Source organism: Bacillus cereus group sp. N8, from assembly GCF_016483685.1.
Classification (GTDB): domain Bacteria; phylum Bacillota; class Bacilli; order Bacillales; family Bacillaceae_G; genus Bacillus_A; species Bacillus_A proteolyticus.
Genome location: NZ_JAEHBK010000001.1, coordinates 631751 through 747093 on the forward strand (window position 1 = coordinate 631751; position 115343 = coordinate 747093).

Consider the following 115343-nt stretch of genomic DNA (forward strand, 5'->3'; position numbering starts at 1 on the left):
ATTACAATTCAAGACACGAATATTCCTGTTATTGCAAATGTTACAGCGGACGTTATTACACGTGGTACAGATATTAAAGAAAAGCTGATTGAACAGCTCTATTCGCCTGTATTATGGTATCCATCCATTGAGTATATGGTGAATCAAGGGGTAGATACATTTATTGAAATCGGCCCTGGAAAAGTACTTGCTGGTCTTATGAAGTCGATTGACTCTTCTGTGAAAGCATATGCGATATATGACGAAGAGACATTAAAAGATACCATTTCGAATTTGAGAGGAGAAAACTGATGTTAAAAGGGAAAGTAGCATTAGTAACTGGCGCTTCACGTGGAATTGGTCGTGCGATTGCGATTGATTTAGCAAAACAAGGGGCGAATGTTGTAGTAAATTATGCTGGTAATGAGCAAAAGGCGAATGAAGTAGTCGATGAAATAAAGAAATTAGGTTCAGATGCTATTGCGGTAAGAGCAGATGTTGCAAATGCTGAAGATGTTACGAATATGGTGAAACAAACTGTAGATACGTTTGGACAAGTAGATATTCTTGTAAATAACGCTGGTGTAACAAAAGATAATTTATTAATGCGTATGAAAGAAGAAGAATGGGATACAGTTATTAATACAAACTTAAAAGGTGTTTTCTTATGTACGAAGGCAGTATCTCGTTATATGATGCGTCAACGTCATGGACGTATTATTAATATTGCTTCTGTTGTCGGAGTAACAGGAAACCCAGGACAAGCAAACTATGTTGCTGCTAAAGCTGGTGTAATTGGATTAACAAAAACATCAGCAAAAGAATTAGCGAGCCGAAATATTACTGTAAATGCAATTGCTCCAGGGTTTATTGCGACTGATATGACGGATGTATTAGATGAAAATATAAAAGCCGAAATGTTAAAGTTAATTCCTACAGCTCAGTTTGGTGAAGCGCAAGATATCGCAAATACTGTAACGTTTTTTGCTGCTGATCAAAGCAAATATATTACAGGACAAACGTTAAATGTTGATGGCGGAATGGTAATGTAATAAAAGAATCGATTTCACCTAGTTTTTTTGGACAATATTTTATATAATATTTGAGGGGAGGTGAATGGAATGGCAGACGTTTTAGAGCGTGTAACAAAAATCATCGTTGATCGTTTAGGTGTAGAAGAAACTGAAGTAGTACCAGCTGCGAGCTTTAAAGAAGATTTAGGCGCAGACTCCCTAGATGTAGTAGAACTTGTAATGCAATTGGAAGATGAATTCGAAATGGAAATTTCTGATGAAGATGCTGAAAAGATTGCTACTGTTGGCGATGCTGTGACTTACATAGAGAGTCATCTATAATGCTTAAGTGAAGTCCCGTTTTTTAGCGGGGCTTCTCGGCTTATATCTGGAGGGACCTATGCCGTACCGAAAACATAGAGAAAAAAAATACGAAACAAAATATCGTGAAGCGTTTAAAGTATTTCAAGAAGAGATAGGAATTACGTTTTCAGATGAAAAATTATTGATTCAAGCATTTACGCATTCATCGTATGTGAATGAGCATCGAAAAAAACCGCATGAGGACAATGAGCGTCTTGAATTTCTTGGTGATGCTGTATTGGAACTCACTGTATCACAGTATCTGTTTCAAAAATATCCGACAATGAGCGAAGGAGAGTTAACAAAACTACGTGCAGCTATTGTATGTGAGCCATCTCTTGTTCGTTTTGCAAATGAATTGTCATTTGGTAGCCTTGTTTTATTAGGGAAAGGTGAGGAAATGACGGGTGGACGTGAACGACCAGCTTTATTAGCGGATGTCTTTGAAGCGTTTATTGGTGCCCTTTATCTTGATCAAGGGCTTGAAACAGTTTGGGGATTCTTAAAAGAAGTTGTATATCCGAAAATTAATGAAGGTGCTTTTTCTCATGTGATGGATTATAAGAGTCAATTGCAAGAATTGATTCAGCGTGATGGTAGTGGCAATATTGAGTATCAAATTTTGCAAGAAAAAGGACCGGCCCATAACCGAGAATTTGTGTCACGTGTAACTTTAAATAATGAGGCATTAGGTCTTGGAAGTGGTAAGTCAAAAAAAGAGGCAGAGCAACAAGCTGCTGCAGAAGCATTGAAAAAATTAAAAGAACAATCATGAGGAATCCCCCTTTGAATGAGGGGGATTCCTTATGCATAGAATGAAACTTTCCTTTTGTTTATAAATAAAAGGAGTGGGAAATCCGTATAGTAGCTTGTTTTCGTACAGACAATGTTTACGACAACGGAGAATAGGAGGAAGGCCTTTCGTGTTTTTAAAAAGATTAGAAATAGCAGGATTTAAATCTTTTGCTGAGCGTGTATCTGTCGATTTTGTTCCAGGTGTAACTTCTGTAGTAGGACCTAACGGGAGCGGGAAAAGTAATATTACTGATGCGATTCGCTGGGTACTTGGTGAACAATCTGCAAAGTCATTACGCGGTGCAAAAATGGAGGATATTATTTTTGCGGGTAGTGATACGAGAAGAGCGGTTAATATTGCTGAAGTAACATTAACTTTAAATAATGAAGACCAACGATTACCGATTGAATATAACGAGGTGTGTGTAACACGTCGTGTATCTCGTTCGGGTGATAGTGATTTTTATATTAATAAACAATCTTGTAGACTGAAAGATATTATTGATTTATTCATGGACTCTGGTATGGGAAGAGAAGCTTTTTCAATTATTAGCCAGGGGAAAGTCGAAGAGATTTTAAGTAGTAAATCAGAAGAACGTCGTGGTGTATTTGAAGAGGCTGCTGGTGTGCTGAAATATAAACTTCGTAAAAAGAAAGCCGAAGGGAAATTAGCAGAAACACAAGAAAACTTAAATCGTGTGCAAGATATTATACATGAATTGAGTAGTCAAGTAGAACCACTAGAAAGACAAGCTTCTATAGCGAAAGATTTTCTTGAGAAAAAAGAAGAATTAGAAAAAGTAGAAGCGGCGCTTATTGTACATGAAATTGAAGAATTACATGAAAAGTGGGAAGCGCTTCGAAATCAATTTGGGCATAATAAAGATGAAGAAGTTAAGATGTCGACGAATTTACAAAAAAGTGAAGAAGAGCTTGAGGAATTACGTGGACAATTACAAGCGGTTGATGAATCTGTAAACTCCTTACAAGAAGTTCTTCTTCTTTCTAGTAAAGAGCTAGAAAAACTAGAAGGGCAGCGTGAGTTGTTAAAGGAAAGAAAGCAAAATGCGACGACGCATTGTGCGCAGCTTGAAAAGTTGATTGTTGAATTGGTAGAGAAAGCTCAAAGTTATGATGGTGAAATTGAAACAAGTACCAAAGCGTTAATGCAATTTGTGAATCAAGTAAAAGAGTTGGAGAAGAAATTGCATGATAATGAGCAACTACTTGCAACTTTTGCCGTGAATCTAGAGGAACAGATTGAGAATTTAAAAGGTGATTATATTGAACTTTTAAATCAACAAGCAAGTCTGCGTAATGAATTATCTATGATTGAAGAACAATCTAAACAGCAAAATTCTAAAAATGAACGCCTTGATGAAGAAAATGAAAAATATGTACAGATGCGTATGGAAATTACAGCGAAAAAAGCGAAACTTGTAGAAAGTCATGAGCAAGTGAAGGAGAAAGTAGCTGGCATTATTTCTAACATACAGAAGACAGAAACGGCACTTGGGAAATGTAAGTCTCAGTATAGTGAAAATGAAACGAAACTGTATCAAGCGTATCAATTTGTGCAACAGGCGCGTTCTCGAAAAGAAATGCTAGAAGAAATGCAAGAGGACTATTCTGGTTTCTATCAAGGGGTACGTGAAGTATTAAAGGCTAGAGAAAATAGATTGCAAGGTATCGAGGGAGCTGTTGCAGAACTTCTGACTGTGCCGAAAGAATATGAAATTGCGATGGAAATCGCCCTTGGGGCAGCGATGCAACATATCGTAGTACAAACAGAAGAACATGCTCGTAATGCAATTGCATTTTTAAAGCAAAATAAACATGGTCGTGCAACGTTTTTACCTCAAGCTGTTATTAAAAGTAGATCGTTATCATTTGAACAATTACGCATTGTGAATCAACACCCAGCATTTGTCGGTGTAGCGGCAGAACTTGTGCAGTACAACAATAAATATGAGAATGTAGTTTCAAGCCTATTAGGTACTGTTGTTGTTGCGAAAGATTTACGCGGTGCAAATGAATTGGCGAAACAATTACAATATCGCTATCGTATTGTAACACTTGAAGGTGACGTAGTGAATCCTGGTGGTTCTATGACTGGTGGGGCTGTAAAACAGGCGAAATCTTCATTATTAGGGCGCCAGCGTGAACTTGAAGAATGGACTAAAAAGCTAGCTGATATGGAAGAAAAAACAACGAAGCTAGAAAACTTTGTTAAAGCAGTAAAGCAAGAGATTCAAGAAAAAGAAGTGAAAATACGCGAACTGCGCCAAGGTGTAGAAACTGAGCGTGTAGATGAACAGAAATTAAGAGAAGAAATTAATCGATTAGAATTAGAAGAGCATCGAATTAATGATCGTTTATCTATATACGATTTAGAGATAGAAGGATTTTTACAAGATCAAGTGAAAATGCAAGGGCGTAAAGGAGAGTTAGAAAAGATTTTAGCAACTCTTCAAGCAGAAATCTCGGAATTAGATGGCAAAATCGTCGCATTAACGAAACAAAAAAGTGAGCAACATTCTTCAAAAGAGAAAGTTCAGAAGGAAATGACTGAGCTAAAAGTACAAGCAGCTGAACAACAACAACGTTTATCTAATCAAAAAGAAAAAGTTGAACGATTAACGAAGGAAAAAGAAGAGACTGATACGACGCTTGTAAAAACGAAAGAAGATTTAGCGTTCTTAAAACAAGAGATGACGTCTAATTCAAGTGGCGAAGACCAAATTACGAATATGATAGAGAAGAAAGCGTATGATCGTAATCAAACTTCGGATTTAATTCGTTCGCGTCGTGAACAACGCGTATCATTGCAAGAGAGAGTGGAGCATTTAGAACGCGGTGTGAAAGAAACAATAGGTAAACATAAATATATTCTTGAGATGTTGAAAGATCAAGAAGTGAAAATTAACCGACTTGATGTAGAGTTGGAAAATAGATTGCAACATTTACGTGAAACATATACTATTTCATTTGAAGCAGCAAAACTGAAGTATACAATGACGATGCCAGCAGAAGATGCGCGTAAAAAGGTGAAATTAATTAAACTATCCATTGAAGAGTTAGGCGCAGTAAACTTAGGGGCAATTGATGAATACGAACGTGTAGCAGAACGTCATACATTCTTACTAGAGCAAAGAGATGACCTGGAAGAAGCGAAATCGACGTTACATCAACTTATTACGGAAATGGATGAAGAGATGAAAAAACGCTTTTCTACTACATTCGAAGGAATTCGAACGGAGTTTCAATCTGTATTCTCTGAATTATTCGGAGGCGGAAGAGCGGATTTAGTAATGACAAATCCAGAAGATTTATTAAATACTGGTATTGATATTGTAGCGCAACCACCAGGGAAGAAACTACAAAACTTAGGTTTACTTTCAGGTGGAGAGCGTGCTTTGACGGCAATTGCGCTCTTATTTGGTATTTTAAAAGTACGCCCAGTCCCATTCTGTGTGCTAGATGAAGTAGAAGCGGCTCTTGATGAGGCTAATGTTGCTCGTTTTGCGCAGTATTTAAAGAAATTTAGTGATGAAACGCAGTTTATTGTAATTACACACCGAAAAGGTACAATGGAAGAGTCTGATGTATTGTACGGTGTAACAATGCAAGAATCAGGGGTATCTAAGCTTGTTTCTGTTCGTTTAGGTGATGGCGAAGAACTTGTAGCAAGTAAATAGGAAGGATGGGAAGTATGAGCTTTTTTAAAAAATTAAAAGAAAAAATTTCAAAACAAACAGATACAGTAACAGAGAAGTTTAAACAAGGATTGGAAAAAACAAGAAATTCATTTGCTGATAAAGTAAATGATTTAGTGTATCGTTACCGTAAAATAGACGAAGATTTCTTTGAGGAATTAGAAGAAATTTTAATTAGTGCAGATGTTGGAGTCTCGACAGTAATGGAATTAATTGATCAGTTGAAAGAAGAAGTGCAACGTCGTAACATTCAAGATCCAAAAGAAGTACAGGCTGTGATTTCTGAGAAGTTAGTGGGAATTTACAAAGGTGATAGCGACTTTAGTAATGAAGTTAATATACAAGAGGATCAATTAACAGTTGTTTTATTTGTTGGTGTTAATGGTGTAGGAAAAACGACGACAATTGGTAAGCTCGCACATAAATTTAAATCGGAAGGTAAGTCTGTCCTATTGGCGGCAGGAGATACATTCCGTGCTGGAGCGATTGAACAATTAGAAGTATGGGGCGATCGTGTTGGTGTAGAAGTAATTAAACAAGGATCAGGGTCTGACCCGGCGGCTGTTATGTACGATGCTGTACAGGCAGCGAAGGCCCGTAAAGTGGATGTATTGCTATGTGATACAGCAGGGCGCCTGCAAAATAAAGTCAACTTAATGAAAGAGTTAGAGAAAGTGAAGCGTGTAATTGAGCGTGAAGTACCAGGAGCTCCTCATGAAGTATTACTTGTTATTGATGCAACAACAGGACAAAATGGTTTAAGTCAAGCGAAAACATTCCGTGAAGCAACGAATGTTACTGGTATTGTTTTAACGAAGTTAGATGGAACGGCTAAAGGTGGTATCGTATTAGCAATTCGTAACGAAATGGATGTACCGGTGAAGTTTGTTGGATTAGGAGAGCAAATGGATGATCTGCAGCAATTTGATCCAGAACAATATGTGTATGGCTTATTCGCGAACTTGGTAGAAACTGAAGAAGTGTAAGAAAAAAACTTGACACTCTTTTATACTCCATGTAAACTAATTCATGTAAAGGGAAATCACTTAACAAAGGATGATCCAACATGCTCGAAAAAACAACGAGAATGAACTATTTATTTGATTTTTATCAATCGTTGTTAACGCAAAAACAAAGAAGTTATATGTCGCTTTATTATCTAGATGATTTATCTCTTGGTGAAATTGCGGAAGAATTTGATGTAAGCCGCCAAGCCGTGTATGATAACATTAAACGGACTGAAGCGATGCTTGAAGAATATGAAGATAAATTAGTATTACTTCAAAAGTTTCAAGAGCGACAGCGACTTGTTGCAAAGCTAAAACAGCTAATCAGCGAAGAAGAGCATGTGAATGAAGAAATGAAACAAGTTGTTGAAGCTATCGAAAAATTAGATTAGGAGGGCGGCAATATGGCATTTGAAGGATTAGCCGACCGACTTCAACAGACAATGCAAAAAATCCGCGGCAAAGGAAAAGTTTCTGAAGCCGATGTGAAAGAAATGATGAGAGAAGTTCGTCTAGCTCTTTTAGAAGCAGATGTTAACTTTAAAGTAGTAAAAGATTTTATAAAGCGTGTGTCTGAGCGTGCTGTCGGACAAGATGTAATGAAAAGTTTGACACCTGGACAACAAGTAATTAAAATCGTACAGGAAGAACTTACAGAACTTATGGGCGGAGAGCAAAGCAAAATTGCTGTTGCTAATAAGCCACCGACTGTTATTATGATGGTTGGTCTGCAAGGTGCGGGTAAAACAACGACAACAGGTAAGCTTGCGAATTTACTTCGTAAAAAGTATAATCGTAAACCGATGCTTGTTGCAGCAGATATTTACCGTCCAGCAGCGATTAAACAGCTTGAAACATTAGGGAAGCAATTGGACATGCCTGTTTTCTCTTTAGGAGATCAAGTAAGTCCAGTTGAAATTGCGAAACAAGCGATTGCAAAAGCAAAAGAAGATCATCATGATTATGTTTTAATTGATACAGCGGGTCGCCTGCATATTGATGAAGAACTAATGGATGAACTAGCGAAAGTGAAAGAAGTTGCGAAACCGGATGAAATTTTCCTTGTTGTCGATGCGATGACAGGACAAGACGCGGTAAATGTAGCACAAAGTTTCCATGAACAGTTAGGTTTAACAGGTGTTGTATTAACGAAATTAGATGGTGACACGCGCGGTGGTGCGGCATTATCTATTAAGGCTGTAACAAACACACCAATTAAATTTGCTGGTATGGGTGAAAAGCTAGATGCGATTGAAGCGTTCCATCCAGAGCGTATGGCATCCCGTATTTTAGGGATGGGCGACGTCTTAACATTAATTGAAAAAGCGCAAGCTACAGTTGATGAAGAGAAAGCAAAAGAACTTGAGCAAAAAATGCGTACGCTTTCGTTTACACTTGACGATTTCCTAGAACAACTTGGACAAGTGCGTCAACTTGGACCGCTTGACGAATTGTTAGGAATGCTTCCTGGTGCAAATAAAATTAAAGGGCTGAAAAATGCACAAGTTGATGAAAAACAAATTGGGCATATTGAGGCAATTATTCGTTCTATGACTAAATTAGAACGAGAACAACCGGAAATAATTAACGCTAGTCGAAAAAAACGCATTGCCAAAGGTAGCGGTACAACCGTACAAGAAATCAATCGTCTAATCAAGCAATTCGATGATATGAAGAAAATGATGAAAACGATGACTGGTATGCAAAAAGGTAAGAAAAAAGGACTAGGTGGAATGAAGTTTCCATTCATGTAAGGAAAAAAGATGGCTCTGTTAAGAAAAAATACTTTACAAAGCAATAGTCTTTTTGCTAATATAATTATCTGTGTGAAATAAATTCGGAGGTGCTTTATAAATGGCAGTTAAAATTCGTTTAAAACGTATGGGAGCTAAAAAAACTCCTTTCTATCGTGTAGTTGTTGCAGATTCTCGTTCTCCTCGTGACGGACGTTTCATTGAGGAAATCGGTACTTACAATCCGGTTGCTCAACCAGCTGAAGTTAAGATCAACGAAGAAGCAGCATTAAAATGGTTAGGAAACGGTGCTAAACCGTCTGATACAGTTCGTAACTTATTCTCTAACCAAGGTATCATGGAGAAATTCCACTTATCTAAACAAGGTAAGTAATTGAGGCAATGACTATGAAGAAGTTAGTCGAGACGATTGTCAAGCCTCTTGTCGATCATCCTGAAGATGTAAAAGTTACACAGGAACTTTGCAACGGAGAGATAAAGTATCGATTAACTGTACATCCTGAGGATGCTGGAAAAGTCATTGGAAAGCAAGGGAAGGTTGCGAAAGCAATTCGAATGCTCTTGTATTCAGTGGGACATCATAATGATGAAAAAGTAACACTGGAAATTCAATAAACGTAAAAAGGGCGAGGAGTTAATTCCTCTCCCTTTTTTAACATTTAAAGAGAAGTTGCATGTTCCATATGTGAAATGGAGATGCTTAATTTATATAGAAACCAGGGGTGACATACTATTTATGACAAAATGGTTTAACGTAGGGAAAATTGTAAATACTCATGGCGTAAGAGGAGAAATTCGTGTAATTTCTCGTACTGATTTTCCAGAAGAGCGATATAAAGTAGGAAACACGTTATACATATGTAATGAGAAAGACACAGACTATCTTCCAGTGAAGGTAACTTCTCATCGTCAACATAAGACATTTGATTTATTAACACTTGAAGGATACAACAATGTAGATGAAGTAGAGAAGTTGAAAGGTTCTTTAATAAAAGTACCAGAAGAGCAGTTAGGCGAACTAGCTGAAGGTGAATACTACTATCATGAAATTATTGGTTGTAGTGTTGTAACGGAAGAAGGAGAAGCGTTAGGAACGATCAAAGAGATCTTATCTCCTGGTGCGAATGATGTATGGGTGATTAAACGTCCAAAAGGTCAAGATCTTTTAATTCCTTATATTGATGACGTTGTGCTTCAAGTTAATATTGAGAATAAATTAGTAACCATTCATGTAATGGAAGGATTGCTATAATGAAGATTGACATTTTAACATTGTTTCCAGATATGTTTACAGGTGTGTTTGGGTCTTCAATTTTAAAGAAAGCACAAGAAAAAGAAGCGGTAGAGCTTCGTGTTGTCAATTTCCGTGATTATACAACTAGTAAGCATAATAGTGTAGATGATTATCCGTATGGTGGGGGCGCTGGGATGGTATTAACCCCTCAGCCTATCTTTGATGCGGTGGAAGAGTTAACGAAGGAAACAGACCGTAAACCGAGAATCGTCTTAATGTGTCCACAAGGAGAGCGTTTTACGCAGAGGAAGGCAGAAGAGCTTGCTGAAGAAGAGCATGTTATTTTTGTATGTGGCCATTATGAAGGGTACGATGAACGAGTTCGTGAACATCTTGTAACAGATGAGATTTCTATTGGTGATTACGTATTGACGGGTGGAGAACTAGCCTCAATGGTGATTACTGATAGTGTTGTACGTCTCCTGCCAGGAGTACTAGGGAATCAAACGTCACAAGTGGAAGATTCTTTTAGCACAGGTTTGTTAGAACACCCACATTATACACGTCCTGCTGATTTTCGTGGTATGAAGGTACCGGATGTATTAATGTCAGGAAATCATAAAAACATTGATGAATGGCGCCATAAAGAATCCTTGCGTCGTACGTATACGCGTAGACCAGATTTACTAGAAGAGCGAGAATTATCTAAGCAGGAAGAGAAATGGCTGGAGCAAATTAAAAAAGACCAATAAGGGCTTGATATATTTTCTGTTGCAACAGTCCTAGCAATATGCTATTATAACATTTGTGCTACTGAAATCAGTAGCCGTATTAACGATGTTCCGCTGTAATTTATTAAGACTTTATAAGAGCATCTGTTTAAAGGAGAGAATTTAATATGCAACAATTAATCGCAGAAATTACAAAAGGCCAATTAAAAACTGACCTTCCTTCATTCCGTCCTGGAGACACTTTACGTGTACACGTAAAAGTAGTTGAGGGAACTCGTGAAAGAATTCAGCTTTTCGAAGGTGTTGTAATCAAACGTCGTGGTGGCGGAATCAGTGAAACATTCACAGTTCGTAAGATTTCTTACGGCGTAGGTGTTGAGCGTACATTCCCAGTTCACACGCCAAGAATCGCGAACATCGAAGTACTTCGCCGTGGTAAAGTACGTCGTGCTAAGTTATACTACTTACGTAACCTTCGCGGTAAAAAAGCACGTATTAAAGAAATTCGATAAGACATGTATGGGAGCTTGTAAATGCGCAAGCTCCCTTTTTCCAATCTATATAAAATTTTGATATAATACGAGCAGCTTACATAACTGTGGAGGGGAAATGCATGAAGAAAGAAAAGAGTTCACTTTGGGAATGGATCAAAGCAATTTTGATTGCAATTGTATTAGCGGGCGTTATTAGACAGTTTTTCTTTGCGCCAATTCTCGTAGATGGTGTATCGATGTCACCAACTTTACATGATCGTGATCGAATGATTGTTAATAAAATAGGTTATCACATAGGTGATCCGAAGCGCTTTGATATTATTGTATTTCGAGCGACGGAAGAAAAAGATTATATTAAGCGTATTATCGGCCTACCAGGCGATGAAATCGAATATCGTAATGATAAACTATACGTTAATGGAAAAGCTTATGAGGAGCCGTACTTAGACAAACAAAAAAAACAAATTTCTGACGGACCGCTTACATATGATTTTACTCTGGAAGAAATGACTGGAAAGAAAACTGTCCCAGAAGGTCAATTATTTGTTTTAGGTGATAATCGCCGTTTTAGTAAAGATAGCCGGACAATTGGTACAATTTCAGTGGACCAAGTAATTGGTAATGCAAATATGTTATATTGGCCGTTAAAAGATGCACGTATTGTGAAATAACAGAAAAAGAAGGTGGCAACATGGCAATTCAATGGTTCCCAGGGCATATGGCAAAGGCTAGACGCCAAGTAACAGAAAAATTAAAGTTAATCGATGTTGTAATTGAGCTTGTAGATGCTCGATTACCTTTATCTTCTCGAAATCCGATGATTGATGAAATTATTACACATAAACCGAGGCTGGTTGTTTTAAATAAGGCGGATATGGCAGATGATCGTTTAACGAAACAATGGATTGCATATTTTAAAGAAAAGGGCCATAAGGCAATTTCAATTAATGCGCAAGCTGGACAAGGTATGAAAGAAATTGCAGCAGCTTGTAAAATCCTTGTTAAAGAAAAATTCGATAAAATGGTTGCTAAAGGTATTAGACCGAGAGCGATTCGTGCTTTAATTGTAGGTATTCCAAATGTTGGTAAATCCACTTTGATTAATAAATTAGCGAAGAAAAATATCGCGAAAACAGGAGATCGTCCTGGAGTAACTACAGCTCAGCAGTGGATTAAAGTTGGAAAAGAAATGGAGCTACTTGATACACCAGGTATTTTGTGGCCTAAATTTGAAGATCAATTAGTTGGTTTACGTCTAGCTACGACTGGTGCAATTAAAGACTCTATTTTAAATCTACAAGATGTAGCTGTTTATGCATTACGCTTTATGGAGAAACATTATCCAGAACGATTAAAAGAGCGATATAATTTAAATGACATTCCAGAAGATATTGTGGAGTTATTTGATGCAATCGGAAAAAACAGAGGTTGCCTAATGGGTGGCGGCATGATTGATTATGATAAAACATCTGAACTTGTACTTCGTGAGCTTCGTGGTGGTAAACTTGGAAAAATGACGTTTGAAACACCAGAAGAGTTTGCAGAGCAGGTAGAAGATGTGGAAAAAGCAGAAGAAATATAAGACATGCGTTTGTGCGTCTTTTCTTTTTGGATACGTTTAAAAAGGAGTATAGATAGATGCAAAAAATAACTATACAAGAAGCCGAATGTTTGCTACAAGAAATTATAAATGAAGAAGATGAGCGTTTTCAAATGTTAGTGAAAGACGAGAGAAAAGGTGTTCAAAAATTAATTTTGAAGTGGTATAAACAAAAAGAGTTGGCACACAAGGAAAAAGAGAAATTTCTAGAAATGTCTAAGTATGAACATGCTTTGCGTGAAAAAGGAATCACGTATATTGCGGGCATTGATGAAGTGGGACGAGGACCGTTAGCTGGACCTGTTGTGACAGCTGCTGTGGTCCTTCCGGAAGAATTTTATATTCCAGGATTAAATGACTCGAAAAAGTTGAGTGAAGCGAAACGAGAGCGTTTTTATGATGAAATTAAAGAGCATGCGATTGCAATTGGAGTTGGAATTGTATCACCACAAATTATTGATGAAATCAATATTTATCAAGCAACAAAGCAAGCGATGTTAGATGCAGTTGCTAATTTATCATGTACACCAGAATATTTATTAATCGATGCGATGAAGTTGCCTACATCAATTCCGCAAACATCAATCATTAAAGGTGATGCGAAAAGTATATCTATTTCAGCTGCATCTATTATTGCGAAAGTGACAAGGGATCGTATGATGAAAGAGTTAGGAAAAAAGTATCCTGCATATGGATTTGAACAACATATGGGGTATGGGACGAAACAGCATTTAGAAGCGATTGAATTACATGGAGTGTTAGAGGAACATCGGAAATCATTTGCGCCAATTAAAGATATGATTTAAAAATAAGCTGTGAATATACAGCTTATTTTTTTATTTTGGTATATGAACATTATTATTTTCAAAAAAGAATAAAGCGATTTCAGTTTTCTGACACTTTATTGTAGACAGCGTGCCAATCATCTTATACAATGGCAATGTAATGTTTTTTAAACATTAAAAAACTTTTCGAGTAAAACAGGAAAACAGGGGAGGATGGGACCATGAATATCCATGAGTACCAAGGTAAGGCAGTCCTTAGAAGCTATGGGGTTAGCGTTCCGAACGGGAAGGTTGCATTTACAGTAGAAGAAGCTGTAGAAGCAGCTAAAGAATTAGGAACGGAAGTATGTGTAGTTAAAGCACAAATTCACGCTGGTGGACGCGGCAAAGCTGGCGGAGTAAAAGTTGCGAAAAATTTAGAAGAAGTTCGTACATATGCAGAAAGCATTTTAGGAACTACACTTGTGACGCATCAAACAGGTCCTGAAGGTAAGGAAGTAAAACGCTTACTTATCGAAGAAGGTTGCGATATTAAAAAAGAATATTATGTAGGTCTTGTATTAGATCGTGCAACTTCTCAAGTTGTTTTAATGGCATCTGAAGAAGGTGGAACAGAAATTGAAGAAGTAGCAGAAAAAACACCTGAAAAAATCTTTAAAGAATATATTGATCCAGCAGTAGGTTTACAAGGTTTCCAAGCACGTCGAATCGCGTTTAACATCAATATTCCAAAAGAGCTTGTAGGACAAGCTGTGAAGTTTATGATGGGCTTATATAGTGCGTTTATCGAAAAAGATTGCTCTATCGCTGAGATTAATCCACTTGTTACAACAGGTGACGGTAAAGTTATGGCTTTAGATGCGAAATTAAACTTCGATTCTAATGCGTTATATCGCCATAAAGACATTTTAGAACTTCGTGATCTTGATGAAGAAGATTCAAAAGAAATTGAAGCTTCTAAATATGACTTAAACTACATTCCTTTAGATGGAAATATCGGTTGTATGGTTAATGGTGCAGGTTTAGCAATGGCTACAATGGATATCATTAAACATTACCATGGTGACCCAGCTAACTTCTTAGATGTTGGTGGCGGCGCAACAGCTGAAAAAGTTACAGAAGCATTCAAAATTATCCTTTCTGACAAAAATGTAAAAGGTATCTTCGTTAACATTTTTGGTGGCATTATGAAGTGTGATGTTATTGCAGAAGGTGTTATTGAAGCAACGAAGCAAGTAGGTCTTGAGTTACCTTTAGTTGTACGTCTTGAAGGTACAAACGTAGAGTTAGGTAAGAAGATTTTAAATGAGTCTGGCTTAAATATTGTTGCAGCAGAATCTATGGCAGACGGTGCACAAAAAATTGTTTCACTAGTGGGCTAATAGAAAGCGGGGGAGAAAAATGAGCGTATTAGTTAATAAAGATACAAAAGTTATTGTTCAAGGTATTACAGGTTCTCAAGGATTATTCCATACAAAACAAATGATTGAATACGGTACGAAAATTGTCGGTGGTGTAACGCCAGGTAAAGGTGGCACTGATATTGAAGGTGTACCAGTATTTGATACTGTAGAAGATGCAGTGAAAGCAACAGGCGCAAATGCTTCAGTTGTATACGTTCCACCCGCTTTTGCGGCTGATGCAATTATGGAAGCAGTTGATGCAAAGATTGATTTAGTAGTATGTATTACTGAAGGAATCCCTGTATTAGATATGGTAAATGTAAAGAGATATATGGCAGGTAAACATACACGTTTACTTGGACCAAACTGTCCTGGTGTCATTACACCTGATGAATGTAAAATTGGTATTATGCCAGGATACATTCATAAAAAAGGTCATGTGGGTATCGTATCTCGCTCTGGTACATTAACGTATGAAGCTGTACATCAGTTAACACAAGAAGGTATTGGCCAATCTACTGCTGTAGGTATCGGTGGGGACCCTGTTAACGGTACAGACTTTATTGATGCGTTAAAAGCATTTAATGAAGATGAAGAAACACATGCTGTAATTATGATTGGTGAAATCGGCGGTACGGCAGAAGAAGAAGCAGCTGAGTGGGTAAAAGCTAATATGACAAAACCAGTTGTCGGCTTCATTGGTGGCCAAACTGCGCCTGAAGGCAAACGTATGGGCCATGCCGGTGCAATCATTTCTGGCGGTAAAGGAACTGCTGCGGAAAAGATTAAAACAATGGAAGCTTGTGGTATTAAAGTTGCTGAAACGCCAGCTGTTATGGGTGAAACATTAATCTCTGTTTTAAAAGAAAAGGGATTATTTGAAACTTGTAAAAACTATTAATCTTTTTGAAAGACACCTTCTTGTTTGAGGGTGTCTTTTTACACTTTTCCTGTTTACATAATAAAAATTATGGGTAAGGAGAATTAAGATGAAAAGAGAACGATTATTGCACCTACATTACGTGTTGGCGGATCATTGGAAAGCGATGGAGAGGATACTATATGTTGATCCGGAATTGAATAGGATGTACACTTTTAGTGCAGAGCAATTTGAATATTACGCTGGAATATCCTCGAAAAAATCTTCAGAACTAGTAAATTTTCTTCAGAATGCAAGTCTCCCACAATATATCTCCTATTTAGAAAAAAATCGAATGTTTTATATGACTATATGGGATGAGGATTATCCAAAATTATTGCGAGAAATACAAGATCCTCCTTTTGTTTTATATGGAAAAGGGGAGAGGGATTTTCTTAGTAAAGTAAATAAATTAGCGATTGTTGGGACGAGAGACCCGTCTTTATACGGAAAGAAGAGTATGAAATTTATTTTACACCCTTTACTTGAAAAGGAGTGGCTTATTGTTAGTGGGTTTGCAAAAGGGATAGATAAGATTGCTCACGAAGTCACAGTAAGTCAGCATTTCCCGACTATTGCAATCTTAGGACATGGATTATCTTATATGTATCCGAAAGAGAATAGACGGTTATATGACACGTGGAAAGACTATATATTGTTATTGACAGAGTATCCGCCGCATTATGCACCGAAAAAATGGTATTTTCCAAAAAGAAATCGAATTATTAGTGGAATAAGTAAAGGGGTTTTAGTTGTAGAAGCAAAATCAAGAAGTGGATCACTTATTACTGCAGACCTTGCATTAGAGCAAAATAGAGAGGTATTTGCCCTTCCTGGACCAATATTTATAGATAGTGCATCAGGAACGAATTATCTTATTCAACAAGGTGCAAAATTAGTACGAAATGCAGAGGATATCCTGGAGGAAATTATAAATTAGCCATATATTTTTATGTTTTTATTAAACAATTATTGACAAATGGTAGATTGTCACTGTATGGTATATTCATTCTTGATTGACAAAAACAAGAGAAATCAATAAGATTGATGAAGACTTGAATCCACCTCTTAAGGAGGCACTAGCATGTCAGATTACCTCGTAATCGTGGAGTCGCCTTCTAAGGCGAAGACCATTGAGAAATATTTAGGGAAAAAATACAAAGTCGTTGCGTCCATGGGACATGTTCGCGATTTACCTAAAAGCCAAATGGGGATAGAAGTAAAGAATAACTTCACCCCGAAGTATATTACCATTCGTGGTAAAGGTCCCGTTTTAAAAGATTTAAAATCAGCGGCAAAAAAAGCAAAGAAAGTCTATCTCGCGGCCGATCCAGACCGCGAAGGGGAAGCAATTGCTTGGCATTTAGCAAATACGTTAAATGTGGACGTTGAATCAGATTGCCGAGTGGTATTTAATGAGATTACAAAAGATGCAATAAAAGAATCATTTAAACATCCTCGGGCAATTAATATGGATTTAGTAGATGCGCAACAAGCAAGGCGTATACTCGATCGTCTTGTTGGTTACAATATTAGTCCTTTATTATGGAAGAAAGTAAAAAAAGGATTAAGTGCAGGACGCGTACAATCTGTAGCAGTTCGTTTAATTATCGAACGTGAAAGAGAAATTCAAAACTTTGAACCTGAAGAATTCTGGACAATTAAAACAGAATTTGTGAAAGGTAAAGACACATTTGAAGCAAGCTTTTACGGTGTAGATGGTGAAAAAGTTCAATTAACGAACGAAGAACAAGTGAACGAAATAATCGAAAAGATGAAAGATAATGCGTTTTCGGTTGAAAATGTAACGCGAAAAGAGCGGAAGCGTAATCCAGCATTACCGTTTACAACATCTTCCTTGCAACAAGAAGCCGCACGTAAATTAAATATGCGAGCAAAGAAAACAATGATGCTTGCGCAGCAATTGTATGAAGGGATAGATCTTGGAAAACAAGGGACTGTAGGTCTTATTACGTATATGAGAACCGATTCAACAAGGATCTCAGAAACAGCTCAAACAGAGGCTCGTACTTATATTACAGAGTCGTTTGGTGCGGAATACATAGGGACAGAGAAGAAGAAAGAAACGAAAAAGTCGAATGCACAAGATGCGCATGAGGCGATTCGTCCTACTTCGGTAATGAGAAAGCCAGAGGAACTAAAAAGTTTCTTAGGTCGTGATCAATTACGTTTGTATAAACTGATTTGGGAGCGATTTGTTGCAAGTCAAATGGCATCTGCTATAATGGATACTGTTACAGCGAGACTCATTAATAATAATGTTCAGTTCCGTGCAAGTGGATCGCTTGTAAAGTTCCCAGGATTTATGAAAGTGTATGTAGAGTCGAAAGATGATGGTGCGGAAGAAAAAGATAAAATGTTGCCACCTTTAGAAGTAGGGGAAACTGTATTTTCAAAAGATTTAGAACCGAAGCAACATTACACACAGCCTCCGCCGCGTTATACAGAGGCTCGTCTAGTAAGGACACTTGAAGAGCTTGGAATTGGGAGACCGTCTACTTATGTACCGACACTTGAAACAATCCAAAAACGAGGATACGTTGGTTTAGATAATAAACGCTTCGTTCCGACTGAGCTTGGTGGAATAGTAATCGAACTTATTTTAGAGTTTTTCCCAGAAATTATTAACATTGAATTTACTGCCAACATGGAGCAAAGCCTTGATGAAGTAGAAGAAGGAAATGCAAATTGGGTGAAAATTGTTGATGATTTCTACGTAGGATTTGAACCGCGCTTAGAAAAAGCGGAAAAAGAAATGCGTGAAGTGGAAATTAAAGATGAACCAGCTGGGGAAGACTGTGAATTATGTGAGCACCCAATGGTCTTTAAAATGGGTAAATACGGGAAGTTTATGGCATGTTCGAATTTCCCAGATTGTCGTAATACAAAGCCGATTGTGAAAGAAATTGGTGTTACTTGTCCGAAGTGTGATAAAGGACAAATTATTGAACGTCGAAGTAATAAAAAGAAACGTCTTTTCTATGGGTGCGGTACGTATCCAGAGTGTGACTTTGTATCTTGGGATAAGCCAATTGGCCGTAAATGTCCGAAGTGCGAAGGTATGCTTGTAGAGAAGAAGTTGAAAAAAGGCGTGCAAGTACAATGTATTTCGTGTGATTATGAAGAAGAACAACAAATGTGAGCGTAACTGCTCACATTTTTTTCGGGAAGAAAAGGAAAGGTGATATATATGACAACACAAGTAGTAAACGTCGTTGGCGCAGGTCTTGCAGGAAGCGAAGCAGCTTACCAAATTGCAAAACGTGGTGTCCAAGTGAAATTATATGAAATGAGGCCGGTACGACAAACGCCAGCTCACCACACAGATAAATTTGCGGAACTAGTATGCAGTAACTCGCTTCGTGCGAATACATTAACGAATGCTGTTGGGGTTATTAAAGAAGAAATGCGCCTAATGGACTCTGTTATTATTCGTGCAGCTGATGAGTGTTCTGTACCAGCAGGAGGGGCTTTAGCTGTAGATCGTCATGAATTTGCAGCAAAAGTAACTGAGTATGTGAAAAATCATCCAAACGTAACTGTTATGAATGAAGAAATCACTGAAATTCCAGAAGGACCAACTATTATTGCGACAGGTCCACTTACGTCTCCTGATCTTTCTGCACAATTAAAAGAACTAACAGGTGAAGATTATTTCTATTTCTACGATGCAGCAGCACCAATCGTTGAAAAAGACAGCATTGATATGAACAAAGTATATTTAAAGTCTCGTTATGATAAAGGGGAAGCGGCATATTTAAACTGTCCGATGACAGAAGAAGAATTTGATCGTTTTTATGAAGCTTTAATTGCTGCTGAGACAGTACCTTTAAAAGAATTTGAAAAGGAAATTTTCTTTGAAGGTTGTATGCCAGTGGAAGTTATGGCAAGCAGAGGAAGACAGACGCTAGTATTTGGACCAATGAAACCTGTTGGATTAGAAGATCCGAAAACAGGGAAAACGCCATATGCTGTTGTTCAGTTACGTCAAGATGATGCAGCGGGAACGTTATACAATATTGTAGGTTTCCAAACGCATTTAAAGTGGGGACCACAAAAAGAAGTGTTACAGTTAATTCCAGGACTGGAGAACGCAGAAATTGTACGCTACGGTGTAATGCATCGTAATACGTTTATTAATTCACCTAACTTGCTTCGTCCAACATATCAATATAAACAACGTGATGATTTATTCTTCGCTGGTCAAATGACTGGAGTAGAGGGATATGTTGAATCGGCGGCGTCAGGATTACTAGCGGGTATTAACGCTGCTCGACTTGTGAAAGGTGAAGAACCGGTTGTGTTACCACCTGTAACTGCAATGGGAAGTATGGCGAATTATATTACTGCGACAAATGCGAAAAACTTCCAACCAATGAATGCAAACTTCGGTTTGTTTGCGCCGTTGGAGAAGAAAATTAAGAAGAAAGCAGAACGAAATGAAGCATATGCAACACGCGCTTTAGAAACAATTCAAAATTTTGTAAATATTTAGTTGAATTTCTTGCAAAGGCTACTAAGTTGTGATACGATTTAGTAGCCTTTATTGAGGTGAATTATGTGAATGTGAAGAAATTGTTACAATTATTCGTTGGATATTTACAAATTGAAAGAAATTATTCAAAATATACAATTGCAAGTTATCAAAATGATTTAGAACATTTTGTGCAATTTATGGAGCGAGAAGGCATATCCTCTTTTTTAGATGTTACATACGCGGATGTTCGTTTGTACTTAACAACGTTACACGATGAAAAGTTAGCCCGTAAATCTGTCGCAAGAAAAGTATCAAGCTTACGAAGTTTATATCGTTTTTTGATGCGTGAAGGTTATCGGAAAGATAATCCGTTTGCACTTGCGTCACTCCCCAAAAAAGAATTGTCAATCCCAAAGTTTTTATATGCTGAAGAATTAGAGGAATTATTTGAAGTTTCTGATACGGAAACACCGCTAGGTCAAAGGAATCAAGCGTTATTAGAGTTGATGTATGCAACTGGGATCCGTGTGAGTGAATGTACCAATTTACAACTTACCGATATTGACTTCGCAGTGGGAACAATTTTAGTGATGGGAAAAGGAAAAAAACAAAGGTATATTCCGTTCGGAAGTTATGCACAAGATGCTTTAATTACTTATATAGAGAACGGGAGAAAACAGTTAGCTAACAAGACTGAAGAACACTCTCATATGGTATTTTTAAATGCGAAAGGTACGCCGCTAACAAGTCGGGGTGTACGTTATGTATTAAACGAACTCATTAAGAAGGCTTCATTGACAATGCGGATAAGTCCCCATATGTTAAGGCATACATTTGCTACACACATGTTAGATGAGGGGGCGGATTTACGTACTGTACAGGAGCTGTTAGGTCATGAAAATTTGTCGACGACACAAATTTATACGCATGTCTCTAAAGAAAGATTGCGTTCTGTTTACATGAAGCATCACCCGCGGGCATAAATTGCTATTAAAGCTATAAAAACATATAAAGGAGTTTTTTCTATGGGGAATTTCCACGCTACAACGATATTTGCAGTTCATCATAATGGAGAATGTGCAATGGCTGGAGATGGCCAGGTGACAATGGGAAATGCTGTTGTAATGAAACATACAGCTCGTAAAGTTCGCAAACTTTTCCAAGGTAAAGTTTTAGCTGGTTTTGCAGGTTCAGTTGCTGACGCATTTACTCTTTTTGAAATGTTTGAAGGAAAATTAGAAGAGTATAATGGCAACTTGCAGCGTGCTGCTGTTGAAATGGCAAAACAATGGCGTGGCGATAAAATGTTACGTCAGCTAGAAGCGATGCTCATTGTCATGGATAAAACAACTATGCTCCTTGTTTCAGGTACAGGAGAAGTGATTGAACCGGATGATGGTATTTTAGCAATTGGATCAGGTGGGAATTATGCACTTTCTGCAGGTCGTGCTTTAAAGCAATATGCAAGTGAACACTTAACAGCGAAACAAATTGCGAAAGCGAGTTTAGAGATTGCTGGAGATATTTGTGTTTATACGAATCACAACATAATTGTTGAAGAATTGTAGAATCGTAAGGGAGGCATTTTATATGCATTTACATTTTACTCCGCGCCAAATTGTGGAAAAATTAGATCAATACATCATCGGTCAAAAAGATGCAAAGAAAGCGGTTGCTGTAGCGTTGAGAAATCGATACCGTCGTAGTAAATTAGCTGAAAATTTACGTGATGAAATAGCACCTAAAAATATTTTGATGATTGGACCGACAGGTGTTGGGAAAACAGAGGTAGCACGACGAATGGCGAAACTCGTTGGAGCACCTTTTATTAAGGTTGAAGCTACGAAATTCACAGAAGTTGGATATGTGGGTAGAGATGTAGAGTCGATGGTACGTGACCTTGTGGAAACGTCAGTTCGCATCGTAAAAGAAGAAATGGTAGTGAAAGTTCAAGATAAAGCAGAAGAGCAAGCGAATCAACGTCTTGTTGAAATTTTAGTGCCGAGTCCGGAGAAGCAATCTGGATTTAAAAACCCGTTAGAAATGCTTTTTGGCGGTGCTCAAAATTCGAATCAAACATCTGATGCACAGGAAGATGCTGAAATCGAAAAGAAACGTCTAGACGTGGAAAGAAAACTTGCTGCAGGACTTCTTGAAGAAGAAATTGTATCGATTGAAGTGACTGAGCAACAGTCTTCAATGTTTGATATGTTACAAGGAACGGGTATGGAACAAATGGGTATGAATTTCCAAGATGCATTAGGAAGTTTTATGCCGAAAAAAACGAAAAAACGTAAACTTTCTGTAAAAGAAGCGAGAAAACTCTTGACAAATGAAGAGGCACAGCGCTTAATTGATATGGATGAAGTTACACAAGAGGCTGTTTATCGTGCTGAACAGCTCGGGATTATTTTTATCGATGAAATTGACAAAATTGCTGGTAAGCAGTCGAATAGCGTAGATGTATCACGTGAAGGTGTGCAACGTGACATTTTACCAATTGTAGAAGGGTCGAATGTTGCGACAAAATACGGATCAGTAAAAACGGATTATATTTTATTCGTTGCAGCTGGAGCGTTCCATATGTCTAAACCGTCGGATTTAATTCCGGAATTGCAAGGGAGATTTCCGATTCGAGTAGAATTAACAAAATTATCGACAGACGATTTTGTTAAAATATTAATCGAGCCTGACAATGCGTTAATTAAACAATATATGGCATTATTAGCGACTGAAGGTATAGAAATTGAATTTTCAGACGAAGCTATTCGTAAGATTGCTGAGATTGCTTATCAAGTTAATCAGGATACAGATAATATTGGAGCAAGAAGACTTCATACGATTATGGAGAAACTCCTTGAAGATTTATCGTTTGAAGCATCTGAAATTACGTTAGAGAAAATAACGATAACACCTCAATACGTTGAGGAGAAATTAGCAACAATTGCTAAAAATAAAGATGTGAGCCAGTTTATTTTGTAATAGTGTCATCAGGTGACTCGCCCTAGTTTCCAAGTGATGAAAAAATATGTAAGTAACATGTAGGAGGAACTTTTGAAATGGAATTATTAGCAAAAACGAGAAAATTAAATGCGTTATTACAGAGCGCAGCAGGGAAGCCTGTAAACTTTAGAGAAATGTCTGACACAATGTGTGAAGTAATTGAAGCAAACGTGTTCGTTGTAAGTCGTCGTGGTAAATTACTAGGTTATGCAATTCACCAACAAATCGAAAACGAGCGTATGAAACAAATGCTTGCAGAGCGTCAGTTCCCAGAAGAATATACACAAAGCTTATTCAACATTACAGAAACATCTTCAAACTTAGATGTGAACAGTGCTTATACAGCATTCCCGGTAGAAAACAGAGAATTATTCGGTCAAGGTTTAACTACAATCGTACCAATCGTTGGTGGCGGTGAGCGTCTAGGTACATTAGTATTAGCTCGTCTTGGTCAAGAGTTCTTAGATGATGATTTAATCCTTGCTGAGTACAGCTCAACTGTTGTAGGTATGGAAATCTTACGTGAAAAAGCAGAAGAAATCGAAGAGGAAGCACGTAGTAAAGCTGTTGTTCAAATGGCGATCAGCTCATTATCTTACAGTGAGTTAGAAGCAATTGAGCACATCTTCGAAGAATTAAATGGAACAGAAGGTTTACTTGTTGCAAGTAAAATTGCTGATCGCGTAGGAATTACTCGTTCTGTAATCGTAAATGCACTACGTAAATTAGAAAGTGCTGGTGTTATTGAGTCTCGTTCTTTAGGTATGAAAGGAACATACATTAAAGTGCTAAACGACAAGTTTCTACAGGAACTTGCTAAATTAAAAACAAACTAATTTATATAAAAACTCTCCTCGGTTGAGGAGAGTTTTTTGTTTTTTTAAGAGAATGATTTTGCTTACGTAAGGCGTCATGACAACGTTCATTAGAAAACTATTAATTAACCTTCACCGCCTTGCTTAAAGGAAGTGAAGGTTGGGAATACTAGAATTCGAGCGTGAAAAAAAGAAAGTTTTACATTGTTCGCATTTTCGACTTGATTGTAATATTTCAGTATGATATAGTAAGCAGTGGTGTCAGTACAAAGTACACACGTTTACTGATTTAAGTGTTGGTGCTACGTTTGTAGTTTCGCTTAGAGTTGAAGTAAACGGAGGATATCAAAAACCATTTAGGAGGAACTAAATTATGTCAGTAATTTCTATGAAGCAATTGCTTGAAGCTGGTGTTCATTTCGGACATCAAACTCGTCGTTGGAACCCAAAAATGAAGCGTTACATTTTCACAGAGCGTAACGGTATCTACATCATCGACTTACAAAAAACTGTGAAAAAAGTTGAGGAAGCTTACAGAACGATGCGTGACATCGCTGCTGAAGGTGGAGACATCTTATTCGTAGGTACTAAAAAACAAGCACAAGAAGCTATTAAAGAAGAAGCAACTCGTGCTGGTATGTACTTCGTTAACCAACGTTGGTTAGGTGGAACTTTAACAAACTTCCAAACAATCCAAAAGCGTATCAAGCGTCTTAAAGACATCGAAAGAATGCAAGAAGATGGTACTTTCGAAGTACTTCCTAAGAAAGAAGTTGTTCAACTTAAAAAAGAGTTAGAGCGTCTTGAGAAATTCTTAGGCGGTATTAAAGATATGAAAGGTCTTCCAAGTGCATTATTCGTAGTAGACCCTCGTAAAGAGCGTATTGCAGTTGCTGAAGCACGCAAATTACACATTCCAATCATCGGTATCGTTGATACAAACTGTGATCCAGACGAAATCGATCACGTTATCCCAGCAAACGATGATGCAATTCGTGCTGTAAAACTTCTTACATCTAAAATGGCAGACGCGATCCTTGAAGCAAAACAAGGTGAAGAAACTGTTACTGCGTAACAAATTTGGAAAGGTGATAAGGGGTTCGGCCTTTTATCACCTTTTTTAAGGTATAAACACCTTTTTAAAAGGTATAAATACATATTTTAGGAGGATGAAAAACATGGCAATCACTGCACAAATGGTAAAAGAACTTCGTGAAAAAACAGGCGCAGGTATGATGGACTGCAAAAAAGCTTTAACTGAAACTAATGGCGACATGGAGAAAGCAATTGACTTCTTACGTGAAAAAGGTATTGCGAAAGCTGCTAAAAAAGCAGACCGTATCGCTGCTGAAGGTTTAACTTTCATCGAAACAAACGGTAACGAAGGTTTAATCTTAGAATTAAACTCTGAAACTGATTTCGTTGCGAAAAACGAAGGTTTCCAAGCATTAATTAAAGAATTAGCTGCTCACTTATTAGCTAACAAACCAGCTAACATTGAAGAAGCTATGGCTCAAACAATCGAAGGCGGCAAAACAGTAGAAGAGCACATCAACGAAGCAATCGCTAAAATTGGTGAAAAACTTACACTTCGTCGTTTCGAAATCGTATCAAAAACTGATGCTGATGCATTTGGCGCTTACCTACACATGGGTGGACGTATTGGTGTATTAACAGTTCTTGAAGGTTCTACTGACGAAGCAGCTGCTAAAGATGTAGCAATGCACATCGCAGCAGTTAACCCTAAATACATCGACCGCGATGCTGTAACAGCTGAAGAAGTTGAGCATGAGCGTCAAGTATTAACACAACAAGCTTTAAACGAAGGCAAGCCTGAAAAAATCGTTGCAAAAATGGTTGAAGGCCGTCTTGGCAAATTCTTCGAAGAAATTTGCTTACTTGACCAAGCGTTCGTTAAAAACCCTGATATGAAAGTTCGTCAGTTCGTTGAGTCTAAAGGCGGAACATTAAAAGGATTCGTTCGCTACGCTGTTGGTGAAGGTATCGAAAAACGCGAAGACAACTTTGCTGAAGAAGTAATGAACCAAGTAAAAGGTAGCAACTAATACAGATTAGGGAACACTTTGTGTTCCCTTTTTTAAAATAAAGATGTAAGCAATTGGAGGTTCATTATGAGTAAACCGAAATATAATCGTGTCGTATTAAAGCTAAGCGGAGAAGCGTTAGCTGGCGAACAAGGATTTGGAATTAACCCAGCTGTTATTAAATCAGTTGCAGAACAAGTGAAGGAAATTGCAGAACTTGATGTAGAAGTTGCTGTTGTTGTTGGTGGCGGAAACATTTGGCGTGGAAAAATCGGAAGTGAAATGGGAATGGATCGTGCTGGAGCAGATTACATGGGTATGTTAGCAACAGTTATGAACTCATTAGCTCTTCAAGATAGCTTAGAGAACATTGGTATTCAAACTCGTGTCCAAACTTCAATCGAAATGCGTCAGGTTGCAGAGCCTTACATTCGTCGTAAAGCGATTCGTCACTTAGAGAAAAAACGTGTTGTGATCTTTGCCGCAGGTACAGGTAATCCGTACTTCTCTACAGACACAACGGCAGCATTACGTGCAGCGGAAATCGAAGCGGACGTTATTTTAATGGCGAAAAATAATGTGGATGGCGTATATAGTGCGGATCCATCTATTGACCCAACAGCTACAAAATACGAAACACTTACTTACTTAGATGTATTAAAAGAAGGTTTAGGTGTAATGGATTCTACAGCTTCTTCTTTATGTATGGATAACGATATTCCATTAATTGTATTCTCGGTTATGGAAAAAGGTAACATTAAACGTGCCGTTTTAGGCGAAAATATTGGAACAGTTGTAAGGGGGAAATAAATATGGGACAACAAGTATTGAAGTCTTCAAATGAAAAAATGGAAAAAGCAGTTGCAGCGTATTCTCGTGAATTAGCAACAGTTCGCGCTGGTCGTGCAAGCTCATCTGTATTAGATAAGGTACAAGTTGATTACTACGGTGCACCAACACCAGTTGTGCAATTAGCGAACATCACAGTTCCAGAAGCACGTTTACTTGTAATTCAGCCTTATGATAAAACTTCTATCGGTGATATCGAAAAAGCAATTTTAAAAGCAGATTTAGGCTTAAATCCTTCTAATGATGGAACTGTAATTCGTATTGCATTCCCTGCATTAACAGAAGAGCGTCGTCGTGATCTTGTTAAAGTTGTGAAAAAATATGCTGAAGAAGCAAAAGTAGCTGTTCGTAACGTACGTCGTGATGGTAATGACGATCTTAAGAAGCTTGAAAAAGCTGGAGATATTACAGAAGATGATTTAAGAGGATATACTGAAGATATCCAAAAAGAAACAGACAAATATATTGCAAAAGTTGACGAAATCGCAAAAAACAAAGAAAAAGAAATCATGGAAGTGTAATAGCGATAACTTCGCAAATATGACCCTCTTCTTAAGGGGGTCTTTTTACACTTTTAGGCATACGTCTGCTTGTTGGAGGGTATGAATGATGTTTAAAAAGTTTCCTTTTTTTAAAGGTAAAAAGGTCACATCGTTTGATCATCTCATTGAAGAAGTGAAAAAAGGATATATCCCAGAACATATTGCCATCATTATGGATGGTAATGGAAGATGGGCAAAGAGGAGAGCGATGCCTCGCATTGCTGGACATCATGAAGGCATGCAAGTTGTGAAAAAAATAACAAAATTTGCAAGTAAGCTTGGTGTGAAAGTATTAACTCTTTATGCTTTTTCGACTGAGAACTGGAAAAGACCGAAAAAGGAAGTTGATTATTTGATGAAGCTTCCAGAGGAATTTCTAGGTACATTTTTGCCAGAATTAATTGAAGAAAACGTACAAGTCCGAGTAATAGGGCAACAAGATCGTCTTCCTACGCATACGCGCAGAGCGATGGAAAAAGCCATGGAAGATACGAAAGAGAATACGGGATTAATTCTTAATTTCGCGTTAAACTATGGAAGTCGAGATGAAATCGTTTCTGCTGTGCAACATATGATGAAAGATAGTGAGGAAGGGAAAATTCGTGCTGAAGAAATAAGTGAAGAAATGATTTCTTCTTACTTAATGACGAATTCTTTACCTGATCCAGAGTTGTTAATCCGTACAAGCGGAGAGCTACGTATTAGTAATTTCATGTTATGGCAAATTGCTTATTCGGAATTTTGGTTTACAGATGTGTATTGGCCAGATTTTACCGAAGAACATTTGCTAAATGCGATTACAGATTTTCAGCATAGAGGGCGCAGGTTCGGAGGCGTGTAGAAAGAGAGGGTTTGGTAGTGAAACAGAGAATTATTACTGGAGTGATTGCTGCCGCGCTATTCATTCCCATCGTAATTTACGGTGGCGTGCCTTTTACGGTTTTAGTGTATGCACTTGCTTCTATAGGTTTATATGAATTAATTCGTATGAATAAGCTTACGATTATTTCAGTACCAACAGTTTTAGCTGCAATATTATTGTGGATTATTTTAATCCCAAGTAGTGCATCAGAACTGTTTACGTGGATTGGATTAGGTAAATTAGAAATCACATTTGTGATTGTTTTATTACTTTTATCATATACAGTCCTTTCTAAGAATACATTTACTTTTGATAATGCTTCCTTTTTACTAATGGCAACGACATATGTGGCAATGGGATTCTTATATTTAAATGAAACGAGAATATTAGGAATTAAATATGTGTTTTGCGCATTATTTGTTATATGGGCTACTGATTCAGGCGCATATTTCGTAGGGAAAGCAGTAGGAAAGAGAAAATTGTGGCCGGAAATTAGTCCAAATAAAACGATTGAAGGTTCATTAGGCGGAATCGTTTGTGGAATTGTTGTTGCACTTGTGTACAATATGTTCTTCCCGGTTGAAGCGAATGTAGGGATTTTAATCGTTCTGACGATTATCATTTCTATTTTTGGACAAATTGGTGATTTAGTGCAATCTGCATTTAAGCGCCATTATGGTGTAAAGGATTCAGGTACAATTTTACCTGGACATGGTGGAATATTAGATCGAACAGATAGTTGGTTATTTGTTTTACCAATTCTCTATTTTTTATTACAATATAATTAATAAATGAACGAGGGGTTGGAGTCATGAAAAACATAAGTTTATTAGGTGCAAGCGGATCAATCGGTACACAAACTTTAGATGTATTACGCTCGCACCCAGACCAATTCCGTCTCGTTGCTTTTTCTGTAGGGAAAAACATTGACTACGCAGTAAAGGTAATTCAAGAATTTTCTCCGCAAATCGTCTCTGTGCAAAGAGAAGAAGATGTTTTAAAATTACAAGCTGTTTCTGGTAATACAAAAATTGTATATGGTAGTGAAGGGCTTTTAGAAGTAGCATTACATCCAGATGCGGAGATTGTAGTAAATGCTGTTGTAGGTAGTGTAGGGTTGTTACCAACACTGCGTGCAATTGAGGCGAAAAAAACAATTGGAATTGCAAACAAAGAAACGTTAGTAACTGCAGGGCATCTTGTAATGGAAGCGGCACGAAAACATAACGTTTCGTTACTTCCAGTAGATAGTGAACATTCAGCTATTTTTCAATGCTTGAATGGTGAAAATGAAAAAAGAATTTCTCGACTCATTATAACGGCTTCTGGTGGAAGTTTCCGTGATAAAACGAGGGATGAATTGCATCATGTGACCGTAGAAGATGCGCTTCGACATCCAAACTGGTCAATGGGTTCGAAAATTACAATTGATTCTGCTACAATGATGAATAAGGGACTAGAAGTAATTGAAGCACATTGGCTTTTTGGTATCCCTTACGAGCAAATTGATGTTGTTTTACATAAAGAAAGTATTATCCATTCTATGGTTGAATTTGAAGACCGTAGTGTAATGGCGCAGCTTGGCTCACCGGATATGCGAGTACCAATTCAATACGCACTTACATATCCTGACAGATTACCTCTTTCAGACACAAAACAGTTAAATTTATGGGAAATGGGAACATTGCATTTTGAGAAAATGAATCAAGAACGTTTCCGTTGCCTACGTTTTGCGTATGAAGCTGGGAAAGCAGGTGGAAGTATGCCAGCTGTAATGAATGCAGCCAATGAGATAGCTGTTGAAGCTTTTTTACAAAAGAGAATTGGTTTCTTAACAGTGGAAGACCTCATTGAAAAAGCAATGCACCATCACAATGTTATTGCACGACCGAGCTTAGAGGAAATTCTGGAAATTGATGCAGCCACAAGACGGTTTGTGATGGAACAAATTTAGCAAAGGTGGTTATGGAATTGAATACAGCGATTGCCTTTATATTAATTTTCGGTGCACTCGTATTTTTCCATGAGCTAGGACATCTATATTTCGCAAAAAGAGCAGGTATTTTATGCCGCGAGTTTGCAATTGGTTTTGGTCCGAAAATATTCTCATTTGAAAAGAATGAAACGGTGTATACGATTCGATTACTGCCCCTTGGTGGCTATGTAAGAATGGCTGGCGAGGATGCAGACACAGTTGAGTTAAAGCCCGGCAAAAAGGTTGGCCTTGTACTAAATGAAAAAGACGAAGTTGTGAAATTAGTTTTTGATGGGTATGAAAAGTATCCAAATGTTCGTGTCATTGAAGTCGAACAAGCTGATTTAGAGCATAATCTAACAATTTCGGGCTATGAAGAGTACGAGGAAGATCTTCAAACGTTCCGTGTGAATGAAAAGGCTCGTATTATTACTGCGGGAGAAGAAATTCAAATCGCTCCGTATAATAGACAATTTGGCTCAAAAAAACTGGGGCAACGCGCTTTAACAATCTTTGCGGGTCCTGCAATGAACTTCATTTTAGCATTTGTTATTTTTGTGATTCTTGGATTTGTACAAGGGGTTCCTATTGACAAGCCAATGGTCGGAAAAGTAATGGAGAATAGTGCTGCAGAGCAAGCTGGATTAAAAGAAAATGATACAATTCAAGCAATTGATGGGAAAAACACAAGTACATGGAAAGATGTTGTTACCATTGTACGTGCAAACCCGAATAAAGAAATTACGTTACACGTAAAGCGTGATAATGAACAGCTTAATGTGAAAGTAACGCCAACACTCGATAAAGATGGTAAAGAAGAAGTGGGTAGAATTGGTGTTTACACTCCAGTAGAGAAAACAGTAATGGGTTCTATTAAATCAGGTTTTGAACAAACATACCAATGGACAAAAATAATTTTTGAGTCGCTTGTGAAATTAGTAACTGGTCAATTCTCTATTAATGAGTTGTCAGGTCCAGTAGGAATTTATAATCTTACAGATCAAGTTGTAGATTATGGATTTACGCGTGTATTAAATTTAGCAGCAGTATTAAGTATTAACCTTGGTTTATTTAATTTATTACCAGTTCCAGCTTTAGACGGTGGACGTTTATTCTTCTTCTTAATTGAAGCGTTACGAGGGAAACCAATTGACCGTCAAAAAGAAGGAATGGTTCACTTTATTGGTTTTGCATTATTAATGTTATTAATGTTAGTTGTAACATGGAATGACATTCGTAAGTTTTTCTTGTAAAATAGAATGAAACTTATAATGAAATAGAGCTCGTAGAATGAAATCCCTCACCTAATTCGAGGTGAGGGGTTTTACTGCGTATAAGAGTAAAATGAAGAGGTGCAAATATATGAAACAAAGTATGGTATTCAGTCCTACATTACGTGAAGTTCCAGCTGATGCTGAAATTAAGAGTCATCAACTATTACTTCGCGCAGGTTTTATGCGTCAAAATGCTTCTGGTATTTATAGTTTTCTACCATTTGGTTTAAAAGTATTACACAAAGTAGAACGTATCGTTCGAGAAGAAATGGAGCGCGCAGGAGCTGTAGAATTATTAATGCCGGCTATGCAAGCTGCAGAATTATGGCAAGAGTCAGGTCGTTGGTATTCTTATGGATCTGAATTAATGCGTATGAAAGATCGTAACTCTCGTGAGTTTGCATTAGGAGCGACACATGAGGAAGTAATTACGGATCTTGTGCGTGATGAAGTGAAATCATATAAAAAATTGCCGTTAACATTATACCAAATTCAAACAAAATTCCGTGATGAGCAAAGACCTCGTTTCGGTTTATTACGTGGAAGAGAGTTTCTAATGAAAGATGCATACTCTTTCCATGCTACACAAGAGAGCTTAGATGAAGTGTACGATCGCTTATACAAAGCATACTCTAACATTTTTGCTCGTTGTGGTTTGAATTTCCGTGCGGTTATTGCTGATTCTGGAGCAATGGGCGGAAAAGATACACATGAATTTATGGTATTATCTGATGTTGGGGAAGATACAATCGCATACTCTGATACATCTGATTATGCAGCAAACATCGAAATGGCTCCTGTTGTAGCAACGTATACAAAGAGTGACGAAGAAGAAAAGGCACTTGAAAAAGTAGCAACACCAGATCAAAAGGCTATTGAAGAAGTATCTGCATTCTTAAATATTGCAGCGGAAAAATGCATTAAGTCTATGGTATTTAAAGTAGATGAGAAATTAGTAGTTGTACTTGTTCGTGGTGATCATGAAGTAAACGATGTAAAAGTGAAAAATGTATACGGCGCTTCAGTTGTTGAACTTGCTTCCCATGAAGAAGTAAAAGAGTTATTAAATTGTGAAATTGGTTCATTAGGACCGATTGGTGTGACAGGCGATGTAGAAATTATTGCTGACCATGCTGTAGCATCAATTGTAAACGGATGTTCAGGAGCGAATGAAGAAGGATTCCATTATGTAAATGTAAATCCAGAACGTGACTTTAAAGTAAGTCAATATACAGATTTACGCTTCATCCAAGAAGGAGACCAATCTCCAGATGGAAATGGAACAATTCTTTTCGCACGCGGAATTGAAGTTGGTCATGTGTTCAAATTAGGAACTCGTTATAGTGAGGCAATGCAAGCAACGTTCCTAGATGAAAATGGGAAAACAAAACCACTTATTATGGGTTGTTACGGCATTGGTGTATCTCGTACAGTGGCAGCCATTGCAGAACAGTTCAATGACGAGAACGGTTTAGTTTGGCCAAAAGCTGTCGCACCATTCCATGTGCATGTAATTCCAGTAAATATGAAATCTGATGTACAACGTGAAATGGGTGAAAATATCTACAGCTCATTACAAGAACAAGGATACGAAGTATTACTAGATGATCGAGCAGAACGTGCAGGTGTGAAATTTGCAGATGCAGATTTATTCGGTCTTCCAGTTCGTGTCACAGTGGGTAAAAAAGCAGATGAAGGTATTGTAGAAGTGAAAGTACGTGCTACAGGCGAATCTGAAGAAGTGAAAGTAGAAGAACTTCAAACATATATTGCTAATATTTTAAAATAAGAAGGGGTACCTCGTTACGAGGTACCTTCTCTTTCTTTGTAAACGTATTTTGTAAAAGAAGAAGGGAGAAATCTTTCTTTGTAGTACGTTTCAATTTATAATAGCAAATGGAAGGAGAGTGCTTATGTCATTAACAAATGAACAACAAGAGCGATTTCAAATTTTGCTCCAACAGTTGCAAATACCAGAAGACCTTATAAATCAATATTTACATGGCGGTGGTATTGAAAGGCTAGTTATTGATAAAGCGAATAAAAGTTGGCATTTTGATTTACAAGTGCCACGTATTTTGCCGACAGAATTATATGAATTGCTAGAAACGAAGCTTAAGCAATCATTTTCTCATATTGCAAGAACAACATTTGCATTAGAAACAGAGAATAAACAATTTACAGAAGAAGAAGTAAAGGCGTATTGGCCGCTTTGTACGGAACGAATTACATTTTCACCTATGTTTGCGTACTTAAAGAAGCAACTTCCGCAGGTTAATGGCGTGAAGCTGCTAATAAATGTGAATAATGATCTTGAATCTACTGCTTTAAAGAAAAATGTTGCGAAACCAGTAGGTGATCAATATGAAGCTTTTGGATTCCCACGTTTTCAGCTAGACACACATATAAAGCAAAATACAGAAGAAATGCAAAAGTTTCGTGAGCAAACTCAGCAAGAAGACCGAGAGCGTGTAATACAAGCTATGGAAGAAATGGCGAAGAAGCAAGCTGAAGAAAGTAGCGTTGTGCATGAAGGGCCGATCACACTCGGGTATCTTATTAAGCCAGATGAAGAGATTACACCGATGCGAGAAATTCAAGATGAAGAAAGAAGAAAAACAGTTCAAGGGTATGTCTTCCATGTAGAAACAAAAGAGCTTCGTAGTGGACGTACGTTATTAACTTTAAAAATAACGGATTATACAGATTCTATTATGATAAAAATGTTCTCACGTGACAAAGAAGATATTCCGATGCTGCAATCCTTGAAAAAAGGAATGTGGGTGAAAGCGCGTGGTTCTGTCCAAAATGATACGTTTGTTCGAGATTTAGTAATGATTGCAAATGATATTAATGAAATAACAGGTCCTTCACGTAAAGATAAAGCGCCAGAAGGCGAAAAACGTGTAGAGCTGCACCTTCACACACCGATGAGCCAAATGGATGCTGTTACTCCTGTTTCTAAGCTTGTTGCTCAAGCAGGGAAATGGGGGCATGAGGCAATTGCAGTTACAGATCACGCCGTTGCTCAGTCTTTCCCAGAGGCATATTCTGCGGGTAAAAAGGCTGGGGTTAAAGTTATATATGGTGTAGAGGCTAATTTAGTTAATGATGGTGTACCGATAGCATATAACGAAGCACATCGTCTACTTGCAGAGGAAACGTATGTTGTTTTCGACGTTGAGACGACAGGTTTATCGGCTGTATATGATACAGTTATTGAGTTAGCTGCTGTAAAGGTAAAAGGTGGCGAAATTATTGACCGCTTTGAATCTTTCGCAAATCCGCATCAACCATTATCTGCGACAATTATTGAATTAACAGGTATTACAGATGATATGTTAACTGATGCGCCAGAAGTGGACGAAGTATTTAAAAAGTTTGAGGAATGGATGGGTGACCATACTCTTGTTGCTCATAATGCAAGCTTTGATATGGGATTCATTAACGTAGGCTTTAAAAAAGCAGGGCTAGAAAAAACGAAAAACCCAGTTGTTGATACGTTAGAACTTGCACGGTTCTTATTCCCAGAAATGAAAAACCATCGATTAAATACGATGTGTAAAAAGCTCGATATTGAATTAACACAACATCACCGTGCGATTTATGATACAGAAGCAACGGGATATTTACTTGTAAAAATGTTAAAAGATGTGATTGAAAAGGGATTTGAATATCACGATCAATTAAACGATAGTATGGGACAAGGGGATGCATATAAACGAGGGCGCCCAAGTCATATGACATTACTTGCTACATCAGACGTTGGATTGAAGAACTTATATAAACTTGTTTCATATTCTCATCTTAATTACTTTTACCGTGTACCACGTGTGCCACGATCACTATTAAAAAAATATCGTGAAGGTATTATAGTTGGAACGGCTTGTGATAAAGGTGAAGTGTTTGAAGCGATGATGCAAAAAGCACCTGAAGAAGTAGAAGAAATTGCACAGTTTTATGATTATATTGAGGTTATGCCTCCAGAGGTGTTACGTCATTTAGTAGAACGTGAACTTGTTAGAGATGAAGGACAATTAAAAACAATTATTTCTAACTTAGTAAAGCTAGGTGAGACGTTAGACAAACCAGTTGTTGCTACAGGGAACGTGCATTATTTAGAACCAGAGGATGCAATGTATCGTAAAATTTTAGTCAGTTCGCAGGGTGGAGCAAATCCATTAAATCGTCATTCATTACCGCCTGTACATTTCCGTACAACAGATGAAATGTTAGAGTGTTTTTCATTCTTAGGTGAAGACACAGCGAAAGAAATTGTAGTAACGAATACACAAAAGATTGCATCGTTAATTGGTGATGTTCATCCAGTAAAAGATGATTTATACACACCGAAGATTGAAGGTGCCGATGATGAAACGCGTGATATGAGTTATAAAATGGCGCGTAGCATTTATGGTGAAGAGCTACCGGAAATTGTAGAAGCTCGTTTGGAAAAAGAATTGAAAAGTATTATTGGACATGGATTCGCCGTTATTTATTTAATTTCGCATAAGCTTGTGAAAAAATCGTTAGTCGACGGCTATCTAGTAGGTTCGCGTGGGTCGGTAGGGTCATCATTTGTTGCAACGATGATGGAAATTACAGAAGTAAACCCATTACCACCACATTATGTATGTCCAAAGTGTAAGCAATCAGAATTCTTTAATGACGGTTCGGTTGGTTCTGGTTTTGACTTGCCAGATAAAGACTGTCCAACCTGTAATGTGTCATATGTAAAAGATGGCCACGATATTCCGTTCGAAACGTTCCTTGGATTTAAAGGAGATAAGGTGCCCGATATCGATCTGAACTTTTCTGGGGAATACCAACCACGTGCCCATAACTATACGAAAGTATTGTTTGGTGAAGATTATGTATATCGTGCTGGAACGATTGGTACGGTTGCGGAAAAAACTGCTTATGGATATGTAAAAGGTTATGCAAATGATCATAATTTAACGATTCGAAATGCAGAGATTGATCGTTTAGTTTCAGGATGTACGGGTGTAAAACGTACAACTGGACAGCATCCAGGTGGTATTATCGTTGTGCCAGATTACATGGACATCTTTGATTTCTCACCAATACAGTTTCCGGCGGATTCAATAGGGGCTGAGTGGAGAACAACACACTTTGATTTCCACTCAATTCATGATAATTTATTAAAACTTGATATACTAGGACACGATGACCCGACCGTTATTCGTATGTTACAAGATTTAAGTGGTATTGATCCAAAAACAATACCAACGGATGATCCAGAAGTGATGAAAATTTTCTCTGGTCCAGAATCGTTAGGGGTAACGGAAGAACAAATCAACTGTAAAACAGGTACACTTGGTATACCAGAGTTTGGTACGAAATTCGTAAGACAAATGTTAGAAGAGACAAAACCAACGACATTCTCAGAGTTAGTCCAAATCTCTGGACTATCACATGGTACTGACGTATGGCTCGGTAATGCAAACGAGTTAATTTATAATGGTACTTGTACACTGAGTGAAGTTATCGGTTGTCGTGATGACATCATGGTATATTTAATTTATCAAGGTTTAGATCCGTCATTAGCCTTCAAAATCATGGAGTCAGTTCGTAAAGGTAAAGGTGTACCGGAAGAATGGGAAGAGGACATGAAAAATAATAATGTACCGGGTTGGTATATTGATTCATGTAAGAAGATTAAATACATGTTCCCTAAAGCCCATGCGGCTGCTTACGTACTTATGGCTGTACGTATCGCATACTTTAAAGTGCATTTTGCACTTTTATTCTATGCGGCATATTTTACAGTTCGTGCAGATGATTTTGATGTAGAAGCGATGGCGAAAGGTTCAGCATCCATACGCGTAAAAATTGACGAAATCGCTCAAAAAGGATTGGATGCAGCGCCGAAAGAGAAGAGTTTATTAACTGTACTAGAAATGACACTTGAAATGTGTGAACGTGGATACTCATTCCAAAAGGTTGATTTATACCGCTCGCATGCAACAGAATTTATTATTGATGGAGACTCATTAATTCCTCCATTTAATGCAGTGCCTGGTCTTGGTACAAACGCAGCTTTAAGTATTGTAGAAGCACGTAAAAATGGAGACTTCCTATCAAAAGAAGACTTACAGCAGCGCAGTAAGGTTTCAAAAACAATTATTGAGTATTTAGATAGTCAAGGTTGTCTAGGAGATTTACCGGATCAAAACCAATTATCACTGTTCTAACAGGTAGGAAAAGTCTTTGCAAATCAATATTTGCTATGGTATACTATAAACCGAGATAACCATGTCATGTATATTTTGTGAAAAAGAGAGTGGGGAAACCCACTCTTTCGTGTTACTATCTACATTTTATTTATGGGATAGTAAAGATATTTCTGTCGTATATACATATTTTGTTACAAGTTTTACTTCTTAAATTTGGTAATACTAAGACAGATATTCCCTGCTTAACGGCAGGGGCTTTTGTTAGCTAACGAGAAAGAATAAGATAGACCGTCTTAATGAACGGGATCTTTTCTTGTAAATGGTACATGGCGGCAGGAAGGAGGCTGTTTATGGATAAGAAAGTCACAGAAGTTGTAGAAGCATTTGCGCAGCCGATCGTTGAAGAGTTAAATCTTGAACTTGTAGATGTAGAGTATGTGCAAGAAGGACAAGACTGGTTCTTACGCGTATTCATCGATTCTGAAAAGGGAGTCGACATTGAAGAATGCGGTGCGGTAAGTGAACGTTTAAGCGAAGCTTTAGATAAAGAGGATCCAATTCCTCATCTTTACTTTTTGGATGTATCATCTCCTGGAGCGGAACGCCCATTAAAGAAAGAGAAAGACTTCCAGCAAGCGGTAGGGAAACAAGTGGCAATTAAAACATATGAGCCGATTGATGGTGAGAAGATGTTTGAAGGAAAGCTACTTTCCTACGACGGTACTACAATTACACTACTATTAACAATTAAAACACGTAAAAAAGAAATCCAAATTCCAATGGATAAAGTTGCCAATGCGCGACTTGCTGTTACGTTTTAGTAAGAAGGGGGATCTACATGAGCACTGAGTTGTTAGATGCTTTGCTCGTTTTAGAGTCAGAAAAAGGTATTAGCAAAGATATTATTATTGATGCGATTGAAGCAGCATTAATCTCTGCTTATAAACGCAATTTTAACCAAGCACAAAACGTTCGTGTGAGCTTTAACCCAGAAGTGGGAACAATTCAAGTTTTAGCACGTAAAGACGTTGTTGATAATGTGTTTGATCCACGTCTTGAAATCTCTGTAGAAGAGGCAAGACAAATTAATCCAAACTACCAAGATGGCGACGTACTAGAAATTGAAGTAACGCCAAAAGATTTTGGTCGTATTGCAGCACAAACTGCAAAACAAGTTGTAACACAACGAGTTCGTGAGGCGGAACGTGGTGTTATTTATTCAGAATTTAGTGATCGTGAAGAAGACATTATGGTTGGTATTGTACAGCGCCAAGATGCTCGTTTCATCTATGTAAGCTTAGGGAAAGTAGAAGCTTTATTACCTGTAAGTGAGCAAATGCCAAATGAGCAATATAAACCACATGATCGTATTCGCGTATTTATTACAAAAGTAGAAAAAACAACGAAAGGACCACAAATTTACGTATCACGTACACATCCTGGTCTTTTAAAACGTTTATTCGAAATGGAAGTTCCAGAAATTTATGATGGAACTGTAGAAATTCGCTCTGTAGCGCGTGAAGCAGGCGATCGTTCGAAAATTTCTGTGTATGCAGAGAATATCGATGTTGATCCAGTAGGTTCTTGTGTAGGACCGAAAGGACAACGTGTACAACGCATTGTAGATGAACTAAAAGGTGAAAAAATTGACATCGTTCGCTGGTCAAATGATCCAGTTGAATATGTTGCAAATGCTTTAAGTCCATCACAAGTTGTTAAAGTACTTGTAGATGAAGAAGAAAAAGCAACAACTGTTGTTGTTCCAGACCACCAGCTTTCATTAGCAATTGGTAAGCGTGGACAAAATGCACGTCTTGCAGCTAAATTAACAGGCTGGAAAATTGATATTAAAAGTGAGTCTGATGCGAAACAACTTGGTATTGTAACAGAAGAAGATAGCGTAATCGCATTCGGATTCGATTCAGTTGAAGACGAAATCGAATAGAGGTGATGAGCATGAGCAATCGAAAAGTTCCGTTACGAAAATGTATTGCGACGCAAGAGATGAAATCAAAACGAGAGCTCGTTCGCATTGTTCGTTCCAAAGAGGGCGAAGTGTCTATTGATTTATCAGGAAAAAAATCAGGACGAGGTGCATATTTGTCAAAAGATAAAGAATGCATTATTCAAGCCCAAAAGAAAAATATTTTGGAACATCATCTAAAAGCGAAAATCGACAGTTCTCTGTACGAAGAGCTTCTTGAGCTTGTTGAGAAGGAGTCGAAGTAAGTGTCCGATTGGAAATCGTTTTTAGGACTAGCAAACCGCGCTCGAAAAATTATTTCGGGTGAAGAACTCGTTTTAAAAGAAGTACGAAGTGGCAAAGCAAAGCTTGTATTGCTTTCTGAAGATGCGTCAGCGAACACTACAAAACGTATCATTGATAAAACCACGTACTACAACATACCAATGAGAAAAGTCGAAAACCGACAACAATTAGGGCATGCGATTGGGAGAGACGAGCGAGTCGTTGTAGCTGTATTAGATGAAGGCTTTGCGAAAAAGCTACGTAGCATGCTCGATACAAATTACCGGGGGTGAAGGTATGAGTAAAATCCGAGTACATGAATATGCAAAAAAAAATAATATCTCAAGTAAAGATCTTATGACAAAACTAAAAGAGATGAATATCGAGGTTTCGAATCATATGACAATGTTAGAAGACGAAGTAGTAAACAAATTAGATAATCAATATAACACTGGGGCAGAAAAACCTTCTGTTGCAGATGAGTTTGAAGTAGAAGAGAAAGTTGTTCGCAGTAAAAAGAACAGCAATAAGAAGAAGAAAAAAGGCAAAGGAAATGAAGACAAACGTCAAGAAAACTTTGCTGGAAGACAACAAACACAAATAGTAGAAACACCAGATAAAATTACTTTCTCTGGAAGCCTTACAGTAGGTGAACTTGCTAAAAAGTTAAGCAAAGAGCCATCTGAAATTATTAAAAAGCTCTTCATGATAGGAATTATGGCAACAATTAACCAAGATTTAGATAAAGATACAATTGAGTTAATTGCTACTGATTACGGTATTGAAGTAGAAGAAGAAGTAGTTGTAAGTGAAACTGAATTTGAAACATTCATCGATGAGCAAGATGATGAAGAAAACTTAAAAGAGCGTCCAGCTGTTGTTACAATTATGGGACACGTTGACCATGGTAAAACAACATTGCTTGACTCTATCCGTAATTCAAAAGTAACTGCTGGCGAAGCTGGTGGAATTACTCAGCATATCGGTGCATACCAAGTTGATGTAAATGATAAAAAAATTACATTCTTAGATACGCCTGGTCACGCAGCATTTACAACGATGCGTGCTCGTGGTGCGCAAGTAACGGATATTACAATTCTTGTTGTTGCAGCTGATGACGGTGTTATGCCACAAACAGTTGAAGCAATTAGCCATGCGAAAGCAGCTGGAGTACCAATTATTGTTGCAGTGAATAAAATGGATAAACCAGCGGCAAATCCTGATCGTGTAATGCAAGAATTAACAGAATATGAATTAGTTCCAGAAGCTTGGGGCGGAGACACAATTTTCGTACCAATTTCTGCAATTCAAGGCGAGGGAATTGACAACTTGCTAGAAATGATTCTTCTTGTGAGTGAAGTAGAAGAATATAAAGCAAATCCAAATCGCTATGCAACTGGTACTGTAATTGAAGCGCAGCTTGATAAAGGTAAAGGAACTATCGCGACATTACTTGTTCAAAACGGTACACTTCGAGTTGGAGATCCAATTGTTGTTGGAACATCATTCGGTCGTGTTCGTGCGATGGTAAGTGATATTGGTCGTCGTGTAAAAGTTGCTGGTCCATCAACTCCTGTTGAAATTACAGGTTTAAATGAAGTACCACAAGCGGGAGATCGTTTCATGGCATTCGCTGATGAGAAAAAAGCTCGTCAAATCGGTGAATCACGTGCACAAGAAGCGTTACTTGCTCAACGTGGTGAGAAATCTAAATTAAGCCTTGAAGATTTATTCCAACAAATCCAAGAGGGCGATGTAAAAGAAATTAACTTAATTGTGAAAGCAGACGTACAAGGTTCTGTAGAAGCAATGGCAGCATCACTTCGTAAAATTGATGTTGAAGGCGTAAAAGTGAAAATTATCCATACAGGCGTAGGTGCGATTACAGAATCTGATGTTATTTTAGCTTCTGCATCTAATGCAATTATAATTGGATTTAACGTACGCCCTGATGTGAATGCGAAGCGTACAGCTGAATTAGAGAACGTTGATGTTCGTTTACACCGTATTATCTATAAAGTAATCGAAGAAATCGAATCAGCAATGCAAGGTATGCTGGATCCAGAATTCGAAGAAAAAGTAATCGGTCAAGCGGAAGTACGTCAAACGTTCAAAGTAACAAAAGTTGGAACAATCGCAGGTTGTTACGTAATCGACGGTAAAATTACACGTGATAGTGGCGTTCGTATTATCCGTGATGGCGTAGTAGTCTTCGAAGGACAACTTGATACGTTAAAACGTTTCAAAGACGACGTAAAAGAAGTTGCACAAAACTATGAGTGTGGTATTACAATTGAGAGATATAATGATCTTAAAGAAGGGGACATCATTGAAGCGTACATTATGGAAGAAGTGAAGCGATGATTATCGCTTCACTCTCATTCGAGTGTATGATTTACGATGTGCATTCTTTAAAAGAGAAACGAGCAATTTTACAAAGGGTGCTAACTCGTGTGAAGCAGCGTTATAACGTAGCTGTTTCAGAAGTAGGGCATCAAGATGTATGGCAACGTACAGAAATTGCAATTGTTTCCGTATCCTCAAATCGTGTTATCTGTGAAAAAGAAATGAATCGTGTACTTGAGTACATCGATTCATTTCCTGAAATTGAACGTACGATAACACAATTGGAATGGTACTGAATGAGGTGAAGAGTTATGAAATTACGTGCAAACCGTGTAGGCGAGCAAATGAAAAAAGAATTAGGCGACATAATCAGTCGTAAAATTAAAGATCCACGTGTCGGATTTGTTACAGTAACAGATGTACAAGTGAGTGGAGATTTACAAATTGCTACAGTATATATTTCTGTTTTAGGTGATGAAGAACAGAAAGAAAGTACATTAAAAGGTTTAGCGAAGGCAAAAGGCTTCATTCGTTCAGAAATTGGCCAACGTATTCGTCTTCGTAAAACACCGGAAATTTCCTTTGAATTTGATGAGTCTATCGGATATGGTCATCGAATTGATACACTTTTACATGAAATTAATAAAGAAGGTAAACGTGAAGAATAATGGATAGACATATGTCTATCCATTTTTTCAATGCAAAATAAGTTTTGGATATTTATTATGAAAGAATTATGATGAGGTGAACATATATGGAAGGCGTAGTATTATTACATAAGCCAAAAGGCATGACATCACATGATTGTGTATTTAAATTAAGAAAGATTTTACGTGAGAAACGAATTGGTCATACGGGAACATTAGATCCAGATGTAACGGGTGTATTACCGATTTGTGTTGGTAAAGCAACGAAAATTGCACAATTTTTAACAAGTGAGACGAAAACGTATGAAGGTGAAGTAACATTAGGATTTTCTACGACGACTGAAGATGCTTCGGGTGAAGTTGTAGAAACGAAAAATGTGGATCGTGTTATTACACGAAAAGAAGTAGAAAATGTTCTTGCAAAGTTAACAGGAACAATTGAACAAATGCCACCGATGTTTTCAGCTGTAAAAGTAAACGGGAAAAAACTATACGAATATGCTAGAGCAGGTCAAGAGGTTGAACGTCCAGTTCGTACAATTACAATTCACGAATTTGTATTACTTGATGAACGTGAAGTTTTTGAAGGGGAAAACATTTCATTCCGTTTCCGTGTAACGTGTAGTAAAGGAACATATGTAAGAACGCTAGCGGTAATGATTGGTGAAAAACTTGGTTTTCCATCACACATGTCCCATCTTGTAAGAACAGCATCTGGTGAATTTTTACTAGAAGATTGCATATCATTTGAAGAAATTGAAGAAAACGTGCAAAATGGAACAGTAGAGTCTATCTTTATTTCAATCGACGAAGCGTTAAGTAAGTTTCCAAAAATGGTTGTAGATGAAAAGCAAGCAGAAAAAATAAAAAATGGTATGTTCTTAAAGAATGAATTAGAAATAACAGCACCATTTATTACAGTATTTGATAAAAATGATTGTTGCTTGGCGATTTATGAGCATCATCCAAAACACCCTGGTATGCTAAAGCCAATGAAAGTACTTGTGAATAATCAAGAACTAAAGCTATAATGAATTATCGGAAGGATTATTACAGAAAAAGGTGAATTCAAGCGTGAAACTTATTCATTTAACTCATCCACATGAACAAAATAAATTAGAATTACCACCTACTGTAATGGCATTAGGATTTTTTGATGGCATTCATTTAGGACATCAATGTGTGATTCGAACTGCGAAGCAAATAGCGGATGAACGGGGATATAAAAGTGCAGTTATGACATTTTATCCTCATCCATCTGTTGTTTTAGGAAAAAAGGAAGCGCATGTGGAGTATATTACACCAATGCGTGATAAAGAAAAAATAGTCGAAAGTTTAGGAATCGATATATTATATGTTATTAAATTTGATGAATCATTTGCAGGATTATTACCACAACAATTTGTAGATGATTATATTATTGATTTAAACGTAAAGCATGTAGTAGCAGGCTTTGATTATTCATATGGACGTTTAGGAAAAGGGAAGATGGAGACTTTACCATTTCATGCAAGAGGGGAGTTTACACAGACCGTGATCGAAAAAGTTGAATATCAAGAAGAAAAAGTAAGTTCTACTTCATTACGAAAGTTAATTCGAAATGGAGAAATGGAGCAGATTCCATCTATTTTAGGGAGAGCTTATACGGTAGAAGGAACAGTTGTGCACGGCGACAAGCGTGGACGCCAAATTGGCTTTCCAACTGCAAATGTAGGTTTAAGTGATGAATATCTACTTCCGCCAATAGGTGTATATGCAGTGAGATTGAAAGTTCACGATGAATGGCACGATGGCGTATGTAATATTGGATATAAACCAACTTTTAAAGAGAATGAGCGCCAATTATCTATTGAAGTACATCTATTTGAATTTAATAAAGATATATACGATCAAAGTGTCACGGTGGAGTGGCATATACGTATAAGAGAAGAAAAAAAGTTTAATGGTATTGATGAGTTAGTTGCACAAATCGCGAAAGATAAGAAAATCGCCCAAGAATATTTTTCAAGCGCAAAGAATATACTTGCTTTTTCAAATGAAAAGTAGTATTCTATGTTATGTACTTTATGACAACCATTGCTTGGCATTGCGACTCACCGACGCTTGCTAGGTAATTGGGGGTTTAATTATTAGGAGGTGAAATAGGATGGCTTTAACACAAGAGCGTAAAAATGAAATCATTGCACAATTTAGAACTCATGAGACTGATACTGGTTCTCCAGAGGTTCAAATTGCTGTCCTAACGGAGCAAATTAACACTCTAAACGAGCACTTACGTACTCACAAGAAGGATCATCATTCACGTCGTGGTCTATTAAAGATGGTTGGTAAACGTCGTAACTTACTTACTTACCTTCGTAATAGCGATATCACACGTTACCGTGAATTAATCACAAAGCTTGGCTTACGTCGATAGTCAGAGAAGCGGGAATATTCCCGCTTTTTTGTTAGGTAAAAATATATCTTCTACTCTTTATAGCTTATTAAATTTTCGGCAATACTAGAGGAAAGAATATTGTGATATACTATCCATTTACATAGAAGAATTGAATATTTTAAATTGAGAGGGGTACTTAAATGAGTCAGGAAAAGCAAGTCTTCTCGATAGATTTAGCTGGTCGTCAGCTAACAATTGAAACAAGTCAGCTTGCAAAACAAGCGAACGGAGCAGTATTAGTAAGATATGGCGACACAGCAGTTCTATCTACAGCAACTGCATCAAAAGAGCCAAAAAATGTAGATTTCTTCCCACTTACAGTAAACTATGAAGAGCGTTTATATGCAGTTGGAAAAATCCCAGGCGGTTTTATTAAGCGTGAAGGCCGTCCAAGTGAAAAAGCAATTTTAGCAAGTCGTTTAATTGACCGCCCAATCCGTCCGCTTTTCGCAGATGGTTTCCGTAATGAAGTACAAGTTGTCAGCATCGTAATGAGTGTTGATCAAGACTGTTCTTCTGAGATGGCAGCTATGCTTGGTTCTTCATTAGCATTATCTATTTCAGATATTCCATTTGAAGGTCCAATCGCAGGTGCGACAGTAGGTCGTATTAATGGCGAGTTCGTTATTAATCCAACAGTAGAACAGCAAGAACAAAGTGATATTCACCTTGTTGTAGCTGGTACGAAAGATGCAATTAACATGGTTGAAGCAGGAGCAGATCAAGTGCCTGAAGAAACAATGTTAGAGGCAATTATGTTTGGTCATGACGAAATTAAACGTCTAATTGCATTCCAAGAAGAGATTGTACAAGCTGTTGGTAAAGAGAAAACAGCAGTGAAACTTTATGAAGTAGATGCTGATCTTAATCAAGCTGTACGTGAAATGGCTGAGAAGGATATGCATTCTGCAATTCAAGTGCACGAAAAACATGCACGTGAAGATGCAATTAATGAAGTGAAAAAGCGTGTAATTGAGCATTACGAAGTTCAGGAAGTTGACGCTGATACATTAGGACAAGTAAGTGAAATTTTATATAAAATTGTAAAAGAAGAAGTACGTCGTCTTATTACAGTTGAAAAAATCCGCCCAGATGGTCGTAAAGGTGACGAAATTCGTCCTTTAGCATCAGAGGTTGGTATTTTATCGCGTACACACGGTTCTGGTTTATTCACACGTGGACAAACACAAGCGTTAAGTATTTGTACATTAGGCGCATTAGGCGATGTGCAAATTTTAGATGGTCTTGGTGTAGAAGAGTCAAAACGCTTCATGCATCATTATAATTTCCCATCATTTAGTGTTGGTGAAACAAGACCGATGCGTGGACCAGGTCGTCGTGAAATTGGTCACGGTGCATTAGGAGAACGTGCTCTTGAGCCTGTAATTCCATCTGAAAAAGATTTCCCATATACAGTACGTCTTGTATCTGAAGTTTTAGAGTCAAACGGTTCTACTTCACAAGCAAGTATTTGTGGTAGTACTTTAGCGATGATGGATGCTGGTGTTCCACTTAAAGCTCCAGTTGCAGGTATTGCAATGGGTCTAGTTAAATCTGGTGAGCATTACACAATTTTATCTGATATTCAAGGTATGGAAGATCATTTAGGTGATATGGACTTTAAAGTAGCCGGTACAGCAAAAGGTGTAACTGCACTGCAAATGGACATTAAAATCGATGGTCTATCTCGTGAAATTTTAGAAGAGGCATTACAACAAGCGAAAATTGGTCGTGTGCACATTCTAAATCATATGTTATCTGTTATTGCAGAGCCACGTACTGAATTATCAGCTTACGCTCCAAAGATTATTACAATGACAATTAACCCAGATAAAATCCGTGACGTTATTGGACCAAGCGGTAAACAAATTAATAAAATTATTGAAGAAACTGGTGTTAAAATTGATATCGAGCAAGATGGTACGGTATTTATTTCATCAATAAATCAAGAAATGAATGACAAAGCTAAGAAAATTATCGAAGATATCGTTCGCGAAGTACAAGTAGATGAAATCTACGAAGGAAAAGTAAAACGTGTTGAGAAATTCGGTGCTTTCGTTGAATTATTCAGTGGGAAAGATGGATTAGTTCACATTTCTGAACTTGCACTTGAACGTGTAGGTAAAGTAGAAGACGTTGTGAAAATCGGTGATGTAATTACAGTTAAAGTTATCGAGATTGACAAGCAAGGTCGCGTAAATCTATCTAGAAAAGTATTGCTAAAAGAAGAGCAAGAAAAAGAAGCTGCTAAAGAAGAAAACAAGCAAGAGCAGCAATAAGTAAAAGCCAGTTAAACTGGCTTTTTTTGTTATGTAAAAATATGATTTACATATATTTTTATGTCAGTATAGGTATAGTTTTCATTATAACGCTCAAATTAACAAAGATAAGAAGAAAAATGTTTTTTATATAGTTAATGGGAGGGTTTATATGAAAGCTCGTATATGGGCATACATATGTATATTTTCTTTATATGTCAGTTTAGGCTCTTATTCCGTTTTTGCACAGGATAATTTGTATGAAGAAATTCAACAACATGCAAAACAATATGAGATTGCGCCTCAAAATGCGATAATTGATAAAATATGGAAGGCAACACCTGGATATAATGGAAGACAAGTGGATATTGGAGCATCTTATAATAATATGAAGAAGCGAAAGGAATTTGATCAGGAATATCTTGAATTCAAGGAAGTATCACCAAGTGTCCACCTAGAAGATTTATCACCAGCCCCAATTTATAGGGGACATCCAAACAAAAAGATGGTGGGATTAACAATAAATGTGGCATGGGGAAATGAGTATTTACCTCGTATATTAGAGATATTGAAAAAACATGATGTGAAGGCGACTTTCTTTTTAGAAGGACGTTGGGTCAAAGAAAATTTACGATTTGCAAAAATGATTGTTGATGCAAATCAAGAAGTCGGAAATCACTCTTACACACACCCTAATATGAAAACGCTATCGTCTGGTGAAATACGAGATCAGTTACAAAAAACAAATCGAATGATAGAAGCTGCTACGAATCAAAAAGTGAAATGGTTTGCTCCGCCAAGTGGCAGTTTTCGAGATGAAGTAGTGAAAATAGCAGATGATTTTCAAATGGGGACGATTATGTGGACAGTAGATACGATCGATTGGAAACGACCAGAGCCAGACGTACTATTGCAGAGAGTAATGCGAAAAATACATCCAGGTGCTATCGTATTAATGCATCCTACTTCATCTACAGCAGAAGCATTAGATACAATGATTACAAAATTGAAGGAACAAGGATATAAAGTAGGGAATATAACAGAATTATTGGATGAAAAACGTGTAGATTAAATACATTTGCATGACATTCATCCTTAAACTTGTTATCATTAAATAATAGCATTTATTTAGAGAAACTGGCAGTAGGAGGAAAGTTTTTGATTAAAAAATATACGTGTAAAAATGGTGTAAGAATTGTTATGGAGAATATACCAACTGTGAGATCGGTTGCGATTGGTATATGGATCCATGCAGGTTCAAGAAATGAAAATGAAAAAAACAATGGAGTTTCGCACTTTTTAGAGCATATGTTCTTTAAAGGGACAGAAACACGTAGCGCGCGAGAAATTGCAGAATCATTTGATAGCATTGGCGGACAAGTAAATGCTTTTACTTCAAAAGAATATACATGTTACTATGCAAAGGTGTTAGATGAGCATGCTAAATACGCGTTAGATGTTTTAGCAGACATGTTCTTTAATTCAACATTTGATGAGGAAGAACTGAAAAAAGAGAAGAATGTTGTATGTGAAGAAATAAAAATGTACGAAGATGCGCCAGATGATATTGTGCATGATATGTTAACGAAAGCAACATATGAAACGCATCCGCTTGGATATCCTATTTTAGGAACAGAAGAAACACTTGAAACATTTACAGGTGATACGTTACGTCAATATATAAAAGATCATTACACACCTGAAAATGTAGTTGTATCAATTGCAGGAAATATTGATGAATCATTTTTACAAATTGTAGAGCAATATTTCGGTAATTACGAAGGCACAACAAATCGTGAACAAGTACATAGCCCAATTTTCCATTTCAATAAAGTAGCACGTAAGAAGGAAACAGAACAAGCTCATTTATGTTTAGGATATAAAGGCTTGCAAATGGGACACGAAGATATTTATAACTTAATTGTATTAAATAATGTTTTAGGCGGTAGTATGAGTAGCCGTTTATTCCAAGAAGTACGTGAGCAACGAGGATTGGCATACTCAGTATTCTCTTATCACTCTTCTTATGAAGATACAGGGATGTTAACGCTTTACGGTGGAACAGGTAGCCAACAATTAGATACACTGTATGAAACAATGCAAGAGACGTTAAATACGTTGAAAAATACAGGTATTACAGAAAAAGAGCTTGTTAATAGTAAAGAACAATTAAAAGGAAACTTAATGTTAAGTTTAGAAAGTACGAATAGTCGTATGAGCCGTAACGGTAAAAACGAATTACTTCTTCGTAAACATCGTTCTCTTGATGAAATAATTGAAAGTGTAAATACTGTAACAAAACAAAATGTAGACGAGTTAATTCGTAATATGTTTACAGATGAATTCTCTGCGGCACTTATTAGTCCGGATGGAAAACTACCAAAAGGAATGAAACTTTAGTTGGTTTTATGATTCATTCCTTTTCGAGAATAATCGTATCTCATTTATATGGGGTACGGTTATTTTTTTTATATATGCAGAATAGGTACTTATTATAGGAGGCTTTTATAAAAAGATAAGGGGGAGATTTCATGCGCTTAAGTGAATTAAGTGGTAAAGAGATTGTGGATTTAGAAAGAGCGGAAAAAATGGGAGTTTTAGGTCACGCAGATGTAGAAATTAATGAGCGAGACGGACGAATACAAGCTCTTATTATACCGCTTGGGAAATGGGGAGGCTTTAAAAGAGAACAGCAAGAAGTGAGGGTGGAATGGAACCAAATTAAGAAAGTGGGACATGATATGATAATTTGCGATTTTACAAATCATACAAAGTCAGAATGAAAGATGACCATTTTGGTTGTCTTTTTTCTTATTTTTATATAGAGCAGATAAAACATGTGTGCTTTTTGTTTTTCAATCACCTCAAACTCGTACATTACATATGATGTGGAGGAAAAAGAAAAAGTAGGCATTTTTCTTATAAATGAAAGAAAAAGAAGGTGAATTAGGGAATGTTGACTGAGATGCATATCGCTGTCATAGGAGGAGATGCACGGCAGCTAGAAGTAATTCGCAAGTTAGTTGAACTAGATGCGAAACTTTCATTAATAGGGTTTGAACAGCTAGATCATGGCTTCACTGGGGCAGCAAAAGAAAGTATACAAGATTTAAATTTCACTGCTTTAGATGCCATTATTTTGCCAGTTGCAGGGACGAATGCCAAAGGAGAAGTAGATACTATTTTTTCAAATGAAAAAGTTTCTATAACGCAAGAGCAAATTGAAAAGACACCAGAACACTTTACTATATATTCAGGTATCGGAACACCTTATTTGGAGAATCTTGTATCTACTACGAATCGAAAACTTGTAAAATTATTTGATCGTGATGATGTTGCAATTTATAACTCTATTCCGACTGTAGAAGGTACACTAATGATGGTTATTCAACATACTGATTATACAATCCATGGATCAAATGTAATGGTTTTAGGGTTTGGTAGAACTGGTATGAGTGTAGCGAGAGCCTTTCAATCATTAGGAGCACATGTCAAAGTAGGAGCGAGACGATCGGAACATATTGCTCGTATTACAGAAATGATGTTTTCTCCTTTTCATATGCAAGACATAGAAAAAGAAGTAGGTAATATCGATATTGTGATTAACACAATTCCGCATCTCGTTGTGACAGCGAATGTTATTTCAAAAATGCCAGCTCATACGTTAGTAATTGATTTAGCTTCTAAACCAGGCGGTACCGACTTTAGATATGCGGAAAAAAGAGGGGTCAAGGCGTTGTTAGCACCTGGTTTGCCGGGTATTGTTGCTCCGAAAACAGCCGGACAAATTTTAGCGAACGTTCTTTCTCAGTTACTAGCAGAAGGTGCAATAGCAAGAAAGGAGAATGGGGAATGAATTTAAAAGGGAAAAGAATAGGATTTGGTTTTACAGGTTCACATTGTACGTATGAGGAAGTGATGCCTCATTTAGAAAAATTAATTGCTGAGGGAGCAGAAGTACGTCCCGTTGTTTCTTACACTGTTCAATCAACAAATACTAGATTTGGAGAAGGAGAAGAGTGGATTAAAAAGATTGAAGAAATAACAGGTTTTAAGGCAATTAATTCAATCGTTGGCGCAGAACCACTAGGACCTAAAATCCCACTAGATTGCATGGTGATTGCACCACTAACAGGAAATTCTATGAGTAAATTTGCAAATGCAATGACAGACTCTCCGGTACTAATGGCAGCAAAAGCGACGCTAAGAAATGGCAAACCTGTCGTATTGGCTGTTTCAACGAATGATGCTTTGGGATTAAATGGGGTAAACCTCATGCGTCTAATGGCCACAAAAAACATCTACTTCGTCCCATTCGGCCAAGACGCACCAGAGAAAAAACCGAACTCAATGGTAGCTCGCATGGAGTTACTAGAAGATACAGTATTAGAAGCACTGCAAGGGAAGCAATTGCAACCAGTTGTTGTAGAAAAATTCAGATATATGAATTAAAAAACGAAAAAAAACGTACAATTTTTGATGAAACCATCATTCTTACTGTAGAATATGATAAAATTAACGTTATTAAGATTAGAAGGGGTATTCTATACTCCTTCTAATTCTAAGTTATAGAAGGATTGGTATCTAGAAAGGGGCATAGTGATGGAAAAGCAAAAAACTTTTCATGTCGCTGTAGTTGGAGCAACCGGCGCAGTTGGTGAACAAATGTTAAATACTTTAGAGAAACGAGAATTTCCAATCGGGAAATTAACGTTACTTTCATCTAAACGATCTGCAGGTAAGAAACTTGTATTTAAAGGCGAAGAATTTACAGTTCAAGAGGCAACTCCTGAAAGTTTTGAAGGAGTAGATATCGCACTATTTAGTGCTGGTGGATCTGTATCGAAACAATTAGCGCCAGAAGCAGCAAAGCGCGGTGCGATTGTTGTTGATAATACAAGTGCATTCCGTATGACAGAAAACGTGCCACTTGTTGTACCTGAAGTAAATGAAAACGACTTAAAAGAACATAATGGTATTATTGCAAATCCGAACTGTTCTACAATTCAAATGGTAGTAGCTCTTGAGCCAGTTCGTCAGCAATATGGTTTAAAACGAGTAATCGTTTCCACATATCAAGCTGTATCAGGTGCTGGTGCGGCAGCGATTGAAGAACTTCATGAACAATCACAAGCAATCTTAAATGGCGAAGAAGTTAAGGCGAATGTTTTACCTGTATCAGGTGATAAAAAACATTACCAAATTGCTTTTAATGCGATTCCACAGATTGATAAGTTCCAAGATAATGGATTTACGTTTGAAGAAATGAAAATGATTAATGAAACGAAAAAAATTATGCATATGCCTGAATTAGAAGTAGCGGCAACATGTGTACGTTTACCAGTTGTATCAGGGCATTCTGAGTCTGTTTACATCGAAGTAGAAAAAGAAGGCGTAACAGTAGAAGAATTAAAGAGCTTACTTGCAAATGCGGAAGGTATTGTTCTGCAAGATAATCCAGAAGAGCAGTTATATCCAATGCCAGCTACTGCAGTAGGTAAAAACGAAGTATTCGTTGGAAGAATCCGTAAAGATTTAAATAACGATAAAGGATTCCATCTTTGGGTCGTATCTGATAACTTATTAAAAGGCGCTGCATGGAATTCTGTTCAAATTGCAGAGCGCTTAGTAAAATTACAATTAGTGTAAACGGCTAAGAGAAGGTGCAAAATATGAAAATAATTGTTCAAAAATTTGGTGGCACATCAGTACGTGATGAAAATGGACGTAAGCATGCGCTTCATCATATAAAAAAATCGTTAGCTGCTGGTTATAAAGTAGTTACTGTCGTATCTGCTATGGGCCGTAAAGGTGAACCATATGCAACGGATACGTTATTAAGTCTTGTAAATCAAGAGAAATCTAATATTTCTAATCGTGAGCAAGATTTATTATTATCATGTGGAGAGTTAATCTCTGCAATTGTTTTCTCTAATATGTTGAATGAGAACGGCATTAAAGCAGCGGCATTAAATGGTGCACAAGCTGGTTTTGTAACAAATGATGATTTTACGAATGCGAAGATTATTGAAATGAATTGCGATCGTATACATGAAGAGTTACAAAGTTTAGATGTAATCGTCGTTACAGGATTCCAAGGGCAAACGAAAAAAGGTGATACGACAACACTTGGACGCGGAGGTAGCGATACTTCAGCTTCAGCATTAGGTGTTGCGCTTCATGCTGAATATATTGATATCTTCACAGATGTAGAAGGTGTTATGACTGCGGATCCTCGTATTGTAAAGGATGCACGCCATCTTCAAACTGTAACGTATAACGAAATTTGTAACATGGCTTATCAAGGTGCAAAAGTCGTTCATCCACGTGCAGTTGAAATTGCGATGCATGCAAAAGTACCTCTTCGTGTACGTTCTACGTATTCTGATAGTGAAGGTACGCTTATTTCAGCATCTGATGGTGCTACAAAAGGCCGTGATGTCGAAGAACGTCCTGTTACAGGTATTGCACATGTATCAAATGTGACGCAAATTAAAGTGCTTGCAAAAGAAACGGCATATGATTTGCAACAGCATGTGTTTAAAGAAATGGCGAATGAAGGAATAAGTGTCGATTTAATTAACATTTCACCTACTGGAGTAGCTTATACGGTGAGTGATAATGTATCAAGTCGTGCAGTTGAATTATTAAAGAACCTTGGATATGAGCCAATTGTGACAGAGCATTGTGCAAAAGTATCTATTGTAGGAGCTGGAATGGCAGGATACCCAGGGGTTACTGCGAAAATCGTTACAGCTTTAGCTGAAAAAGGTATTCAAATTCTGCAATCAGCAGATAGTCATACGACAATTTGGGTTCTTGTAAAAGAAACCGATTTAGTGGAGGCTGTAAATGCATTACATAGTGCGTTTGAGCTTTCAAAAGAAAAGCAACTGGAACAATAAGGAGTGAGACCATGATAGATTTTGGGACAATTGCAACTGCGATGGTAACACCGTTTGATATAAACGGGAATATCGATTTTGCAAAGACAACGAAATTGGTAAATTATTTAATTGATAACGGTACAACAGCAATTGTGGTAGGAGGAACGACAGGTGAATCTCCTACACTAACATCAGAAGAAAAAGTAGCGTTATATCGCCATGTCGTATCTGTTGTCGATAAAAGGGTGCCCGTAATCGCTGGAACAGGTAGCAATAATACACATGCCTCTGTTGACTTAACTAAAAAGGCAACAGAAGTTGGTGTTGATGCAGTTATGCTAGTGGCGCCGTATTATAACAAACCGAGTCAAGAAGGAATGTATCAGCACTTTAAAACGATTGCTGAAAGCACGCCACTTCCGGTTATGCTATATAACGTTCCAGGGCGATCTATTGTACAAATCTCCGTTGATACAGTTGTTCGTTTATCAGAAATCGAAAACATTGTTGCGATTAAAGATGCAGGCGGCGATGTGTTAACAATGACAGAAATCATTGAAAAAACAGCGGACGACTTTGCAGTATACAGCGGTGATGACGGTTTAACGTTACCGGCTATGGCAGTTGGAGCGAAAGGTATCGTTTCGGTAGCATCTCATGTTATTGGAAACGAAATGCAAGAAATGATTGCAGCGTTCCAAGCAGGAGAATTTAAGAAGGCGCAAAAATTACATCAATTACTTGTAAGAGTAACGGATTCATTATTTATGGCGCCAAGCCCAACTCCAGTAAAAACAGCGTTACAAATGGTTGGATTAGATGTAGGTTCTGTACGTTTACCACTTCTTCCATTAACAGAAGAAGAAAGAGTAACGTTACAATCTGTAATGCAATCCATTCCTCGTTAATAAAAAATGACCTAGTTTGAAACTAGGTCATTTTTATTTTTTTAACTAACTGTAGTAACATTCCTTAGAGCTAATAGGATGTAGGGGAAGAGGAAATAACATTTAATTAGTTATATATTGATTGCGTAGTTAATATATTATGGAACATTGTTAATGCATATAGTCTTATATTCATGCAAAGAAATCGCATGAATATTTTTCCATTAAACTCTTGTGGAGTAGGAAAAGTAAGAAAGGTGATATGAATTTCACCCTCGTAAATTATAACCTCATTTTAGTGTCTTCTCTTGTCTTTCGCATAATTTAACTTGTGTTCTATTTCTTGTATCAGGTATAATATGGCTAAGTAGCTTAGTACGGGTATGCTTAGCAAAATTGGGAAAAATTATGATTCAATGAAATTTTCATATCATATCGAATAAGATATTTGATTTATATAATGAAAGAGAGGTGAAACCTGGTTTAAAAAATAAACAAGGACATGATATCGCATAACGGTAAGGACATTCGTCTTGGACGGTGAATATATGGTGGTTGTAGAGTTTCCCCTGGTGTCTCTACAATTTTAGTGAAATCAGTGTTTGCAAGATTTTTAAACCAGGCAACAACATGAAGAGAAAAGAGAATGAGTCTGTTAAAGTATTTGCTCTTGGTGGAGTAGGTGAAATCGGGAAAAACATGTACTGTGTTGAAATTGATTCTGAAATCTTTATTGTAGATGCAGGATTAATGTTCCCAGGAGATGAAATGTTTGGAATTGATATCGTTATTCCTGATATTACATACTTAGTGGAAAATCAAGAGCGAGTAAAAGGTTTATTTATTACTCACGGTCATGAAGATCATATTGGTGGAATTGTTTATGTACTTCGTAAATTATCTATTCCAGTATATGCAACGAAATTAACAGTAGGACTTATACAAGAAAAACTTGGCGAAGCGGGCATGTTAGGCCGTGTAGACTTAAAAACAATAGATTCAAATTCAACAGTAGATTTTAATACTACAACGGTGTCATTCTTTGGAACGACACATAGTATTCCGGATTCTGTTGGTGTTTGTTTCCATACATCAAAAGGTGCTGTAGTGTATACAGGGGACTTTAAATTTGATCAAACTCCAATTGGAAATAATGGAGCAGATCTTGGGAAAATGGCGCAAATCGGGAATGAAGGCGTACTTTGCTTATTATCTGATAGTACAAACGCTGAGCGTCCAGGCTACACAGGTTCGGAAAAAGAAGTTGGTGTAGAAATTTCTAAAGTGTTCTACGGTGCAGAAGGTCGTATTATCGTTGCTTCATTTGCATCGAATGTACATCGTATTCAACAAGTATTTGACGCGGCTGCCGAAACAGGAAGAAAAGTAGCGGTAGTAGGACGTAGTATGGTGAAAGTAGTAGACATTGCAAGACGTCTTGGTTATTTAGATGTTCCAGAAGGTATGGTTATTTCATTACAAGAAGTAGATAATTTCCCAGAGAAAAAGGTAGCTATTTTAACGACAGGTAGTCAAGGTGAACCGATGGCAGCCCTTTCTAGAATGGCGAAGCAAGCTCATAAACAAATTTCAATTCGTAAAGGTGATACGGTTATTATTGCAGCTTCACCAATTCCAGGAAATGAAATATCTGTATCAAAAATTATTGACTTGTTATTTAGAGCTGGAGCCGAGGTTGTTTATTATGGTGAAAGAAAAGTACACGTTTCAGGTCACGGTAGCCAAGAAGAATTAAAACTAATGTTAAATTTAATGAAGCCGAAGTATTTTGTACCCGTACATGGTGAGTTCCGTATGCAAAAAGCACATGCATATTTAGCGGAAGATGTAGGTATTGCGAGAGAAAATATCTTTATTGTAGAAAAAGGCGATGTAATTGCTTTTGGCGATGAAGAAGCAAACTTAGTTGGTAAAGTGCAAGCGGGCAATGTTTTAATTGATGGATTAGGTGTTGGCGACGTTGGTAATATTGTTCTTCGAGATAGAAAGATGTTATCTCAAGATGGAATTTTAGTTGTTGTTGTGACACTTGGTAAAGATGAAAAGAAAATAATCTCTGGTCCAGAAATTATTTCACGCGGTTTCGTATATGTACGTGAATCAGAAGCGTTGATCGAACGATCTACAGATATTGTACGTATGATTGTTGAACAATCTATTAAAGAATATTCAATTGAATGGTCTATGTTAAAACAAAATATTCGTGAATTATTAGGGCAGTTCTTGTACGAAGAAACGAAGAGAAAGCCAATGATTTTACCGATTATTATGGAAGTATAAAGAAGATCACCTTTACAGGTGATCTTTTTCTTTTTTAACCCTATCGCATGAAATTTATAACTTAAGAAATAATAGTTATATAAGAGTGAAAGGGGATGCGATATGACAGAACGTGACCGTTATATAAATGAAGAAAAAGAAGCTGAGCCGAAAGAAATTCCGAAAGAAGCTTCTATAGTGGAGAAAATTCAACAACTTGGACAGACGAATGTCCCGCAAATGAATGAATCGCGTATTCATTGTTTAACAATTGTTGGACAGGTGGAAGGCCACATTCAGTTGCCACCACAAAATAAAACAACAAAATATGAGCACATCATTCCGCAAATTGTCGCGATCGAACAAAATCCGAAAATTGAAGGCTTACTTTTAATATTAAATACAGTTGGAGGTGACGTTGAAGCTGGATTAGCAATTTCTGAAATGGTGGCTTCGCTTTCAAAACCAACTGTCTCTCTTGTTTTAGGAGGAGGGCATTCAATTGGTGTACCGATTGCGGTCTCAACTGATTATTCATTTATTGCCGAAACAGCGACGATGACAATTCATCCGATTCGTTTAACAGGTCTTGTTATAGGTGTGCCGCAAACATTTGAGTATTTGGATAAAATGCAAGAAAGAGTCATTCGATTTGTGACAAAGCATTCGAAAGTAACGGAAGATCGTTTTAAAGAGCTTATGTTTGCAAAAGGGAATTTGACGCGAGATATTGGGACGAATGTAATAGGTGGAGATGCGGTGAAGTATGGTCTTATAGATGATGTCGGTGGTATTGGTAGCGCACTTAGAAAATTAAACGAATTAATTGACGAACGCAAGGATAATAGTGCAGAAGGGACAATGCTACAATGATTTTATATACAATTATGCCAGAGCAACTTGTATATCCGGCTGATTATTCACAATGTGAAAGTCAAAAAGTTGTGAATGTAAACGGCGTGGAATTAATGGTCTCTGAGGAGGATAATCAATGTTATTCTATTGTACGTGTGTTAAGTACGAATCCGTCTCACTACTTAGAGTTTGAGCCTGGACAGAAAATTACCTTTTAGCAAAAAGAAGGATTTTGTTTAGGAGCTATGGTATAATATAAAAAACAAGACGGTTGAGCAGCCATGAGTAGGCTGCTTTCTTCTGTTTATTTAACATTTTACAAGAAGTGTAAAAATAGAAGATATAAAGACCAGAAAATAGAGAGAAAGACATATAAGTAGAGCTTTTTTAGGAAGTTGTACTTAATTTTTAGAACACGAGGTGAAGAAATGGCAAAACAAAAGCAAAGAGGGACGAAGGCTAAGGCAAGACGTACGATAAAGCCAACTTTGTATTATGAAATCGTCGGGTTGACTCTTTTTGCACTTTCGATTATTACGATTTTACAGCTAGGTGTTGTAGGGAAATCGTTTGTGTTATTTTTTCGCTTCTTCTTTGGTGAGTGGTACATAATTGGTGTGTTAGGTGTAATAGCTTTATCTGTTGCGTTTGTAATAAAGCGTGGATGGCCAAACCTTTTAAATAAACGGCTAATAGGTGTTTATTTAATTGTACTAGCAATATTAATGTTTAGTCATATTACATTATTTAACCTTCTTACGAAAGATGGAGCTGTGCAAAATACTTCTGTAATTGTTAGTACAAAAGATTACTTCTTCCTTGAAATGAAAAAGGGCCCGGATAGTGTTCATTTAGGTGGTGGTATGTTCGGTGCACTTATGTTCGCAACGTGCTACTTCTTATTTGACGAAGTAGGGGCATATATCATTGGAATTATTTTAGTTATTCTTGGAATACTTTGTATAACAAATAAGCATATTGGAGAAGTACTTGCTCCGGTAGGGAGAATTCTTAGAAGTCAATTTCAAGTAATGCAAGGGGATTATAAAGATTGGAAATCTCAAAGGGTCGCTGAGCAAACTGAAAAGAAAAAAACAACAAGAAGCAAGAGGCGTGAACGTGTTGCTGAACAAGAAGAAGCTATTGAGCCAGTAGAAGAGATAGAAATTGGTCCGCCAATTATTTCAAATTTTACTGAGAATTATCCAGTAAGCGAAGAGACGGAAAAGCAAATAGAAGAAAATGATTTAATCACTTCTCCGTTTATTGAAGAGGCAGTTCCGCCTACGCCAGAAGAACAACCTCAAAAGAAACGAGGAGAAAAAATAGTTGAATCGCTAGAAGGCGAAACGAAAGCACCTCCTATGCAATTTTCTAATGTGGAAAATAAAGATTATAAGCTTCCTTCGCTTGATATATTAAAGTTTCCCCAAAATAAGCAAGTTACAAATGAAAATGCGGAAATTTATGAAAATGCTCGTAAATTGGAACGTACATTCCAAAGTTTTGGTGTGAAAGCGAAAGTAACAAAAGTACATAGAGGTCCTGCAGTTACGAAGTATGAAGTGTATCCTGATATGGGAGTAAAGGTAAGTAAAATTGTTAGTTTAAGTGATGATTTAGCGCTTGCTTTAGCAGCGAAAGACATTCGTATTGAAGCACCTATTCCCGGGAAATCAGCTGTTGGGATTGAGGTTCCGAATTCAGAAGTTTCTATGGTAACGCTTAGAGAAGTTCTTGATTCAAAGGCGAATAACCACCCAGAAGAGAAGTTATTAATTGGTCTTGGACGTGATATTACAGGAGAGGCTGTATTGGCACGTTTAAATAAAATGCCCCATTTATTAGTAGCTGGTGCGACTGGTAGTGGGAAGAGTGTATGTATTAATGGAATTATTGTAAGTATTTTAATGCGTGCGAAACCACATGAAGTAAAATTAATGATGATTGATCCGAAAATGGTAGAGTTAAATGTATATAACGGTGTTCCGCATTTATTAACACCAGTTGTAACTGATCCGAAAAAAGCGTCACAGGCTTTGAAGAAAGTTGTGAGTGAAATGGAGCGTCGTTATGAATTATTTGCTCATAGTGGCACACGTAACATTGAAGGATATAATGATTATATTAAAGAACACAATAGTCAATCGGAAGCGAAACAACCTGAATTACCATATATTGTAGTGATTGTGGACGAGTTAGCTGATTTAATGATGGTTGCTTCATCGGATGTAGAAGATGCAATTATGCGTTTAGCACAAATGGCACGTGCTGCTGGTATTCATTTAATTATTGCGACTCAGCGCCCATCAGTTGATGTTATCACGGGTGTTATTAAAGCGAATATTCCATCGCGTATTGCATTTGCTGTATCTTCGCAAACGGATTCGCGTACAATTCTTGACGGTGGTGGCGCAGAGAAGCTACTAGGTCGTGGAGATATGTTGTTCATACCAATTGGTGCATCGAAACCTGTTCGTGTACAAGGGGCGTTTTTATCAGATGATGAAGTTGAGAGAGTCGTAGAATCTGTTATTGCGCAACAAAAAGCGCAATATCAAGAGGATATGATTCCGCAAGATATTCCTGAAACAAAGCAGGAAGTAGAAGATGAATTATACGATGAAGCGATTCAGCTTGTAGTAGAAATGCAAACAGCATCTGTGTCTATGTTACAACGTAGATTTAGAGTAGGATATACGCGAGCGGCTCGTTTAATCGATGCCATGGAAATGAATGGTGTAGTAGGTCCTTATGAAGGTAGTAAACCGAGAGAAGTACTCATTAAAGATGTGCAAGAAAAAAGTTCTTGAAAAAAAGCCTAATTGTTTTTACAATTAGGCTTTTTTATATGCTGTTTTTGTTATATACTATAGTCAACATAAAAGAAAGGGCTTACATAACGAGGTACTCTTTAGAATACGAATGCTTATTGTTTTGATTTTCGAAACGTTCGATATTTAATGTAGAAAAATGTTGAATTCTGTTGACACATATGGGAGCAAGTGGTAAGATTACTTCGAAAAGAATCACTGCCTCATATAATCTTGGAGATAAGGTCCATAAGTTTCTACCTGGCAACCATGAATTGCTAGACTATGGGGGAAAAGTGTGTAACAAAGGATGTAAGGGATCTTTGTGCCGAACTTTTTCTCGATATGAGGAATGTTTATGGTGCAAAGTTTTTTTTATAGAATAAAGAGTGAAAATTTCATCTTGAAAAATTATTAATATTTGTTCGATAATTACACTTATTTTTAGTATTTAGTAATTATGCTGTGTTGTAAGTTGAAAAAAGAGAAAAGAAGTCTTACATCAGAGGTCGAATAATTGAAATGCGGGGGAGTCTTATGTCAGTAAAATCCGATAGTCGTCACCTATATTTGCGGGTGATTGATCACATCAAAGGAAAAATTAAAGATGGGGCTTATAAAGAAAAGCAAAAGTTACCTTCAGAGTTTGATCTAGCGAAAGAGCTTGGTGTAAGTAGGGCAACTTTAAGGGAAGCACTACGTATTTTAGAAGAAGAAAATGTTGTTATTCGTAGACATGGTGTAGGGACGTTTGTAAATGCGAAGCCGTTATTTTCTTCTGGAATAGAGCAACTTTCTAGTATTACAGATATGATTTCTAGTGTGGGGAAAACACCAGGAACAATCTTTTTATCATCATCTACAACAACTTTAACAGAAGAAGAAAAAGAGAAGTTTAATTGTGAAGATGGATTTAGTGCGGTAATGATTGAGCGTGTTCGTACAGCGGATGGGGAACCAGTTGTATATTGCATTGATAAACTAGCGAAAGAGATATTACCAGATTTATCGGGGTACAATGAGGAATCGCTGCTTACAGTTATACATAATAATACGCATAAGCGTATCACGTACGCAGTTGCTCATATTGAACCGATTGGTTATCATCCGAAAATCTCACCGATTTTAGAATGTGAACCTGAAACGGCACTGCTAGTTTTAAAACAAATGCACTATGATCAAAATGATGAGCCAATCTTATATTCTATTAATTACTTTAGAGCTGATAAGTTTAGCTTCCACGTATTAAGAAAACGTATGTAAGGAAGTTCCTTTTTAGGGAGGTGACAGCAAGAAGTAAGGGACAGCGGCGTATGAATCATTAGACAAAACATTTCAGGAGGGGTTTCTAGTATGAAGAAAAAAACAGGTCTTTTATTATCGTTAACGTTAGCAGCAAGTACAGTGTTAGGTGCATGTGGTAACTCGGATAAGGCGAGCAGTGACAAGAAAGACACGAAAGACAATAAAGACTTCAAAGTTGGTTTGGTAACAGACGTTGGGGGCGTTGATGATAAGTCATTTAACCAATCTTCTTGGGAAGGATTACAAAATTTTGGTAAAGAGAATGGATTAAAAGAAAAGACAAATTATCGTTATCTACAGTCTGAAAAAGAAGCTGATTATATTCCGAATTTGAAAAAGTTCTCAAAAGATAAATATGATTTAACTTTCGGAATTGGTTATAAATTAGAAGGTGCAATTAAAGAAGTTGCAAAAGAAACTCCAAAACAACAATTCGCAATCGTTGATACTGTTGTAGATGCACCAAACGTAACAAGCATTACATTTAAAGATCATGAAGGATCATTCCTTGTAGGTGCAGTAGCAGCTATGTCAACAAAAACGAATAAAGTAGGATTTGTTGGTGGAATGAAGAGTGATTTAATTAGTAAATTCGAAAATGGATTTAAAGCAGGTGCAAAGGCAGTAAATCCAAATATTGAAATCGTATCTGAATATGCAGAAGCATTTGATAAACCTGAAAAAGGTACAGTTCTTGCTTCAGCAATGTATGGTCAAGGCGTAGATGTAATTTATCATGCTGCTGGTGGTACAGGTAACGGTGTGTTCACTGAAGCGAAAAACCGTAAGAAAAAAGGTGAAAACGTTTGGGTAATCGGTGTTGACCGTGACCAAAACCAAGAAGGTATGCCTGAAAACGTAACATTAACTTCAATGGTAAAACGTGTAGATATCGCTGTTGAAAAAGTAGCACAAGAAGCGAAAGACGGTAAATTAAAAGGCGGTAAAGTAGAAGCGTTTGGCTTAAAAGATGACGGCGTTGGTATTGCAAAAACAACTGACAACGTGAAAAAAGTTAACCCTGAAATTCTAACAAAAGTAGAAGAGTTTGAAAAGAAAATTACAGATGGTGCAATTAAAGTACCAGCTACAGATAAAGAGTATAAAGAATATGAAGCTTCTCTAAAAAAATAAATAGAGAAATAGCAAAGGTTAGTTCATAGAACTAACCTTTGTATGTATAAAACTTCCGAATTGCTTAATAAGTTAATAGTGTAATAGGGGAATGTTCCCTGTTAAAAGGAGGAACACAATGGAATACGTAATTGAGATGAATAATATTACGAAAGTATTCCCAGGCATTGTAGCGAATGATGATATTACGCTGCAAGTAAAGCAGGGAGAAATACATGCTTTACTTGGAGAAAATGGTGCAGGGAAATCCACATTGATGAATGTACTATTTGGTTTGTACCAGCCAGAACAAGGCGAAATTAAAATTAAAGGAAAACCTGTAAAAATTACAAATCCGAATATAGCAAATGACCTTGGTATTGGAATGGTCCATCAGCACTTTATGCTTGTTCATAATTTTACAGTTACAGAGAATATTATTCTCGGAAACGAACCGAAGAAAAAAGGGAAAATTGCTGTGGAGGAAGCTGCTAAAGAAATTCAAAAACTGTCTGAACAATACGGTTTAGCTGTAGATCCATATGCAAAAATACAAGATATTTCTGTCGGTATGCAACAGCGTGTTGAAATTTTAAAAACACTTTACCGCGGGGCAGAAATTTTAATATTTGATGAACCGACAGCTGTGTTAACACCACAAGAAATTCATGAGCTAATTCAAATTATGAAAAAGCTTGTGCAAGAAGGTAAATCTATTATTCTTATTACACATAAGTTGAAAGAAATTATGGAAGTTTGCGATCGTTGTACGATTATTCGTAAAGGAAAAGGGATTGGAACGGTTGACGTTGCAAATACGGATGAAAATAAACTTGCAGAATTAATGGTCGGACGTCAAGTGAATTTTAAAACAGAAAAAATAGACGCGAAGCCAAAAGAAGAGGTACTTTCAATTGCAAACCTTGTTGTTCACGATGCGCGTCAACTACCTGCTGTAAAAGGCCTTGACTTAACTGTTCGTGCGGGGGAAATTGTTGGGATTGCAGGGATTGATGGAAACGGACAAAGTGAATTAATAGAAGCAATTACTGGTTTACGAAAAGTTGAGTCAGGTTCTATTGCAATTAGAGGGAAAGAAATAACGAATTGGCCTGTTCGAAGAATCACAGAAGAAGGAATTGGTCATATTCCAGAAGATCGTCATAAACACGGACTCGTTCTTGATTTTTCTGTTAGAGATAATATAGTTTTGCAAACGTACTATAAAAATCCGTTTTCAAAGAAAGGGATTTTAAATTTCAGTAAAATTACAGAAAAAGCAAAGGCACTTATTGAACAGTTTGATGTACGTACACCTAGTGAGCAAACGTTAGCTCGTGCACTATCTGGGGGAAACCAGCAAAAAGCAATTATTGCACGTGAAGTAGACCGTGATCCAGATTTATTAATTGCAGCACAGCCAACACGTGGCTTAGATGTAGGGGCAATTGAATTTATTCATAAGAGATTAATAGAGCAAAGAGATAAAGGAAAAGGTGTATTACTTTTATCACTAGAGTTAGAGGAAATCTTAAATGTTAGCGATCGAATTGCTGTTATTTATGAAGGGGAAATTGTAGCAATTGTTGATGCGAAAGAAACGAATGAACAACAGCTTGGATTGTTAATGGCTGGAGGAACAAAGAAAGAGCAGGTGGGTACAAATGGCTAAAAAACTTTTAACAGAACGAACGATAAATATTTTAGTCCCAGTACTATCCGTTATTTTCGGCTTACTTGTAGGAGCAATTGTAATGCTAGTTAGTGGCTATGACCCAATTGTTGGTTATAGTGCACTTTGGACAGGAATGTTTGGTAGCCCAAGTGCGATTGGTGAAACGCTTCGTACAATGATACCGCTTATTCTTGCTGGTTTATCGGTGGCGTTTGCATTTCGTACAGGTTTATTTAATATCGGGGTAGAGGGTCAATTGTTAGTTGGTTGGCTTGCAGCGGTTTGGTTCGGTTATGCAGTCTCACTACCAGCTGTTCTTCACATTCCATTATCTATTTTATTCGCAGCATTGGTAGGCGGAATTTGGGGTTTCATCCCTGGATATTTAAAGGGAAAGTTTCAAGTTAATGAAGTTATTGTAACAATTATGATGAACTATATCGCGTTATATGTAACATACGACATTATTAAGCGTTTCTTACACGAGGGTAATGATAAAACGTACGACATTAAAGAGAGTGCGTCATTATCTTCAGACTGGCTTGCTTCCATTACTGACGGTTCACGCCTTCACTGGGGAATTATTGTAGCAATTTTAATCGCTATTTTAATGTGGTTCTTATTAGATCGAACAACTTTAGGTTATGAATTAAAGTCGGTAGGATTTAATCAACATGCTTCTCAATATGCAGGTATGAAAGTTTCTCGTAATGTAGTATTTTCCATGACAATTGCTGGTGCATTTGCAGGGATTGGTGGAGCGATGGAAGGGTTAGGAACATTCCAAAGCATGACAGCGATGTCTTCGTTTACAGGGGTAGGATTTGATGGGATTGCCGTAGCGTTACTTGGTGGAAATAATCCGTTTGGCATTATCCTTTCAGCTTTATTATTTGGTGGTTTGAAAAGTGCTTCCCCTCAAATGAACTTTGAGGCAGATGTGCCATCAGAGCTTATAAACGTAATTATTGCATGTATCATCTTCTTTGTTGCATGTAGTTATGTGTTAAGATGGGCGCTTACACGCATGAGCAAGGAGGGGAAATAAATGAGCTTTTTAGATATATTAGCCATTCTTGTGACGGGTACGTTATATACATCAGCACCTATAATTTTCACAGCACTAGGTGGTGTATTTAGTGAACGATCGGGTGTTGTAAATATCGGATTAGAAGGACTAATGCTATTTGGTGCATTTATTGGAGTTGTTACAAACTTATTAATGGGTGATACTTGGGGAACGATGACTCCGTGGATTGCGTTATTATTTGCGGCAATTGGCAGTGGGTTATTTGCATTGCTTCATGCAGTAGCATCTATTACATTCCGAGCGGATCAAGTTGTAAGTGGTGTAGCAATTAACTTCTTATCTCTTGGTTTAACAGTATTTGCAATTAAGAAGATCTTTGATAAAGGGCAGACTGACTTTATTCAGTACCGTATTGAAAAGATTGATATTCCAGGTCTTTCGGATATTCCAGTTATAGGGAAAATATTCTTTTCAAATGTACCAATAACGTCGTATATTGCGATTATTTTAGCATTTGTTGTTTGGTATGTTATTTATAAAACACCGTTCGGTCTTCGATTGCGTGCTGTTGGTGAACACCCAATGGCAGCGGATACGATGGGGATTAACGTATATAAAATGCGCTATATCGGCGTTTGTATATCAGGGGTGTTTGCTGGAATTGGTGGGGCGATTTTTGCAATGTCAATTTCTAATAACTTCTCAGGGGCAACTATTACAGGACAAGGTTTCTTAGCTTTAGCTGCTATGATCTTTGGAAAGTGGAATCCACTAGGCGCACTAGGTGCAGCTCTATTCTTTGGTTTTGCTCAGTCTCTTAGTGTAACCGGTGGAACAATTCCTGTATTAGACCAAATTCCAAGTGTTTTATTAACGATATTACCGTATGTATTCACAATATTAGCACTTGTTGGTTTTGTCGGCCGATCTGAAGCTCCGAAAGCATTAGGAACGCCTTATGAAAAAGGAAAACGATGAGTATTTAGAAAGTATAAGAAAAGCTCGCACATTAGTGCGGGCTTTTTTACATAGAATATATTTAATACGGAAATTTACTATGTTCCTTACATATTAAAGTTTTTAGAAAGACTCAAATGTAAGCATAATAAGGAAGAAAAGTTGATTTTTTATTTCTAAAAACTGTATATTGAAGAGGAATATTCCTACATACGTAAAGGAGGGCTATTAATGAAACTAATGGAACAGCGACTACATGAATTAGGTGGCTTGCGAGTACATATTATTCCGACTGATAAATATAAAACAAATACCTTTGTATTTCGTTTTAAAGCACCTTTAAATGAGGAGACGGTGACAGAGCGTGCCTTATTGCCATACGTATTACAAAGTGCGACAGAAAAACTGCCTTCTGTAATTCGTCTTCGCCAATATTTAGAAGAATTATATGGATCTTCTTTAGCGGTAGATGTAAGTAAAAAAGGAGAAGACCATATCATCTCTATTTATGTAGACATCGCAAATGAAACATATTTACGCGATGCACCACCGTTATTTGAAAAGGCACTTTCTATGTTATCTAATATTGTTTTGCATCCAGCAACAGAAGGCGAAGGTTTTCTACCTGCTATTGTAGAAAGTGAGAAACGAGCACTCTTGCAACGAATTGAAGCTACTTATGATGATAAAATGCGTTATGCAAACGAGCGTTTAATTGAAGAAATGTGCAAAGTAGAACCATATCGTTTAAGTGCAAATGGGAAAAAAGAAAGTGTTGCTTCTATTACAAATGAAAGTTTGTATCAATATTATCAAAAAGTGTTAGCTGAAGATGAAATGGATTTATATATCATTGGTGACATTTCAGAAGATGCTGTGGAGCTTGTAAATAAGTATTTTTCGATTTCACCTCGCGCTAGGAAAGAAAGAAATGTACTTCTTCATAAACGAAATAATGAAGAGAAAGAAATTGTTGAAAAACAAGAACTAAAGCAAAGTAAATTAAATATCGGCTATCGCACATTCATTACGTATAAAGATGAAGATTATTTTGCCCTACAATTGTTTAACGGATTATTTGGAGGATTTTCTCATTCAAAGTTATTCGTAAACGTCCGTGAAAAAAATAGTTTAGCGTACTATGCAGCATCAAGATTTGAAAGTCATAAAGGTTTGCTCTTCGTTATGTCTGGAATTGAAGCGAAGAACTTTGAAAAAGCGGTTGAAATTATTAAAGAACAGATGAAAGCAATGCAAAACGGTGATTTTTCAGAGGAAGAGATTCAACAAACGAAAAGTGTAATTCAAAATCAAATCTTAGAGGCTGTTGATACACCACGTGGTTTTGTTGAAATGCTTTATCATGGCGTTATTTCAGAGCGTACGCGTCCAGTTGAAGAGTGGCTAACAGGTATAGAAGGCGTGACGAAAGAAGAAATTGTGAAAGTTGCTAATAATATTGAATTAGATACAATTTACTTTTTACATGGAACGGAGGGAGAGTAAATGGAGAAAATTGTGTATGAGCAATTAAAAGAGACACTATATTATGAAAAACTTCCGAATGGATTAGACGTATACATTTTACCGAAACAAGGATTCAATAAAACATTTGCGACATTTACGACGAAGTACGGTTCTGTTGATAATACGTTTGTCCCACTTGGAAAAGAAGAAATGACCCGTGTGCCAGATGGGATTGCTCATTTTCTTGAGCATAAATTGTTCGAAAAGGAGGACCATGACGCCTTTCAATTGTTTAGTAAACAAGGTGCTTCAGCGAATGCTTTTACGTCCTTTACGAGAACTGCTTATCTCTTTTCTTGTACATCAAATGTAGAACAAAATTTAAATACGTTGTTAAATTTTGTTCAAGAACCGTATTTCTCAGAAAAAACGGTTGAAAAAGAAAAAGGTATTATTGGCCAAGAAATTCAAATGTACCAAGATAATCCAGATTGGCGTTTATATTTTGGATTAATCGATAGCTTGTTTGTGAAACATCCAATTAAAATTGATATTGCAGGGACAATCGAGTCTATTAGTAAAATTACAAAAGACCTATTGTATGAGTGTTATGAGACTTTTTACCATCCAAGCAATATGTTATTGTTTGTTGTTGGAGCGATTGATCCTGAAAAAACAATGGATTTAGTTCGTGAAAATCAAGCGAAAAAAGATTACGAAAATCAACCGGAAATCGTTCGTTCTTTTGAAGAGGAACCAGAAGAAGTAAATGAAAAGAAAAAGATTATTTTAATGCCTGTTCAAACTCCAAAATGTTTAGTTGGTATTAAAGCAACGAATTTACAAGAAAAAGGGCAAGCTCTTTTAAAACAAGAAATTGCGCTTACATTACTTTTAGATTATTTATTTGGAAAAGGGTCAGTTCATTATGAATCTTTATATAATGAAGGTCTTATTGATGATTCGTTCTCGTATGACTATACAGAAGAAAATAACTTCGGTTTTGTAATGGTTGGTGGAGATACGAAGCAACCTGATGAATTGGCAGATCGATTAAAAGGTATTTTACTACAAACGAATTATGATCAGTTAGATGAGGCTGCGTTGGAACGGGTGAAGAAAAAGAAAATAGGTGGATTTTTACGATCATTGAATTCACCTGAATATATTGCAAATCAGTTTACACGATATGCGTTTAATGAATCTAGTTTATTTGATGCTCTTACAGTGTTAGAAGGATTAACTGTTCAAGACCTACAACAAGCAGCAAAAACATTATTAATTGAAGAGAAAATGAGCGTCTGCCAAGTGCTGCCAAAAAAGTAAATTGATATTTGAATAAAAAACGCAGTATCTATATCCCTCATCTAACGTTTGGTTATTGCCAAATGGTAAGATGAGGGTATTATTTATTTATACATAAAAGATAAGAGAGGGAACTTATGAAAAAGTATGCATTAGTAACTGGAGGGAGCGGAGGGATTGGCTCTGCTATTTCGAAGCAGTTAATCGAGGATGGTTATACAGTCTATATTCATTACAATAAAAGCGAAGAGAAGGTAAGGGAGTTACAGAAGGAATTTGATGTAGTGATTCCTGTGCAAGCAAATTTAGCTTCTAGAGATGGAGCAGAGGAATTGTGGGCGCAAATCGAACATCCAATTGATGTTATTATATACGCAGCTGGAAAGAGTATTTTTGGATTAGTAACAGATGTTTCGAATGAAGAATTAGATTATATGGTCGAGCTTCAAGTGAAGAGTGTATATAGACTTCTTTCGATGGCGCTTCCATCGATGATTGGGCGGAGAAGTGGAAATGTTATTGTTATTTCATCCATTTGGGGGCAAATAGGAGCATCTTGTGAGGTGCTGTACTCAATGGTAAAAGGTGCGCAAAATTCATATGTGAAAGCTTTAGCGAAAGAAGTTTCTTTAAGTGGATTACGTGTTAATGCGGTAGCGCCAGGTGCAATCGAAACAGAAATGTTAAATGTATTTTCAGCAGATGATAAAAATGAAATTGCTGAAGATATTCCATTAGGTAGACTAGGGCTACCGGAAGAGGTAGCAAAAACAGTCTCTTTCCTTGTTTCGCCAGGAGCTTCTTATATTACGGGGCAGGTTATTGGAGTCAATGGCGGTTGGCATTGTTAAAAATACTTACATAAAAAACAAGAAATTGTGCAAATTAAGCATGATTCTATTACTCAATAGTGAGGTGCTTAAACATGTCAGTGTTAGATAATTTTGATCAGTGGAAGAGCTTTTTAGGAGAACGTTTAGAACAAGCGGGAGGAAAAGGCCTTGATGGTGGTGCAGTATCAGATATGGCATTTCGTGTTGGTGATTATTTAGCAAATGAAGTAGAAGCGCGCAACGATCAAGAAAAATTATTGTCTGAGCTTTGGAAAGTTGCTGATGAACAAGAGCAACATACAATCGCAAATTTAATGGTGAAGTTTGTACAACATAAGTAAAAATAGAGAGGAGATTCTCCTCTCTATTTTTTTTGTATAATAATTACACGGGATAGATTATACATTTAGCTTCCCTATTAAGATGAAATCATATAATATAGTACGTAGGTGTAAAGTAAGCGTGGGGGAGTGATCTTGGATGATTGAATGGTATTTTGAATATGAAATACATAAAAACCGACCTGGCTTACTTGGTGACGTTTCTTCGTTAATCGGTATGCTTGGCATCAATATTGTCACAATTAATGGTGTAGATAATGCACGACGTGGACTTCTGCTTATGTGTGATAATCAAGAGCAAATCTCTAGACTTGAATCAATTCTAAATACGATGGATAATATAACGGTAACGAAATATCGTCCGCCAAAGCTTAGAGATAAGCTAGCAGTTAGACATGGTAGGTACATACAACGAGATGCAGATGATAAGAAGACATTTCGATTTGTACGTGATGAATTAGGCTTACTTGTAGACTTTATGGCGGAGATAATGAAAAAAGAAGGTCATAAGCTAATTGGGATACGAGGAATGCCTCGTGTCGGAAAAACAGAATCCATTGTTGCCGCAAGTGTTTGTGCAAATAAGAGATGGCTATTCGTATCATCGACTCTTATTAAGCAAACTGTCCGTAGCCAATTGATTGAAGATGAGTATAGCGACGATAATATTTTCATACTAGATGGAATTGTATCAACAAAGCGTGCAAATGAAAGACATTGGCAGCTTGTTCGTGAAATCATGAGATTGCCTGCAACGAAAGTTGTAGAACATCCAGATGTATTTGTGACTCAGTCGGAATACACATTGGATGATTTTGATTATATTATCGAATTGCGTAACGATTATGATGAAGAAATTCAATATAATTTAGTAGATGAAATTGAGCAAGGTACGCAAAATAATTTCTCTATGTTTGACTTTTAAAGAAATATTGAGGTGTTAGTAGTGACGGAATTAGGACAAAAGCTGACAGAAGCAAGAGAAGCGAAAGGCTTGTCTATTGATCAGCTGCATGAAATTACAAAAATTCAAAAACGCCATTTAGTAGCGATTGAAGAAGGCAATTATGATGTATTGCCAGGAGCTTTTTATGCGCGTGCATTCATTAAACAATACGCAGATGCGGTTGGATTAAATGGAGAGGAACTGCTTGTAGAATATCAGAGTACGATACCACAATCTGAAAAACACGATGTTCCACAAGTATCAACTGGACAGAAAACACAAGAAACAATGCAAAAATCTTCATCATGGCCAATTGCAGATCATATGCCGAAAATTTTGATTGCGTTATTAGTGATTGCAATTGGAGTGGTAGTCTGGTTTGTTATTCAATCGTTAACTGGAAAAGATGATAGGCAAGTTCCAAATGCTCAAAGTGAGAAAATTGAAGTTCAAAAAGCGAAAAATTCTCCGCTAGATACGAAGAAAGATGAAGAGAAAGCGGAAGAACCAAAAAAAGAAGAGCCAAAGAAAGAAGAACCAAAGAAAGAGGAACAACCAGCACAACCAACTGGACAGCAAGAGATAAAGGTAGTTGGAACAACTGGTAAGGTATCTACTTTGGAAATTCATAATAATAAAACATTAGAACTGGAAATATCGGGCAAAGGTGCGAGTTATGTAGATGTTAAAGATGATGCTGGGAACGAAATTCTAAACACTACAGTACAAGGTGGCCAAATAGAAAAACGTGATTTATCAACAGTAAAAGAAGTGCGACTTAATATTGGAAATGCAATGAATGTTGAAGTTAAACTGAATGGTCAAGTGGTTGCTTTCCCATTGGATCCAGAAAAAGAACTTCACCAAAGATTGGTGATAAAAAACCAAGGGATAGGGCAACCTGCACAATAACAGTCATCGCTTCGATGACTTTTTTCAATGAACAAATGTTTTTGATATGATGGAGGAATAGCTGTGAATTTACCAAATAAAATTACAATATCTAGAATCTTCTTAATTCCAATTTTTATGGTAATTATGTTAGCACCCTTTGAGTGGGGCTCATTTATAATTGGTGATGTAGAGTTACCAATTCAACATTTAGTAGGGGCACTTATCTTTATTATTGCTTCGGCTACAGATTGGATTGATGGACATTATGCAAGAAAGTATAATCTTGTAACGAATTTAGGGAAATTTCTTGACCCGTTAGCAGATAAATTACTTGTTTCGGCAGCACTTATCACATTGGTAGAAATGCAATATGTACCTGCTTGGATCGTTATTGTAATTATAAGCCGTGAGTTTGCAGTAACAGGTTTACGCCTTGTACTTGCTGGGACAGGGGAAGTAGTGGCAGCAAATCAGTTAGGGAAAATTAAGACATGGACACAAATTATTGCGATTGCAGCGTATTTATTACACGATGTACCTTTAAATTTAATCCATATTCCAGTTGCTGATATTTTCATATGGATTGCATTAATCTTTACTGTTATTTCAGGATGGGATTATTTCTGGAAAAATAGGGCTGCTTTTGTAAACTCAAAATAGAAGTTTTATGGGGGAATTGGGATGAATGCTGAGATTATTGCGGTTGGAACTGAATTGTTACTTGGACAAATTGCAAATACAAATGCCCAGTTTTTATCTGAAAAGTTAGCTTCAATTGGAATAAATGTGTACTATCATACTGTTGTGGGTGATAATAACAAGCGATTACAAAAGGCAATTGAAGTGGCTGAAGAGCGCGCTGATATGCTTATTTTTACAGGCGGATTAGGGCCGACAAAAGACGATTTGACGAAAGAAACAATAGCGTCTAGCTTAGGTGAAGAGCTTGTGTATGATGAAACAGCATTAACATCCATAAGCGATTATTTTAAGCGTACAGGCCGTGAATTTACGGAAAATAATAAAAAGCAGGCGCTCGTTCTAAGTGGATCGACTGTATTTGCGAATGATCACGGTATGGCGCCTGGCATGGGGTTAAATAAAAACGGCAAAGTTTATATTTTATTACCAGGGCCACCAAAAGAAATGAAGCCGATGTACGTGAGTTACGTAGAGCCTTTTTTACGTAACTTTACAACAGGGGAAAATATTTATTCTCGCGTTCTTCGCTTTTTCGGTATTGGGGAATCTCAATTAGAGGTAAAAGTTCAAGATTTAATTGATGGACAAACGAACCCGACCATTGCACCACTCGCAAATGATGGAGAAGTGACATTACGTTTAACTGCAAAACATCATGATGCGAATGAGGCGGAGAAACTAATTCAACATGTGGAAAATTTGATTTTAGAAAGAGTAGGAGAATTTTTCTACGGATATGACCAAGATTTTCTTCATTACAAGGCAATAGAGTTATTGAAGCAAAAAGGGTTAACTTTAGCATGTGCAGAAAGTTTAACAGGCGGTCTCTTTGGAAATCAAGTAACAGAAAATGCGGGTGTTTCGTCTGTGTTTAAAGGCGGTGTCATTTGTTATCATAATGATGTGAAGCAGCATGTTTTACATGTGCCTGAAGAAGTGTTACATACGGGTGGTGCGGTTAGTAAAGAATGTGCTCGTTATCTTGCTGAAAATGTTAAGGGATTATTAAAAGCAGATATCGGAATTAGTTTTACTGGGGTGGCAGGACCTGACGCTTCAGAGTATAAAGAACCAGGAACAGTATTTGTTGGATTGGCGATTAAGGATGAACCGACTGAAGTCTTCTCTCTTAATTTAAGTGGAAGTCGTCAACAAATTAGAGAACGCTCTACAAAATATGGATTTTATCATTTATACAAAAAACTAGAAGAGATATAAATTTCTTCTAGTTTTTTTGTGGGGAAATCTAGTTTTATTCGATATAAAATAAAAAATCGAATAAATGTTCGATTTTTGTTGGCAAATTGAATTGAAAATAGGTATAATAAGATTAGCAATTCAGTTAAGGAGGAATTTTGAATGAGTGATCGTCAAGCGGCATTAGATATGGCGTTAAAACAAATAGAGAAGCAATTCGGTAAAGGTTCAATTATGAAATTAGGAGAACAAGCGGAGCGTAGAATTTCTACAATTTCAAGCGGTTCTTTAGCACTGGATGTGGCACTAGGGGTAGGCGGATACCCACGTGGCCGTATTATTGAAATTTACGGACCTGAAAGTTCAGGTAAAACAACAGTTTCATTACACGCAATCGCGGAAGTGCAACGACAAGGTGGACAAGCAGCATTTATCGATGCGGAGCATGCGATGGATCCTGTTTATGCACAAAAATTAGGTGTTAACATCGATGAATTACTATTATCGCAGCCTGATACAGGGGAGCAAGGACTAGAAATCGCAGAAGCACTTGTACGAAGTGGCGCGGTTGATATTATCGTAATTGACTCTGTAGCAGCTCTTGTACCGAAAGCTGAGATCGAAGGGGACATGGGTGACTCTCACGTTGGTTTACAAGCACGTTTAATGTCACAAGCACTTCGTAAACTTTCAGGTGCAATTAATAAATCAAAAACAATCGCAATCTTTATCAACCAAATTCGTGAAAAAGTTGGGGTTATGTTCGGAAATCAACTACAAGTTGCTTAATCGAAAAGATTAAGGAGTTTACTCTGGGTTTCCCTTGCTAGTGATAGCATGTTAAAAAACCTTGTGAACCTTATTGCCTAAGGGTGTAACTATTCATATAGTTGCTAACGGTGAAGCCCACCATTTTGTTAGGGTAATACCGTGCCAAGCTCCATAGTTATATGGGGAAGGTGTAGAGACTACCGAAAAGGACTTTTAGTTAACTGAGTAGGGTACGGCAGATGATAGGCTACTGCTGGAAGTGCAAGGCTCTCTGTGAAGAGATGAAGAGATAGTCCGGACTATAGAGATGGAAAATCTATAGATAGTGCCAGAAACAACTCCAGGTGGTCGTGCGTTGAAATTCTATTCAACTGTCCGTCTTGAAGTACGTCGTGCTGAGCAATTAAAGCAAGGTAATGACATCGTTGGTAATAAAACAAAAGTAAAAGTAGTTAAAAATAAAGTAGCACCACCATTCCGTGTTGCTGAAGTTGATATTATGTACGGAGAAGGTATTTCAAGAGAAGGTGAAATCTTAGATATGGCTTCTGAACTTGATATCGTTCAAAAGAGCGGTGCTTGGTACTCTTATAATGAAGAACGCTTAGGACAAGGTCGTGAAAATTCGAAGCAATTCTTAAAAGAGAATACGGATTTAAGAGAAGAAATTGCCTTCTTTGTTCGTGAACATCACGGAATTGGTGAAGACTCTGGTGTTGAAGACACGGAAGGTTCAACTATTCAAGATTAAAAAATAAAAGACACGCTCCCGTGTCTTTTATTTTTTAATGTCTTATGAAAGCGTTGTATATAGCTGGAGATAAAATATTTATTCTATCCAAAAGGCTATGTGTAAAGAGGAATATTTATATGTTTTACGTGAAGACAATGGAATTTACTAAGGTTTTCCAGGATAATATGCTACCTACTTTTCGAATTCAGATAAGATTCAGGGCTGAAGGTAAAGAAAGTAAAAGTAGACAACGCTTGACAATGAAAATTGCGATAGATACAATGAGAATGTATATTTTTTCTTATATACGATACACTCTTCTCAAGAAGAGAAGTAATATTCGGAGTAAGACTTAAATCTTGCCGAAATAATAATATGACATTTTAATTGTGAAATGAAGAAAGTCCCTTAAAAAAGCGGGACGACGGTCTTTGCTGTACGTTGCTATTCAATGTACATGCCGACAGTCTTTTTTCATTCATAGCAAGGGGAGGTGAAATCATGAGTAGTACAGTTTGGATACTCATCTCCATTTTGCTTGCAACAACAGTCGGTGCAGTTGTTGGCTTTTTTGTTCGAAAGTCTATTGCTGAAGCGAAGATTAATGGTGCAACTAATGAAGCGAAACGTATTCTAGACGAAGCGAATCGTGAGGCAGAAGCACTTAAGAAAGAAGCGCTTTTAGAAGCAAAGGATGAAATTCATACACTTCGTACAGAAGCTGAATTAGAAATTCGTGACCGTAGAAGCGAATTACAAAAACAAGAAAATCGTTTAATGCAAAGAGAAGAGAACCTTGATCGTAAAGACGAAACGCTCGATAAGCGCGAGCAACAGTTGGAAAAGAAAGAGGATTCTCTTGTAGCGAAACAACAACAGATTGAAGAGTTGGAAAGCAAAGTGGGAGAGTTAGTTCAAAAGCAACAAACAGAATTAGAGCGCATTTCCAATCTGACACGCGAACAAGCGAAAGCAATTATTCTTGGTAAAGTAGAAAGTGAAGTTTCTCATGAAATTGCCGTTATGGTAAAAGAAAGTGAAGTTCGTGCGAAAGAAGAAGCGGATAAGAAAGCAAAAGAGATTTTATCTCTTGCAATGCAAAGATGTGCAGCTGATCATGTTGCTGAAACAACCGTTTCGGTTGTAAATCTTCCAAACGACGAAATGAAGGGACGTATTATCGGACGTGAAGGTCGTAATATTCGTACGCTAGAAACGTTAACAGGTATTGACCTTATTATCGATGATACACCAGAAGCGGTAATTCTATCTGGATTCGATCCGATTCGTCGTGAAACAGCTCGTATCGCTCTTGATAAACTAGTACAGGACGGACGTATTCACCCAGCGCGTATTGAAGAGATGGTCGAAAAATCAAGACGTGAAGTGGACGAGTATATTCGTGAAGTCGGAGAGCAAACAACGTTTGAAGTGGGTGTTCATGGCTTACATCCAGATTTAATTAAGATTTTAGGTCGTTTAAAATACCGTACAAGTTATGGACAAAACGTCTTAAAACACTCTATGGAAGTTGCATATTTAACTGGACTTATGGCAGCGGAGCTTGGTGAGGATGAAAAACTAGCAAGACGTGCTGGTCTATTACATGATATCGGAAAAGCAATTGATCATGAAGTAGAAGGTAGCCACGTTGAAATTGGTGTTGAACTCGCAACGAAATATAAAGAGCACCCTGTTGTAATAAACAGTATCGCATCTCACCATGGTGACACAGAACCAACTTCTATCATTGCAGTTCTAGTTGCAGCAGCAGATGCATTATCAGCTGCAAGACCGGGAGCTCGTAGTGAAACACTTGAGAACTACATTCGTCGTCTTGAAAAGTTAGAAGAAATTTCAGAGTCTTATGAAGGCGTAGAAAAATCTTTCGCAATTCAAGCAGGACGTGAAGTTCGTATTCTGGTAAAACCGGATACAATTGATGATTTAGAAGCTCATCGTTTAGCTCGTGATATTCGAAAACGTATTGAAAATGAACTGGATTATCCAGGACATATTAAAGTTACTGTTATTCGTGAAACACGTGCAGTGGAATACGCAAAATAAAGTGGTGAAACACCACTTTATTTTTTTGTGTTGGAATTGGGTAAAATAAAGAAAATTATTTATGAGAAGTATGCAAGTGAAAGAAACTTATAATAGGTAAAATTTTAATATTATAAGGAAATTGCTTGTTAGAGTAAGGTAATAAAAAATGTAGTACATAGAAAGGGTAAGACATATGAGAATATTATTTGTTGGGGATGTAGTAGGATCTCCTGGTAGAGACATGATTCAACAGTACGTACCGGCATTAAAGAAAAAATATACACCTACAGTAACAATCATTAATGGAGAAAATGCTGCGGGTGGACGTGGAATTACGGAAAAAATATATCGAAACTTTTTGGAGTGCGGGGCACAGGCAGTTACGCTTGGAAACCATGCTTGGGATAATCGTGAAGTATTTGAATTTATTGATGATGCTAAATATCTTGCAAGACCAGCTAACTTCCCAGAAGGAACGCCAGGAAAAGGTCTTATCTTTGTGAACTGTAACGGAACAGAAGTTGCGGTAATTAACTTACAAGGACGTACTTTCCTTCCTCCAATTGATTGTCCATTCCGTAAAGTGGATGAATTAATCAATATTGCAAAAAAACGTACGAATATTATCTTTGTTGATTTTCATGCTGAAACAACAAGTGAGAAGCAGGCGTTAGGTTGGTACGTAGATGGTCGTGCTACAGCTGTAGTAGGTACACATACACACGTTCCTACAGCTGATAATCGTATTTTACCAAGCGGAACAGCTTATATTACAGATGTTGGTATGACAGGACCGTATGATGGTATTTTAGGTATGGATCGCGAAGCGGTATTGAAGAAGTTTTTAACGAACTTACCAGTACGTTTTGAAGTAACGAATGGCAGAACGCAATTAAGTGCAGTTTTAATCGATGTGGATCCAAATACAGGGAAAGCGAAGAAAATTGAACGCATTTTAATTAATGATGATCAGCCGTTTTTTGAGTAATTTTTAACGAAAAGTTAGAGAAGTCATTATATTTTAATTTTTTAGAAAAATTACAGAAATTTAGCAGGAATACGTGCCATTCCTCGTGAATATAAGTTAAAGTGAAATAATTGCTATTACTTTTTATAAAAACGAGGAGGAAACGCGGAATGGAAATATTAAAAGTTAAAGCAACGTCGGTCCCTAATTCTGTAGCTGGTGCACTTGCAGGTGTTATTCGCGAACGCGGAACAGCAGAAATTCAAGCTATTGGTGCAGGTGCATTGAACCAAGCGGTAAAGGCAGTAGCAATTGCAAGAGGATTTGTAGCGCCTAGTGGTTTGGATCTGATTTGTATCCCAGCGTTTACAGATATTATGATTGATGGCGAAGAGCGTACAGCGATAAAATTAATTGTAGAACCTCGTTAAGTTAAAACAACCTGTTTGCATGTATGCAAACAGGTTGTTTTTATAGTGGAGGAATGAATATGAAAATTTTTGATGCTCATTGCGATGTACTCTTTCAGTTATGGAGTGCAAAGGGAAAAAAAGACTTTCAAAACGATTCACAATTACATATTACATTTGAACAATTAAAGAAAAGAAAAGGAAGTATACAATGCTTCGCGATATATGTACCAGAAACAGTAGCGTATGAAAAGCGCTTTGAAGTTGCACTGCAAATGATAGATATTTTTCATAGTGAAATTCTATCGCTACCAGGAATGAAGTTTATTCAGACAAAAAACGATATTAACATGCTAAAACAGGACGAGATTGGAGCGTTATTAACATTAGAAGGATGCGAAGCGATTGGAAAAGAAGCGATGAGATTACGTTTGTTTTATCGCTTAGGTGTACGTTCCTTTGGATTAACATGGAACTATGCTAATTTATTAGCTGATGGGGCGCTAGAGACACGTGGTGCAGGTTTAACTACATTTGGTAGACAAGTTGTACAAGAACTTAATATGTTAGATTTATGGACCGATGTGTCTCATTTAAATGAAAGAAGCTTTTGGGATGGTATAGAAATAGCTAAAAACCCAATTGCATCGCACTCAAACTGTTATCAACTTTGTGGGCATCCACGCAATTTAACCGATGAACAAATAAGAGCTCTCATAAAGAAAAATAGCATTATTGGTATTACATTCGTACCGCAGTTTTTAACGAATGAAAGACAAGCGAATATAGCAGATATATTAAGACATGTGGAACATATTTGTTCATTAGGTGGAGAAAAAAATATAGGATTCGGTTCTGATTTTGATGGGATTTTAGAAACCGTTGTAGGTGTAGAAGCATATAGGGATTATGAAAATATAATTAATCACCTGTGTAAAAAGTATAGTGAATCAACTGTAGATCGATTTTTGTATAAAAATTTTGTTGACTGTGTAACGTTCTAAAGGTTTTGTTTTAAAAATTCAGAAAAATTAAAATAAACCCACTTGAATTTATTGGTTTTTTTAAGACCTAATACTAGAATGGTAAACGAAATAGCTTTATACTAAAGATTCAGGGAAATCAGAAGAGGCATAATTTGCGTCCATTGTAGTTTATTTGTATAAAAAATGCTAAACTAATACTGTAAAAAAATACACTACAATGAATGCAGCCAAAAGGGGTGTAGGAGATGATTAGTCAACTTTCATGGAAAGTTGGAGGCCAACAAGGTGAAGGAATTGAAAGTACAGGGGAAATCTTCTGTATTGCATTAAACCGATTAGGATATTACCTATACGGTTACCGCCACTTCTCATCACGTATTAAAGGCGGCCATACAAATAATAAAATTCGTGTAAGTACAACAGAAGTACGCGCGATCTCAGATGATTTAGATATTTTAATTGCTTTTGATCAAGAAACAATTGATTTTAACTTCCACGAACTACGTCCGGGCGGAATTGTAGTTGCGGATGCGAAATTTAATCCAACAATACCTGATAATACAGATGTAAATCTATATGTGATACCGTTTACAGATATTGCTTCAGAGTTAGGCACATCACTAATGAAAAACATGGTTGCTGTTGGGGCATCTAGTGCGGTATTAGGATTAGACGAAACAGCGTATTTAGAGGTTGTTGAAGAAATCTTTGGTCGTAAAGGAGAGCAAGTCGTTCAAAAGAATATGGAAGCCATTAAACGCGGCTCTCAATATATGAAAGAATTGCTTGGTGAAAAAGTAAACATGATGCAGCTTGAAAAAGCTGACGGTAAGAAACGCATGTTTATGATTGGAAACGACGCAATCGCATTCGGTGCAGTAGCTGGTGGTGCTCGCTTTATGTCTGCATATCCAATCACACCTGCATCTGAAATTATGGAATACTTAATTAAAAAGTTACCGAAAGTCGGCGGGACAGTAATCCAAACTGAGGATGAAATCGCAGCTTGTACAATGGCAATCGGTGCAAACTACGCTGGTGTTCGTACATTAACTGCATCTGCTGGTCCTGGTCTTTCTTTAATGATGGAAGCAATAGGTTTAGCAGGTATTACTGAAACACCACTAGTTATCATTGATACACAACGTGGTGGTCCAAGTACGGGCTTACCAACAAAACAAGAGCAGTCTGACTTAATGGCTATGATTTACGGAACGCATGGTGAAATTCCAAAAATCGTAATGGCGCCAAGTACAGTTGAAGAAGCTTTCTATGATATTGTAGAAGCGTTTAACTTAGCAGAAGAATATCAAGTGCCTGTTATTTTCTTAACAGATTTACAGCTTTCTTTAGGGAAACAAACTGTAGAACCACTTACGTTAGATAAAGTGGAAATTCGTCGTGGTAAGCTTGACTTAGAAGTAGAATTACCAGAACGTGAAAATAAAGCATACTTCAAACGTTATGAAGTAACAGAAGACGGCGTTTCACCACGTGTTTTACCTGGTATGAAAAATGGTATTCACCATGTTACAGGTGTAGAACATGATGAAACGGGTAAACCATCTGAATCAGCAATAAACCGTAAAAATCAAATGGACAAACGTTTCCGTAAAATGGAGAACTTAAAGTTTAATACCCCTGTTTATAAAAATGTTAAGCATGATGACGCAGACGTATTGCTAGTTGGTTTTAACTCAACACGTGGTGCGATCGAAGAGGCAATGCAGCGTTTGGAACAAGAAGGAATGAAAGTAAACCATGCTCATGTACGTTTAATTCATCCTTTCCCAACAGCTGAAATCGATCCACTTGTGAAAAAAGCGAAGCGTGTAGTGGTAGTAGAAAACAATGCAACTGGTCAGCTTGCTAACATTATGAAAATGAATCTTGGTAATGGTGAGAAAATTTCTAGTCTTTTAAAATATGACGGAAACCCATTCTTACCGAAAGAGATTTACAACGAATGCAAAAAAGGGGTTGTATTAAATGGCAACATTTAAGGACTTTCGTAACAGTGTAAAACCGAACTGGTGCCCAGGTTGCGGAGACTTCTCAGTACAAGCTGCGATTCAACGTGCGGCAGCTAACGTTGGTTTAAATCCAGATGAACTAGCTGTTATTTCTGGTATCGGCTGTTCAGGTCGTATTTCAGGTTATATTAATTCATATGGTTTGCATAGTATTCATGGACGTGCTCTTCCAATCGCACAAGGTGTGAAGATGGCAAATCGTGATTTAACAGTTATCGCATCAGGTGGTGACGGTGATGGTTTTGCGATTGGTATGGGACATACAATCCATTCTATTCGTCGTAACATTGACATTACGTATATCGTAATGGATAACCAAATTTACGGATTGACAAAAGGTCAAACTTCACCACGTAGTGAAGCTGGATTTAAAACGAAAAGTACACCACAAGGTTCAATTGAACCATCACTAAATGTTATGGAAATGGCTTTAACAGCTGGTGCGACATTTGTGGCGCAAAGTTTTTCAAGTGATTTAAAAGAATTAACACAAATTATTGAAGCTGGTATTAATCATAAAGGATTTTCATTAATTAACGTATTTAGTCCATGTGTTACTTACAATAAAGTAAATACTTATGATTGGTTTAAAGAGAATTTAACGAAACTAAGTACAGTAGAAGGATATGATCCATCTAACCGCATGATGGCTATGCAAACATTAATGGAAAAGAACGGGTTAGTAACTGGTTTAATTTATCAAAATACAAAGCAGCCTTCTTACCAAGAGCTTGTAAAAGACTATAGCGAAAAGCCTTTAGTGCAAGCTGATTTGAATATGGATCAGAAAATGTTTGATGAGCTTGTTGCTGAATTTATGTAATGCTAAAAGAAAAGGTTGCCACTTGGCAACCTTTTTTGAATGAATAAAAATAATGAATAGATTTGTTTACTTAGAAAATTCAGAATGATAAAATAATATATAAATCGTTGTATAGAAATAGCATGTTCATTAACTGTAAAATGTAAAATAGGATAAGAATGCTTCTTCGTTAAAATTGGCTAAAGGCTCTATACTATGATAATGTGTATAGGGATAAAGCAATATGCTTTTGGGTAGGACAAGGTGAAATACTAAAAAGGGAATGTCTATTGGTGTGGGGAAGACTTCATTCTTACGGATGATTAGATCGATTACTCAAGTTTCAAAGGGCAAGTTATCTCTCAAGCTATCTAACATCATTGAGATGGGTCTAAGCGCATTAAAATGGACTACAGAGTGTGTATAGTTAAGGGTGAAAGGAGATTACCGATGAACGAGCAACAACGATTAGCAAGTCAACAAGCAAATTCCTCTACGAAAAAAGAAGAGAAAGATTATAGTAAATACTTTGAAAGTGTATACAAACCACCTTCCTTGAAAGAGGCAAAAAAGCGTGGGAAAGAAGAAGTTAAAATTGAACGAGATTTTGGCTTACCTGAAGAGTTCCGCAATTTTGGCGCAGGAAGAAAGTTTTACATTCGTACATATGGCTGCCAAATGAATGAGCATGATACTGAAGTAATGGCGGGGATTTTTACAACACTTGGATATGAGCCAACTTTTTCAACTGAAGAGGCCGATGTCATTTTATTGAATACTTGTGCAATCCGTGAAAATGCTGAGAATAAAGTGTTCGGTGAACTTGGTCATTTAAAATCATTAAAGCGAAGAAACCCGGATCTTTTAATTGGTGTATGTGGTTGTATGTCTCAAGAGGAATCTGTTGTAAATAAAATTATGCAAAAAAATCAGCATGTAGATATGGTGTTTGGTACACATAATATTCATAGATTACCGTATATCTTAAAGGACGCAATGTTCTCAAAAGAGACGGTGGTTGAAGTTTGGTCAAAAGAAGGGGACGTAATTGAAAACCTTCCGAAAGTACGTCGTGGTGATATTAAAGCTTGGGTAAATATTATGTATGGCTGTGATAAGTTCTGTACATATTGTATTGTACCGTATACACGCGGAAAAGAGCGCAGCAGACGTCCAGAAGATATTATTAAAGAAATTCGCCATTTAGCAGCGAACGGTTATAAAGAAATTACGTTACTTGGACAAAACGTAAACGCATACGGTAAAGACTTTGAAGACATACAATATGGTCTTGGCGATTTAATGGATGAACTTCGTAAAATCGATATCGCACGTATTCGTTTTACAACAAGTCATCCACGTGATTTTGACGATCATTTAATTGATGTTCTTGGAAAAGGTGGTAACCTCGTAGAACATATCCACTTACCAGTTCAATCTGGTAGTACAGATATGCTTAAAATTATGGCGCGTAAATATTCGCGTGAGCATTATTTAGAGCTTGTACGAAAAATTAAAGAAACGATTCCGAATGCAGTCCTAACAACGGATATTATCGTTGGTTTCCCAAATGAAACGGATGAGCAATTTGAAGAAACGATGTCGCTATATCGTGAAGTAGGATTTGATACGGCATTTACATTTATTTATTCCCCGCGCGAGGGTACACCAGCTGCAAAAATGAAAGATAATGTGCCGATGGAAGTGAAGAAAGAGCGATTACAACGCTTAAATACACTAGTGAATGAATATGCTGTTAATAAGAATAAGCGTTATATAGGGCAAGTTGTAGAAGTATTAGTTGATGGAGAAAGTAAAAATAATCCTGAAGTACTTGCGGGGTATACACGTACGAATAAACTTGTAAACTTCGTTGCTTCAAAATCTTTAATTGGTCAGCTTGTGAAAGTAAAAGTAACGGAAGCAAAAACTTGGTCACTTAACGGGGAATTGGTTAAGGAGCCGATTGAGGTGAAATAATAGATGAAAGTATATACGAAAGATGAAATTGTTGAGCAAGCGAAAGAATTAGCGAAAATGATCTCTGAAACAGAAGAAGTCGACTTCTTTAAGCGAGCAGAAGCACAAATTCATAAAAATGAAAATGTAAAGCGAGCAATTGATGAAATTAAAGCTTTGCAAAAACAAGCAGTTAACTTACAACATTATGGAAAATGGGAAGCTTTGAAAAAAGTAGAAGCTGAAATTGATGCGCTTCAAGATAATTTAGATAGTATCCCAGTTGTGCAGGAGTTTAAATCTTCACAAACATATGTAAATGATTTACTGCAGCTAGTTGCTAGTACGATTTCTAACAATGTAACAGATGAAGTATTAGCTTCAACTGGTGGCGATGTGTTGAAGGGTGAAACTGGTGCAGCAGTAGAAAGTAAAAAAGGAAATTGTGGTTGTTAAAGAGATGTCTTATTGACATCTCTTTTTTTTTATGGGTTATAACGTAAATTCTTCTCAAAAAAAGAATGACACATTCCGCTATTGTCACGCATATGATTAAGTGAATAGTGATTGAGGAGGGTTACGAATGTCCGAATTTAGAGAGATTATTACAAAAGCAGTGGTTGGAAAAGGACGTAAGTATACAAAGTCAACGCATACATGTGAATCGAATAATGAGCCAACAAGTATTTTAGGGTGCTGGGTAATTAACCATTCGTACGAAGCGAGAAAGAATGGAAAACATGTGGAAATTGAAGGTTTCTATGATGTAAACACTTGGTATTCATTTGATGGAAACACAAAGACCGAAGTTGTAACAGAGCGTGTTAACTACACTGACGAAGTAAGCATTGGGTATCGTGATAAAAACTTCTCGGGTGACGATTTAGAAATTATTGCTCGTGTAATTCAACCGCCAAATTGTTTAGAAGCTCTTGTATCACCAAATGGTAATAAAATTGTTGTGACGGTAGAACGTGAATTTGTAACAGAAGTAGTTGGAGAAACGAAAATTTGTGTAAGTGTAAATCCTGAAGGTTGCGTAGAATCAGACGAGGATTTTCAAATCGATGATGATGAGTTTGAAGAATTAGATCCGAACTTTATCGTCGATGCAGAAGAAGAGTAATAGAAAGCTAGGGAGAAGTTCTTCCTAGCTTTTTACATTACATAAGTGGTGCTGAATGAACATGATTTCTTATGAAATGTGCTATAATGAGGAAAGACTCCTGAAATAGGAGATATGGGTGTCCGTGAAGTGTGACATATATGAATATAGATTATTATGTAAGAATTATGGAGGAAAGACATGACGCAATATACCCCTATGATACAGCAATACTTAAAGGTTAAGGCAGACTATCAAGATGCCTTTTTATTTTTCCGATTAGGTGATTTTTATGAAATGTTCTTTGAAGATGCGGTTAAAGCAGCTCATGAACTTGAAATTACATTAACGAGCCGAGATGGTGGTAGTAGTGATCGTATACCGATGTGCGGTGTACCGCATCATGCAGCTAAAAATTATATTGAACAACTTGTTGAAAAAGGATATAAAGTAGCTGTTTGTGAGCAAGTGGAAGATCCAAAAACAGCTAAAGGTGTAGTACGTCGTGAAGTAGTACAACTAATTACGCCAGGAACGATGATGGAAGGGCGTACAATAGACGAGAAAGAGAATAACTTCTTAGCAGCATTAACACATTTCGAAGATGGATCTTATGCGCTAGCTTGCAATGACTTAACGACTGGACAAAATACAGTGACGTTGTTAACGGGTTCAGTAGAAGATATTTTATTAGAAGTGTATGCAACTGGTTCAAAAGAAATTGTTGTAGATTCTACATTTTCAAAAGATGAATTAAATAAATTAACTGAAACATTAAAAATGACGATTTCGTATGAAGATGCAACAACTATTCCGGAAGGGTTAGAACAGCTTGTGAAAAATGTTTCACAAGCAAAGTTAATTAAAGCGATTGGACGCTTATTTAACTATGTGATAAGAACACAAAAACGTTCGTTAGATCACTTGCAACCAGTGGAAATTTATTATACGAACCAGTTTATGAAAATTGATGTGCATTCAAAGCGAAATTTAGAACTGACAGAAACCCTTCGAACAAAAGAAAAAACAGGATCATTATTATGGCTATTAGATAAAACGAAAACAGCTATGGGTGGTCGTATGTTAAAACAGTGGATGGAACGTCCGCTTATTCAGAAAGAAAAAGTTGAAGAGCGTTTAGAAATGGTTGAAACGTTTGTAAATGATTACTTCTTACGTGAAGATTTAAAAGAAAAGTTAAAAGAAGTATATGATTTAGAGCGTTTAGCAGGGAAAGTTGCATTTGGTAATGTAAATGCACGGGACTTATTACAGTTAAGACGTTCTTTACTTCAAGTACCAGCTATTTTAGAAGCGATTAGTCTTTTAGATAATGCTTATGCAGCTAGATTAATTCAAGGTGCGGATCCATGTGAGAGCTTAACAGAATTGCTAGGAAGAAGTATTCAAGAAAACCCACCGCTTTCTATTAAAGATGGAGATATTATTAAAGACGGTTATAATGACAAGCTTGATCAATATCGTTACGTTAGTAAAAACGGGAAAACGTGGATCGCTGAGCTTGAAAAACGAGAGCGTGATATTACAGGGGTTAAATCATTAAAAATTGGATACAACCGTATTTTCGGCTACTACATTGAAGTGACGAAGGCAAATCTTGCGGCACTTCCAGAAGGGCGCTATGAGCGAAAACAAACACTTGCAAATGCAGAGCGTTTCATAACAGATGAACTAAAAGAAAAAGAAACATTAATCTTAGAAGCAGAAGAGAAAATTGTGCAATTAGAATACGATTTATTTACAGCACTTCGCGAAGAAGTCAAAGTATTCATTCCGAAATTACAGCATTTAGCGAAAGTAATTAGTGAGCTAGACGTACTGCAAAGCTTTGCGACAGTTAGTGAAGAAGAGCAGTTTGTAAAACCTGTTTTAACAACTAAGCGCGAAATCTTTATTAAAGATGGTCGTCATCCTGTCGTTGAAAAAGTATTGAACGGGAAATTGTATGTACCGAATGATTGTATTATGCCGGAGAAGATGGATGTCTTTTTAATTACAGGACCGAACATGTCTGGTAAAAGTACGTATATGAGACAATTAGCACTTGTTACTGTTATGTCACAAATTGGTTGCTTTGTACCAGCGACAGAAGCAGTATTACCTGTCTTCGATCAAATCTTTACGAGAATTGGTGCAGCGGATGATTTAATCTCAGGTCAAAGTACATTTATGGTTGAAATGTTAGAAGCGAAAAATGCAATTGCAAATGCATCAGAAAGAAGTTTAATTTTATTCGATGAAATTGGACGCGGTACATCTACGTATGATGGTATGGCACTTGCACAAGCAATTATTGAACATATTCATGACCAAATTGGCGCAAAAACGTTATTCTCTACACATTATCATGAATTAACAGTGTTAGAAGAAAGTTTAGACCAACTAAAGAATGTACATGTTTCAGCTATTGAAGAGAATGGAAAAGTAGTTTTCCTTCATAAAATTCAAGATGGAGCGGCCGATAAAAGTTACGGAATTCACGTTGCGCAACTTGCTGAATTGCCAGATAGCTTAATCGCTCGTGCGAAAGAAGTGTTAGCGCAGCTAGAAGGACAAGAAGAAATTATTATTCCAAAGCGCACAGAAGTGAAAGTGCAAGAAGTTGCTCCGGAACCTGTAGTTGTAAAAGAAGAACCTGTAGAAATACAAGAAACGAAAGTAGAGACTGAAGAAGAATCACAACTATCTTTCTTTAGTGCAGAAAAGTCTTTGGAAAAACAAGACAAGCTAGTTCTAGATGCAAAAGAAACGGCAGTACTTACACAAATTAAAAAAATTGATTTACTCGATATGACACCTTTAGAAGCGATGAACGAACTGTATCGTTTACAAAAAAAGTTAAAGAAAGGATGAGTAAGTAGATGGGGAAAATTCGCAAACTCGATGATCAACTCTCTAACTTAATTGCGGCAGGGGAAGTAGTAGAGCGCCCTGCCTCAGTTGTAAAAGAACTCGTGGAAAATTCCATCGATGCGAATAGTACATCTATTGAAATCCACTTAGAAGAAGCTGGGTTATCGAAAATTCGCATCATTGATAATGGAGATGGCATTGCAGAAGAAGATTGTATCGTTGCATTTGAACGCCACGCAACGAGCAAAATTAAAGATGAAAATGATCTATTTCGTATAAGAACGCTCGGTTTCCGCGGAGAGGCTCTGCCGAGTATTGCCTCTGTAAGTGAATTAGAATTAATTACAAGCACAGGTGATGCGCCTGGTACACACCTTATTATTAAAGGTGGAGACATTATAAAACAAGAGAAAACAGCGAGCCGAAAAGGAACAGATATTACAGTTCAAAACTTATTCTTTAATACCCCAGCGCGTCTTAAATATATGAAAACGATTCATACAGAGCTTGGGAATATTACAGATATTGTATATCGTATTGCAATGTCACATCCAGAAGTATCGTTAAAGCTGTTTCATAATGAAAAGAAATTGCTTCATACATCAGGAAATGGTGATGTAAGACAAGTGCTTGCAGCGATTTACAGCATTCAAGTTGCGAAGAAGCTAATTCCAATTGAAGCAGAATCTTTAGACTTCACAATTAAAGGGTATGTAACATTACCAGAAGTAACGAGAGCGTCTCGTAATTATATGTCAACAATCGTAAATGGTCGTTACGTTCGAAATTTTGTATTAATGAAAGCAGTTCAGCAAGGATACCATACATTACTGCCAGTCGGACGATACCCAATCGGCTTCTTATCGATTGAAATGGACCCAATGCTTGTTGATGTTAACGTACATCCAGCGAAATTAGAAGTTCGTTTTAGTAAAGAACAAGAGTTGCTAAAGCTGATCGAAGAAACATTGCAAGCTGCATTCAAAAAAATACAACTCATTCCAGATGCTGGTGTAACAACAAAGAAAAAAGAAAAAGATGAAAGTGTGCAAGAACAGTTCAAGTTTGAGCATACAAAACCGAGAGAATCATCCATGCCTAACATCGTTTTACCGACTGGTATGGATGAAAAGCAAGAAGAACTAACGACTGTGAAACAGCCGGCACAACTTTGGCAACCGCCGAAGCAAGAATGGCAACCACCACAGTCACTAGTAAGAGAAGAGCAAAGTTGGCAGTCATCCTCTAAGCCGGTAATAGAAGAAACGGTTCGAGAGGAAAAGGAATGGACTAGCAACGGTGACGATTTTGAATTAGAGGAATTGGAAGAAGAAGTTCACGAAATAAAAGAGATTGAAATGAACGGTAATGACTTACCACCGCTTTATCCAATTGGACAAATGCACGGAACATATATTTTCGCTCAAAATGATAATGGGCTATATATGATTGATCAACATGCAGCGCAAGAACGTATCAATTATGAATACTTCCGTGATAAAGTGGGGAGAGTAGCGCAAGAAGTACAAGAGCTACTTGTACCGTACCGTATCGATTTATCTCTTACTGAATTTTTACGTGTCGAAGAGCAACTAGAAGAACTAAAAAAAGTCGGTCTATTCTTGGAGCAATTCGGCCATCAATCCTTTATCGTCCGTTCACACCCAACGTGGTTCCCGAAAGGACAAGAAACAGAAATCATTGATGAAATGATGGAGCAAGTTGTTAAACTAAAAAAAGTAGATATTAAAAAGTTGCGTGAAGAAGCTGCCATCATGATGAGCTGTAAAGCATCGATTAAAGCAAATCAATATTTAACGAACGATCAAATATTTGCTTTACTTGAAGAACTTCGCACAACAACAAACCCGTATACATGCCCGCACGGAAGACCGATTCTTGTGCATCATTCTACTTATGAGTTGGAGAAGATGTTTAAGAGGGTTATGTAGGGTTAATAAAACTAGGTTTCAAAAGGGAGCAACATTTACTGTTGCTCCCTTTTAATATGTAGAATTAATTGTTAAACGAGAATATGGCGGAGTAATTTTGCAGTTTATTTAAATTTGAGCATATCATACTTAAGATTGTAAGTAGTTTATTTCTTGGCTACGTTAGCTTAAATTTATCTATGTATAAAAAAGCGCTGTAGATCAGCACTTTTTAAAAGTACATGAGTTGTATAAGAAAGATTTATACATTACTAAAAACATAACTATGCAAGGTCTAATATAGATTCTTATTTGGCACATTGTTACAAGGATCTATACAATTATTTATTTTTATTATTATTATTAATTTTTTCAGTATAGAGCACCTGTTCTTTGTAGTGTTTTTTAATTGGGAAATTATGTGTATCTGTGCCGTTCTTGAATTTTTTATCAATGGGGTTCTTTAGAGGAACTGTTGTAGTTTCTGTAAATTCATATGGGTAATTTATTTTAGATTTATCTTCAAACATGAAAATGCCTCCTTTTTAGGATTTCCTAAATTCTTTACTATAACATGATATGCATATAGATTTTTTTGGGACTAGTTATTTATATAGGTTAGAGGAATTTAATTACATAACTACTGAAATATTTTAAAGGAAAGTAATTCGGTTGAAGCAAAGAAGTTAAGTGGGAGATCAACTGCCACCCAATTGGTATAGGCTAATAATCAGTAGGGGATGGACACCACACTGATTAAAGTTTTACTTTATCAATAAAGTAAATAATGCATATATATTCGTTATAGATTGTTTTTATAATATGACTTATATGGGGTTTTCCTGATAATATAATGTGGAATATTATATTGTTATTAGGTTATTAGGAACATTTAATGTTGTTTCACAACTGAAAGGGAATTGAAAAAAAACTGCAACTTTTCTCATAAAAATTCAATCTTACTTGAAAAATGAAAGGAAAATGAAATTTTCCAACAGGAATTCTTTGTTAAGATAAAAAGCATACATACAAAAAAGTATTGACATATCTCAAAAATGTAATTTCAAGATATGGTGGGGGAAAAGATGAGATTAGAAAAACAATTAATAAAAAAGATGTACTATGAAACATTCCTAATGGAGAATGAAACACAACCACCTCTTCAAGTACTTGGAGAAGCTTATGTAAATGAAGAAAAAAATGAAATTTCCGATGGATCTTATATTCGTTTTGCACAGGGTGAATTTTATTATCATCATCAAGATTTTGAAGCAGCTATTTTTAAATGGGAGAAAGTTAGTAATGAATTAGCACCATGGGCACAAAAAAATATTGCGGATGCTTACTTCGAACTTAACAGATTATCAGTTGCTGAAAATGTGTATACTTCCATTACTACTGATAATAAAATATTGATGACTGAAATTGGACTGCAATTACTTTCTCTTTACATCGAGCAGAATAATTTTGATTCAGCTTTCACTGTTATTAAAGAAGCGGTTTCTTTAAACCCTGATTATCCAAATGTCACAATCATTGCCCGTTCCTTTTATGAGGAACAGCAAGATTTTGATAGTGCAGTAGAGCTTGCTGTGAATGAGTTAATTCGAACAGAATCTTATCCGTGGTTTGAGGTGCTAAAAGGATATATCGATAAAGGATTTACTAAAAATATTTCACCAGATTATTTTTATGAAGTATTAGTTACATTAAATAATGTAGATCAAGTGCAATTTACGCAAATGGTTTCATCACTTTGGAACAGTTATAAAAATGAACAAAATTACTTATTATGGCTTAATACAATAAATGAATTTTTCATACATATCGAAATACATTCGTCCGATATATGGGACAAAATTTCTTCTCTTTACGAAGAAACGTACTTTGAATTAATTCAAGGTCAATATATGCTTAGACAATTACACGATATCATTCCAAATCTGTTAACAAATTGGTTAAAGGTAGTCAATCCGTCTCATGCTGTATTTCCATCAGCAGCTGTATTGGCATGGAATGAGATTTTTCCTTCCAAAATAGATTCAGCAAATATAAAGCATGCGGAAGACCTACTGTCATATTCTATTAATCATGTGAATGGCTTAGAGTATAGTTTACATCTTTTTGAATCTATTACACAGTGGGCACAAAAGCATGAAATAGAAATGGGTCACAGATTTAGATGGTTAGTTGGCGAGCTTGCAGATTTAAAAACAAATCGTATTTTAGTAACGGGAACGTCAGGAAACGGAAAAACTGCATTTATTAACTCTATATTAGGAGAAAATATATTAGAAAACTCAATCTCAAATGTAGTAGTTTTAAAAAATGATGCCCATACAGAAATTAACGCTATAACAGATTCAGCCATTACAACAACTGAAAATTTCTATGATTACCATAATATGATGGCAGTGCACCATCAAACATATAGAGATAGAGCATGTGTTGAATTTAAATTACCATGTAGATTTTTAAGTAAAAATAAACTTACATTCGTAGTTACACCTGGATTTAATAGGAATAACGATACTAGGGATGAGATATTTGAATATTTAAATTCAGTAGATGAATTATTGTTCGTATTGAATGCGGATTCACCTTTTACTGATAAAGAACGTGATATTCTATTAGGTATTCAAGAACATACACCAAATCTACAAATTCATTTCTTGTTAAATAAAATCGATAACATTTACAGTGAAGCAGAAATAAAAAGGGTTTTACATGATACGCAAGCGAGAATAAACGCATATTTCCCGCATGCGAGAATTTTCCCTTACTCTTCGTTATATACAAGTAGTCAACAACTAAATGATTTAACTGAGTTTATTCGTTTTAACTTTAACCATAAAAATATCGATGCAGAACGTACTGAAAAGTTAGTGTTTTTCATTCGAAAAACAATTACATATCTTTTGGATAAACGTGTTGAGAAGGAAAACAATATAGTGGATGCTATTAAGTGGAATGAGGAGATGTTAGTTAAACTAAATGGTAGCATTAATAACCTTACTGCATTTGAGAAGGAAAAAATTCATTTCATTACAGAATCATATCGTACAATGAAAAACGAAATTACTAATGATCTTACAGAACATATTCCGAAACTATTGCAGAGTTGTTCCGATTTAATTAGTGAAGAAAGCGATTTCGGACACATTGATACGGAACTAAATACAGCGATGAACGAAAGAGTGCACAAATATTTAGAACAAACTGTATTACCTAACCTTGCTCGTTCTATGCAAAATTGGATTGCAACTTCTAATACTGAGTTCCTTCAAAGTCAATCGTACTTAGAAGAGCTCAGTGAAGGACTTAATTCTTTATTTGGAGAAAATCGAATACAGTTAGAATGTGACTTTAAAGTACTGGATGACTGGCGCAGAGATACTGATAGAATGACGACTAGAATACAAATGGAAGAAGTAAATATTTTACGCCGATTTACGCCAGCACAATTTTTACTGAAAAGTGCCGGTAAATTATTTGGGGTTCTTCCAAAGAATAGAGCTATGCTATATAACAAATACAAACAGTATGTAGAAAATGAAGATTATACGGAAGTAACGGCTTCTATTATGAATAAATTTTTCTTGCAATTTGAGCTGTTTGAAAACACGCAAGAGCGAGATATTAATATGTTCTTTAGGAATCCATTTATCTCCTTGAAACAAGCTATAGAAAATACTCATTTAGAAATACAAGAAAAACAAGAGATATTACATAAAATGAAATCAAATCCTGAAGTCTATCATGATTCTATAACGCTCTTTGAATTAAGATTACGTCAATGTGAAGTAATCTTAAATATAGGTGTGGAACATGCCTATACAGATTTAACTGTAGAAACAACTATAGAATAAACGTAAAACAACTCCAAATTATATAATGAAAGTGGATTTTGGAGTTGTTTTTTTGCTTACATCCGTATAGTATGTCAGGTTTTTTTTATATCAAATTGCATCATGTGTTATAAGAGAGTAAAAAGGGAGCAACCGTAATGGGGTGCTCCCTTTCCATATATATAGATTATTTTTCAGTTTCTTTAATTTTAGTTTTTACTTCTCCAGTTTTAATTTTATTATTTTCCGAGAAACGTAATAAATCGCCTTCAATAATTTTGTCAGACATTCGTAACTCATTTTGTGCACGGTTAATGAGTGCTTGTGCTTCTTTTTTTGGTAAATCTACAATTTCACCTGTTATGCGGTCATAGAAAGTGTTGTTTTTGTATGCATACTTGTCTGTAATAAAGCTACCATCACGTAAAACAACAAAACCGGTATATTCATCTGAAAACATATCATGGCCAAAACGGATATCGTTAGTAGTATCAATCCCTAATAAATTTAGAATAGTAGGTTTCATATCGATTTGTCCCGTAGGCTTTGAAATAGTTTGACCTTCTGTTTGGCCAGGGATATGAATATATAAAGGTGTGCGTTGTAAATTTAAAGTATCAAATTCTGTTATTTGATCTTTTTCTAAAAACTGTGCCATTGCGCGATTATGTTTTTCAGAAATGCCATAATGATCACCATATAACACAATAATAGAATCATCATACATTCCCTCGGCTTTTAAACGCTCAATAAATTTTTTAATTGTTTCGTCTAAGTAACGTGCTGTTACGATGTAACGATCAAATACGCCATTACCAGAGTTGTATGGTTCAATGAATTTTGTATCTTCATCATACGTAAATGGATAATGATTTGTTAAAGTAAGGAAACGAGCATAAAATGGTTGATCAACAGTTTTTAATATATCTACTGATTGATCAAAGTATTCGATATCTTTTAATCCCCAATTTAAATTTGTTTCGGGTGTAATTTTGTAATCAAGTTCATTATAGTAACGATCATAACCAAGAGCAGAGTACATGATATTACGATTCCAAAATGTTGCGTTATTCGCATGGAATACAGAAGTAAAATAGCCTTGCTGACGTAAAATTTCTGGAGTCGCAGTATAATCGTTGTTACCGTGCGTGAAGAATACAGCTCCTCGATTTAATGGATACAACGATGTATCTATTAGAAATTCAGAATCTGATGTTTTTCCTTGCCCAGTTTGGTGGAAAAAGTTATCAAAGTAATAGCTTTCATTTATGAATTCATTCAAGAACGGTGTAACTTCTTGACCATTGACGGATGCACCTATTAAAAAGGTTTGCAAGGATTCAAGAGTAACGACAATTACGTTTTTTCCTCTCGCTACACCAAACATATTAGGATTTGGTTCACTTTGGTTTGCTTTTACGTAGTTTTCAGTTTCTTGTAATTTACTACTATCTGCAAGTGCCTTTTGGGATCCTGCTTTTACTTGTAGTGTTAAATCATATACTTGATGAGTGTATAGTCCTAAATTTTTCACAAGCATTACGCGGTCGAAGGATCTCGTTAATAATTCAGGTCGTTCTTTTTCTGCAAGATGTAGATTCGCAAAAAATACACCAATCGTTAAAAGAAAATATAATAAGCGTGCAGAATGAGTTACACGTTCTGTTTTAAAGACTATTGCTTTCTTTTTTAATAAAATAAAGAAGAAAATAATGTCTACGAATGCGAGTATAATTTTGTAGTTCAATATTTCTATAATACTGCCGCCTAATTGGCCAAAGTTTGATGTTTGTCCAAGTACTGGCAACGTAACGAAATCATTATAAAAATCATAGAACATTACATTCCCAACAAGTACGATTGTTAATAAGAAATTAATACATAGCGCTATATAATTTCTCTTTTCACCGGTTGCAAATAATGCTAATCCAACAAATGCTAACGATGCAGCGAGAGGGCTAATAAACAAAATAAGTTCTTGTGTAGAAGACTCAATTTTTAAATCAAAACTGAATCGCGTAATAAGATATGTTTTTAACCATACTGCTAAAGCAATCATTATAACAAAGCTTATATTTTGCATTTGTAAATTTATTTTATTCTTCATTTTTACACCTTCTTTATACAGTTTATTTAACTAATGTTATATATTATATTTTTATAACTATTAGAGTGTGGTGAACCATTTAGATTATATTTTTCTAAAGGTAATAATTTGAAGTATTCATATACATACAATGGGGGATTTTAAAGCGAAGTAACATAAAACTAACTCTTGTTTAGAAACGGAGCAAAAAAAGTCATAGTTATAGTGACTTATAGACATCCTAACATATTAAACACTATGATGATGTTACAAAATATTGAACAAATGAAAGTGAAGATGAATAGATACTTTTGAAATTCAGGTAGTTAGAATTTAAATGAAAGGGGAGTGTAACGAAGCGATTATATGAATTAGTAGAAAACTACATTCTATATAGAATGTAGTTTTTCGTATATATTTCATGTATCCCATAAAATACTGATTTTTTTTGGGTTAATCATCAGAGAGAGATAAAAATTTCATTAACGTTATTACTAAATAAGTAAAGTGTTGGTGAAACTTAAAATATTTGACTGGCATCTTAATTAAAGAGTTTAAAGGGCAGATAAATATTTTCCAACATACAGACCGCTTGCAGCTGCTTGAGATAATGAATGAGTGACGCCTGAACAATCTCCAACTAAAAATAATCCATTTATACTTGTTTCAAAATGGTTATTGGTTTTTATTGTAGGAGCATAGAACTTTCCGTCAATTCCATATAATAAAGTATCTTGATCGATAGGTTCTCGGGTAAAGTGTTCTAAGCGTAATAAAAATTCTTTGAGTCCATCAATATATAATGGAGGAATTTCTTTATGCAAATCTCCATAATCTCCGTGTAGTGTAGGTTGTATACGATTATGTGTCATATCTTTTTCCGTAGTAGGTTGTTTCTTTATTAAGTCCTCTAAGCGCTGTATAACAATCCGATCTCGTCCTTGGTTAATGCTTTTAATAATTGAACTTGCGTATACATTTGCTTCTTTGAGAGTTAGAAAATAGCGCGGGATAAATAAAGTGAAATTTAAATTAGAAGTGCCAGTTTCTTGCTCTCGGAAATTTTGACCGTCAGGCATAATCAAGCCGTCTTCGTACTTTCGAATAATACGTCCTTTTGGATTCATACAGTAAGTAGTTGCTGTGAAGTTTTCGCCTTGATAAGAAAGTTTCGTCTCAAATGTATCTTTTAATATAGAACGTAATTGGTGTTCTTTCATCTCTACTCTAATACCTAAATCTACACGAGTTTGCTCTTGAGAAATATTTAGAGAAGTGCACATTTCTTTTAACCAATCCGCCCCGGAACGCCCTGTTGCAAATACTAGTTGCTTAGAATGAACTGTTCCTTGATTTGTTTCTATTTTAAAATGATCATTTTGTTTACTGATATGTTGTACATCTATATGAAATTGGATATTTATTTTCGTAAGTAAAAATTCATAGAGCAGCTGGAAAATGTTACTTGAAAGTGTAGTACCAAGATGTCTTACTTCAGTTGTTAGCATTTGTAAACCACACGCTTCTGCTCTCTTAGTGAGATTTAGATTTTCTGTAGAATATTTTGAAACTGAACTTCCGCCAAACTGACATAGAATTTCATCTACTTCAGCCATGAGTTGTATAAAAGCTTTTTTACCTACTTTTTGCTCGAGTTCGCCCCCAAATCCATTTGTATAATTAAATTTCCCTTCAGACTTTCCTAAACCACCAAATCCAAAATATTTATCACATGTAGTACAATTACACACTTTTCCTTGGTCTAAAGGACAATGGCGATCTTCTAGCGCTTTACCTTTATCAAGAATTAAAACCTTTTTGTTGCTTTTAGCTAATGTATAAGCCATAAAAATGCTACTCACTCCAGCACCGACAATTGTAATGTCATACATATTTTTTCACCTGCTAACGAATAGTTTGTTTTTTATTTTCTTAGTGTATAACACTTTTATGAAGTTAAGAAATAGCTTTTATTAATAAAGAGGGCGTTTTTGAACTTGATGCTTTTTTAATTTCTCCGAGTGGTGGAGTAAATACAAATGTTTTTATTTGAAAGAAGAAATAGTTTTAAATGATCACTATGTCATATGATTAATAAAATCTTACATATAAAAAAACAGACCTTTTAAGTGAAGAGGTCTGTTAATGATTTCAAATCTTATTTAGCGAAGACGTGGTTACCGATTCTCTATCAAGAAGTTATAAGTACTAATAAGTCACTTTCATTTTCACCATAATTTCATAGAAACAATGTAACTCTATTAAAAGTTTTGTAGAATTCCCATAAGACTTTTTAGTATTTGATATTATGAGAATCAAAGTTCTTTGAATAGGTTTATATAGTTAATATAATAACTTAATACAATTATAAGATTGATACGAAATAAATGTCGATAAATGTCGATTATTGTTGTAATATAAAACATATAAACATAATATACAGATGAAGTGGATTTGTTGTTTTTTATTAAAAATAGTAAAATTGGAACGAAATTAAATGTGTTAGTCATTATATCGAGTTTGGCTTGTATCATGTTATCTTCACTGGGGTTTTTAGGGCTTCAAAAAGGTGAAAATACATCTTCTAGTATGTATGACGAAAGGCTATTACCAATTCAATGGATAGGAATTGTAGAATCAAATTTTTACCATGCTAATATGAATTTTATGGAGATTATGATATCGAAAGATGAAAACAGAATGAAAGAACTAATAACAGAAATAGATAAGACTAGGAAAGAAAGTGATGAGTTATTAAAACAATTTGAAGCTAGAATTAGTTCTCATAAAGAAAAGGACTTGTATAATGCATTTCAAAGTCAATTCAAAGATTTAAGAATGCAAATGGAGAAAGCACAGGACTTGGGACTGACTAATAATGAAGAAGCGTATAGCTATTATTTAAAAGAAATTGAACCTAATATGGGAAAAACAATTCAGTCTATTCGTGAACTTATTTTACATAATAATACCGCGGCTGAACAACTACAAAAAGAGAATATTAATAGTGTGAGAAATACAATAATAACATTTGTAATTATTTCATTTGTTGGAATCATAATAATCATTTTTATTGGTTTTATAATAAAAAATGCTATAAAAAAACCAATTGTATTATTACAAAAAGATATGGAACGAGTATCTGCTGGAGATTTAACAATTCGAACTTCTTATAAATCCGAGAACGAATTAGGCCGTATTGTACAATCCTTTAATAGTATGTTAGATAACTTGCAACAATTAATCGGTCAGGTGAAGGTTACAGCGAAAGAAGTAATTATTTCAACTGAAAATATGCTACAAGAGATAAAAACGGCAGCACATATATCAAACGAGGTTGTTCGAACTACTTCTGAAGTAAATAAAGAAATAGAGGGACAAGTGACTAGTATTCAAGAAAGTTCAACTTCGATGGAAGAAATTGCAACTGGAGTTCAAACAGTAGCTGAATCTTCAGCGATGGTTGCTGAAGTTGCTGTTGCAACAATAGACCAAGCAAATTTTGGTAGTGAAGTTATAAAACAATCTATTCGTCAAATGAATAGTGTGAATGAAGTTGTCGAAGAAACTTCTAAGGTCATTGATAGACTTGTTACGCGTACACAACAAATTGAAGAAGCGCTAGATATTATTACTAATATTGCGGAACAAACGAATTTACTTGCATTAAATGCAGCAATTGAGGCAGCACGCGCCGGAGAAAATGGAAAAGGATTTGCAGTAGTTGCAGCTGAAGTAAGAGGTCTGGCGGAGAAATCTAAAACATCTGTAAATGATATAAATAATTTATTACGCTTTATACATCAAGATACACAGGATACAGTTCATGTAATGAAAAAAGGTCAACAACAGGCTAGTGGTGGTAAAGAAGCAGTACATAAGGCAGAACTCGCATTTTCATCTATTATGCAAGATATTAATAGAATAACGTCCCAAATTCAAGAAGTGTCTGCTGCCACAGAAGAAATGTCTGCTGGGACAGAAGAAGTGAATGCCTCTTTATCAATAGTTTCTGAAACTGCAACACAAGTCGCACAAGAAACGAATCGAACGGTACAATCAATTCAAGCACAAGCCACATTGATTCAAGAAATAACGACGAAATCTAATGAAATGAAAAAGAAAGTCGAAAATTTAGAAATGCTAATTTCACAATTCATTATTGAAGAATAAGTCTGTTAACATTTACGCATGTTTACTTGCCTGCTTATAGTGTGGATGATTAAAAAGAAAATGTACTAGCAGCAAATCATGCGAATGAATATGAAACGTATTGGTACTATGATCCAGCGCTTCTTATTGAAAATACAGTTTATCTTGTAAATGGAACAATTTTCGAGCTATCTCAATCAATGTTTCATTATGAAAAGACCAAACTTTTAAATCGAATTAATTTTAATTGAAAATGAATATAAGTAGCCTTATAAAAAAGCAACTGGTCCTAAGTGAGCAGTTGCTTTTTATATTTAAAGTGGATGAGCAAAAAAACACAAAAGTGGTTGGTCCGTTTTTTACAAACATCTATTATGATAAGAGAAGAAAGGTAGTATTTTATTCATGCTTTAAAATAGACTGGCCTTAGAGAGGTGAAAGACAATGAGTTTTGCGATTTCACTAGTTGTTATTATTGTAGTTGTATCACTATTTGGGACCGTACTAGTCGCACGAAATGTAGAAGAGAATTACGGTAAGTCTACAAAGAGGAATGTAAAAAACTTATCTGCTATCTATATCATTCTTCTTTTAGGGCTTCTTGTGGGAGTTACTTGGTATGCGGTCGTTATTTTATAGAGTGTGTATATGATGGAGGAGTTAATGTATTGATGAAAAATGAGCGCCATGTTTTAGTTGTTTTCCCGCATCCAGATGATGAGTCGTATTGTGTGGCGGGAACAATTTTGGCTTATACGGAGCAGAAAGTCCCTCTTACCTACGTTTGCTTAACGCTTGGTGAAATGGGGAGAGCGATGGGGAATCCACCTTTTGCAACTCGTGAATCTTTATATACTATTAGAGAAAAAGAGTTAAAGCGAGCTACAAATATTTTAGGGATTGAAGATTTACGTATGATGGGATATCGTGATAAAACTCTTGAATTTGAAGAGCCTGGAAAATTAAAAAGCTTGATTCAAAACTGTATTGAAGAATTGAATCCTTCTGTAGTTATTTCTTTCTATCCTGGGTATGCAGTTCATCCAGATCACGATGCAACAGGGGAAGCAGTAGTAGAGGCCTTAGCTAATATTTCAGAAAGTAAACGACCAGCCTTTTATGCTGTAGCTTTTTCGAAAAATCATGAAGACGAAATAGGACCTCCAGATTTTAAAAATGAAGTGAAAAAATATGTTCCGAAAAAATTGGAAGCATTACGAGCACATGCATCACAATTTACAACTAAAGTGGATGAGCTGGAAAGAGAGTATGAAGACGGTATTTCAGGCACAGTCGAGTGGTTAGAAAGAGAACCGTTTTGGATATATCCATTCAAAGATAAGAATGAGTGATACGACAGCTGAAGGTGATGAATATGTATTTTGAATATAATAATCGAAAGGTTTTTTACAATATAGAAGGATCTGGTCCTGTTATATTGTTTTTACATGGCCTTGGAGGAAACTCAAACAATTGGCTATATCAAAGGCAATATTTTAAGAAAAGTTGGACAGTGGTTTCAATTGATTTACCTGGACATGGGAAATCTGAAGGACTAGAAATTAGCTTTAAAGAATACTCAAATGTTTTGTATGAGTTATGCAATTATTTAAAGTTACAAAAAGTAGTCATTTGCGGCCTTTCAAAAGGGGCTAGAGTCGGTATCGATTTTTCCATTCAATATCCAAGTTTTGTTTCTAGCTTAATTGTTGTAAATGCATTTCCCTATTTGGAACCAAAAGATAAGAAAAAACGACTTGAAGTATATGATTTACTTAGCTTACATGATAACGGAAAAACATGGGCGGATACATTATTGAAGGCGATGGGAGTAGAAGGTAATGAAGGAATCGTTCGAGGATTTTATCAATCTTTACAGTCTATTAACACGGTGCATATTCAAAGGTTATTTGCTGAATTAGTTGATTATGATCAAAGACTGTTTCTTTCAAATATTTCATGTCCTGCTTTAATTATAAGAGGGAGAAATGATGATTTTGTCCCAGAAAAATATGTAAGAGTGTTTGAAAAGTATTTAAAAAATACAACTTTCATTGAGTTTAAAAATAGCGGGCACTTGCCTTATTTAGAACAGCCGACTAGCTTTAATATGACAGTAGAAACATTTTTATATCATGCGCTTAATTAATACTATTGTTACAGTGAATACTGTTATTAATGAGTAAGGTATAGTTAGTTTTGAGAGGAGGCAACTATATGGAATGGAAACCAAATCGTGCAGATAAGACACCTGTATATAAACAAATTGCTGATTATATTGAAAGAGGTATTTCTTCAGGTGAATTTCCTTCTGATAGTAAGTTACCTTCTGAGCGTATGTTAGCAAAGGAATTACAAGTGAACCGGAGCACAATAGTAGCTGCATATGAAGAATTAAAATCACTTGGAGTAGTAGAACGGCAAAAAGGAAGCGGAACACGGGTAAATACAGACATATGGGGTGTGTCACATAAACGAATACCGAACTGGGGTAGGTACGTTGAGGATGGATCGTTCTTACCTAATGTACCACTTGTTCAACAAATTCGAACGGAAACACAAAAAGATGACTTAATTAATTTAGCGAGTGGTGAATTGTCACCGGAATTAATTCCAAGTGATAGATTCCGAACGATTTTGTCGGAGAAAACATTTATGGAAAACCTTGGTTATGACCATCCACTTGGAAATGAAATGTTGAGAAAAACAATTGCAGCACATGTTCAGCAATATAAACAAATTGAAGCAGATTCAAGTTCTATACTTATTACATCTGGAGCACAACAGGCGCTGAATCTTATCGTTCAATGTTTATTAAAACCTGGTGATGCGATTGCAATTGAGGATCCGTCGTATTGTTTCTCACTTCCGATGTTTAAATCCGCTGGTTTAAAAATATTCCATTTACCTGTTGATCAGCACGGAATGAATCCAGATGATTTAATTGATTTGCACAAAAAGTATCGTATTCGTATGGTCTTTCTGAATCCAGATTATCAAAATCCAACTGGTACTGTGCTTTCAGTAGCGAGACGTAAAAAAATTCTAGAACTGTCTTCTGAATACGGTATACCGATTGTTGAAGATGATCCATATAGCTTAACTTCTTTTAATGGAGAAGTGAATCCCACATTAAAATCAATGGATCAAAATGGGAATGTTCTTTATGTAAGTTCATTATCAAAAATTGTTGCATCAGGATTACGTATTGGTTGGGTAATTGGTCCTACACGCGTAATAGAACGTTTAGCAGATGCGAAGCAACAAGTTGATTTTGGTCATAGTGTATTTACACAGTGGGTAGCAAATCAATTTTTAGAATCAGAAGATTTTCATGCGCATATTACAATGCTTCGTGGACAATTGAAACAAAGAAGAGATGAGTTAATTAAAAAGCTTGAAGAATTATTAGGGGACCGAGTTGAATTTTTCGTTCCGGAGGGCGGAATACATTTATGGTGCAAAGTGCAAGGAACGTTTGATGAATATCATTTGTTAGGTGAATCGATACGAAATGGTGTAGCATTCGTTCCGGGAAGTGTTTTAGGTTCTAAAAGTGAATATATTCGTTTTACTTTTGGGAGAGTAGACGTAGAACAAATTCAACTGGGAATTATGAGGTTTGCAGAAACGTTAAATGAGATTTCGTAATAGTGATGCTCGATATTGAAATGAGGGAAAAAAATGAAGTACGTGACGCTTTTACTTCAAGTAGGCGTGCTATATGTATTTAGCTTAGCTGGAACGTGGATTCAGGGAGTATTCCATCTATCGATGCCAGGAAGTTTAATTGGGATGTTAATGCTGTTCTTGCTCCTCTCCACTCGTATTTTACCGTTAAAATGGTTTGAGGTAGGTGCAGAAAAGTTAATAATATTTTTACCATTATTTCTAATTCCTTCGACAACTGGGTTAATGGAATATGGGTCTTTTCTTTTTAGTAAGGGGAGTATTATATTTCTTTTAGTTGTTGCAAGTACGATAGTAACATTGATTGTTTCAGGGTATGTAAGTCAATTGTTAGTAACATCAAAAAAATAAAATCGACAAGGTGCGCTATTCAAATGGTCTTTATTATTATTACTGTAGTAATATATTTATTCGCGACAAAGCTGTATAAAAAATATACGTTTCCATTTACGTTACCGGTATTAACAGTTACAACAATTATGATTTGTTTATTCCTTATTTTCGGAATCTCTCATCATGAGTATAAGGAAAATGGAGGAGACATTCTTTCAGGCTTCTTGAGCCCTGCAATTGTAGCGTTAGCTATACCTCTATTTAAAGAGCGCAAGATACTGATAAAAAACTTTTTATCGATACTAATTGGCGTATTGATAGGTATAGTAGCTTTAACGATTATGAATGTAGCACTTGGTAGAATTTTAAATATAGATAAGGAACTGATACTAACAACGCTCCCGCAATTAGCGACAATGCCAATTGCCATTTCATTAGCGGATCAAATTGGTGGTATTCCATCTATGACTTCTAGCTTTGTAGTTGTTGCAGGAATAACAGGTGCTATTATCGGACCAACAGTACTTAAGTTTTTCCGTATAACAAGTACGATTGGAAAAGGCGTTGGAATGGGCTGCGCCTCACATATTATCGGTGTGAGTCGTCTAGTGAAGGAAGGCGAGAAAGAAGCGACTATCGGTTCGGTAACGATGATTGTAACAGGAATACTCATTAGTATATTCATACCGTATGGAACGAAATTTATATTTTAAAATGTAATGGAGATGATAAAAGTGACAACATGGTTTATAGTTACATTATTTATTTTTGGTTCTCTTAAAGTACTAGTTTCTAGTATGCCAACTTCTGTTGTAGAATCTATTATTAGTAGATTTGAATTACATCAAAAACTTGAGGAGGAGAATACCTCTATATCGATAGATGGAAAAAATATAGAGGGAGAAATGAAACTACAAGTTATTAACGAATTTAATGAGGCCTTATTTTTGGATAAACATTATTTTCCGCCGCACGGTGAAGGAACACCAATAGTCATTGATACGAAGAAAGGGAATAAAAATATTAGATTTTCTCTATATAGCTATGAGGAACATGTTGATGTAATAAAGCAATATAAGAAGAAAGTCGTTGCCTATCGTTTGCGCTCTAAAAGTCTTCAAACTCTTGCACCATTAGCCATAACTGAAGATTATGCTTAAGAAGAGACCTATAATGGTCTCTTTATTTTTGTATTAAATTATACACTTTCCAAATAAAAGAAAAGAAAATCATATAACCAAATAAAGAATATATATGGTTCCAATCTGCACTATGTACAAATAAACCTAAACCTTCCGCGATTTGTTCAAAAATACTAGCGCAAATACCTATTGAAATAATAAATAGAATTCTAGAGACTTTAGATAATTTTTTTGAAATGTGCATAAAGGTAGCTGTTAAAATTGGCAGTACGAACAATGTAAAAGCTATATTAACCGAAAATGTGGAGGAAAAGGGCCTAGCTGGAAAGGAATATATTTGTTTATGAATAAAGAAAGCATCTAAGCAAGTTCCAATAATAGAAGAGAGAAAGATTGTAACTACCAATGCTAGAAAATCATTCTTCTTCTCGAAGGAGAATATTTTTTTTTGCAAGAATTGCGAGTTCAATTTTTTCGAGTGTTTTACAGTATTCTTCTGTAATTTGTCCATGTATGCTTTCCTCCTTATCAGTTAAATAATGTATGACTTGCCAGTCGTTAAACCAATCTTCATGTACTGTTTCTTCATGTTTTATATTTTTCCATGCGTACATAAGTGCAGGGCTATATATACGGTAGGAATCATTTTTTAATTGGCATTTCTTTATTCTTCGTTTATAAAACTCTCTTGAGAAAGATTCATTTACACTTGAAAATAAATGTGGCCAATAATCTTTTCGTGAGCCAGTGTGTGGATGAGTATCAACCCATTGTAGTATACGAGCTAACGCATGTTCATCATGAAATAATAATGCATATAATCTTTTTCCGAGCAAAAGTCGTTCGTGTAAGGAAGTAAAATGTGTCATTGTATCACCAATTAATATTGCTTTCTGTTTGGAACTTTCTTCATAGAAGGGAAAAAGGATATGATTAAATTGAAAAAAATCAAAAAGTTTGAAACCAATACTATTTAGTACTGTTTTTTTGAAGTGTGTATTTTGAATCACTCTTTTTTCTAAGTAGTTTTGTTCATTAATAATCGTCGCAATTGCTAATATTTTTTTGTTTCCAGTTTTCCAAAAAAAGTTCCACATCGTTTCCATAAATGTTGAAACATTAAGGGACGCTAGAAGGTGAAAGAGGTTTCGGGATATTTTTAAACTTTGCTCATATAATAAAAATTGTGGATACACATCTTGAAAAATAAGCCAATTTCCTCGCTCTAAAAAAGAAAAGAAAGTAAATTGATCTTTCTCAGATAATAACTTCGTATATAAGTCACCTTTTAAATCTGTCATGTTCCAACCGCCGTTACGCGATACCATATGTCCAAGCAGTGCCCAATGTATTTCAGGATATCTTTTGTAAAATTGATAGTAAGCACGTGTTCTTGTAACGTTGTTTTGATTTAATAATTTAGTTCGTTCTTTAATTGTAGAGATTAATATTTTTTCCTCTTTAGAAAGAGTATAAGGGGAGCTATTTGCGTTAATACATTTTTGTTTTAGTTCTGTTTTTATAGAGAAGAGGGACAGAGGGATGTTTTTGTAAAGTTTATTTTTTTGGTTATCTTGGTACATTTCATTACCTCCTATTCAAGTCTGTTATCATAAATGTATTAATAATTGCTTAAATAAATGATATGCGAGGGAAATGAAAAGTTAAAAAGTATAGAAAAAAGGAAAGATGAGGCTGACTCTTCTTTCCTTTTTTGTATTAGAAACTATAATGTAAAGTTATTATGTGTGAATTCCCTTTTTCAGCAGAATAGAAAATGAATCGGCATGAATAGGCTTACTGAAATAATAACCTTGAATAAACTGACATTTATTTTTTTGAAGGAAATTTACGTGTTCTTTCGTTTCTACACCTTCAGCAATGACAGACATTCCTAATGTATTTGCTAATGTGATGATCGTTTTAATGATTTCCATTCCATCTTCACACGTTTCAGACATTGTAATAAATTCTCTCGGAATTTTTAACGTATCGATTGGATATAAAGGTAAATATGATAATGAAGAATAGCCTGTACCAAAGTCGTCGATTGAAATGTGAACCCCTAAACTTTTTAGTGTACGCAGTTTTATCAATGTTTCTCTCTCATCCATCATTGCAATTCGTTCTGTTAATTCTAGATCAAGGGAACTTGCTTGTAAGCCTGTATTTGCTAAAGTAGAAGAAATAGATTTTACAAAGTCTTCTTGTTCAAATTCTTTAGCAGATAAATTTACCCCTATTTTTAAATGAGGATAGCCAGATGCATGCCAGTGCTTCATTTGCTGACAGGCTTGCTGTAATGTCCATTTTCCAATTGGAATAATTTGCAGTGTTTCTTCGGCAATTGGAATAAACTCGTATGGAGAAATAACACCTAATTCAGGATGATTCCACCTAATTAAAGCTTCTGCACCTATAATTTTATTAGATTCACTATCAACTTGAGGTTGATACAAAAGGAACAATTCTTCATTTTGTATTGCGTTTGGTAAATCTTTTTCTAATCGTAATCGTCTTTCGATTTTTTTAGCGATTACATCGTCATAAATAGAGACAGAGTTAAGCTCTTTTGCCTTTGCATCATACATTGCAACATTAGCGTTTTTCAGAAGTGTAGCGGTATCGATTCCAGAATGTGGATAAATAGCGATGCCGATACTCAGTGATAAAGTTAATTTATGCTCATGTATGAGAAACGGTTTTTTCATGCTTTCAAATAATTGGTTACATAACTTGAATAAGGAATCATGGTCCGTATAGTTTTCGATTAAAATTGTAAATTCATCGCCACCGATTCTTGACAGATGAGTATGTGATGGAAGACATGATTGGAAACGTTTTGCTACTTCTCCTAATATGTAATCGCCTGTTGAGTGTCCAAGTGTATCATTAATAACTTTGAATCGGTCTAAATCTAAATACAATAATGCAAATTCACTATTGGTTGCTTGTGCTCTTTTTATAGCCTTCTTTAATTTTTTATGAAAATAAGCTCGATTCCCAATTTTCGTTATCGTATCATGGAATGCTAAATATTTTATTTCTTCTTGTTGTTTTTTTAGTGCGGTAATATCCTTTACCATAATATAGCTTCCTGAAATTTGTCCATCTATCATAATAGGAACGATGGTAACGTATAAAAAATAAGTAAAGCCATCTTTATATTGAGAACTAAGTTGTAAGGATGCTGATTCTTGTTGTTTAACTTTTTCTAATGCAGATGCTAGTTTATGTTTATCTTCATCTAAAATAATCGAAAAACATGTTTCACCGAGTAACTCGTTCGTTGGTGCTCCGAGTAATACGCTTCCTGCTTTATTTACATTTAAGAATGTTCCATTTAAATCAATCGTAAAAATAGGATCAGGATGATACTCATATAAAGATTTCAATTTTTGTTGTTTTTGAGATAAAGCCTCTGATTTTTGGACTAAATCAGAGGTTCTTAAAGTAACTTTTTCTTCTAGTTGAGCATTAAATGCTTGTAGACGTTTTGTTAGGGAATTGTTTTGCGTACGTACAATAGAATGACGAATGAGTACGAAAACAAAAGTAATACAATTTCCTGTAATGAGAGTTGAAGATGCTGTTTGTTCTTTTAATGTAAACCCGATTAGTATTGCAACAGCAAGATATGGAAATACAACTAATACTTTTTTTCCTAGTATATGGTTTACAATGAAATAATTTTTATGACTATTATAATCTTCGGAAATAGCCCCAGCTATTGCGATAAGTAATATAGGTATTCTATATAAAAGACGTAATAATGTTATCGTGTCAGTTGATAAATGGTTATGTAAGTAAAAATAAATATAGTTAAAAGTTGCAGAGCTTATTAATACAAAAATAAAAATATAAATTTTCCGTTTGGAATTAAAAACAGTTGGACGGAAAAAGAGACTAACACCTAGTAGAAGAAATAATAGGTCTGCAATTGGATAAAGAAAGGAAAGAAAAATATCTCCCAGTGAAAGGGAAAATATATTTAAATTTGGCTGATTAAATAAATACCATTCTAATGTGAATATGGAAGTAAGTACTATACATATATCACAAATAAAGAACGCTTTTTCCCATTTATTGCACTCTTTTAAGATTTTATAGCAGAAAGCGATAAGGCAGAAGAATAGAAAAAACATGTAAAATACATCAGAAACAGTAAAACGATGTATTGGAAATTCGAAAAAATTCTCTTGATACGTATATACTATTTTTCCTAATAAAAAACTACCAATTGCAATTGTAATACATATCCAAAAAGGATTTGAACTAACTCTTTTAGAATATATAGAGTATATTAGTGATACAAATGTAATGGCTTCAACGATGAGTGAAGCGAAGCGTACATTGAAATTTGAAAAATGAGTAGGGAACAGAAAGAAAAACATAAAATAGATTGAATAGCATATTAGTGTTGTAATTAATATACATAGTTGTAAATTTTTATTTAATCTCAATAAAATCACCTTCTTAAAGTATGCACTATATTCGTAATATCTATACATAATAATATTACTAAAAGATTGTATCAGATTTCTTTATAAAAAGCATGCCTATAAGAAAAAATGAAGAATGTAATATTTCTTAAAATTGAAAAAGTATTGAGTTCAATAATTTTTAGATTATAAGGAATGCAGATAGAATTTGTATATTTAGTCATCCTTTAGATTTTAAAGGTTTTTTAGTGATTTGCAAGAGGAGATGTAAAATTGCATATAAAGTGATGGGAACTTCTCTCTAGATGAGGGGAGTTTTTCGCTATTATAGAGTATTAATTAAGACCTTTGTATTTAGCTATTCTCATACTAATGAGGGATTAAAGAAACGTGTTAATTATATACAATAATATGTAATACAGTAATTAATTTTTAAGATGGAGGGAAAATCATGATGAAATGGGTGAAGTTTAGAATAGCACGTCCAACGGATAAGTTTGAAGAGGTTATAGCGTTTTATGAAGAAGGATTAGGCTTAAAACGTATAGGTGAGTTTTATGATCATGATGGCTATGATGGAGTCATGTTTGGTCTACCGGATGAAGAATATCATTTAGAATTTACAAGACATATAGATGGAAGCCCATGTCCAGCCCCAACAAAGGATAATTTACTTGTGTTTTATATAAGAGAATATAAAGAAATAGAAAAAGTGAGTAAAAGGCTGCATGCAATGGGATACGATGAAGTAGAACCGGAAAATCCATATTGGAAAGAAAAGGGGATTACTATAGAGGACCCAGATGGTTGGAGAATTGTATTGATGCAAATAGAAGAATGAGGCTAGAGAAGTTTCGAATTTTGATAGAGTATAAGAAAATATAAAAAAGCTTCCTTGGAGGAGATACACTCATAGGGAAGATTTTTTGTTTTTGTAATCTGAAAATTAAGATTTGAAATTAACTTCTGAAAAGATATAAAATGAGAACGTGTATTCTTTTGAGTTTGAGAGGATTGTTTTTAAAGGTGAATATAAAAATAGGGAGTTTTTTTTATGATATGCCGGATTAGGGATGCAGAATTATATTATGAAATCATTGGAGAAGGAAAGCCAGTACTTATCATACATGGCTGTGCTCCTGACCATAGGTTAATGATGAAATGTATGGAATCGGTATTTCAGAAATATGAAGGTTATCAACGAATATATATTGATTTACCTGGTATGGGAAAGTCGAACGCTCCAGATTGGATAAATAGTTCAGATCATATATTAGAAGTGTTAACTACATTTATTGAAGAAATCATTCAAAAGAAAGATTTTTTACTGGTAGGAGAGTCTTTCGGCGGATATTTAGCTAGAGGGATACTTTCAAAGGTGTTTGAGAGAGTGAATGGATTATTATTAGTATGTCCTGTTGTCGTAGCACAGCAAAAAGAAAGACAATTACCAGATAAACAGGTAATTGTACGAGATGAGGAGTTTTTAAATACGCTAACTTCTACCGAAAGAGAAGAATTTAGTGAGTTAGCGGTGGTAGCAAATGAATATACATATACGCGATTTAAAGAAGAAATTAAGCCAGGGTTAGATGTTGCTAATTATGAATTTATTGAAAGGTTGCAAAAGAATTACTCTCTTACTATGAATTTTCATTGTAGAAAATATGAGAAGCCAGTTCTTTTATTGGCCGGAAGACAAGATATATTGGTAGGTTATCAAGATATTGTAGGAATCATTGAAGATTATCCAAGAGCGACATTAGCGGTATTAGATATGGCGGGACATAATTTGCAAATTGAACAGCCTGAATTATTTGAGAGTTTAGTTTCGGAGTGGGTTAGACGAACTGCTCAGCAAAGTTCATAAAAAAAGAATAAATTAATATTTTGATTGTATTCAAGTTTTGATACGGAAAAGATTAAAGTAATTAACTTATAAATATTTTTAAGGAGGAATTATGAATACATATATCTATATGGTTAGGCATGGTGAATCGCCAAAATTAGAAGGAAATGAAAGAACACGTGGATTAACTGAGAAGGGAATTTTAGATGCTCAAAGAGTAACTGAGATATTAAAAACAGAGGGAATTAATACTTTCATTTCAAGTCCGTATAAGAGGGCTATGTTAACGATAGAAGAGTCAGCAAATCTCCATGAAAAAGAAATATTAGTATATGAAAATCTTAAAGAGTGTAAGTTTTCAAATGAAGATAAAATTATATCGGATAAGGAAGTGTACCCACTTGTAAAGGAGATGTTTTTTAATCCAAAATATGCACTGACGGATGGAGAGTCATATGCGGATTGTCAGAGAAGGGTAGTGAAAGTGTTAAAAGAAATATTAATGAATTTTCAAGGACATAAAATTGTAATTGGTACACATGGGCTTGTAATGACACTAATGATGAACTATTTTGATAATCAATATGGACTTGAATTTTTAATGAATACATCCAAACCGGATATATATAAGCTAGAATTTAAAGAAGAGCAATTAATGAATGTAGAGAGAGTATGGAAAGAAGAATGAAATGGGGTATATGGAGTGTGTTTTAAAAATTACCTTTAAAACACACTCTTTTGTATTAAGTTGAGTTTTAAATATTTTCACTAATATGTTCTTTGTTTTTGTTATTTAAAGTATGTAAGAATTTTTGAAATACCTTAAATGAATGCTGGAATATTGGACTTTGAATAAAAGTGTATAGAAAAGTTACGATAAAAACAGGACCTCCTAGCATGTATCCAATGACTAGTACAAAGCATTCTACAATGATTCGAGCACGGCTAATAGATAACCCAGTTTTGTCAGAAATGGTAAGCATGAATCCATCGCGGGGTCCAGCACCAATACCAGCTGCAACGTACATGCCGCCCCCAATTCCTGTAATTGCAATACCAGAAAATAAAATGAGTAAGTTTATCCATAAATAATCACTAGCGTTTGGAAGGATTTTTGATTGTAAGAAAAAGTCCATAATGGGACCGATAAGTAGTGCATTTAAAAATGTGCCCACGTTTATACATTTTCGATCTACTAGTAAAGAGATAAGAACGAGACATAATCCACATATGACACTCCACGTACCAATTGTCCACCCAAATCGTTGGTAGAGAGCCATATTTAAAACTTCCCAAGGGTGTAAACCGAGGAATTTAACTTTGACTGCGAGAGCATTTCCAAGTCCAAAGAAAATTAATCCTAGGAAAAAAAGAAAATAGCGAAAGAGAGTTAGCCTCATCTTTAAAACCTCCCAATATATAATGATGTATATTACATGTTTGAATTTCAATGTACAAATATTATGTCTTTTTATAATTTATTAAAAATGTAAATGGATATATATTTTCACAGTCAAAAAAGTTAAAATATTTCGTTTTAAGGATTATAATAGAGAGAGAACTATAAAAGGAGTGAACGAATTTGAAACAAGAACTTATTGAAAGATTTACGAGATATGTAAAGATTGATACACAATCAAATGAAGAAAGTCATACAGTGCCTACAACACCAGGGCAAATTGAGTTTGGTAAGTTATTAGTGACAGAGTTAAAAGAGATTGGGTTATCAGAAGTGACGATGGATGATAATGGTTACGTAATGGCAACACTGCCTGCTAATACAGATAAGGATGTTCCTGTAATAGGGTTTTTAGCTCATTTAGACACAGCAACAGATTTTACAGGGAAAAACGTAAAACCACAAATTCATGAAAATTTTGATGGTAATGCAATTACGTTAAATGA

The 115343-nt window shown here is 36.0% G+C and carries 102 protein-coding genes, 3 pseudogenes and 1 riboswitch (2 of these 106 running past the window's edge); of the genes and pseudogenes, 98 read left to right on the top strand and 7 right to left on the bottom strand.

Annotation, left to right across the window (positions count from 1 at the left end):
* From fabD to mutL, 84 genes and pseudogenes are all read left to right on the top strand, one after another.
* Window positions 1-291: the end of an ACP S-malonyltransferase gene (fabD, locus tag JDS80_RS03410; RefSeq protein ID WP_199637090.1), read on the top strand. Its footprint begins 654 nt before the window's first position; 291 of the gene's 945 nt are visible here — the last part of the coding sequence; its start codon lies off the left edge, out of view; it ends in the stop codon at window positions 289-291.
* Window positions 291-1031, top strand: coding sequence for a 3-oxoacyl-[acyl-carrier-protein] reductase (gene fabG, locus JDS80_RS03415; RefSeq protein ID WP_071746798.1), 741 nt, complete (start codon window positions 291-293; stop codon window positions 1029-1031). Before fabD ends, fabG begins: the two co-directional genes overlap by 1 nt.
* Before the next feature lie 69 nt (window positions 1032-1100).
* Window positions 1101-1334, top strand: a complete 234-nt coding sequence (acpP, locus tag JDS80_RS03420; protein ID WP_000786062.1) for an acyl carrier protein — start codon at window positions 1101-1103, stop codon at window positions 1332-1334.
* A gap of 58 nt (window positions 1335-1392) precedes the next feature.
* Window positions 1393-2130, top strand: coding sequence for a ribonuclease III (gene rncS / locus JDS80_RS03425; protein ID WP_071746797.1), 738 nt, complete (start codon window positions 1393-1395; stop codon window positions 2128-2130).
* A gap of 148 nt (window positions 2131-2278) precedes the next feature.
* Window positions 2279-5848, top strand: coding sequence for a chromosome segregation protein SMC (smc, locus tag JDS80_RS03430; RefSeq protein ID WP_199637092.1), 3570 nt, complete (start codon window positions 2279-2281; stop codon window positions 5846-5848).
* Window positions 5849-5862: 14 nt separating this feature from the next.
* On the top strand, window positions 5863-6852 hold the full coding sequence (gene ftsY, locus JDS80_RS03435; RefSeq protein ID WP_000007653.1) for a signal recognition particle-docking protein FtsY: 990 nt from the start codon (window positions 5863-5865) through the stop codon (window positions 6850-6852).
* A gap of 80 nt (window positions 6853-6932) precedes the next feature.
* Entirely contained in the window at window positions 6933-7265 is a 333-nt protein-coding gene (locus tag JDS80_RS03440; protein WP_000891061.1) for a putative DNA-binding protein, read from the top strand.
* A gap of 12 nt (window positions 7266-7277) precedes the next feature.
* Window positions 7278-8627, top strand: a complete 1350-nt coding sequence (gene ffh / locus JDS80_RS03445; RefSeq protein ID WP_071746795.1) for a signal recognition particle protein — start codon at window positions 7278-7280, stop codon at window positions 8625-8627.
* Between the two features lie 100 nt (window positions 8628-8727).
* A complete protein-coding gene (rpsP, locus tag JDS80_RS03450) occupies window positions 8728-9000 on the top strand; it encodes a 30S ribosomal protein S16 (RefSeq protein ID WP_000268750.1) in 273 nt (90 codons plus the stop codon).
* Window positions 9001-9014: 14 nt separating this feature from the next.
* Window positions 9015-9242, top strand: coding sequence for a KH domain-containing protein (locus tag JDS80_RS03455; protein WP_199637094.1), 228 nt, complete (start codon window positions 9015-9017; stop codon window positions 9240-9242).
* Window positions 9243-9363: 121 nt separating this feature from the next.
* The gene (gene rimM / locus JDS80_RS03460) at window positions 9364-9879 is read left to right on the top strand and encodes a ribosome maturation factor RimM (RefSeq protein WP_071746794.1); all 516 of its coding nucleotides are present in this window, start codon (window positions 9364-9366) and stop codon (window positions 9877-9879) included.
* Window positions 9879-10613 carry a tRNA (guanosine(37)-N1)-methyltransferase TrmD gene (gene trmD / locus JDS80_RS03465; protein ID WP_071746793.1) on the top strand — a complete coding sequence of 245 codons (735 nt, stop codon included), beginning with the start codon at window positions 9879-9881 and terminating at the stop codon, window positions 10611-10613. Before rimM ends, trmD begins: the two co-directional genes overlap by 1 nt.
* A gap of 146 nt (window positions 10614-10759) precedes the next feature.
* Window positions 10760-11104 carry a 50S ribosomal protein L19 gene (gene rplS, locus JDS80_RS03470; RefSeq protein WP_001186517.1) on the top strand — a complete coding sequence of 115 codons (345 nt, stop codon included), beginning with the start codon at window positions 10760-10762 and terminating at the stop codon, window positions 11102-11104.
* Window positions 11105-11205: 101 nt separating this feature from the next.
* The gene (gene lepB / locus JDS80_RS03475) at window positions 11206-11757 is read left to right on the top strand and encodes a signal peptidase I (protein WP_000711850.1); all 552 of its coding nucleotides are present in this window, start codon (window positions 11206-11208) and stop codon (window positions 11755-11757) included.
* A gap of 20 nt (window positions 11758-11777) precedes the next feature.
* Window positions 11778-12668 carry a ribosome biogenesis GTPase YlqF gene (ylqF, locus tag JDS80_RS03480; protein WP_071746791.1) on the top strand — a complete coding sequence of 297 codons (891 nt, stop codon included), beginning with the start codon at window positions 11778-11780 and terminating at the stop codon, window positions 12666-12668.
* A gap of 56 nt (window positions 12669-12724) precedes the next feature.
* A complete protein-coding gene (locus tag JDS80_RS03485; protein ID WP_071746790.1) occupies window positions 12725-13492 on the top strand; it encodes a ribonuclease HII in 768 nt (255 codons plus the stop codon).
* Window positions 13493-13692: 200 nt separating this feature from the next.
* Window positions 13693-14853, top strand: coding sequence for an ADP-forming succinate--CoA ligase subunit beta (gene sucC, locus JDS80_RS03490; RefSeq protein ID WP_001020797.1), 1161 nt, complete (start codon window positions 13693-13695; stop codon window positions 14851-14853).
* A gap of 19 nt (window positions 14854-14872) precedes the next feature.
* Complete coding sequence (sucD, locus tag JDS80_RS03495; protein WP_000115185.1) at window positions 14873-15775, top strand: succinate--CoA ligase subunit alpha; 903 nt, start codon at window positions 14873-14875, stop codon at window positions 15773-15775.
* A gap of 88 nt (window positions 15776-15863) precedes the next feature.
* Window positions 15864-16733 carry a DNA-processing protein DprA gene (gene dprA, locus JDS80_RS03500; protein ID WP_199637096.1) on the top strand — a complete coding sequence of 290 codons (870 nt, stop codon included), beginning with the start codon at window positions 15864-15866 and terminating at the stop codon, window positions 16731-16733.
* 144 nt (window positions 16734-16877) lie between these two features.
* A complete protein-coding gene (gene topA / locus JDS80_RS03505) occupies window positions 16878-18956 on the top strand; it encodes a type I DNA topoisomerase (protein ID WP_199637098.1) in 2079 nt (692 codons plus the stop codon).
* 48 nt (window positions 18957-19004) lie between these two features.
* The gene (gene trmFO / locus JDS80_RS03510) at window positions 19005-20309 is read left to right on the top strand and encodes an FADH(2)-oxidizing methylenetetrahydrofolate--tRNA-(uracil(54)-C(5))-methyltransferase TrmFO (protein ID WP_199637100.1); all 1305 of its coding nucleotides are present in this window, start codon (window positions 19005-19007) and stop codon (window positions 20307-20309) included.
* A gap of 65 nt (window positions 20310-20374) precedes the next feature.
* On the top strand, window positions 20375-21274 hold the full coding sequence (gene xerC, locus JDS80_RS03515) for a tyrosine recombinase XerC (protein WP_071746786.1): 900 nt from the start codon (window positions 20375-20377) through the stop codon (window positions 21272-21274).
* A gap of 42 nt (window positions 21275-21316) precedes the next feature.
* The gene (gene hslV, locus JDS80_RS03520) at window positions 21317-21859 is read left to right on the top strand and encodes an ATP-dependent protease proteolytic subunit HslV (RefSeq protein WP_000526272.1); all 543 of its coding nucleotides are present in this window, start codon (window positions 21317-21319) and stop codon (window positions 21857-21859) included.
* A gap of 22 nt (window positions 21860-21881) precedes the next feature.
* Entirely contained in the window at window positions 21882-23273 is a 1392-nt protein-coding gene (gene hslU, locus JDS80_RS03525) for an ATP-dependent protease ATPase subunit HslU (RefSeq protein WP_071746785.1), read from the top strand.
* A gap of 77 nt (window positions 23274-23350) precedes the next feature.
* Window positions 23351-24130, top strand: coding sequence for a GTP-sensing pleiotropic transcriptional regulator CodY (codY, locus tag JDS80_RS03530; protein ID WP_000421290.1), 780 nt, complete (start codon window positions 23351-23353; stop codon window positions 24128-24130).
* 352 nt (window positions 24131-24482) lie between these two features.
* Window positions 24483-25184 (top strand): 30S ribosomal protein S2, encoded by a 702-nt coding sequence (rpsB, locus tag JDS80_RS03535; protein ID WP_000111485.1) that lies wholly within the window; start codon window positions 24483-24485, stop codon window positions 25182-25184.
* Between the two features lie 103 nt (window positions 25185-25287).
* Window positions 25288-26175: a translation elongation factor Ts gene (gene tsf, locus JDS80_RS03540; RefSeq protein ID WP_001018584.1), complete on the top strand. Its 888-nt coding sequence runs from the start codon at window positions 25288-25290 to the stop codon at window positions 26173-26175.
* 66 nt (window positions 26176-26241) lie between these two features.
* Window positions 26242-26964: a UMP kinase gene (gene pyrH / locus JDS80_RS03545; RefSeq protein WP_000042662.1), complete on the top strand. Its 723-nt coding sequence runs from the start codon at window positions 26242-26244 to the stop codon at window positions 26962-26964.
* Between the two features lie 2 nt (window positions 26965-26966).
* On the top strand, window positions 26967-27524 hold the full coding sequence (frr, locus tag JDS80_RS03550) for a ribosome recycling factor (RefSeq protein ID WP_000531504.1): 558 nt from the start codon (window positions 26967-26969) through the stop codon (window positions 27522-27524).
* A gap of 85 nt (window positions 27525-27609) precedes the next feature.
* On the top strand, window positions 27610-28386 hold the full coding sequence (gene uppS / locus JDS80_RS03555; protein ID WP_071746784.1) for an isoprenyl transferase: 777 nt from the start codon (window positions 27610-27612) through the stop codon (window positions 28384-28386).
* A gap of 17 nt (window positions 28387-28403) precedes the next feature.
* The gene (gene cdsA / locus JDS80_RS03560; protein ID WP_071746783.1) at window positions 28404-29195 is read left to right on the top strand and encodes a phosphatidate cytidylyltransferase; all 792 of its coding nucleotides are present in this window, start codon (window positions 28404-28406) and stop codon (window positions 29193-29195) included.
* A gap of 23 nt (window positions 29196-29218) precedes the next feature.
* Window positions 29219-30361, top strand: coding sequence for a 1-deoxy-D-xylulose-5-phosphate reductoisomerase (dxr, locus tag JDS80_RS03565; protein ID WP_071746782.1), 1143 nt, complete (start codon window positions 29219-29221; stop codon window positions 30359-30361).
* Window positions 30362-30378: 17 nt separating this feature from the next.
* Window positions 30379-31635 carry an RIP metalloprotease RseP gene (rseP, locus tag JDS80_RS03570; RefSeq protein WP_071746781.1) on the top strand — a complete coding sequence of 419 codons (1257 nt, stop codon included), beginning with the start codon at window positions 30379-30381 and terminating at the stop codon, window positions 31633-31635.
* A 109-nt stretch (window positions 31636-31744) separates the two neighbouring features.
* Entirely contained in the window at window positions 31745-33445 is a 1701-nt protein-coding gene (locus JDS80_RS03575) for a proline--tRNA ligase (RefSeq protein WP_071771499.1), read from the top strand.
* Window positions 33446-33569: 124 nt separating this feature from the next.
* Window positions 33570-37871, top strand: a complete 4302-nt coding sequence (locus JDS80_RS03580) for a PolC-type DNA polymerase III (RefSeq protein ID WP_071746779.1) — start codon at window positions 33570-33572, stop codon at window positions 37869-37871.
* 332 nt (window positions 37872-38203) lie between these two features.
* Window positions 38204-38674 (top strand): ribosome maturation factor RimP, encoded by a 471-nt coding sequence (rimP, locus tag JDS80_RS03585; protein ID WP_000359098.1) that lies wholly within the window; start codon window positions 38204-38206, stop codon window positions 38672-38674.
* Between the two features lie 17 nt (window positions 38675-38691).
* A complete protein-coding gene (gene nusA / locus JDS80_RS03590) occupies window positions 38692-39798 on the top strand; it encodes a transcription termination factor NusA (protein WP_000102601.1) in 1107 nt (368 codons plus the stop codon).
* 11 nt (window positions 39799-39809) lie between these two features.
* A complete protein-coding gene (rnpM, locus tag JDS80_RS03595) occupies window positions 39810-40082 on the top strand; it encodes an RNase P modulator RnpM (RefSeq protein ID WP_000071123.1) in 273 nt (90 codons plus the stop codon).
* The gene (locus JDS80_RS03600) at window positions 40083-40394 is read left to right on the top strand and encodes a YlxQ family RNA-binding protein (protein ID WP_001286519.1); all 312 of its coding nucleotides are present in this window, start codon (window positions 40083-40085) and stop codon (window positions 40392-40394) included.
* Window positions 40395-40398: 4 nt separating this feature from the next.
* A complete protein-coding gene (infB, locus tag JDS80_RS03605) occupies window positions 40399-42465 on the top strand; it encodes a translation initiation factor IF-2 (protein WP_071746778.1) in 2067 nt (688 codons plus the stop codon).
* Complete coding sequence (locus JDS80_RS03610; protein ID WP_000582364.1) at window positions 42462-42743, top strand: DUF503 domain-containing protein; 282 nt, start codon at window positions 42462-42464, stop codon at window positions 42741-42743. The genes infB and JDS80_RS03610 overlap by 4 nt, the downstream gene beginning before the upstream one ends.
* Before the next feature lie 15 nt (window positions 42744-42758).
* The gene (gene rbfA / locus JDS80_RS03615) at window positions 42759-43115 is read left to right on the top strand and encodes a 30S ribosome-binding factor RbfA (RefSeq protein ID WP_000776443.1); all 357 of its coding nucleotides are present in this window, start codon (window positions 42759-42761) and stop codon (window positions 43113-43115) included.
* Window positions 43116-43201: 86 nt separating this feature from the next.
* Entirely contained in the window at window positions 43202-44125 is a 924-nt protein-coding gene (gene truB / locus JDS80_RS03620; RefSeq protein WP_071746777.1) for a tRNA pseudouridine(55) synthase TruB, read from the top strand.
* Between the two features lie 43 nt (window positions 44126-44168).
* Entirely contained in the window at window positions 44169-45140 is a 972-nt protein-coding gene (ribF, locus tag JDS80_RS03625; RefSeq protein WP_071746776.1) for a bifunctional riboflavin kinase/FAD synthetase, read from the top strand.
* 100 nt (window positions 45141-45240) lie between these two features.
* Window positions 45241-45510 carry a 30S ribosomal protein S15 gene (gene rpsO / locus JDS80_RS03630; protein ID WP_001229392.1) on the top strand — a complete coding sequence of 90 codons (270 nt, stop codon included), beginning with the start codon at window positions 45241-45243 and terminating at the stop codon, window positions 45508-45510.
* Window positions 45511-45671: 161 nt separating this feature from the next.
* Entirely contained in the window at window positions 45672-47810 is a 2139-nt protein-coding gene (gene pnp, locus JDS80_RS03635; RefSeq protein ID WP_071746775.1) for a polyribonucleotide nucleotidyltransferase, read from the top strand.
* Window positions 47811-47961: 151 nt separating this feature from the next.
* Window positions 47962-48861, top strand: coding sequence for a polysaccharide deacetylase family protein (locus JDS80_RS03640; protein ID WP_071746774.1), 900 nt, complete (start codon window positions 47962-47964; stop codon window positions 48859-48861).
* Window positions 48862-48947: 86 nt separating this feature from the next.
* Window positions 48948-50189, top strand: coding sequence for a M16 family metallopeptidase (locus JDS80_RS03645; RefSeq protein ID WP_071746773.1), 1242 nt, complete (start codon window positions 48948-48950; stop codon window positions 50187-50189).
* Window positions 50190-50320: 131 nt separating this feature from the next.
* Window positions 50321-50572, top strand: a complete 252-nt coding sequence (locus JDS80_RS03650; RefSeq protein WP_071746772.1) for a YlmC/YmxH family sporulation protein — start codon at window positions 50321-50323, stop codon at window positions 50570-50572.
* 170 nt (window positions 50573-50742) lie between these two features.
* Window positions 50743-51645, top strand: coding sequence for a dipicolinic acid synthetase subunit A (gene dpaA / locus JDS80_RS03655; protein WP_071746771.1), 903 nt, complete (start codon window positions 50743-50745; stop codon window positions 51643-51645).
* Entirely contained in the window at window positions 51642-52241 is a 600-nt protein-coding gene (dpaB, locus tag JDS80_RS03660) for a dipicolinate synthase subunit B (protein WP_001049482.1), read from the top strand. The genes dpaA and dpaB overlap by 4 nt, the downstream gene beginning before the upstream one ends.
* Before the next feature lie 150 nt (window positions 52242-52391).
* Entirely contained in the window at window positions 52392-53438 is a 1047-nt protein-coding gene (asd, locus tag JDS80_RS03665; protein ID WP_071746770.1) for an aspartate-semialdehyde dehydrogenase, read from the top strand.
* Window positions 53439-53461: 23 nt separating this feature from the next.
* The gene (dapG, locus tag JDS80_RS03670; RefSeq protein WP_071746769.1) at window positions 53462-54694 is read left to right on the top strand and encodes an aspartate kinase; all 1233 of its coding nucleotides are present in this window, start codon (window positions 53462-53464) and stop codon (window positions 54692-54694) included.
* An 11-nt stretch (window positions 54695-54705) separates the two neighbouring features.
* On the top strand, window positions 54706-55584 hold the full coding sequence (gene dapA, locus JDS80_RS03675; RefSeq protein WP_071746768.1) for a 4-hydroxy-tetrahydrodipicolinate synthase: 879 nt from the start codon (window positions 54706-54708) through the stop codon (window positions 55582-55584).
* A gap of 609 nt (window positions 55585-56193) precedes the next feature.
* A complete protein-coding gene (locus JDS80_RS03680; protein WP_071746767.1) occupies window positions 56194-57864 on the top strand; it encodes a ribonuclease J in 1671 nt (556 codons plus the stop codon).
* A gap of 102 nt (window positions 57865-57966) precedes the next feature.
* Window positions 57967-58716, top strand: a complete 750-nt coding sequence (tepA, locus tag JDS80_RS03685; protein WP_071746766.1) for a translocation-enhancing protein TepA — start codon at window positions 57967-57969, stop codon at window positions 58714-58716.
* The gene (locus JDS80_RS03690) at window positions 58713-58916 is read left to right on the top strand and encodes a YlzJ-like family protein (RefSeq protein ID WP_000605032.1); all 204 of its coding nucleotides are present in this window, start codon (window positions 58713-58715) and stop codon (window positions 58914-58916) included. The genes tepA and JDS80_RS03690 overlap by 4 nt, the downstream gene beginning before the upstream one ends.
* Window positions 58917-59126: 210 nt before the next feature.
* Window positions 59127-61511, top strand: a complete 2385-nt coding sequence (locus tag JDS80_RS03695; protein WP_071771495.1) for a DNA translocase FtsK — start codon at window positions 59127-59129, stop codon at window positions 61509-61511.
* A 204-nt stretch (window positions 61512-61715) separates the two neighbouring features.
* A riboswitch (purine riboswitch) is annotated at window positions 61716-61817 on the top strand.
* 231 nt (window positions 61818-62048) lie between these two features.
* Window positions 62049-62774, top strand: a complete 726-nt coding sequence (locus tag JDS80_RS03700) for a GntR family transcriptional regulator (protein ID WP_002121705.1) — start codon at window positions 62049-62051, stop codon at window positions 62772-62774.
* Between the two features lie 90 nt (window positions 62775-62864).
* Window positions 62865-63950, top strand: coding sequence for a BMP family lipoprotein (locus tag JDS80_RS03705; RefSeq protein ID WP_071746764.1), 1086 nt, complete (start codon window positions 62865-62867; stop codon window positions 63948-63950).
* 118 nt (window positions 63951-64068) lie between these two features.
* On the top strand, window positions 64069-65601 hold the full coding sequence (locus JDS80_RS03710; protein WP_199637102.1) for an ABC transporter ATP-binding protein: 1533 nt from the start codon (window positions 64069-64071) through the stop codon (window positions 65599-65601).
* A complete protein-coding gene (locus tag JDS80_RS03715) occupies window positions 65594-66652 on the top strand; it encodes an ABC transporter permease (RefSeq protein ID WP_001085263.1) in 1059 nt (352 codons plus the stop codon). Before JDS80_RS03710 ends, JDS80_RS03715 begins: the two co-directional genes overlap by 8 nt.
* On the top strand, window positions 66653-67612 hold the full coding sequence (locus JDS80_RS03720; protein WP_000008852.1) for an ABC transporter permease: 960 nt from the start codon (window positions 66653-66655) through the stop codon (window positions 67610-67612).
* Window positions 67613-67822: 210 nt separating this feature from the next.
* Window positions 67823-69097 carry an EF-P 5-aminopentanol modification-associated protein YfmF gene (gene yfmF, locus JDS80_RS03725; RefSeq protein WP_071746762.1) on the top strand — a complete coding sequence of 425 codons (1275 nt, stop codon included), beginning with the start codon at window positions 67823-67825 and terminating at the stop codon, window positions 69095-69097.
* Complete coding sequence (gene yfmH, locus JDS80_RS03730; protein ID WP_199637104.1) at window positions 69098-70384, top strand: EF-P 5-aminopentanol modification-associated protein YfmH; 1287 nt, start codon at window positions 69098-69100, stop codon at window positions 70382-70384.
* Window positions 70385-70500: 116 nt separating this feature from the next.
* Complete coding sequence (gene ymfI / locus JDS80_RS03735) at window positions 70501-71214, top strand: elongation factor P 5-aminopentanone reductase (RefSeq protein WP_199637106.1); 714 nt, start codon at window positions 70501-70503, stop codon at window positions 71212-71214.
* A gap of 74 nt (window positions 71215-71288) precedes the next feature.
* Entirely contained in the window at window positions 71289-71537 is a 249-nt protein-coding gene (locus JDS80_RS03740; RefSeq protein ID WP_000114449.1) for a DUF3243 domain-containing protein, read from the top strand.
* Window positions 71538-71676: 139 nt separating this feature from the next.
* Complete coding sequence (locus JDS80_RS03745) at window positions 71677-72462, top strand: DUF3388 domain-containing protein (RefSeq protein WP_071746759.1); 786 nt, start codon at window positions 71677-71679, stop codon at window positions 72460-72462.
* A gap of 21 nt (window positions 72463-72483) precedes the next feature.
* A complete protein-coding gene (locus JDS80_RS03750) occupies window positions 72484-73395 on the top strand; it encodes a helix-turn-helix domain-containing protein (RefSeq protein WP_071746758.1) in 912 nt (303 codons plus the stop codon).
* Window positions 73396-73458: 63 nt separating this feature from the next.
* Window positions 73459-74037, top strand: a complete 579-nt coding sequence (gene pgsA / locus JDS80_RS03755; RefSeq protein ID WP_071746757.1) for a CDP-diacylglycerol--glycerol-3-phosphate 3-phosphatidyltransferase — start codon at window positions 73459-73461, stop codon at window positions 74035-74037.
* 21 nt (window positions 74038-74058) lie between these two features.
* Window positions 74059-75297 (top strand): competence/damage-inducible protein A, encoded by a 1239-nt coding sequence (locus tag JDS80_RS03760; protein WP_199637108.1) that lies wholly within the window; start codon window positions 74059-74061, stop codon window positions 75295-75297.
* A 141-nt stretch (window positions 75298-75438) separates the two neighbouring features.
* A pseudogene (gene recA / locus JDS80_RS03765) lies at window positions 75439-76047 on the top strand (recombinase RecA); the annotation flags it as partial.
* A 328-nt stretch (window positions 76048-76375) separates the two neighbouring features.
* Window positions 76376-76798: pseudogene (locus JDS80_RS03770) on the top strand (recombinase RecA family protein); the annotation flags it as partial.
* Between the two features lie 483 nt (window positions 76799-77281).
* Window positions 77282-78847 (top strand): ribonuclease Y, encoded by a 1566-nt coding sequence (rny, locus tag JDS80_RS03775; RefSeq protein ID WP_071746754.1) that lies wholly within the window; start codon window positions 77282-77284, stop codon window positions 78845-78847.
* A gap of 175 nt (window positions 78848-79022) precedes the next feature.
* Window positions 79023-79817, top strand: a complete 795-nt coding sequence (locus tag JDS80_RS03780; protein WP_001221088.1) for a TIGR00282 family metallophosphoesterase — start codon at window positions 79023-79025, stop codon at window positions 79815-79817.
* A 149-nt stretch (window positions 79818-79966) separates the two neighbouring features.
* Window positions 79967-80227: a stage V sporulation protein SpoVS gene (gene spoVS, locus JDS80_RS03785; protein WP_000404341.1), complete on the top strand. Its 261-nt coding sequence runs from the start codon at window positions 79967-79969 to the stop codon at window positions 80225-80227.
* 59 nt (window positions 80228-80286) lie between these two features.
* The gene (locus JDS80_RS03790) at window positions 80287-81210 is read left to right on the top strand and encodes a dipeptidase (RefSeq protein ID WP_071746753.1); all 924 of its coding nucleotides are present in this window, start codon (window positions 80287-80289) and stop codon (window positions 81208-81210) included.
* Between the two features lie 227 nt (window positions 81211-81437).
* Window positions 81438-83195 (top strand): 2-oxoacid:acceptor oxidoreductase subunit alpha, encoded by a 1758-nt coding sequence (locus JDS80_RS03795; RefSeq protein WP_071746752.1) that lies wholly within the window; start codon window positions 81438-81440, stop codon window positions 83193-83195.
* Window positions 83182-84048 (top strand): 2-oxoacid:ferredoxin oxidoreductase subunit beta, encoded by an 867-nt coding sequence (locus JDS80_RS03800; RefSeq protein ID WP_002088040.1) that lies wholly within the window; start codon window positions 83182-83184, stop codon window positions 84046-84048. The genes JDS80_RS03795 and JDS80_RS03800 overlap by 14 nt, the downstream gene beginning before the upstream one ends.
* A 429-nt stretch (window positions 84049-84477) precedes the next feature.
* Window positions 84478-86007 (top strand): tRNA (N6-isopentenyl adenosine(37)-C2)-methylthiotransferase MiaB, encoded by a 1530-nt coding sequence (gene miaB / locus JDS80_RS03805; protein ID WP_071746751.1) that lies wholly within the window; start codon window positions 84478-84480, stop codon window positions 86005-86007.
* A gap of 3 nt (window positions 86008-86010) precedes the next feature.
* On the top strand, window positions 86011-86442 hold the full coding sequence (locus tag JDS80_RS03810; protein ID WP_071746750.1) for a YlbF/YmcA family competence regulator: 432 nt from the start codon (window positions 86011-86013) through the stop codon (window positions 86440-86442).
* Window positions 86443-86569: 127 nt separating this feature from the next.
* Window positions 86570-87112 (top strand): outer spore coat protein CotE, encoded by a 543-nt coding sequence (gene cotE, locus JDS80_RS03815; RefSeq protein ID WP_001288800.1) that lies wholly within the window; start codon window positions 86570-86572, stop codon window positions 87110-87112.
* Between the two features lie 180 nt (window positions 87113-87292).
* Window positions 87293-89965 carry a DNA mismatch repair protein MutS gene (gene mutS, locus JDS80_RS03820; RefSeq protein ID WP_071746749.1) on the top strand — a complete coding sequence of 891 codons (2673 nt, stop codon included), beginning with the start codon at window positions 87293-87295 and terminating at the stop codon, window positions 89963-89965.
* 8 nt (window positions 89966-89973) lie between these two features.
* The gene (mutL, locus tag JDS80_RS03825) at window positions 89974-91917 is read left to right on the top strand and encodes a DNA mismatch repair endonuclease MutL (protein ID WP_098888217.1); all 1944 of its coding nucleotides are present in this window, start codon (window positions 89974-89976) and stop codon (window positions 91915-91917) included.
* Window positions 91918-92237: 320 nt separating this feature from the next.
* Here the strand turns inward: mutL and JDS80_RS03830 are convergent, their stop codons facing one another.
* Window positions 92238-92426: a hypothetical protein gene (locus JDS80_RS03830; RefSeq protein ID WP_071746747.1), complete on the bottom strand. Its 189-nt coding sequence runs from the start codon at window positions 92424-92426 to the stop codon at window positions 92238-92240.
* Window positions 92427-92981: 555 nt separating this feature from the next.
* Here JDS80_RS03830 and JDS80_RS03835 point away from each other — a divergent pair.
* On the top strand, window positions 92982-95765 hold the full coding sequence (locus tag JDS80_RS03835) for a dynamin family protein (protein WP_199637110.1): 2784 nt from the start codon (window positions 92982-92984) through the stop codon (window positions 95763-95765).
* Between the two features lie 166 nt (window positions 95766-95931).
* On the opposite strand, the gene JDS80_RS03840 is transcribed toward JDS80_RS03835, so the two are convergent.
* Together JDS80_RS03840 and JDS80_RS03845 are read right to left on the bottom strand one after the other, a co-directional pair.
* Entirely contained in the window at window positions 95932-97851 is a 1920-nt protein-coding gene (locus tag JDS80_RS03840) for an LTA synthase family protein (RefSeq protein ID WP_199637112.1), read from the bottom strand.
* 533 nt (window positions 97852-98384) lie between these two features.
* On the bottom strand, window positions 98385-99722 hold the full coding sequence (locus JDS80_RS03845; RefSeq protein ID WP_098888215.1) for an NAD(P)/FAD-dependent oxidoreductase: 1338 nt from the start codon (window positions 99720-99722) through the stop codon (window positions 98385-98387).
* A gap of 565 nt (window positions 99723-100287) precedes the next feature.
* Here JDS80_RS03845 and JDS80_RS03850 point away from each other — a divergent pair.
* The 9 genes and pseudogenes from JDS80_RS03850 (at window position 100288) to JDS80_RS03885 (ending at window position 107165) form a co-directional block, all read left to right on the top strand.
* Window positions 100288-102003, top strand: coding sequence for a methyl-accepting chemotaxis protein (locus JDS80_RS03850; RefSeq protein WP_199637114.1), 1716 nt, complete (start codon window positions 100288-100290; stop codon window positions 102001-102003).
* Between the two features lie 110 nt (window positions 102004-102113).
* Window positions 102114-102233, top strand: a pseudogene (locus JDS80_RS32300) (GntR family transcriptional regulator); the annotation flags it as partial.
* A gap of 193 nt (window positions 102234-102426) precedes the next feature.
* On the top strand, window positions 102427-102621 hold the full coding sequence (locus JDS80_RS03855) for a hypothetical protein (protein ID WP_002014626.1): 195 nt from the start codon (window positions 102427-102429) through the stop codon (window positions 102619-102621).
* Window positions 102622-102653: 32 nt separating this feature from the next.
* Complete coding sequence (gene bshB2, locus JDS80_RS03860; RefSeq protein WP_071771486.1) at window positions 102654-103334, top strand: bacillithiol biosynthesis deacetylase BshB2; 681 nt, start codon at window positions 102654-102656, stop codon at window positions 103332-103334.
* 23 nt (window positions 103335-103357) lie between these two features.
* Window positions 103358-104131 (top strand): alpha/beta fold hydrolase, encoded by a 774-nt coding sequence (locus JDS80_RS03865; protein WP_199637116.1) that lies wholly within the window; start codon window positions 103358-103360, stop codon window positions 104129-104131.
* Window positions 104132-104199: 68 nt separating this feature from the next.
* Entirely contained in the window at window positions 104200-105633 is a 1434-nt protein-coding gene (pdxR, locus tag JDS80_RS03870) for a MocR-like pyridoxine biosynthesis transcription factor PdxR (RefSeq protein WP_199637118.1), read from the top strand.
* 33 nt (window positions 105634-105666) lie between these two features.
* Window positions 105667-106023, top strand: a complete 357-nt coding sequence (locus tag JDS80_RS03875) for a CidA/LrgA family holin-like protein (RefSeq protein WP_071746738.1) — start codon at window positions 105667-105669, stop codon at window positions 106021-106023.
* Between the two features lie 23 nt (window positions 106024-106046).
* Window positions 106047-106718 carry an LrgB family protein gene (locus tag JDS80_RS03880; protein ID WP_071746737.1) on the top strand — a complete coding sequence of 224 codons (672 nt, stop codon included), beginning with the start codon at window positions 106047-106049 and terminating at the stop codon, window positions 106716-106718.
* A 21-nt stretch (window positions 106719-106739) separates the two neighbouring features.
* Window positions 106740-107165 carry a YfmQ family protein gene (locus JDS80_RS03885; RefSeq protein WP_071746736.1) on the top strand — a complete coding sequence of 142 codons (426 nt, stop codon included), beginning with the start codon at window positions 106740-106742 and terminating at the stop codon, window positions 107163-107165.
* Between the two features lie 22 nt (window positions 107166-107187).
* Here JDS80_RS03885 and JDS80_RS03890 read toward each other — a convergent pair whose 3' ends face one another.
* The 3 genes from JDS80_RS03890 to JDS80_RS03900 form a co-directional block, all read right to left on the bottom strand.
* Window positions 107188-107589: a CBO0543 family protein gene (locus tag JDS80_RS03890; RefSeq protein WP_142347398.1), complete on the bottom strand. Its 402-nt coding sequence runs from the start codon at window positions 107587-107589 to the stop codon at window positions 107188-107190.
* Complete coding sequence (locus JDS80_RS03895) at window positions 107564-108730, bottom strand: DUF2515 domain-containing protein (protein ID WP_199637120.1); 1167 nt, start codon at window positions 108728-108730, stop codon at window positions 107564-107566. Before JDS80_RS03895 ends, JDS80_RS03890 begins: the two co-directional genes overlap by 26 nt.
* 159 nt (window positions 108731-108889) lie before the next feature.
* Entirely contained in the window at window positions 108890-111610 is a 2721-nt protein-coding gene (locus tag JDS80_RS03900; RefSeq protein ID WP_199637122.1) for a sensor domain-containing protein, read from the bottom strand.
* Between the two features lie 430 nt (window positions 111611-112040).
* On the opposite strand from JDS80_RS03900, the gene JDS80_RS03905 reads away from it, so the two are divergent.
* From JDS80_RS03905 to JDS80_RS03915, 3 genes are all read left to right on the top strand, one after another.
* Window positions 112041-112430: a VOC family protein gene (locus JDS80_RS03905; protein ID WP_071746733.1), complete on the top strand. Its 390-nt coding sequence runs from the start codon at window positions 112041-112043 to the stop codon at window positions 112428-112430.
* Window positions 112431-112643: 213 nt separating this feature from the next.
* Window positions 112644-113459, top strand: coding sequence for an alpha/beta fold hydrolase (locus JDS80_RS03910; protein ID WP_199637124.1), 816 nt, complete (start codon window positions 112644-112646; stop codon window positions 113457-113459).
* Between the two features lie 91 nt (window positions 113460-113550).
* Entirely contained in the window at window positions 113551-114126 is a 576-nt protein-coding gene (locus JDS80_RS03915; RefSeq protein WP_071746731.1) for a histidine phosphatase family protein, read from the top strand.
* A gap of 67 nt (window positions 114127-114193) precedes the next feature.
* On the opposite strand, the gene JDS80_RS03920 is transcribed toward JDS80_RS03915, so the two are convergent.
* Window positions 114194-114838, bottom strand: coding sequence for a YczE/YyaS/YitT family protein (locus JDS80_RS03920; protein ID WP_199637126.1), 645 nt, complete (start codon window positions 114836-114838; stop codon window positions 114194-114196).
* A gap of 182 nt (window positions 114839-115020) precedes the next feature.
* Between JDS80_RS03920 and pepT the strand changes: the two genes are divergently transcribed.
* Window positions 115021-115343, top strand: the 5' end (the start) of a protein-coding gene (gene pepT, locus JDS80_RS03925; RefSeq protein WP_071771481.1) for a peptidase T. It continues 910 nt past the right edge of the window; 323 of the gene's 1233 nt are visible here — the first part of the coding sequence; its start codon is at window positions 115021-115023; the stop codon falls past the right edge of the window.

Coding starts and splice junctions, on each gene's coding strand:
- fabG (WP_071746798.1), top strand. CDS start 291: ATGTTAAAAGGGAAAGTAGCATTAGTAACTGGCGCTTCACGTGGAATT.
- acpP (WP_000786062.1), top strand. CDS start 1,101: ATGGCAGACGTTTTAGAGCGTGTAACAAAAATCATCGTTGATCGTTTA.
- rncS (WP_071746797.1), top strand. CDS start 1,393: ATGCCGTACCGAAAACATAGAGAAAAAAAATACGAAACAAAATATCGT.
- ftsY (WP_000007653.1), top strand. CDS start 5,863: ATGAGCTTTTTTAAAAAATTAAAAGAAAAAATTTCAAAACAAACAGAT.
- JDS80_RS03440 (WP_000891061.1), top strand. CDS start 6,933: ATGCTCGAAAAAACAACGAGAATGAACTATTTATTTGATTTTTATCAA.
- ffh (WP_071746795.1), top strand. CDS start 7,278: ATGGCATTTGAAGGATTAGCCGACCGACTTCAACAGACAATGCAAAAA.
- rpsP (WP_000268750.1), top strand. CDS start 8,728: ATGGCAGTTAAAATTCGTTTAAAACGTATGGGAGCTAAAAAAACTCCT.
- JDS80_RS03455 (WP_199637094.1), top strand. CDS start 9,015: ATGAAGAAGTTAGTCGAGACGATTGTCAAGCCTCTTGTCGATCATCCT.
- rimM (WP_071746794.1), top strand. CDS start 9,364: ATGACAAAATGGTTTAACGTAGGGAAAATTGTAAATACTCATGGCGTA.
- trmD (WP_071746793.1), top strand. CDS start 9,879: ATGAAGATTGACATTTTAACATTGTTTCCAGATATGTTTACAGGTGTG.
- rplS (WP_001186517.1), top strand. CDS start 10,760: ATGCAACAATTAATCGCAGAAATTACAAAAGGCCAATTAAAAACTGAC.
- lepB (WP_000711850.1), top strand. CDS start 11,206: ATGAAGAAAGAAAAGAGTTCACTTTGGGAATGGATCAAAGCAATTTTG.
- ylqF (WP_071746791.1), top strand. CDS start 11,778: ATGGCAATTCAATGGTTCCCAGGGCATATGGCAAAGGCTAGACGCCAA.
- JDS80_RS03485 (WP_071746790.1), top strand. CDS start 12,725: ATGCAAAAAATAACTATACAAGAAGCCGAATGTTTGCTACAAGAAATT.
- sucC (WP_001020797.1), top strand. CDS start 13,693: ATGAATATCCATGAGTACCAAGGTAAGGCAGTCCTTAGAAGCTATGGG.
- sucD (WP_000115185.1), top strand. CDS start 14,873: ATGAGCGTATTAGTTAATAAAGATACAAAAGTTATTGTTCAAGGTATT.
- dprA (WP_199637096.1), top strand. CDS start 15,864: ATGAAAAGAGAACGATTATTGCACCTACATTACGTGTTGGCGGATCAT.
- topA (WP_199637098.1), top strand. CDS start 16,878: ATGTCAGATTACCTCGTAATCGTGGAGTCGCCTTCTAAGGCGAAGACC.
- trmFO (WP_199637100.1), top strand. CDS start 19,005: ATGACAACACAAGTAGTAAACGTCGTTGGCGCAGGTCTTGCAGGAAGC.
- hslV (WP_000526272.1), top strand. CDS start 21,317: ATGGGGAATTTCCACGCTACAACGATATTTGCAGTTCATCATAATGGA.
- hslU (WP_071746785.1), top strand. CDS start 21,882: ATGCATTTACATTTTACTCCGCGCCAAATTGTGGAAAAATTAGATCAA.
- codY (WP_000421290.1), top strand. CDS start 23,351: ATGGAATTATTAGCAAAAACGAGAAAATTAAATGCGTTATTACAGAGC.
- rpsB (WP_000111485.1), top strand. CDS start 24,483: ATGTCAGTAATTTCTATGAAGCAATTGCTTGAAGCTGGTGTTCATTTC.
- tsf (WP_001018584.1), top strand. CDS start 25,288: ATGGCAATCACTGCACAAATGGTAAAAGAACTTCGTGAAAAAACAGGC.
- pyrH (WP_000042662.1), top strand. CDS start 26,242: ATGAGTAAACCGAAATATAATCGTGTCGTATTAAAGCTAAGCGGAGAA.
- frr (WP_000531504.1), top strand. CDS start 26,967: ATGGGACAACAAGTATTGAAGTCTTCAAATGAAAAAATGGAAAAAGCA.
- uppS (WP_071746784.1), top strand. CDS start 27,610: ATGATGTTTAAAAAGTTTCCTTTTTTTAAAGGTAAAAAGGTCACATCG.
- dxr (WP_071746782.1), top strand. CDS start 29,219: ATGAAAAACATAAGTTTATTAGGTGCAAGCGGATCAATCGGTACACAA.
- JDS80_RS03575 (WP_071771499.1), top strand. CDS start 31,745: ATGAAACAAAGTATGGTATTCAGTCCTACATTACGTGAAGTTCCAGCT.
- JDS80_RS03580 (WP_071746779.1), top strand. CDS start 33,570: ATGTCATTAACAAATGAACAACAAGAGCGATTTCAAATTTTGCTCCAA.
- rimP (WP_000359098.1), top strand. CDS start 38,204: ATGGATAAGAAAGTCACAGAAGTTGTAGAAGCATTTGCGCAGCCGATC.
- nusA (WP_000102601.1), top strand. CDS start 38,692: ATGAGCACTGAGTTGTTAGATGCTTTGCTCGTTTTAGAGTCAGAAAAA.
- rnpM (WP_000071123.1), top strand. CDS start 39,810: ATGAGCAATCGAAAAGTTCCGTTACGAAAATGTATTGCGACGCAAGAG.
- infB (WP_071746778.1), top strand. CDS start 40,399: ATGAGTAAAATCCGAGTACATGAATATGCAAAAAAAAATAATATCTCA.
- JDS80_RS03610 (WP_000582364.1), top strand. CDS start 42,462: ATGATTATCGCTTCACTCTCATTCGAGTGTATGATTTACGATGTGCAT.
- rbfA (WP_000776443.1), top strand. CDS start 42,759: ATGAAATTACGTGCAAACCGTGTAGGCGAGCAAATGAAAAAAGAATTA.
- truB (WP_071746777.1), top strand. CDS start 43,202: ATGGAAGGCGTAGTATTATTACATAAGCCAAAAGGCATGACATCACAT.
- rpsO (WP_001229392.1), top strand. CDS start 45,241: ATGGCTTTAACACAAGAGCGTAAAAATGAAATCATTGCACAATTTAGA.
- pnp (WP_071746775.1), top strand. CDS start 45,672: ATGAGTCAGGAAAAGCAAGTCTTCTCGATAGATTTAGCTGGTCGTCAG.
- JDS80_RS03640 (WP_071746774.1), top strand. CDS start 47,962: ATGAAAGCTCGTATATGGGCATACATATGTATATTTTCTTTATATGTC.
- JDS80_RS03650 (WP_071746772.1), top strand. CDS start 50,321: ATGCGCTTAAGTGAATTAAGTGGTAAAGAGATTGTGGATTTAGAAAGA.
- dpaA (WP_071746771.1), top strand. CDS start 50,743: ATGTTGACTGAGATGCATATCGCTGTCATAGGAGGAGATGCACGGCAG.
- dpaB (WP_001049482.1), top strand. CDS start 51,642: ATGAATTTAAAAGGGAAAAGAATAGGATTTGGTTTTACAGGTTCACAT.
- asd (WP_071746770.1), top strand. CDS start 52,392: ATGGAAAAGCAAAAAACTTTTCATGTCGCTGTAGTTGGAGCAACCGGC.
- dapG (WP_071746769.1), top strand. CDS start 53,462: ATGAAAATAATTGTTCAAAAATTTGGTGGCACATCAGTACGTGATGAA.
- dapA (WP_071746768.1), top strand. CDS start 54,706: ATGATAGATTTTGGGACAATTGCAACTGCGATGGTAACACCGTTTGAT.
- JDS80_RS03680 (WP_071746767.1), top strand. CDS start 56,194: ATGAAGAGAAAAGAGAATGAGTCTGTTAAAGTATTTGCTCTTGGTGGA.
- tepA (WP_071746766.1), top strand. CDS start 57,967: ATGACAGAACGTGACCGTTATATAAATGAAGAAAAAGAAGCTGAGCCG.
- JDS80_RS03690 (WP_000605032.1), top strand. CDS start 58,713: ATGATTTTATATACAATTATGCCAGAGCAACTTGTATATCCGGCTGAT.
- JDS80_RS03695 (WP_071771495.1), top strand. CDS start 59,127: ATGGCAAAACAAAAGCAAAGAGGGACGAAGGCTAAGGCAAGACGTACG.
- JDS80_RS03700 (WP_002121705.1), top strand. CDS start 62,049: ATGTCAGTAAAATCCGATAGTCGTCACCTATATTTGCGGGTGATTGAT.
- JDS80_RS03705 (WP_071746764.1), top strand. CDS start 62,865: ATGAAGAAAAAAACAGGTCTTTTATTATCGTTAACGTTAGCAGCAAGT.
- JDS80_RS03710 (WP_199637102.1), top strand. CDS start 64,069: ATGGAATACGTAATTGAGATGAATAATATTACGAAAGTATTCCCAGGC.
- JDS80_RS03715 (WP_001085263.1), top strand. CDS start 65,594: ATGGCTAAAAAACTTTTAACAGAACGAACGATAAATATTTTAGTCCCA.
- JDS80_RS03720 (WP_000008852.1), top strand. CDS start 66,653: ATGAGCTTTTTAGATATATTAGCCATTCTTGTGACGGGTACGTTATAT.
- yfmF (WP_071746762.1), top strand. CDS start 67,823: ATGAAACTAATGGAACAGCGACTACATGAATTAGGTGGCTTGCGAGTA.
- yfmH (WP_199637104.1), top strand. CDS start 69,098: ATGGAGAAAATTGTGTATGAGCAATTAAAAGAGACACTATATTATGAA.
- ymfI (WP_199637106.1), top strand. CDS start 70,501: ATGAAAAAGTATGCATTAGTAACTGGAGGGAGCGGAGGGATTGGCTCT.
- JDS80_RS03740 (WP_000114449.1), top strand. CDS start 71,289: ATGTCAGTGTTAGATAATTTTGATCAGTGGAAGAGCTTTTTAGGAGAA.
- JDS80_RS03745 (WP_071746759.1), top strand. CDS start 71,677: ATGATTGAATGGTATTTTGAATATGAAATACATAAAAACCGACCTGGC.
- JDS80_RS03760 (WP_199637108.1), top strand. CDS start 74,059: ATGAATGCTGAGATTATTGCGGTTGGAACTGAATTGTTACTTGGACAA.
- rny (WP_071746754.1), top strand. CDS start 77,282: ATGAGTAGTACAGTTTGGATACTCATCTCCATTTTGCTTGCAACAACA.
- JDS80_RS03780 (WP_001221088.1), top strand. CDS start 79,023: ATGAGAATATTATTTGTTGGGGATGTAGTAGGATCTCCTGGTAGAGAC.
- spoVS (WP_000404341.1), top strand. CDS start 79,967: ATGGAAATATTAAAAGTTAAAGCAACGTCGGTCCCTAATTCTGTAGCT.
- JDS80_RS03790 (WP_071746753.1), top strand. CDS start 80,287: ATGAAAATTTTTGATGCTCATTGCGATGTACTCTTTCAGTTATGGAGT.
- JDS80_RS03795 (WP_071746752.1), top strand. CDS start 81,438: ATGATTAGTCAACTTTCATGGAAAGTTGGAGGCCAACAAGGTGAAGGA.
- JDS80_RS03800 (WP_002088040.1), top strand. CDS start 83,182: ATGGCAACATTTAAGGACTTTCGTAACAGTGTAAAACCGAACTGGTGC.
- miaB (WP_071746751.1), top strand. CDS start 84,478: ATGAACGAGCAACAACGATTAGCAAGTCAACAAGCAAATTCCTCTACG.
- JDS80_RS03810 (WP_071746750.1), top strand. CDS start 86,011: ATGAAAGTATATACGAAAGATGAAATTGTTGAGCAAGCGAAAGAATTA.
- cotE (WP_001288800.1), top strand. CDS start 86,570: ATGTCCGAATTTAGAGAGATTATTACAAAAGCAGTGGTTGGAAAAGGA.
- mutS (WP_071746749.1), top strand. CDS start 87,293: ATGACGCAATATACCCCTATGATACAGCAATACTTAAAGGTTAAGGCA.
- mutL (WP_098888217.1), top strand. CDS start 89,974: ATGGGGAAAATTCGCAAACTCGATGATCAACTCTCTAACTTAATTGCG.
- JDS80_RS03830 (WP_071746747.1), bottom strand. CDS start 92,426: ATGTTTGAAGATAAATCTAAAATAAATTACCCATATGAATTTACAGAA.
- JDS80_RS03835 (WP_199637110.1), top strand. CDS start 92,982: ATGAGATTAGAAAAACAATTAATAAAAAAGATGTACTATGAAACATTC.
- JDS80_RS03840 (WP_199637112.1), bottom strand. CDS start 97,851: ATGAAGAATAAAATAAATTTACAAATGCAAAATATAAGCTTTGTTATA.
- JDS80_RS03845 (WP_098888215.1), bottom strand. CDS start 99,722: ATGTATGACATTACAATTGTCGGTGCTGGAGTGAGTAGCATTTTTATG.
- JDS80_RS03855 (WP_002014626.1), top strand. CDS start 102,427: ATGAGTTTTGCGATTTCACTAGTTGTTATTATTGTAGTTGTATCACTA.
- bshB2 (WP_071771486.1), top strand. CDS start 102,654: ATGAAAAATGAGCGCCATGTTTTAGTTGTTTTCCCGCATCCAGATGAT.
- JDS80_RS03865 (WP_199637116.1), top strand. CDS start 103,358: ATGTATTTTGAATATAATAATCGAAAGGTTTTTTACAATATAGAAGGA.
- pdxR (WP_199637118.1), top strand. CDS start 104,200: ATGGAATGGAAACCAAATCGTGCAGATAAGACACCTGTATATAAACAA.
- JDS80_RS03875 (WP_071746738.1), top strand. CDS start 105,667: ATGAAGTACGTGACGCTTTTACTTCAAGTAGGCGTGCTATATGTATTT.
- JDS80_RS03880 (WP_071746737.1), top strand. CDS start 106,047: ATGGTCTTTATTATTATTACTGTAGTAATATATTTATTCGCGACAAAG.
- JDS80_RS03895 (WP_199637120.1), bottom strand. CDS start 108,730: ATGTACCAAGATAACCAAAAAAATAAACTTTACAAAAACATCCCTCTG.
- JDS80_RS03905 (WP_071746733.1), top strand. CDS start 112,041: ATGATGAAATGGGTGAAGTTTAGAATAGCACGTCCAACGGATAAGTTT.
- JDS80_RS03910 (WP_199637124.1), top strand. CDS start 112,644: ATGATATGCCGGATTAGGGATGCAGAATTATATTATGAAATCATTGGA.
- JDS80_RS03915 (WP_071746731.1), top strand. CDS start 113,551: ATGAATACATATATCTATATGGTTAGGCATGGTGAATCGCCAAAATTA.
- JDS80_RS03920 (WP_199637126.1), bottom strand. CDS start 114,838: ATGAGGCTAACTCTCTTTCGCTATTTTCTTTTTTTCCTAGGATTAATT.